Source organism: Francisella adeliensis (assembly GCF_003290445.1).
Lineage (GTDB): Bacteria > Pseudomonadota > Gammaproteobacteria > Francisellales > Francisellaceae > Francisella > Francisella adeliensis.
Map to the genome: position 1 here is coordinate 1,441,784 of NZ_CP021781.1, position 115,343 is coordinate 1,557,126.

Sequence of the window (115,343 nt, forward strand, 5' to 3'; positions counted from 1 at the left end):
CTAAAGCTATTCATACATGTATTAATAAAAAAATCTTAATACTTTATTTTATCAGATAACAATTTTGTGTTCATTATTAAGTTTATAACCATTAGATAGCTCCAAACTCAAACCACTTCCAAACATCATCAGTTAGATTGAATTGTCGTTTTTGCCCATTGGTCGAAACTGTTACAGACTTAATGGATTTCATAGCTTTTTCAACCATTTGAGCTTTAGCTTGATCTGGCATTATATATCTAACTCTAGTTATCTGATTAGCTTTTATCATCTTTAGATATTGCACAATTATCTGCTGATAGCGATATTTGCTCTTTATCGTTCTTTCAGCTTCTATAGCTATTTTTTGATTATCTTGAGTGATAATAACAGCATCAGGTCGTTTAGTATTTCTGCCACCAAACCACTCATCAGTTAGCCATCTACCACTAATAAATTCATGGTTTTGTTTGATTGCTTGCAAGTGTACTTGTTGACATAAAAACTTATGCAGTAGTTGAGAATGCTTGAGTTTACTTAACTCAAAACCACGCCTATCAGTAAAGCCAACTTCGCCCATACCTTGTGATGTTATACCGATTATTTTATAAGTTTTATTCGGCTCTTCTACACTAGGTAGATTAACCTCTTTAGCAAAGCCTAGTTTTTCTAGTCTTTTGATAAAACCTCCAATACCTTGTGATGAAGTAATTCCTGTGACTTCTCGTAAGATTTGTCTATTGGTATAAACTTCATCAGCTAAAAAGTCTAAAGCTAGTTTAATTCGCTTATTACCTTGCTCAATAAGGTCTTTTCTACCTCTAGTCTCAATCATAAAGCCCCCATAATATCACTATCATCATTAGCTGACTCTTTCTCTTCATGGTAAGCTGGTGCTTCTAGTAGAGTCGGTAATTGAGTATCTTTAGGATATTTAAGTACTTCTGTTTGTACTAATCTTGGCAAACCTTGACCAACAAACACGCCTACTTTTGCAGGTAGATTAGCTAGCATAGTCGGACTAAATACATTAGTCTTCTGTGATGTTTGCACTGTTTCCATTACTTGATCAATTTCCTGCATAGCCTCATTTCTTTTGATGTGATTTCGTTCGACTTTGATTATCTTTTCACCTGTCATTTTACTAGCTTTTTCAGATAGCTCTTCATGCGGTTGCTGATAGATAAGTTTTAGAGAATTATTCTTAACAGTAGTGATAACAGCTGATCCTTTAACATCTGTATCAATCCCATCTAAACTTTCAAAGCTAGTCATATTCATCAACATAGTACAGCCTTTTTTACGCACTTGCTCAATAGCTGATTTGACGCTTTTATTTACAAACTCTGCAAATTCATCGACAAATAAAAATACATGTTTAGCATTCTTTAAATCTCTTGATTTTATTATTTGTAAAATCCTTATAAAGAATGCCTTACATAGATAAGTTATTTCATCATCTGCTGACATTTCAGGACAAGAAATGTATATCACATCACCATTTTGAATAGCTTGTGCTATAGATATACTTTCTTCTACCTTAAACATTGAAATGCTAGCAAACTCGGCAAATTCTTGGACAAATTGTGGTAAATTACCATTATCGTCTTTAAGATAATCTTCTCCGTATTTTTCAAATACTTTTTTATGTAGATCATACATACATTTAACACCACCAACTTCTTTCTCATAAAGCCCTCTAGCTCTTCTTGAGAATTGAGCATAATAGTTACCATCTGAGTTTTTAATCTTCAATGCTGGAAATAATAGGTTGGTTAATTCCTTAAACTCATAAGCATTACAATCTTGTAGAATGTTTATTTGCGGTGTATCGTAATTTTTAAAATTTATCCAATGAAACTTTTTACCCATTTTTTCAGCATTATTCTTAAGGTTTTTCATCATGTGCTCATCTTCGTTTGGATCAAAAGCTATTACAGGATAGTTTTTAAGTATCATCTGCACCAAAAAGCTTTGAGAAAATACACCTTTACCAGAACCACTTGCACCCACAATTGCAATATGAGGCAATTCTTTATTTACAATCTTATTATCATTGATGTAAACAGGCTTTTTATTCTCAATATCTTTTGCTATAAAAGTAAAAGAATCTTTGAAATAGAAAGATGGTTCAAATGTCTTCATTTTGCTCAATCTATAGCCTAATTCTTCTAGCTCATCTTCAGAGCTTTTTAGACCTTCTGATTTTTTGTTAAAGTTAGCCTTATCAGACATATATTCAGAAAAGAAAGGTTCAATTTTTCTTGGATATATTGTCTTTGATAGAACTAGCTGAGTAATACTCAATAAAGCCAGTGTAATGTAAAAAACCACAATATTCGCCCATAGGTAGTCACTAAGTAGATCATAGCTTTTAGCATAAGGGTATGAGTTAGTTATAGCAGATAATCTATCGAATGGGCTACCATACAGATGTATGAAGCTAAAAGCCTTTATCAAATATACTGCTATCGCCCAACCTACACCCATTAGAAAAATTGATGATATAGCTATAAAGACTACCATTAGTAAGTATTTCATCATCTGAATACTAAATATCACCTCATGCTTTTTAAGCATCGTAAACCCAACATAATAAGAAAGGCTCAAAATTGGCAAAACTAGTATCAACCTAAAATGCCAACCTCCATCTTCCTTAAACCCCGAGTAATTCACTAATTTTGATATGGTAGTAAACAAACCATTCAAGCCATCTGAGTTGTACGAAAAAATTAAAGCCAAAGCTGTAATTATAGGTATACCAATTAGCATAAACGGTACGATTGCTATAGTTGTATTATTTTGTTTTATATTCTTATTTGTGTTTTTCATTTCTAGTTTCTTTCCTTGAATTTATACTCTAATACTTCAGCAACTGTTGCCATTCTAGTGTTATTGCTAGAGACATTTGTGAGACTTCCAAGTTCAAAAAGCCTATCTATAGATGTAGTTGTCTTGTAATTCAAGACCAAAGCTATCTGCTTAGGTGTCAAGGGTAGCTCCATAATTGAGTTGACTCGACTGTCATAAGCTTTGAGTTTTTCTTCGTAGGTTGCTAAAAATGGCTCAATGATGTTAGTTACTTGTTCTGTTAGTAGTTTTTCGAGACTCATACTCCTCCTCCATTGCTCATATTTTGCAAAACCCCATTAAGGTAATGGAAAGGCTTAGTTTTAATTTTATTTGCCTTGAAGGCGTTATGCGTCGATAAGATGGCTTTCTCTATATCCTCTATAGAATATTTAATTAAAATTTGAGTTGCCTGATTACTACTTAAACTTAACGAATGTAAATGATTCTTGATAGCTTCTAATTCATCGGAGTCAGAAATTGAAGAGAATGAATATTTTTTCTTTGATTTATCATCATTTTCGAGTTGTGTCTGTGTTTCTGTTTCTTTCTTTTTTTCTATTTGTTTTTCTTGTTCTGTCTCTGTCGTTACTAATTTGTTACTTCCAGTTACAACTGAGTTACATTGTAACGCTTTCTTCTTTTCCCTATGTCTTCTAACCCTCGATGCTGACTCGCTTTCAGAGCCTGTTAGCTCTTTTGTTTCAATCATCCATATATCTTGATTTTCGGCTATTTCTGCCAATTGATTTTTCACTAAGAAATTCAAAGTCACTTGAATGTTTTGAGCATCTTCATCAAGATCATAAGATAATTGTTCGACAATATTCTCCTCAGTTTCGGCATATAATATTTTGTCCACATTTTCTAAACTATTAAGCAATAGCTTAAGATAAATAATTACATAAGTATCGCCACCTGCAATATTTCTCAATTTTTTTATCTCTCGTTGAGAGAAAAAATTATTCTTGAGCTTCAGCCAATAATATTTTTTCATTTTTAATTTGTCCTTTTAGTTGAATTTTTAAGTTCAACTCTCGAGAGTTATTTGGTTTACTTTTTGCATGCATGGGTATTATGTTTCATGCTCAACAAAAAATCTGTGACAAGTTTTTTCAGAAACTTGTCATAGACAAAATTCAAAATATGTGATATGAAATTTAATGTATTAAGATGTCGTTCGAACTCGAACTAATGAAATAGGTATAGGAGATAAAGTGCTGAACTCAACAGGAATTGTTAGTTATAAGCATTACGATGCTAAAATAACTGATTAAGAGAGTAAATAACTGAGATTTTTAAAAAATTTTACGGATAACTTGTTACCCATTTGTTACCCATCATTAAATATTATTTCTTGAAAATCTTCTAAAAGCATTGAATTTACTGGTACTCACAACTGGATTCGAACCAGTGACCCCTACCATGTCAAGGTAGTACTCTAACCAACTGAGCTATGCGAGTATTGAATAATATATTATAGTTTTAAAACTCACAAAATCAATAGATTTAATCAAATCAATTTCAAAAAGATATATCTCTAAATCAAAATTCCATTATCGCTGATAAATTGGTATTATTTAACGAAGTATTTAACAAGCATTTTTAACAATATGATTATAGTAATTTCTCCAGCTAAGAGTCAAAATTTTGAGCCTGTAAATGATGAATATAAATTCACTCAACCAATATTTAAAGATCAAATAGAACTACTTATAAATAAGCTAAAACATTACGAAATACCAGAAATTGAAAAACTTATGAAAATAAGTCCAAAACTAGCAACTGAAGTTTTTGATAAACATAACTCTTTCGACTCTACAAAGTACGACTTAGAAAACTCAAAAGCTGCTATTTTCACATTTAGTGGAGATGTTTATAAGGGGCTAGATGCAAATTCACTTGACTCTAATACTGTAAACTATGCTCAAGATCATTTATTAATGCTTTCAGGATTATACGGACTTATTCGCCCTCTTGACTTAATGCAAGCTTATAGACTAGAAATGGGTACCAAGATAAAAATCGATGACAAAGTGCTTTACAAGTATTGGCAAGATAAAATCACAGCTCAATTAAATGAGTTATTTAATACTCAAGAGAATAAAACTCTAATAAACCTAGCATCAAATGAATACTCTCAAGCTATAGATAAAAAATCACTTAAAGCTGATTGGCTTGATATTGATTTTAAAGAGAACAAAAATGGTGCATTCAAGACTATCGGTATCCATGCAAAAAAAGCTCGTGGTTTAATGAGTAGATATATTCTAGAAAATAAAATAGAAGATACAGAAAGCATTAAAAAATTTGATATAGCTGGATATAGTTTTAACTCTGAGCTTTCTAACAAAAACTTACTTTGCTTTACGAGATAAACATGAAAATAAAAATCATATCTCTAGGTGAAAAACCACCTAAATGGGTAGCTGACGGCTATGATGAGTACAAGAAACGACTCAGTAAATCTATACCTTTGGAGCTTGTAGAATTGCCCATAGCAAAACGATCAAAGACTGGTAACCCAAAATTATGGATGGAGCAAGAGGCTAAGACTATATTAAACAAACTAAGTCCCAATGAACATCTTGTTATTTTAGATGTTGCATCAAAAGTTATATCGACTGAAGAACTAGCTGATAAAATGCAAAATTGGAAATTTAATAGCCCTAATGTTGTAATCCTAATAGGTGGACCAGACGGTATAGATCAAAGTATAAAAAATATCGCTAAAGAAAAAATCTCTATTTCTAAAATGACATTCCCCCACCCTATTGTGCGAATCATAATTGCTGAACAACTTTATAGAGCATACACAATCATTGAAGGTCACCCTTATCATAAATAACTGTTAAAAATTAATAAACCTTGTTAAATTTAACGTAATTAATATTCACTAGAACTGAGTTATTATTTTCACCATATCAGCACAGCTGATTAGAAGAATCTTTTAACTAACTGTAAGGAATATTAAAATGAAAAAATTAAACCTAATATCTGCTACAACTTTAGCACTACTCAGCTCAACTGCTTTTGCAGACTGTAAAGTTGAAGATGTAAAAAATGGTTGGAGTGGTAGTATAGAGTTTAGCTGTGATAAAGACACAAATCTTATGGAAAACCCTATAAACATCAAACTCTCTGATAATGCTAAAATCGGTAGTGTATGGGGACTAAATGGTGAAACTCATGTCACAACTAAAGATGGTGTAACATCTATAGCTGTTGAGAAACATTGGCCTAAAGGTAAAGGAGTAATTTTAAAAGCAGGACAATCAGCAACCGTTTCTTTTTCTCCAAGTACTCCTAAATTTAGTTTAGCTAGTTTAAGTATCGGTGATAATTCTGCTGATACGCCAGACACTCCTGATGAACCTACTGATCCAGTAGATCCTGTTGACCCTATCGACCCAGTTGATCCTCCTCAACCTAGTGGTGACTACCCTTTATATGAGGAAGGTTTTTCATATAAAAGTGGTGATATAGTCGAAGTTCAAGGTAAATTATATCAATGTAAAGAAGGTGTAAGTGCTTGGTGCTCATCTGCTGCATGGGCTTATGCTCCTAGCACAGGTACAGCATGGGATTCAGCATGGAAAATTTATAATGGCGATGAACCTGTTGATCCTATCGACCCTGTTGACCCTGTAAATCCAGATGATCCAACTCCTACACCAGGTGATGTGTTCGAAACAACTCAAGCTGAACTTGATAAAAAAGAAACTGAACTTACTAGTGGTCCTGTAATGAAAGAGGTGAAAAAATCTATTCGTACTATCCCAAATGAGGTTGTAGAAGCTGTAGAGCCTGGTTTACCGAATAATCCAGAAAATGTTAAGCGAGTAGAAAGTATAGTTTCTAGTCAAGATTGGGAGTTTTTATTCCCTGAAAGAGCTCCAGAATACACATATAGCAATTTCTTAAAAGCTGTTGCTAAGTTTCCTGCATTTTGTGGTACATATACTGATGGTAGAGATTCTGATGCAATCTGTAAAAAATCTCTAGCAACTATGTTTGCACATTTTGCTCAAGAAACAGGTGGCCACACAGCTCACTGGGATGTTCCCGAATGGCGTCAAGCTCTAGTTCATGTAAGAGAAATGGGCTGGAATGAAGCAATGTTAGGAGGATATAATGGCGAATGTAATCCTAATGTATGGCAAGGTCAAACATGGCCTTGTGGTAAATTTAACACTGGTGAATTTAAGTCATACTTTGGTAGAGGTGCAAAACAGCTAAGCTATAACTATAATTACGGACCATTCTCTCAAGCAATATATGGTGATGTAACTGTACTACTTAATAATCCAGAGCTTGTTGCTGATACATGGTTAAACTTAGCTTCTGCTGTGTTTTTCTTTGTATATCCTCAACCACCTAAACCATCTATGCTTCATGTAATTGATGGTACTTGGCAACCAAACTCATCAGATAAAGCAAATGGTTTAACTCCTGGTTTTGGTGTAACTACTCAAATCATTAATGGTGGTGTTGAGTGTGGTGGTGCTAATGAAATAGCCCAATCTTTGAACCGTATAGATTATTATGATAATTTCACTAAACATTTAGGTGTAAATATCTCAAATGATGAAGTGCTAGGTTGTAAAGGCATGAAGCAGTTTGATGCACAAGGTGCTGGAGCTACAAATATTTTTTGGGAGCAAGATTTTAGTTATAACGCAAAAAATCCAGAAGGTAAATCTTTTGCTTGTAAACTTGTTGGCTATCAAACACCTTATTCAGCATTTACACAAGGTGATTATGGTAAGTGTGTAAAACATCATTTTCCAAGCATTATTATTAAATAAAATCATTCTCTCATTCTATAATAATCTTCAAAAACTCTCTTAAAATCTATCTATAGAAAAATTATCTAACTGAATTTTCATCTTTCTACCACAGACCTTATCGGCCATAGCTTCACCTATAGAAAAAGAATGTTTAAAACCATGTCCTGAGCATGCAGATACAATAGTCACATTACCATAATGAGATAAATCATCTATGATAAAATTGTAATCTGGAGTTATAGTATAGATGCATGTTTTTGCTTTATCACATACATCCTTGATACCTTTAATATTTGGGCTAATATAATTTTTATAAATATTTGATGTATCTTTTTCATCAATTATTGGAGTATCTACAAGGTTAAACTCTTCATTAAACTCCTCAAAGCCAAATTTCACTAATCCTTTATTATATGACGGCATGACATATATAAAACTATTCGTTACTGGGTCGCCAATTAAAAATGGTCCAGTTTTATCAAAAATATCCTCATACTCTGGCTCAACCTCGAACCAATATATTTTTTGTACAAATGTTTTTAAAATACCTTTATATTTTGGCTCAACAAAGTTCTTCAACCATGCTCCTGCTGTAAGAATTACATGCTTAGCTTCATATTCAGCTACTGTAGTTTTAATTATGGTGGTATTTTCTTGCTTGACCAAGCTTAATACCTCTTCATGATAGTTTATATTTGCACCATTTTCAGTAGCCAACTTTAGCTGTGTATGTATAGCATCCTCTGGAGATATACAAGCTGCTCCTGGCTCAAAATAATTACCAAGCCCTGGTTGCTCTACTAAAAATGGAAATTTTTGGTAGACTAAATTTTCATCATATATCTGATGGTTTATATTGTATAATTTCGCTTGTTGTATAGTTTTTGCAAGAAAATCATCTTTGCCACCTTTAGGCTTTAGTCTATCATTAAATAAAAGCAATAGTCCCTGCTTTTTTGCAAATTTTTTCCCTGACCTAGATTCAATCTCATCAAGGATTTCATATGACCTTTTTGCCATAGTAGTATAACATCCATTGCCTTCACCAATAGCCTGCCTTACAATCCTTGTCTCTCCATGTGAAGAACCATTTTCATGGCCTTTAGTAAATTGTTCTATACCAAGTATTTTTAAGTCTTGTTCTTTAGATAGCTGATATAAGCTTGAAGCACCCATAGCTCCTAGACCAACTACAATTACATCATATCTTCTCAAAACCAACTCCTTTTTAAAAATCTATCTACTATAGTTACCATAGATCTTCTCCGTACTATTTTTAATAGAATATAGAAGGAAAAACAATTAGATGATATTAAAAAAGATAACTAATATTATTATAAATGGCTATAATTATTTAACCAATATGCTTAAATAAAAAAACTTTCTATTTACTAGCAACTAAGTTTTTACAGAAATTTTCAACAGCTTAAAACTACAGAATAGTACAAAGCTAAATATTTTCACTATATCTAAAATAATGCTACCCTATTAATATAAAACTGATAAAAATGTATAAGAGCCTACTTAAAATGAAAAACGTTATAAATACCCGTAGTTTATTTTTATTTATAAGTTTTGTATTGTGTATGTTTTTGCCCATGAAAAAAAGCTTTGCAAATGATAAGAATATCTCAATATATGCTTATGCTCACGGTAAATCTTCGCAAGATATAAAAAAGTTAAAAAAGATGTTAGATAAAAGCCCCCTAAGCCCTGAAAACATTATTTGTGGCATCGGAGGCTTTGAGGGAAATGGTGATTATTATAACTGGGATTGTCATCTATTTTTTGATAATTATAGCTATATAGGTGCTATTGAATCTGATCAAGTAAAATTAAAACCACAAAATGCAGAAAATGCTATTAAAAAACTTAAAAATGATAATAAATACTATGACTCAATAAAAGAAATTTCTTTAGACTGTGAGCCCTTTTATGAGAGAAAAATAAATAATGTTGATTTTCATATAGCCTTTATTAAAAATCTAAAAGACAAAAAAATCTCAGTATATATTAATCCCAAAAATCTTGTCTTACTAGAAAAACAAAACAAAGAGCTATTACAACTGTTTATGAAAACTATAAAAAATAAAGGGGAAATCTTATTTCCTGCTTACTCTTATGATAGAGACTCTCCAAAATTTGAAGATATTAAGAATGCTATAAATATAGCTAACAAATATGGTGTTAAATATGAGCCTATTTTAGATACGAAACAATCTAGTAAGCTTAATAACAGAATAAACAAACTCAAAACTATCAGGGGAGTGAATTTATCTAGTTTCACTATCTTTTCATTAGAGGTTGATGATGATAATCTAAAAAGTGCTAAGCCTGATAGATATTTTGGTACAAGACCGTATGGTAGTGTAAAACAACAATATAATAACTTCTTTGATAGCATGGCTATATTAAATAAACGCTTAGTTTCGCAAAGAACAATAGAATAGATTCAATGAAACTCTAACTCTTTTTTCTATAGATAAAGCACGCTATAAACATTGCTATAACAATAAGTACTACAAGCAGATACGCTGCTAAAACCTTAATATCAAAAATTGTTATGCTAGTTGTTAGAGCTCCATAATAGTAAGTGCAACCTCCAACAACTAATAAAAGTGGTAATGCTAAAGTATAACTTGCGCATATAACATATCTTTTTAATGAATAAGTTAGCTTTATAACACTAACCCAAACAAGTGCATAAACTACTATTGCACTTGAAACACTAAGTATCACAAATCCTTGTGATAAATCATTAGATAAACTACAAATTAGCGCTACTAGCAAAGGTAAATTCATTGCATAGAATTTTGTATTTTTGAACCTATAATTATTTGCCAATAGTTCATATTGCTGACTATATCCTATTGTTAACCCATTAAAGCTAGCTAGTATCGCTATAATTCCAGTTACTGCTAATACTTCAAATAAAGCGCTATGTCCAAGGTACTGAGCTAATGCTGGTAATGGGTTTGAGTCTAATAACAAATTAGTTGGAGCCAACTCTATAAATAAAACGCTTGTAAATATTGCTAGCAATGACAAAACCATTAAGCCTATTAAAATTGCTATTTTTCCTGTTTTTCTAGGATTTTTCATAGCATGCATAAGTGTTATACCACCCTCTATCCCTAAAAATAACCAAACTCCAAATGCTATGCCTTTGCCTAAAGCTGACATTGAGATAGAGTCTTGAACTATAGAATTATCTATAACACCAAGATACTCAAAGCCTATATAATAAAAACAAAACACACCCAATATAGCAATAATAGTTGCTATAGATTCTATTTTAGCGACATACTTTAAGCTACCAAGATTTGCCATAAAAACTATTATAAAGCCTATGAGTACCGCAAAGTGATAAGGTATAAATGGCAACAATGACTCTAAATACAGCCCAAAAGCTATTGCTATAGCAGGCGTTGCAAACCAGTATTCTAAATAGCACATTAACCCAGTAAAGATACCGGTCCGAATACCTAACACATTACCCACTAACTCTGTTATAGACTTATCTGAACCCATAAAATAGTGGGTAAGAATAGCACAACCAAATATAAAGAAACCAAAGAATACCACCAACAAAAGTACTGCTAAGATATAAGAGTTTGTCGATGAAGCTGTTATACCACTATTCCAACCAAAGTACTGACCTGAAATAACCATTCCAACCATTATAAAAACAAACTTAGAAATTGAAACCTGGTAGTTACTTTGCATATGTATTATCCTTTAAATATTATAATTGATTGCTTAAATTAAAATGCCTACCCAACTACCTTCTAAAATGAAAACCTTTTGTTTGAGTAAATGCATAGATACCATGTTTAGAAAGTGAAGCCCCCAAACCAGACATTTTTCTGCCAGCCCATGGTAGGTTAGGTGACACTCTATCACAACAGTTCATATAAACATTTCCTGCAGAGATTTTTTTCATCAAGTCTCTAGCCTGTGATCCATCCTCTGTAAATACACTAGCAGTTAAACCAAATTCACTAGCATTCATAAGTTTCACAGCCTCTTCATCACTAGAAACTTTTTGTATACCAATTATAGGACCAAAACTCTCATCAACCATTACAGACATATCTCCATTTACATCTACAAGTACAGTTGGCTCAAAGAAATTACCATCAGCTTCTATAATTTTACCACCTGTTAGAAGACTAGCACCTTTTGAAACAGCATCTTTAACTTGAGATTCTAAGAATGCTAAATGCTGAGAGCGAGTGATTGCTCCATTTGTAGTATTTGAATCTTGAGGGTCGCCAACTACCAACTCTTGTGTATGTTCCACAAATGCTTTTACAAACTTATCATAATGACTTTCATGCACATATATTCTTTCAACTGAACAACAGCTTTGACCATTGTTATAAAAAGCTCCTGAAACTAAACCTTCAGCAACACCATCAACATCACTAATATTTTGTGTTACATAAGCGGGGTCTTTACCACCAAGCTCTAAACCAACAGGAACAAGCTTTGAAGCTACTTGTTGAGCGATATATACCCCAGTCTGTTTACTACCAGTAAAGTAGTAGCCATCTAAGTCTGAATCCAACAATGCTTGACCCACACTACCATCACCTACAAGGCATTTAAATACATCTTGAGGTACTTTTGAGTTATAAAGCGCTTGCTCGATATTTCGCCCTGTTAGTGTAGAGTATTCTGATGGTTTGTATGCAACGGCATTACCGCATAATATTGCAGGAACAAATACATTAACTCCTACCAAATATGGATAATTCCACGCAGAAATATTTGCAATAACTCCAAGAGGTTCATAGCCTAGTTCTTCTTTTGTTGCAGTATCTTGAGCAAAACTCTCAACTTGAAGCACTTTTTCTAAGTTATTAAGAAAAAAATCTATTCTTTCGCAAGCTGCATTAATTTCATTGACTGATTCAAATACCGGCTTACCTACCTCTTGAGTTAAATCATTAGCATATTTATCAATATTTTGCAGTAAATCATCACGAAAAGATTTTATACACCCTAGTCTATGAGTTAGCGTAGTTTTTGCCCATTTAGATTGACCTGATTTTAATTCTTGTATTTTTACATTTACACTATCTTTAGTGTCTGATTTAAGTGAAGTTATAACTTTGTTAGTCGCAGGATTTATAATATCCATTTTTGCTCCTTGATTATTTTTTTAAATTTGGGAAATAAAATATTTTAGTAATGAATTTGCACCGATAAGCTTATCACCTAAAGTATGATTAAACTCTGGATGCCATTGTACTCCATAAATAAAATTATCATCATTGTCATATTTAAAGGCTTCAATGATTTTATCTTCCGGAGATATCGCTTCTACTTTTAGGTTTTCACCTAACTTTTTAATTGACTGATGATGGATACTATTTACAAAACCTTTTTGACTCCTGTTAGCATAAATTATATTTGCTAATAAGCTGTCTTCTAAAAACTCTATAGCATGATAATTTTGATCATAAATAGGTCTGTTTGCATGAGTTATCGGTGTTTCTAATTGTGTAGCTATATCTTGGTAAAGTGTACCACCAAAATATACATTCAAAAGCTGAAAACCACGACAAATACCCAGTATAGGTTTACCTTGTTTAAAAGCATAATCTATGACAGCCAGTTCATAGTCATCACGAACTTTATCGCCTGGCCATAAAGCTTTATCAAGGTAATCCTCTCCATAAGAAAGTGGACATACATCAACACCACCATGAATAACAATTGCATCAAGCTGATCTATAAATCTATGTAAATCTTTTTCTTGCTTAAAATTTGGAATCATCAACGGTATTGATTTATCCGTATTTAGATAATGGACCATATCTGACTCAACATAGAAAAGATCTTTCTTTGAAAATGTTGCACGAGTGCTATCTGGTGGCATTATACAGGCTGTTATTCCTATTTTAATCATAAACTAGCCTTCAAGATATTTACCAAATCATCTTTTGATACTTTTCTAGGGTTTGATAAATGGCAAGTATCCGTAAGAGCAATATCTGCAATCTGATCAATATCTGTGGCTGTTACACCATAGTTTGATAACCCTTTTTTAATTCCAACAGCTTCATTTAAGTCTTCGACATACTCTATAAAACAATCTACACCTAGTAATTTCTCTAGTCGAGAATATTTATCAGTACAAACTTGTTTATTAAATTTTAAGCTTTCTGCAAACATTAAAGCATTTGCAAGACCATGGTGCATATTATTAAAAGCAGATAAAGCATGAGCACATGAATGTACTACGCCTAAACCTTTTTGGAATGCTACAGCTCCCATTGTAGATGCTATAAGCATTTGTGTACGAGCTTTTACATTAGTTGGCTCATTTACAGCTGTAACTAAAGACTCATCTATAAGCCTTATACCTTCAAGTGCAATACCATCACACATCGGATGAAAACTATCCACAAGATAAGCTTCGACATTATGTACCAACGCATCAACACCTGTGGCAGCTGTTATATGCTTAGGCAAAGCAACTGTTAATAATGGATCGGCTAATATGATTTTTGCTAATAACTGAGGTGCAAATATAACTTTCTTTTGATGAGTTTTATCATCTGAAATAATAGCACTTCTACCAACTTCACTACCAGTTCCACTAGTTGTTGGTATAGCTATAAAGTATGGGATTTTGCTATCTTCGACTGTTTCATCAGCACCAGTACCATCTTCATAATCCATCACACTACCAGGATGATTTGCCATAAGCAATACTGCTCTAGCTGTATCCATAGCAGCGCCTCCGCCTATACCGATTATGCTATCGCAATTATTTTCATGAAATGCTTTTACACCATTTATCACATCTGCTTCACAAGGGTTAGCAGCTATATCTGAAAACACACTAGCTTTAATGCCATTTACAGACAAATGACTTTGCAAATCACTAACCATACTCATTGTAGCTAAAACTGGATCAGTAACTATCAAAACGTTACTACAGTTATTATTTGCTAAGTGCTTTGGTGTTTCTTTTACTGCATTTTCACCAAATCTAATAACAGTTGGGAAATTAAACTGCTTAATACTCATTTTTGTTTCTCCTAAAACATCCAATATTTCTTTAAATTATTTCAAAATATCTTTGGTATTCCCAATCACTTACTGATTTAAGATACTCTTTCCATTCCCATTCACGTGTAGAAGTAAAATGCTCAACAAACTCTTCACCAAATAGCTCTTTTGCGATACTTGAATTTTTCATTTTTTGAGTAGCATCCCAAAGAGTAGGACTTAGTTTCACGGCACTTTCATCTAAGTAGCCATTACCTTTTATCGCTTCTTGATCTAATGATAGATTATTTTTGATACCATAAAGTCCACTAGCTAATGATGCTGCCATCGCTAGATATGGATTAGCATCTGAACCAGGAACTCTAAATTCAATTCTTGTAGCCTTTGGACTACCATTAATGACTCGACAAGCTACCGTTCTATTATCTACAGCCCAATTTACTTTAGTTGGTGCCCACATTCCTTCAACAAGACGCTTATAGCTATTTACTGTGGGAGCTATCATCGGTAGTATTTCTGGTAAACATAATAACTGCCCTGCAAGGTAACTTTGCATTAGTTTACTCATATCATTTTTTTCATTAGCATCATAAAAAAGATTATTTTCACCATCAGATAAACTTTGATGGATATGCCCAGAACAACCCGGTAGATTAGCTGTTAGTTTAGCCATAAAAGTAGGCTTAATACCATACTTAACACCAATTTCTTTGACTGCTGATTTAAAAAGTACCGCTCTATCTGCTGCTTGCAAAATATCTCCAAACAGTATGGCTGCTTCAATCACACCTGGACCTGTCTCAGTATGCAGACCTTCTATTGGTACATCAAAATCATTTAATAAGTCATAAATATCGTTAAAAAAATCTTTATTTTCACTCATTCTAAGTAACGAGTAACCAAACATGCCAGGAGTAAGAGGCTTTAACTCTGATGGCTGTTTATCTAATATACTTTCAGATGTTTCTCTAAAATTAAACCATTCAAACTCTTGCCCAAACAAAGCATCGTAGCCCATGCTTTTAGCTTGTTTTTTAACCTTTTTGAGCAAACTTCTTGGACAAGCTGGATGGCTTTTATCTTTATCTGAAAAATCTGCTAAAAAGAACGGTACATCATTGTCCCAAGGTACAGTTCTAAAAGTATCCGGATCAATAAATGCATCATCATCATGGAAACCGGTATGCCAACCTGTGTGCTTTACATAATCATAAGTGACATCACTACTATCCCAACCAAAGATTACGCTGCAAAAACCCATACCGTTGTCTAGTGCACTAGCAAATTTATCTTTATGAATATATTTCCCTCTCAAGACGCCATCTATATCTGTGACTGCCAGCTTAACTTTAGGGTTAGAGTTATTTTTGACTTTATCTAAAACTTTTTCTCTACTCATTATTACACTATTTTGACATAAGTTGTATATTGATTTTAGCATAAAGCTAGCTAAAGACACTTATAAAATCATCTATTAGTAAGCTAATTCTTGTTATTAAAAAGAGGTATATAAGCTACAGTAATATTGCTTTGATTCGAAGTAGTGTAATCTTGTAAAATATGACTGATATTGATTTACATACGATCAATCATATACAACTTTAGATTTGATACATAACTATCAATTATTTTGACAATGAATAGAAACACCATTAATTCTAACAAAGCGAGTATTAGTATCACACTCTCGCTCCATTTCTAACAACTTCTGTAGAAATGCCATACTCTTCTTTAGGTTTTTCTCTATAATTGTTTTAGTATAAGATTTCTTATCTAGGATAAGAACTTTACAGGAATCTTGAAGATCACCACATGAAATATGACAATTAGTACAGTCTACTGACTCGAAAGATTCAATCCTTGAAGACGGTTGATATATTATATTTAGCTTATCACCTTCTTGTAGTTTACTCATTTTTTGAGAACTGCTAACTTTACCTGTATTAATTGCAGAATATGCAAAGCAACTGAAAACGAAAAAAGCATTATTTAATTATTTAATATAAGATAATATGGTTTAAATTAGCTATCAAACGATAACTTCATTACGCTTCTTTTTCACCAACTATTCCTAGTCGTAAAGTATTTAACTCAGAAATAGCATCACAACTATCAAATTCTTTACAACCTTTTGCTATAGATAACTTAGCATCATCGCACTTCTCATCATCTGTGCAATATAAGCTATCAGTAGCTGCATAAATCAAACTGCCTAAACCTCGGTAGAATTGATATTTATTGACTAAATTTTCATCTACCTTATCCTCATCAGTTTCATCTTCTATAGGCTTTTCTTCTTTATGTAAACTGACTTTATATTCATGTGGCCAGCTATTGAAATGATATGAAATTCCTATTTGCACTGTATTACCATCAGCAATTGTAGCTGGTTGATTTTTTGGCCACCATTTATACAGCTCTATCGTGACTTTTTTGCGTGTGTCAGATACATCTTCCACACTATATTTAGCATCAAAGCCATCTACCCAAAGATCACTAATTTTTTTAACAACCGGCTTACCTTTTTTATCAATTTTTGAATCTATATAAAGTATTATAGCATTATCATCAGCGACAGGTTCATCACTACCAGATCTTAAAAGTAGATTAGTATTTGATCCATTATTTTCATAGGCATCTTTATTATTTTGTACAACTTCAAAAGGATTTGCCTCGTCTTCATCAGATATAATCTCATAATCTTTCGAGCTTTTATCTTTTACATCAAATTCAAACCTTATATCTTTATCTTCTTCAGCTATATAAGGGTTATTCTCTGTCCATGTATCATAAGCATTAAACTCAACCTTGAACACTCCTTTACTTATCTCTTCGATTTTGTAAGAGGTATAAGCTTTGTCAGTGTATAGATTACTAACTCCTGTTACTGGACTAGAGCTATTATTTGATTTAATTTCAAAGCTAAGCTTATTATCAGCTAAAGATAAATCTGTATCTTTATCACACTTAAATGTAACTTCGCCAGTAAAATCAGCCTTTGACTTAACTAGTTTACAACTTGATGCATATAAGCCATTAAATGATAAGGTAAATAAAAATAGTGTAAGCACAGATTTTATTAGTATAGACAAAAACTTAGTGGCAAAATTATCATTTTTTCTTAAAATCATCATTTTTTACCATTCCCTTTAGACTTTCCATTATTTCCTTTACTATTACCATTTCCTTTATTATTACTATTTTCATTACTGTTGCTATTTTCGTCATCAACATCACCAGATGGATCAACTTGACCATTCGGTCCGCCGCCACCTTTCCCTGGATTAGATGAGTCTACGCCGTCAGCATTATTGCCGTGGCCATTATTTCCTTTACCGTTTGCGTTATTATTTTCTGTAGTATCTAAGTCGCTATCAGTACTATCATCATAATCATGGTCATCGTGATCATCAGCAGAGTCAACAGCTTCATCTCTACATGCTCCAAGATAATCACCATGTCCTAAGTGACCTTTTATCGCTGATTCTGGTAAAGTCATAGTTTTCTCAGCACTAGTACCTGGTTTATGACAAATAGTTACTTTATCACTGCCTTCATCACTATGCCCATCTTGACTATCTGCAGGTTCTAACTTATTTAGTATCTTGTTATCAAAATCAACAACATATAAATGCTTATCAGTTGTTATAAATTTAATACCGTATTTAACAACTATACTTTCTATAGTTTCTTCTTCAAATTTTTCTATACGCTCTCCTGGAGCAGTATTTGACCCAAGAGTATAGTTGTATTGATAATAGCCGTTGTCATCATATGTTATGATGTAAAAATTTTCATTATCTTTTTTAACTACTATCGGCGTATTAGTTGTAGAACCTTTCAAAATAGTAGGTTCTACTTTATCAACTTTTTCACCCTCTGAAAGAGCACTTATATCGTAAAGCTTATCTCCCGCAAACATAAGGATATCACTTGGTGCAAAAGTCGCTGTAGGATCTAATATTGATAAGTGAAACTCATCCTTAGAGATTTGTCCTAAATCTTTAATCACACCCTTGTTTGATGCCTTATAAACATTCTTTTTTTCATCATAGCTAATATCAAGAATTTTTACCTTAGCTTCATTTTTTTTAGACTGCTCGCCAGCAGCAACAACTAATCTTGGGCCATTTTGATCTTCATTAAAATACCACTTAGCCGATACAATATCGTTCAAATGCTTGTCGCTTTTAACAGTATTTACATTTAATAAATCCAATGTGGCTTTTGATAAATTTTCTGAATTTAAATTTTCTAAACCTGTTGATGAAATATAAAGATGATCTTTATCATAAAGAGCTAATAATACTTGCCACTTACCATCTACTAGATTCCATCCAACAGATACCTCATAATCAGAAGATAAACCTAATTTTTCAACATTCATCGATTGAGAAGTATCACCTATAACAAGCGAAAGCTTACCTTCCTCTTTTTTAAGATAGCCTATATTTCCTTCTCTAGACCCTAAAATTTTACCATCAGCGAGCATTAACTGTTGCTGTGACTCAGTCAAACCAGATGTTTTTATGTAAGGAATATTTAGCTCGACGATATTATCATCATAAGATATTTTTGTATTGGAAAGCGGTAATTTATTAATAGAAATTTGTTCTTCCTTATAGACCTTATCATCCTTAATAACTCTGTGATTTACTATAAAGTTTATAACATGCGGCTGAGCATTATATAAAGATGCATCTGAATTAGTCTTATAAAGTGATGGTTCACTAGACACAAGCACATTATGAAAAACATAACCATCAACCTCATGTATACCTATTGTATAATCAGAGTCTGGTAAATTATCTATTTCATCACCAATACCATCAATATTATCTTGATTTAAACTTTCAAGGTTTTCATAATTTAATGATACTCTTATGCTTTCAAGATCCATCTTAAAATTATAAGCCATTGCTGACATAAAAACTAAAATAACAAAAGATAATATAATTACCATAGGTAATGCAGAACCTTTTATCTTATGACTTGTTAACCTCATGCGATTACCTTATAGAAATACAGTTTTTTTATAGCTCTTACCGTTTAAAGTAAACTCAACTTGTAGCGCTTTTGTATCTGATCTATCAAAATTCTGATCTGAAGTAATAGAGCTCCATGTAACACTACTACCAGAAACATTAGCAGATTTAACCTTTAAATCTTTGATACCTTCAACAAGCTCTTCATTTTTTGTATTTTGTCCATCTTGTATATGCATATATAAAGCATATATAGCCTGACCATTTTCATCTACTTCCCCTGTATTTGCAGTATAAAAAGTTTCAATTTGATATTTACCTGCATAATCACCTGCATTATAACTATTTGACGGGGCTTGCACTAACTTAACAATATTGCTTGATGAATTCTCAGATTCAACCTTTACTAAATCAACACTATCATCACTACATAAGGCTAGATAATCTCCATCACTAAGATCATCACTAGACTCTAATTCAACATTTAAGTTATTTACTTTGTTTGCCAACTTTGAAGAACCAGTCTCTGTTTTAACCATTATGTAATTAGTATTTGGCTCATATGTAATTCCAGGATTATCAAGTTTCCCTGCCAAAGATGATACATTTCCTACTTGGATATTAGAACTATCAAGTAAGAAGCTATTAGCAGCAACAGTATCTGATGTACTATTATGAAAACTAGATAAACTAGTACCATAACTACATGATATACCCGCTGTTCTAACCGATTTATATAGAATTCTTTTCACATTTAGCTGATCTACATTAGCTTTGACAGATGTGCTTACTGCCACATAGTTCTTCTTAGCAGAAGCAAACACTGTTACACTCATCCCGATCACAAGCAATGAAATAGTAGATGCCACTAAAAGCTCTACTAAACTTAAACCTGATATTTTCTTATTTGATTTTAATGAAAATCTCACTCTTAACTCAACCTTTTCACACATCAAACTTCATTAAGCATCACTACTTAATGAGGTTTAGATAATTAGTAAAAGCAACATTGGTCGCTATAATGCTAGCGACAATTGAATTAAAGATATAATCTTTAAAAATTACAATACTACCCTCTTATAACATAGATAAGACATAGTCTTCTACTTACAAGCTCTCTATGTTCTCTTAAAGACCGTTCGAAGTAGAAAAATATTATATTTTTTAAACGCGCCACAACGAAGTGACACTAGAACTTTTATTTATGAGGTGTTAAACCTTAATTATTAATACAGTCTTTACACGCATGATTGTAACACAAATAATTTATATCGCAAATTTAGTGAAAATAAAGCTAAAACATGAGTTTAAATATCAACCATTAAAAATAGCTTTATCTTTTGATACAGTAATTCCATCACCAGTAACTGTAAACTCAACAATAGCTGGATCATCTGTAGCCTCTTGAAAAAATACCATCGAACCTGACGATGTATCATTAAAACTTCCCGTTAAAACATAATCATCAATTCTCTGATCTAGGGCACTCGTCATATCAACCTGCTTATTTAAAGTGCTCGATGATAAAATTGTGCTATTGAAAACTAAAAAAAAAGCAAATAACAAAAACATCAATATAGCTATAGATATCATTGATTCCACTAAGGTGATACCTCGCTGTTTTGCTACTCTCTTGGAAAAATGCATTCTAATAAAGTTTACTCGATTAATTATAGTGAATATTAACATAAAGCTTATTAGAACGATAAATTTTTAATATCATCTATCTTTTCAAGACTCATTAAAAGTCTATCAAAGCCTAATGCAACACCTGAGCATTCTGGAATATCATCTAAACAGTCGACTAAACCATAGTCTATCTCTGGCAGATATTTGCCTTGCTCTTTACGAATATTTAAATCTGCTTCAAATCGCTTTAATTGCTCAACCTTATCTATAAGTTCATAGTAACCATTTGATAGCTCTACTCCACCTATAAATACTTCAAATCTTGCAGCAACTGTTTGCCCAACTTTATTTGAGATTTTCTTAGCTAAAGCTGATTGGTGTACAGTATAGTCATATATAAAATAAGCTGTATTATCTGCATTTAAATTTTTTTCAATTTTATAACTAAACAGTATATCTAGACAATCTGCAACTGATGGGTTTTCTAAACCTTGTATATCACCCAAAACCTCAAAAACATAGTCCTTTAGCTCAGTTAAACTAGCAGTATGAGGATTAAAACCACAATATACCTCAAAAACCTCTTGATAACCCAGGTATTTAAACTCTAAGTTCGGTTTGAGAATAGCTAACAATTGCTCTATCTCTTGCATAAGCTCAAAATAATCGATGCCAACCCTGTACCACTCTATCATTGTAAACTCATGATTATGCAGTCGGCCACACGGTTCATCACGAAAAGCTTTGCATATTTGATAGATACTTCCACTACCCTCAGCAAGTAGTTTTTTCATTGCATATTCTGGTGAGCTTTGTAGATACCTCTTACCCGAAACAGTATCTATAGCAAACACATCTATAAATGGGTCTGTAACGCCATAATCATAAGCTAATGGAGTATCTACTTCTAATACATTTAAATCTTTGAAATATTTACGGATTTTCTCAAGATATTCTGCTCGTTTTTTTATATTTACCAAGCTCATTAATCAACTAACCTAACAGTATTTATATTAGCTATGTCAAACTCTTGTTGCTGAACTAAACCATTTATATCCACTAATAACTTCAAATCCTTAGAAACACCTCTAGCAATACCAACAATACTTTCTGATGAGTGGTTAAAAGAAATTTTTTGACTTAAAAGATAATCATAACTACAAAACTTTTCTAATACTAACTCTTGATTTAAATCTATATTTTTAACAATATGACTAAAAACATTAACCAATGCTTTTGCATAGTCTACTGGCTTTTCATTTATAATAGCTAATGAAGTCCATTCTCTATTTATGCTCTCATCTAAGGCTGTCATATTTACATTAACTCCAACACCTATCACAACATCAAAACTATCTTTTTTGATATTTTTTGTTTCAATAAGTATTCCAGCAAGTTTTTTGCCATTGTAGTAAATATCATTAGGTAGTTTTATCTTGAGGTTTTGTTGTAGCTCAACTGGTATGAGTTTCTTAAGTCCCTCTGCAACACCTAGCGCTATCTTTAAACTTGCTAATGCTGTTTGATTAGCACTAAAATCACATCGAAAACCGATCGTTGCATAAATATTTTCATGACTTGAGGCCAACCATTTGTTACCACGGCGTCCTCGAGCTTTTGTCTGCTCACCTGCATAACATAAATGGTATTTATGCATAAAAACTTTATCTAATAGATAATCATTTGTTGAACCAATACTCTCAAAATACTCAAGCTCAATATCTTTGAGAAACTCAGTCAACTCTGTTTTTATATAGTTATGATTTTTCATTTTTTTCTATAGCCTTTATGTTCAAGCCCAAATTAACTTGTCCAAGAAACTCTTCTTTTTGAAGCTGATAACACGCTTTGATATTATCACCGATACTTATGTCAGCAACAATCGGGTTATCCGTAGCATTAAACCATATAGATTTAACAGACGTATTACCAATCCGTAAAACCATTTGAGCATGGATTTTATCTTTACCTACAAGCCTAAAACTCTCTACTATAAAATCATTACAAAACACTGGTTTATCAAACTCTCTACCAAATGGTTCTAGTGATTCTATTTTGGAAAATGTTGCTAAATTAAACTGGCTATCTTCAAGTTCAAAATCATACACTACAAATGGCTCTAATTTTAGATCCTGTTTTTTTATTTCTTTTAGTATGCAAGATTCAAAACATTCATAAAACTTTTCAAAATCATCTTTTTTGATAGTTAATCCAGCAGCTCCTTTATGTCCACCATACTTTATTATCAAATTAGGATCAATTTTAGCAACTTCATCTAGCATGCTTTTTATATGAATCTCATCGGTACTACGAGCTGAACCTGCTATTAATGAATTATCAGTTTGTGTTTGTGAGAATATAATTATAGGCTTACCAAAAGTATCCTTTAGCCTACTTGCAGATATACCATGTATTCCAGCATGACCATTTTCAAGCAGTATACACAGTGAGCTTTTAGTTTTATCAAGCACTCGAGCTTGTCTCATTGCATCTGCTGTTATTTGTTTTTGTATCTCTTTACGATTTGTGTTTTGCTCTTTAAGATTTTCAAATATATCAGCTGCTTTTAATTCATCTTGTTCTAGTAAAAAACTTACCGAACCTAAAGCATCAGCCACTCTACCATCACTGTTTAAAATCGGTGCAATACTAAAGCCTATATACTCAGAAGATAACTTCTCTTTCTCAAAAAAATCCCAACAAATACGATCACTTTTTTCTAGTTGTTTTAGACCAAGCTTTGTTACTATGCGATTATTATGGCTATTTGCCATACTCACACAGTCTGCAACTGTACCAATAGCAACTAAATCAAAAAGATTACTCAAAGCAAAACCTGTTAAAATAGGTATATTCTCTTGAATAAATTTTCTGCGTAAAGCTGCCATAAAAAGCCAAGCAACCATACACCCTGCTATAAACTTATCAGGATAGTTACAATCTGTTTGAGTTGGATTAAGTACAGCAACTGCACTCTTTGGTGAACCTTCTGGTGGTATGCCATGATGATCTGTAACTATAGTATCTATATCATTTTGCTTAAGCGTTGATATTCTAGGTTCATCTGTCGAACCATTATCTGCTGTTATAATCAGCGATGGTCGAACTTCATCTGTCAAAATCCTAGTCATAAGAGCTTCTGAAAGCCCATACCCCTCTTTCATTCTATGCCCAATATATGAGCGAATTTTTTCTTTAGGGTGATTGAATATTTTAGTTAAAGCCTCGTAAAATATTGCATGAGATGTTTGCCCATCGCAGTCGTGGTCTGTTTCAAGGCCTATCACTTCACCATTCTGCAAAGCAACAAAAAGTCTATTTACAGCTTTATCAATATCTTTAAATAAAAAAGGCGATGACAAATCTTTAATGCCACCATCTAAAACCAAATCTAAATTAGCTGAATCAGTTACTCGTGCAGCTATTATTTTAGCTAAAAAAGAATCTTTATTCTGAGCTGTAAGCTTTTGATAAATAGCCTGATTAATTAACCTTTGTATAATCATACAACTATATTAGCACCTTCTCTTCTGCCTTTGAGATGATTACGAAACATATTTACCCCAGACATAAATAAAAGCCCTAATGGAATAGCAAAAAATATTCCCCATAACCCCCACATTCCACCAAATATCAGGATAGCAGATACTACACCTACAGGATGCATATTTAAAACCTCTGAAAATAATAATGGTACAAGTAAATTACCATCTAATGCTTGTATAATGAAAAATACTGCCAACATTGAAACAAAAGTACCGTTCAAACCAAACTGAAGTATCCCAACCATTACAACAGGTACAGTAATTAAAGCCATTCCAACATAAGGGATAATTACTGAGAGACCAACACCGAATGCTAGAAGTATCGCATAGTTAAGGTTAAAATATGCAAAGCCTGCATATGTCACAATAGACACTATAAAGAACTCTATCGCCTTACCTCTGACATAGTCTCCAAGCTTAGGCTTTAGATCTTCCCACACATAGTACAAAGCTGCATTTTGCTTTGGTAAAAAACCTTTAAACCAACTGATTATTACCTCTTTATCTTTTAAGAAGTAATAAACCATCAAAGGCACTAAGAATAAATATATAAGTATCGAGAATAGTATAGGTAAAGTCGTTGCCGTATTTTGTAGCAAATATGTACCCACATTCGAGCTAATATTTTTCCAATCAACTGTATTGAACCAGTTCACAATAGAATTGATTCTTTCATCTGTAAGTAAAGTAGGATATTTAACAGATAATTCTTCTAAACTTGCTTTTAAACTTGATAGTGTATGAGATGCTTGTTTAACAAAATCTATTGTTTGATTGATGATAATTGGAAAAAGTACAAATATCATCGATAATAAAATCACCAAAAATATCATGTATACAAAATATACTAAGAATATTCTTTTTATTTTTGTCGTTTTATGGAGAATATTAACGAATGTATCAAGCAAATATGCTATAACCAGTGCTGCTAATATAGGTGCGATATAACTACCCAAAAATTTTAGGATAAGATAAAAACACAACATCATTATAATAAAAATGATTGGCTCATTATTTAGGTACCTATTTTGATACCAACCTCTTAAAACACGTAAAATCATATGACTTTATAAAATAACTAGTAAAAGTGAGTTTATTTTAGCAGTTTTTATGAATAATTGAATGATTGATTAAGTTCTTTTGAGGCTCACTATTACTGGTACTATTAAAGCTACTGCTATTCCAGCTACTAAAAGCAAATCAAACTCTAATGCCGACATATCTTGATCACCAAGAGGAATAAAACCTACAACAATAGCTATTACGCAACCAATACAACCTAATACTGCCATTACAGTTGTACCAAATAAGCCTTTATAAATTTCATACTGACCTTCTTGGCGTGGATAACTGATTTTCAGCTTTATAGCAGTAACAAACATCAAGATATATGCTATAACAGCAAGCTGAGCAGTAAGATCACTAAGATACCAATACGCCTCATTTACTGATGGCATAAATATATAAGAAAAACAAAATACCGTAAAGACTATAGCCTGTGTAATTAGCATAGTATCGGGTGCATCATTTTTATTGGTATTACCAAACATTTTTGGCAAGATATTGTCATTACTTACTACCATAAATGCTCGAGACAAGCCCATAATCCATGTAGCTGTAGTTGTAAATGCTCCAAATATAAGTGTAATAGCGATAAGATATGTCATCCACTCCATGTGTATTTGACTAAAAAAATAATTAAATGACACCATAAGACCAGTAACTATATCAACATCACCGACATCAAGCTGACTACTTACTATAATCACAGCAATGTTTGATAGTATCAATGACCCTAAAATAACACTACCTGATATTAGTAAAGCTCTTGGATAATTCTTCTTGGCATTTTTGACATTTGCAGCATGAATAGCACTCATTTCTAAACCGAATAAACTAAACATCGCAGTTATAAATAAAGCCCAACTACTCATATTATCACCAGATGGAATAAAGCTTTTAACCGTTGGCAAAACTATGTCTTGAGAATGAGAAAAAGACCAAACTATAGCAATTATTATGATTACTATCATTGGCAAAAGTGTCCCAATAATAGCTCCTAGCGTACTTACTGTACTAGATGTTTTCACACCAAATAAATTGATAGCAGTAGCACCCCAAAACATCACCAAACTCATAGAGATCATATACCATGGATTTGCAACTAAATCATTAGCACTATCACCAACTAGTGGTGCCATAACATAAGCTATAACTCCTGCAAAAAATCCACATATAGATGGAAACCATACTAAGTTATAAACCCACTGAAGCCATATTACAAGAAAGCCCATCTTCTTACCAAAAGCTTTTTTGACCCAAATATAAATACCGCCTGTCTCATTTGCTGAGCCTGTAGACATTTCTGCAGTAAGTAAAGCACAAGGGATTAAAAATACTAATCCTGCTAATAAATAAAAAGTGATAACAATCCAACCAGCTTGAGCTGTAATTGAAATATTCCTAAGGCTATCAACTGCAATGATATTTATCATTATCAGTCTTACTAGACCAAACTTTTTACTAGAAATTATTTGTTCCATAAGAATGAGATTTTGTTTCTACGATTCACCCGCCTAGTATATACTTTTAACTAAATGATGACAACTACACAAAGTAAATGAAATTACGAACCATTTTTATTAGTTTATTACCACTTTTAGCAGGTGAAGTTTATGCAAAAAATAGTTCTTATACTTGCAATAACGAGATTCTAAAAACCCCTTTGACTTCTAGTGAATATAAATCTGCCGTGAATTTTACTAACTGGGCTGATTATATCTCTCCTGATATTATCCCTTGCTTTAAAAAACTAACTGATACTCATATTAAATATATATATACATCAGACGACAATATGACTAGAGCAAAAATCATGACAGGTTCATCAGGGTTTGACTTAGTAGAGCAAGGTGCACTTTATCTTAATAGTGAAATTGCATCTAAAGCTCTAATTGAACTAGATAAATCAAAACTTCCAAACCTCAAGTATGCTAACAAAACTATATATGACAAAGTTTCTCAAATTAATGATCCGGGTAACAAATATGCCGTAGTATATACTTACGGTACAACTGGGTTAGCTTACAACAAACAAGAAATTGAGAAAAAACTTGGCAAAGGGACTATCCCAAACAGCTGGGAATATGTATTTAATGAAAAGTATCTTAAAAAAATCTCAAGCTGCGGAGTATCTCTTCTAGATGAGCCTGAACAAATCTTTGGTAACTATTTCTTTTATCACGGTATTGATCCTAACACTGATAGTAAAGCCGAGTATGAAAAAGCTGCTTTAGATATCATCAAACATATTCGCCCTCACATAAAATATTTTGATAGTAACAAATACCAAAATGACTTTACTGCTGGTAACTTATGCCTTGTAATGGGCTACTCTGGTGATGTAGTAAGATCTGTTGAGCGAGCTAAATTAATTAATCCTGACGTAACGCTAGCTTATGTAACCCCTAAAGAAGGAACAAATATTTGGTTTGATATGCTTATGATTCCAAAAGGTGCCAAAGATGTTGATAGTGCCTATGAGCTTATGAACTATATCATAGATCCTTATGTAGCTGCTAAAAATAGCAATTACATATATCAGCCAAATGCTATGACTGGTAATGAAAAATATCTTGATAAGATTTTTGACGACACAAACATCAGACCTACAGATGAGCAAATTGAGAAAATGTATGTGCTAAATATTCATGATGCTAAAATGCAAAGTTTTATCAGTAGAATGTGGATGAATGTAAAATACGGTGTAGAATTTGAACCTAAGTTTTATAAGGCTAGTTAATATCTTAGAGGACAAATCAATAAAACATAATATCCTTAACTCGTAACCCAAACCTTTAAACCCCTGATTTTATCATCTCACTTATATCTCTCCTTTGATTAACAAATAATTTTTCTTTGATATAGTCAATAAACTAACAAATCTTAACTGATAAAAATCAATGCCTGATTTTCGGTGATGTATTTTTTTTAAATGGATATAATTGCTTTCAAAAAAACAACCTTGGCTCTAAATGTGATTTCAAAAAATGATAAAAAAATATACTATCAGGCTCTGTTAGATAAAAACTCTGAATTTGAAGGAACTTTTTTTGTTGGTGTAAAGACAACAGGAGTTTTTTGTCGACCGACCTGTCCTGCCAGAAAACCAAAATTTATCAACTGTGAGTTTTTTAAATCTGCTAAAGAAGCTATGCTAGCTTCTTATAGAGCATGTCAACGTTGTCAACCTCTTTCACACCCTAACCAAGTTTCACCAGCCATAAAAAAACTTGTAGAAGCCGTGGAAGCTGATCCTGAGAAGCGTTGGAAAGATAAAGACTTTGCTAAATTATCTATTGATGCATCAACAGCAAGACGCCAATTTAAAAAACGATTTAGTATGACCTTTGTAGAATATGCTAGAGCAAGAAGAATGGGGTTAGCCATGAAACATATTCGAAAAGGAAACTTAGTTATCGATGCTCAACTCTCCTCAGGCTATGAATCTGGAAGCGGCTTCCGTGATGCATTTTCAAAAATTATGGGGGCAGCTCCGACAAAATCCGATTGTCGCATATTGAATGCTACTTGGCTAGATACTGAACTTGGACCTATGGTTTCCATTACTGATAATCAGGGCTTGTACCTATTAGAATTTGTTGACCGTCGTGGCTTAGAACTTGAAGTCGAGCGTCTTAGAAAAAGATTAAGTGCTGCTATTATCCCTGGAGAAACACATATTACCAAACAATTAAAAATTGAGCTTGAACAATACTTCCTAGGTGAAAATATAATTTTTAAAACGCCTATCAACTTAGTTGGTACTCCATTTCAAAAACAAGTATGGAAAACTCTTCAAGATATTCCAGCCGGAGAAACGCTATCTTATGCAGATCTTGCAAAATGCATAAACAAACCTACTGCATGTAGAGCTGTTGCTCAAGCAAATGGTGCAAATCAAATATCGATTATAATTCCTTGCCATCGAGTTATAAACAGTAATGGTGACTTAGGTGGTTATGGCGGAGGCATTATACGAAAACAATGGCTCATCAATCATGAAAAAAACATTACGCTTAGTAAATAAGGACAACTATATGCAACAGTTGAAACAAGAAAAAATGAAAAAATTTATCAAGGTAAAGTATATAACATTATTAGAGCTTGCTGAAAAATGTAATGTCGATGAACTAGATATTTGTAAATTAGAAAGAGCTCAATGTATTCCGAGACCTTCTTACGAGGTACGCTCTACTGACATGTTTTCAAGTCCTGTTGCAGAAGATCATCTTGTTTCAACTAGAGTACACTATTATCATCCATCAATTATAAACTTGGCAAAAGAAGCTCTTGCTTTATCTGCGTTTCACGAGCTAACAGAAGTAAATCAACAGCTTAAAGTAAATTTTCGCATTCAGTTAGAAAAAGAATTCAAAGGTATAAAAACTCCAGGTTGTCAAAATTTTGATCAAGCATGGGGCTATTGGGTAGATGGAACTTGGGGTATTTGCTTAAAAGAATTAACTGTTGAGTGTATGGCTAAGAAAGAACTATCAAGACTAGCAATTACTAATTTGATGAAATATGAACCAGGTACTATCAGCGAAGATAATAAAATGAAATTGATTGATGCTATAAACACATATCTATATAACTCTATGGACTTTCCAATATATGGTATACGCCATATATTACCACAAGAAGCTATTAAGAAATTTCAGCTGAAGATTGCTCTTAGTAAGAAGCATTTATTTTAATAATAGCTAGCACTTGATATGCTTTTCATCCGAAAAAAACTATAACCTCACATTTTTCAGACACTTTTCTGCCTAGTCTCTGGCATACAATAAATTATTGGAATCATTATAACTGAGGAAACTATAAGCAGCCAAGCGGGTGCATTAAACCCTAGTGAGACAAATAGTAAAGTTGCTACAAAAGGAATTGTTCCTCCAAAAAAAGAGTTACCAATATTGTAACTTAACGCATTTCCACTATAGCGATATTTGGCTCGAAATAGTTCTGGAGCTGCTGCACCATAAGACCCCCATATCAACATAAGGGGCAAACTAAGTAAAATCACTGCTAAAACTAACATTGCCAGGCTACTACCCATAATCATAAATGCAGGGTAAGATACTAATATATACAAAGCAATAGCAACTTTGATAAGAGTTTTACGCCCATATAAGTCACTTAACCATCCCCAAAATGGTGCTGAGAATGAAAAAAATAAACTAAAAATAGTTATAATTGCCAAAGATGTAAATTCATCATAACCAATTTGTATAAAATGTGTCTCTAAATACGATAAAACAAGGTAGTAAGCAATATTTCCATAAGCTGATATTGATATTGCAAAAAATAATGGTTTGAATTGTTTTTTCAACATCGATCTTACTGGCTTGCTTGATAACTCACCTTGTTCTTCAAGATTTTCAAAGGAACTACTCTCTGGTATGCTAAGCCTCATGATTAAAGCTAAAATAGCTAGTACTAAGCCTATAAAATAACCTAATCTCCACCCCCAGCTTTCTAATGCTTGATTACCTAGTTTATAGGTTAAAAGCATTACTATTAAAGATGCTATAAAAACTCCTGTCCCCGAAGCCATCGTTGCGAAACTTGCTACAAACCCTCTACGATTTGGTTTAGCTGACTCAATCATCAAAACCATAACTCCTCCATAAGATCCTCCTATTGAAAAACCTTGCACTAATCTCATTAAGACTAAAATTATAGGAGCTAAAATGCCAATACTATTATATGTAGGTAAAATAGCTATCACAATCATTGGTATAATCATCAATGATATAGAAAGCACTAAAGCAACTTTCCTTCCGAATCTATCTCCAACACTCCCTATTACTAGGCTTCCAATTGGCCCCATAAAAAAACCTGCAGCAAACACGCCAAAAGTCATCAAAATTGCACTAGATGGACTAGCAGATGGAAAAAAATTATGTGCAAATATAGTAGTAAGATAAGCAAATAACATAAAGTCATACCACTCAACTACAGTACTTGCAGATGCACAGAATATATGCTTTTTTGAGAAACTCATAAACTCTCTATAAGATAAATTTTTAAATCAAAACTATATGGTATCACAATCATAAAAAGTTATAATGACAAGATATAGCAATCAAAGAACAAGCTCATGACAAAAAATATTCTTATAACTGGAGCTAATGGCAAAATAGGTGCAGCTATAGCTCTTCAAGCTGCTAATCAAGGTTACAATATTGGACTACATTACCACAAAAATTCAAATGAGATAGATACCTTAGTTAAGCAAATAAGTAATATTGGTGTAAAAGCTGAAGTATTTCAGGCAGATATATCGAATGAAAATGATGTTATAGAAATGTTTAAAGATTTTTACAGTAAGTTTGGTAGCATCTATGCTGTTATAAATAACGCTAGTACTATATTCCCAGCATCACGATTTGAGGATATGTCTCATGAGCGCCTTTCTAGTATTTTTGACATTAATGTACTCGGTACAATGCTTTGTTGTAAGAGTGCCATAAAATACATGTCGAAAAAACATGGTAATAATGGCGGTAAGATCATCAACATCTCTTCAGCTGCTTCAAGACTTGGATCTGCTAATGAATATATTGATTATGCTTGTACAAAGGGTGCTATGGACACTCTCACAACAGGATTATCTCTTGAACTTGCAGATGATGGAATCTTAGTAAATAGTATTCGACCAGGATTTATACACTCAGATATTCATAGATTATCTGGAGATCCTGATAGAATAGAAAAATTAAAAGATAAAATCCCTCTTAAAAGAGGTGGATTTCCAACAGAAGTGGCAAGTGGCGTTATTTGGCTACTATCTGATGGTGCTAATTATTGCACAGGTACATTTATAGATATGGCAGGTGGAAAATAAAGTTTATAGATACACTAATCTAAAATTAAATATACTAATTACCCTGTTTTGAAATTGCGACCTAATAAGTTAAACTAAAAAATGATAAAATCATCATAGCAATTTACAAATAAATAATCTTAATGAAACAACAATCAATATTTATAACAGGATGCTCTCATGGGGGTATTGGTTATGAAACAGCTAAATACCTAAAAAACCTAGGGCATAAAGTTTTTGCCTCTGTAAGACAAAATAAAGATTTTGAAATGCTGAAAGAAGAGGGCTTTGATGTATATCTTGTTGATGTTACAAATTATCAGCAAATAGATGATGCTTTGACAGATATTTTAGAAAAAACAGCTGGCAAGCTAGATGTTGTCTTTAATAATGCCGGCTTTGGTCAAGCTGGTGCTTTAGAAGATATTGACACTAAATATCTAAAGGAGCAATTTGAAACTAATGTTTTTGGGCTTCATTACATAACCAATAAAGCTGTAAAAATTATGCGTAAACAAGGCTCTGGGAAGATTATTCAACATAGCTCTGTTCTTGGACTTATTTCTATGAAATATCGTGGTGCTTATAATGCAAGTAAATACGCTATCGAAGGTATCGCCGATACTATGCGTCTTGAACTGCAAGGCTCAAATATCTATATGAGCCTACTAAATACAGGGCCTGTAACCAGTAAATTTAGAGAAAATTCTATAAAAACGATCAAAAATGTAAACTCTGAAAATTCTGCACACAAAAAAGACTATGAAAAAATACTAGCAAGACAAAATAAAAAAGTTCCATTTAATGAGGGAGCTATTTCTGTAGTTAAAGTTGTTGAAAAAATTATGAACTCTGACAAGCCTAAACCAAGATATTATATAACTAAAGCTACTTGGTTTATGGGTATATTTAAGAGAATACTACCTACAAGTATCCTTGATAATATTTTAAATAAATACTGATTACTTAAGTCTTCGATATACCTATGAAAAAGTTGATAGTTATAATATTATTTTTAATTATATTTATAGGAATAGCTTTCTCTAAGAGAAGAGAAGAGATTGGTCGCGATTTTCAATCATGGAATAATATCACAGCTTTCGGTGGCTTTGACAAAGTCGATCCAAGACTTTCAAACTTTATATACGAGCTTACTTATCAAGAAAGGTTCGGTGATGATGCAAGTAGACACTACCAAACACTACTAAGAGGTGGTATAGGATATAAACTAAATGAACGACATAGTTTATGGTTAGGGGCAGACTATATTAAAACTAGAGATCTTGTCCCTGAGGTTGTAAATACTAGTGGTATTTGGCAACAGTACTTATATAGAAACAAGTACAATGATCTAAAATATTTTTTTCGTGCTCGTCTTGAAGAGTTAATCATCTCTACTAGAAAATTCACAGTTTTACGAGGTAGATATATGCTTAGAGGTGCTTATCCTATATCTGAGGATCGTAAGACTGAAGTTATAGCTTTTAATGAGTTTTTTAACAACTTCAATGGTGATGGCAATATAGAAAATGCCACCTTAATACAAAACCGTGCTTTTGCTGGTTTAGGTTATAATTTTAATAAAACAGCTCATATTGAGATCGGTTATATGAATCAGTATGTGCATAATTCAAATGGCTTTGATTTCACAAGTGATATTTTATTCTCTTCTTTAGTTCTTAATTTTTAAAACCTCCTCTTCTACAGCATTCATCACAGCACTATAATTCGGTGTTTTATACTTAGCTGATGCAAATTTAGCTTTTGATAATTGCTGACTTTGAAGTTTATTCGTTAATAAGATAATACCAAAGTTATTATCTGGATCTATCACAGTATCCATTCCTGTGAAGCCTGTATGTCCGTAAGTATTTGAGCTAGCATACTCACCCATCATCCATGCCATAGTACCTTGAGAGCCAGCTCGACGCCAACCTGTAGCGTAAGTATCATTATGAACTTCCGGAGCTATATATTTATCCAAAGTAGCTTTATCAAAAAGCGTAACTCCATTATAACTACCGATGTTTAGTAATAACTTAACAAGTACTGCCAAATCTTTAGCACTACCAAATAGACCTACATGTCCTGATACCCCACCCATACTATAAAATAGTTTTTCATCATGAGAATGTCCTTGTATCGGATTAACTCGCATATTATCGTAAGGTGATTTTTTATTATCAGCATCTACAGACCAATTCCCAACAGCTGTTTGAGCTATGTTTTTAGGCTGTATCTTCATGCCTTCGGGCATGATATTTTAAACTTATGCCTAAAGGTTTATAGATTTCACTCTCTACATATTTATTTTGTGGCATACCTACGATATTTTCAATAATAACTCCAAGCAACATAAAGTCCGTATCACTATAAACATTCTCTGTACCTGGTTTATACACACGCGGTGTGATTAGGTGCTTAGGATTATTACCACTATCATTTCTACCTGTAATAAAGTCTATAGTTGTCGCCCTATCTTGAGAATAAAAACCATTTTCTGCAACAGTTTTACCATTTGTCATAACAGCATTTTTATTATAAAAATTTACCTCAGGTGCAAAACCTGCTGTATATTCAGCAACTTGCTTTACAGTTATATCTTTATATGGATAATCTTTTATATAAAAAGCAACGGGCTTGTTTATATCAAGTTTACTAATATATGAAAGATGCATCATTGCTATAACCGTTGAGTAAACTTTAGTCAAAGAAGCTAAATCAAAAATAGTATCTGTATTCATCAAAGTTCTATCTTTATCTGCCAAATAACAGTTCTTTGGTATGCTATAGTCAGCATTTGTTTCACAACCTGGCTTAAACATTACCTGATAGCCATACGCACTTTGTTTTACAATTTTGTCACCCATCTATAACAAGTAAAACAGCTCCACTAAAGCCATTTGCTACATCATTATCAATAATTGCATCAGCTTTTGCAAAATTCATTTCTTTAGAAGAACTATAACCAAATGAAAAAATTAAAAGGATTGTTATTATTGAAAATAGAGATATTTTTTTTAAGCATTTATTATCTTCTGAATTTATAAAGTAAGTATCCTATCAATATAAATGTTAATCCTTCAAGCCCTACGTTGGTATTTATCATACCCACTCAGCTATAGACATGTAGAAGAGTTAATGAAAGAGCGCGGAATAAGTGTAGATCACAGTACTATAAACTGCTGGGTTATCAAATATGCTAAAGAGCTAGAAGAAACTTTTAGTAAGAAATTCAGGAAGTATGGTAGTTATATCAGCTGGAAGATGGATGAAACCTACCTAAAGCATAAAGGTAGAGATGTATATCTATACCGAGCAATAGATAAGCATGGAGATACATTAGAGTTTATGGTTTCTCCTAAAAGAGATGAAAAGTCAGCTCGTAAATTCTTCAAGCAAACCATTGGTAAACATGGTTTGCCAGAGAAAGTCAATGTAGATAAATCTGGTGCTAATGAGGCTGCTTTGCTAAGTATTAATATCTTTCTGTTTTTGCTTGGGATATGGTTAACTCACGGTATAGAGATTAGACAAAATAAGTATCTTAATAATTTGATAGAGCAGGATCATAGAAATATAAAAAAGATTGACTCGACCCATGTTAGGGTTTAAATCATGGGACTCTATGGAATCTACTATAGCAGGTTACGAGTTGGTTAACATGATTAAAAAAGGTCAGCACATTAATGCTGGTAAGATGACTCTATGGGATCAATTTTATGCAATAGCGGCATAACTGTATCTAGTGATAGATGATTTCTGAAATACTGTATCCATCTACCCAGTTTGCGACAGAACCGTATCTAGAGAATAGTGATCATAAGAAAAATGAAACTATTACAGATATTTGCGACAGAACCGTATAATATAAATTCATATAATTAACTTTACAACACAATTAATTTATGACTCTTACATTAAAGCAAGAAAAAATAGCAATTAATAAAAAACTTAGATCATATCGTACAAGTAAACGCAAATTTTTACTGGATTTTAGCAAAATGAATTTAAGTCCAGAAGGATTAAATTACGCCCAAGAAGAATTAGCTAAATTACAATTTCAAGCAAAAGCTTCACTTGAAACAGATCAAGGTATTAATATTGAAGAACAATTATACCAATTAGGTTATACACAAAGTCATTTGAGGCCATGTGCAGACAGATATAATTGTTCAATATTATTAAACACATTACTTACTAATAATAATTCATTTGTTACACAAGAAATAAGTTTAGAAAATAGAGTTAATTTAGTAGTTGCAGCTAATGGTAATAATGATGGTATACAAGTATTTTTCAAAACATATCCTAAATTAAAAAGTGTAGGTTATAAAATTAATCATTGTGTTAATTTACTTAAATTAAATCATGATGGATTTATGCTCAAAAATCTTATACCATATGATTCTAAATTAACTGGGTTAGGGTATAAACCAGAAGATATAATTAGATTAGCCTCTCATGGTGGAGGATCAGTTAATTTAGAAGCTGTTTTGAGACTTAATCCTCAATTAATTGGGTTAGGGTATAAATCAGAAGATATCATTAGATTAGCCTCTCATGATGGAGGATCAGTTAATTTAGAAGCTGTTCTGAGACTTCATTCTCAATTAACTAGATTAGGGTATAAATCAGAAGATATAATTAGATTAGCCTCTCATGGTGGAGGATCAGTTAATTTAGAAGCTGTTTTGAGACTTCATTCTCAATTAACTAGATTAGGGTATAAATCAGAAGATATAATTAGATTAGCCTCTCATGGTGGAGGATCAGTTAATTTAGAAGCTGTTTTGAGACTTAATCCTCAATTAATTGGGTTAGGGTATAAATCAGAAGATATCATTAGATTAGCCTCTCATGGTGGAGGATCAGTTAATTTAGAAGCTGTTTTGAGACTTCATTCTCAATTAACTAGATTAGGGTATAAATCAGAAGATATAATTAGATTAGCCTCTCATGGTGGAGGATCAGTTAATTTAGAAGCTGTTTTGAGACTTAATCCTCAATTAATTGGGTTAGGGTATAAATCAGAAGATATCATTAGATTAGCCTCTCATGGTGGAGGATCAGTTAATTTAGAAGCTGTTTTGAGACTTCATTCTCAATTAACTAGATTAGGGTATAAATCAGAAGATATAATTAGATTAGCCTCTCATGGTGGAGGATCAGTTAATTTAGAAGCTGTTTTGAGACTTAATCCTCAATTAATTGGGTTAGGGTATAAATCAGAAGATATCATTAGATTAGCCTCTCATGATGGAGGATCAGTTAATTTAGAAGCTGTTTTGAGACTTAATCCTCAATTAATTGGGTTAGGGTATAAATCAGAAGATATCATTAGATTAGCCTCTCATGATGGAGGATCAATTAATTTAGAAGCTGTTTTGAGACTTAATCCTCAATTAATTGGGTTAGGGTATAAATCAGAAGATATCATTAGATTAGCCTCTAGTAATGGAGGATCAGTTAATTTAGAAGCTGTTTTGAGACTTAATCCTCAATTAATTGGGTTAGGGTATAAATCAGAAGATATAATTAGATTAGCCTCTAGTAATGGAGGATCAGTTAATTTAGAAGCTGTTTTGAGACTTAATCCTCAATTAATTGGGTTAGGGTATAAATCAGAAGATATCATTAGATTAGCCTCTCATGATGGAGGATCAGTTAATTTAGAAGCTGTTTTGAGACTTCATTCTCAATTAACTAGATTAGGGTATAAATCAGAAGATATAATTAGATTAGCCTCTAGTAATGGAGGATCAGTTAATTTAGAAGCTGTTATTGCAGTCCATAAAGCATTACATAGTAATGGCTATAATAAAAAACAAATAGTTTTAATCGCTAGTGGTTCCAGTGGAGGGATGCGTTTACATGCATTAAATAATTACCACTTTTTATTTCATTCTATCGAAAATATTCAATTATTAATAACTATACTTCAATCTCATTTAGAAGCATTTAGAATAGAACAATATATGATATCTGGAGTTCTATTGAATTTATTAAAACAAGGACAAGTTATATCTGAACAACCATGTAAGATTCTTATTGATAGTTCTATATTGAATCCAAATATATGTCAAACATTAAGCAATATAATTAACAAATATCAATTTAAAAATAAACCACTCTACTTTAATCCAACTACAAGTATTATTACATGTATGTTATCAACTCAAGAATGTTACCAATTATTAGCTGTTTGGGAGAGACGTAATATTTCTCCTAGCGAAATACTCAATAATTTATTAAATCCTATAAATATTTTTCAATACCAACTAATCAGTCAAACAAATGAACCAGACGTGTATTTTTTAGATTGCTATCATTGGCATAAATTCTATCCTAATATGGAGATTAAACAATTACAACAGTTATTAATTAAAGCAATTAACTTAGGAATAAATAATTGCGATATTTTACCTGAAGATAATAGAACATTAATTATTGAACCATATAATGATAATTGGATTAAATTATCTATATCTATTATTGATACTATCATGGATGATAGTTTCAATAATTTAACTAGAGAATTATTTTTTTGTCAACTTGCACCTGACAGTAGTAATTTAATTGATGATGCTATTTACATATATAAAACTCAACAAACTATAGAATTTTTAGTTACTAGTAAATCGAGATCTTCTGAAAGATTTATATTAGACACCTCTACAATCTATAAAGATACTATTGAAGAAATAGAACAAGCTTTAACTCATAAATTAGGCGCTCTTAAAGGTGCTACATATCATACTCTTATTAAATGTTTATTAGCTCAAGGATATCAAGTAACAGGTTATTTTAGTATGAATATTATAGGGGCAGATGTAATGCCTCCAACTATTATAGCTGATGATTATCCTGAATATATTACTTTAGAATGGTTATCTTCAGAACCTATGTCACAACGTTCTAGACTTAGAACTCATGACATCAATAGTATAAAAACTCTTCATAATCCTACTCCAAAGTCCCAAGCCATTCACCAAATGCTTAATCTTTTAGCATTACCTGATGCCATTTCACCATTAGACTCTATTCAAAATAATCATACATCTGCTAATCATGAACAACAGACTCAAGGAAGAATTTCTCCTATTTCTCAACAATTAGATATAACTCTTATGAGATCAAGAAAAAGACCACTTCAAAAATCTGACAATACTATTTATCATGATAAACGTTATTGGACATTCATAGGTGAAGGAAGTTATAATAAGGCATATACTGATGGTCAAGGATTTGTTGTTAAAGTTGCTAAAAATGAACTTGGTTTAATGGATAAATCTGAACGTTCTGTAAGAGTATTTAATGAAATAAATCCAACATTACCACAAGAAGTACTAGCTCATGTATCACAAGATTTATGGATATCACCATTAATTGAAAATGAAACATTATCTCCTATAGAACAAGCATCATTTATATTTAAGACATATATAGAACATGGAAGGTTAATATTAGATGGATATTGTCAGAATAACTTATTGCAGAGTGCCAAATATAATACTCCAGTATGTATTGATCCTGGTAATGTCGTACGTCGTAATTCTATTGCTAGTCAGGAGCATTGGTATGCAGCGAATGAAAAAACGTTATTACGTCGTCAACTATATAGAAAACATATGATAGATACTATAGATCATTATCATAAAATAAGACATATTGATAGAACATTACCTATATTAATGATACTAGCTTTAGATTTTATTGATCGTAAAATGCAACATCTACAGTTACAACTTATTTTAAAAAAAAATATAAAATCATTAGGAATAGCTTTTTATTTTTATTACAAACATAATCAAAGTTCTACTCAACAAGAGTTTATTCTTTCAGCAAATATTATAGATAAAATTTTATACGGAGACCAATATATTTGCGATACATTAGATCAAAGTTTTAAAACACTAAATAAAAGTAGAGTAGTAACTTTATTTAGACAAATAAATATAGATATGTCACTGATCTAGTTTTAGATAAGACTATTTCTGGTCAAGCCATGATATATCAGGATTCTGTCGCAAACTGACAAAATAAGTATCTTAATAATTTGATAGAGCAGGATCATAGAAATATAAAAAAGATTGACTCGACCCATGTTAGGGTTTAAATCATGGGACTCTATGGAATCTACTATAGCAGGTTACGAGTTGGTTAACATGATTAAAAAAGGTCAGCACATTAATGCTGGTAAGATGACTCTATGGGATCAATTTTATGCAATAGCGGCATAACTGTATCTAGTGATAGATGATTTCTGAAATACTGTATCCATCTACCCAGTTTGCGACAGAACCAAATCTCAAGGTAGATACGTATATAATATGCTACCAAACCTATCTTCGTTTGTTGATAAATCTTTTGATATAGTCCTATGCTCTCACTTTTTATTTTTATATAGCAAGCACCTAGATTTAGATTTTCACATAAAATCAATTTTAGAGATGTGTAGATTAGCAAAATCTGAAGTAAGAATATTTCCAATACTTGATTTAGAATCAAATAGATCTAAACACTTAAATAAGGTATTGGAAGTATTAGACAAAAATAACTATAAGTATAATATTGAGAAAAGCTCTTACGAGTTTCAAAGAAATGCTAATCAGATGTTAAGAATTAGCACATAATATTTTCCAACTACATCATGCCTGGCATTCCGCCCATGCCGCCACCCATAGGAGGCATAGCAGGAGCGTCTTCTTTGATTTCGCCAACCATAGCTTCTGTAGTAATCATAAGACCAGCAATAGATGCAGCATGTTGTAAAGCAGAACGAGTAACCTTAGTTGGATCTAATATACCCATTTCAACCATATCACCATAAGTATCATTAGCAGCATTATAACCATGACTGCCAGATTTAGCTTTTACTTCATTCACTACCACAGATGCTTCACCACCTGCATTTTGTACGATTTGTCTAAGTGGAGATTCAATTGCTTTTTTAAGTAATGTAATACCATGGTTTTGATCTTCATTATCACCAGTTAAGCCTTCTAAAGCCTTTTGAGCTCTTATAAGTGCTACACCACCACCAGCAACTATACCTTCTTCTACAGCAGCACGAGTTGCATGAAGTGCATCATCTACACGATCTTTTTTCTCTTTCATCTCAGCTTCTGTAATAGCACCAACCTTAATTACTGCTACACCACCAGAAAGCTTTGCTAACCTTTCTTGAAGTTTTTCACGGTCATAATCTGAAGATACTTCTTCAACATTTGCTTTTAGTTGCTTAACTCTATTTGCTATAGCATCTTTATCGCCAGCTCCATCAATGATAGTAGTATCATCTTTAGTTACCTGAACACGGTTTGCAGTACCTAAACTTTCCATACCAGCTTCTTCTAACTTCATACCTAACTCTTCAGAGATAACAGTTGCACCTGTTAGGATTGCAATGTCTTCCATCATAGCTTTTCTTCTATCACCAAAACCTGGAGCTTTTACAGCACATACTTTTACTACACCGCGCATGTTGTTTACAACTAAAGTAGCCAATGCTTCACTTTCTACATCCTCAGCAATTACAAGTAAAGCTTTACCAGACTTAGATACACCTTCTAGTATAGAAAGTAAATCACGGATATTCGCGATCTTTTTATCTACTAATAAGATGTATGGGTTTTCTAAATCAGTAGTCATGTTTTCTTGGTTTGTAGCAAAGTACGGAGATAAATATCCACGATCAAACTGCATACCTTCAACAACATCAAGCTCATCTTCAAAGCCTTTTCCTTCTTCTACAGTGATTACACCCTCTTTACCAACTTTTGCCATTGCATCAGCGATAATTTTACCAACTCTAGCATCAGAGTTTGCAGAGATAGTACCAACCTGCTCGATAGATTTAGCATCAGAACAAGGCTTAGAAAGAACCTTTAGCTCTTCTACTAGCTTGATAGCGGCTTTATCGATACCACGCTTAAGATCCATAGGGTTCATACCTGCAGCAACTGCTTTTAAACCTTCCGTAAGAAGTGCTTGAGCAAGTACAGTAGCAGTAGTAGTACCGTCACCGGCTACATCAGCAGTTTTTGATGCTACTTCTTTTACGATTTGAGCACCCATGTTTTCAAACTTATCTTCAAGCTCGATTTCTTTAGCAACAGAAACACCATCTTTAGTGATAGTCGGAGCACCGAACGATTTATCTAAAACTACATTACGACCTTTAGGTCCTAGAGTTACTTTTACTGCATTTGCTAGTGTATTTACACCATCAAGCATTTTTGCACGAGCTTCATCTGAAAATAAAACTTCTTTCGCTGCCATTGTTATTCTCCTTTAAATAAATATTCTAAAACTAATTACCCAATAATTCCCATAATGTCATTTTCTACCATCATTAGTAGAGTCTCATCACCAACCTTTACTTCAGAGCCTGAGAACTTACCGAAAAGTACTTTATCACCTACTTTTACATCCATAGGTTGTGTAGAACCATTGTCTAATTTTTTACCGTTACCAACTGCAACTATCTCACCTTGGCTTGGCTTTTCTTGAGCACTACCAGTTAAGATAATCCCACCAGCTGATTTAGTTTCTTCAGCACTACGGCGAACCAATACTCTATCTTGTAATGGACGAATATTCATAACAATCTTACTCCTTTGTTGATTTACTTTATTCTTTTAAATTAAGTTTTAATTTTTTTGTAGGTCAAAGCCTTATACCTAACTTCGCTTCCCTACAGTCATCTATATTGAGACTAAAAACTTGTTTTCAAGATTTTTTTTGAGATATTTCTTTAAAAGGTTTAATATATTGAACATATCAAATACTATATTTACAGATTATGAAAAAAACTGTAGGCGTATTCTTCTTACTCATAATGATTAGCTTTGGCTATTCGATTGACTTAAAAAGCAAAGTTATCAATATAAATAAAAACATTGATATTCATTATTATCAAACTATCTCTGATAAAGCTAAGCCAAACCTTATTATGCTTACTGGGCGTGGTACTACGACTAACTTTTGGCCAAAGGATTTTATAGATAAGCTATCTGAAAAATATAATCTATACATTCTTGACTATAGAAACATTAATACAAAAAATACCTCTAGTGTAAGCTATGCAATTAAAGATACAGCCATTGATGTAGATAAATTTGTTAAAAAACTCAATATTTCTAATCCATATCTACTAGGCTGGTCTATGGGCGGAGCTATAGCTATTGAAACAGTTTCTGATTATCCTAAAGACTTTTCTCACCTTATACTTCTATCTCCAGCTTTGCCTAAGACATCAACACAAAAAATCCCAAAACCTCCAAAGTTTAAAACAGATGATGATATTTATAATTATGTTTTTAACATAAACTTATATAACTACTCAAAAGAAAACTTAGATGTTGAACGAAACAGATTTATAAATTCTGATATAAAACAACTTTTTCCTTCTAATGATGTTTTAGCTAGACAAATAACTGGTGTTACTAAGTGGCGAGCTGATGATGATAATTTGGAAAAGTTCAAACAAATCAAAATTCCAATTGATATTTATATTTCTCTAGATGATAAAATAGAGCGTGTTAATCAAATTAAAGCTACGATCACAGAAGTAAAAGATCAGAAAAGAATTAAGGTTAAGTATTTTAAAAACTCTGGTCATGCAATTGCCTGGGATCAGGCACAAAAACTTGCAGACAATATAAATAATCTATAGCATGTTCAAACTCTTTTTTTCAAACATTAGCTAATGCTTTTAAAAAACCTATTTTTTAATGTAAAAAATAAATAATATGTTAATATGTATTTAAACATGAATTTGTTAAAATAATTTTTAATGAAAAAAATAGTCTCTATATTACTTTACTTACTCACGATTAATGCTTTTTCTCTTGAGTTACAAAGTAAAGAAGTTTCAACTAATCATACTGATATTCATTATTATCAAACAACTCCTGACAAAGCTAAACAAGATCTTATTATGCTTACAGGAATAGGAACCACTGCAAACTTCTGGCCAAGAGATTTTATTTTATTTTTATCTGAGAAATATAATCTATACATACTTGACTATAGAGGAATAAATACCTCGCAGCCTCTTAAAAACATAGACTTTACAATTAAAGATTTAGCACGTGATACTAATGATTTCATAAAAATCAAAAAACTAAAAAATGTATCTCTACTAGGTTGGTCAATGGGTGGCAGTGTGGCTTTACAGTCGGTTTTTGATGATAAAAAGCTTTTTAAAAGTCTACTGCTTATATCTCCGGCTTTACCAGAAGAGAATTATAAAGAGCCCAAAAAACTTCAAGAAAAACCAAATTTTCGAATCTCTGAAGATATATATAACTATGTCTTCACTAATAATATATATAGTTATAGACCAAAGCAACTTAAGGGTGAGATTAAACGGTTTATAGATCCTACTATAGATAAATTATTTCCAGGCTCCAAAATATATGCAACACAAAAAATAGCACTAAAGAATTGGATGGAAAATAAGGAAAATGTTTATAACTTCAAAAGAATCACAACTCCAACGACTATATTTCTTGCAAAAAATGATGTAATTTTGGACTACAATCTAAACCAAGACACTATAAACGAACTGAAAGATAAGTCTACACTTAATGTTATCTACTTTACAAATTCTGGACATGCTATAGACTGGGAATACCCTCAAAAATTAGCTAATCTCATAAACAACTTATATTAAAGGCTAGAGAAAACATTCTATAATCTATATTATACATTGTGGTTTTGCACTCATAGCTTAACTGGATAGAGTATCGCCCTCCGAAGGCGGTGGCGTGGGTTCGAGTCCCGCTGAGTGTGCCAATAACAACCTAAAAATCTTTTGCTCAAGATTATGTTTAGTGCGTAACATAAGTTATTAATTTAAGTACAAACAAAACTCTTCTATAGGTTACATAACAATGCTATATTCTATAGTAGTAATTCACCATTAGAATGATGGTTTTAAATACATGTATCAATTGCTTAAATCATATAAAAAACAATTATGTTTTTAGGGGTAATCGCCCTATCAACAACAGCTCAAGCAAAACCAGATTGTGATAAATCATCAGAGATTATTAGTACAAACAGTGGTAAGCTATGCGGGATACAACAGCAAAGATCTTCACAAACAGCTGAAGCATACTTAGGAGTTCCTTTTGCAAAACCTCCTGTTGGTAAACTTAGATGGAAAGCTCCTGAACCTATCGGTAAATTTGACCAAGATGTATTTCAAGCAACTCAGTTAGGCAATAACTGCGTACAGCCATCTGGCGAATCTAAGTATAAGGGTAGTGAAGACTGCTTAAACTTAAACATTTGGAAACCTAAGGGTGATAAGAAAAACCTGCCTGTAATGATATTTATTCCTGGAGGTGGATTTGTCGTCGGTGCTGGGGGGCTAGAAATTTATAACGGTACATATCTAGCAGCTAAACATGATGTTATTGTTGTAACGCTTAACTATCGCCTTGGTGCTTTAGGATTTTTAAGATACATGGAGAATGCTACTAACATAAAAGGTAACTTTGGCTTACTTGATCAAATAACTGCTATGAAATGGATCAAAGAAAATATCAAGAACTTTGGTGGAGACCCTGATAAGATAACACTATTTGGTGAAAGTGCTGGAGCTATGTCTGTAGGCTTCCATTTAATGTCTGTACCTAAGAGTAATGATTTATTTAGAGCGGCAATAATGGAAAGTAATCCATACAGTGTTCCGTATGCTGATGCTATCGAAGCTGAGTTGGTTGGTAAAAATTTTGTGAAATTAATTAATAAAAACATAAAAGATGATGATGCTAAAGGTAATGATTTAGAGTGGCTTCAATCTCTTCCGGTCGATGCAATTATGCAATCACAAGACAAAACTTTACCTGGAGGAATTTTTAACTTAGTAATAAACGGTATGGCACAAGGTACATGGTGGACTCCAACTGTTGGTGTTTCACCTGTAACTGGTCAGCCAATGGATGGCTACCATGAAGGTAATTCACCTAAACCTTATGTTTTTGGGCTCAATAAAAATGAAGGTATATTTTTTATGCCAGACCCAAACAAATTTACTAAATCTAATTTAAAAAAAGCATTATTAAGTGACTTTGGAAATATTGGATATAAGAATATTATCAACTTCAAAGACAAAGAAGGTAACGCTATCTATAACCCTAATAACTATGATTCTGATTCAGAATCAACTATGACTCCAGCAGCTCAAGCAATGTCTAAAATAATGACTGATTATAGCTTTGGGTATGGTAATCTGCATGCGTTACAAAAGAGTTGGGACAAACAATCGATATCAAAAGAGCCAGTTTATAGTTACTACTTCTCAAAGCAGTCTAGTTTTAATTATCAAAACTTAGAACGCTGTCTAAATGAAGTATGCCACACATACGAACTGCCTTATGTGTTTCATAACTTTGTTGTGAAACAACCAGATGGTACTCAAACAACAGTTAAAAATGCGAGTGAAAATGATATTGCTCTAGCTAATCTAATGAGTAAAAGTTGGGCAGGTTTTGCTAAAGATCCATATGATTGGAAAAATGGGTTTGGATATCCTCCATTAGACTCAATTTCTAAAGGTAAATATGTTCACTTCAAAACTAATCCTAAAATAGCTAATAATCTAACTGAAATTATTAACTACCCATTCTGGGGAAAAACTAAAACTGCTCAAAAAATTTGGCTAAAACTTGGTCAGGCTGAAAAACCGAAATATAAAGAACATGAGTCTAGTGATTTCTAGATTTATACCAACTCTAATATAAATTCGTTATTTGCACTTAGATTCTTATAATTAAAGATTGTTGATTTAATAACAAAAGCACATTGAGTACATTCGACAAGCCAGTGACCATCTCGAAATATTTACTGTAAACCTAAGAAAACCGAGACTCTGCTCAGTTATCTTGTTTTCTTGAGTAATTTGATTAAATCAACAGTCTTAATTAGCTATAAACTTTTGAAACTATAAAGACCAAAATCGTAACCCCTACAACTATCATAAATATCGGTCTAACAAGTTTTGATCCTTTTAATATAACCATCTTAGAACCAGCCATACCACCAAAGAAGCTCCCTACTGCCATCACCAAGCCATAAAGTATATTGACATGACCCGCCAATAAGAAAACTATCAGTGAAAAGACATTACTTTTAAGGTTAAGTACTTTTGCATAACCTGAAGCCTGAAGAAATGTATAACCTAAAAAGTACACAATAGCTATAATCCAAAAATTACCTGTTCCAGGTCCAAAGAAACCATCATAGGCGCCAAGCAGAAACCCAAACAGTGTAAAAAAGGCAAGCTCTGACATCCTTTTTTTGCCAGCAGCTACACCAAGGTTTTTATTAAATAGGCTAAAGACAAACACAAAAACCAATAGTACTGGAACAACAAAGTTCATAAATTCATTATCAATTACTAATGCTAATATAGTTCCTAAAGATGCTCCTATGAATCCTGCAATTAAGCCTCGTATCACTGTCTTAAAATTTATAAGCCCATTTTTATAGTACTTAAAAACTGCAGTGCCTGTACCTATACTAGCTTGTAGTTTATTTGTCCCAAGCACCATTGCAATGGGCAGACCTGTCATACTTAAAGCCGGTATACTAATAAGCCCTCCACCACCTGCGATAGCATCTATGAAACTTGCTAAAAATCCCATAACTACTAAAAACAAACACAAAGCAATAATGTGGTGAGATAAGAAAACTAACACTCTATCCTTCCAGCTTAATAGTACTGCCTTCAGCAATCAAGTGATTGATATTATTGACAAGTGAGTAGATTGAAAAATTTTCAGTCAATGAGTTAAAGCTAGCATCAACACCATCTAACGAGATACAGATATTCAATGACCGCTCTTGATCACCAGAATCACTAGCAATATTATCCTTTAAAGAATGAAGTACTTTTTCAAGGTTGGTTGAATTAATAAGGTTACTTTTTAAAGTGATATTAACCTTACTAAATGTTTCATCAATATAATCAGCTATTGGCAAAACCTTATCCACGCTCAGTTTATTATTATCTCGTTGAACATCGCGACTAACTTTACCTTCAACTACGATTACATCATCAACTTTGATATTATCCTTAACAGAGGCAAATACATCTTCACTAATCAAACAATCTGCTCTATTTTTCTCATCATCAATATTTAGTATATAAAGCACTCGACCAGTTTTTGTTTGGCGACGCATTGCTGGAGTTATCATACTTGCAATGATTCTAACTGAAGTACCATCTGCACTTGGCTGTTGGATTCTTGCCAAATCACTAAAACTCACATGATTACGCCAATGACTTTCATCATCTATAATATGCCCACTAAAGTACATTCCTAGAGCTTTTTTCTCGTTTATAAGAAGTTCTTTCAAGCACCATTCATTTGTATAGCATTCTTTTTCAAGCTCTTTATCAGTATCTTCTTCTTGGACATTAAACCCAAATAAATCATCTTGACCAGCTGCATTCATATCATTTACATAACTTGCATTTTTAATGGCTTTTTCGATACTATTAAAAGCTGTGGCTCTATTTTCAGTTATTTCATTTAAAGCTCCTGCAAAACAAAGTGCTTCTAAAGCTTTTTTATTTACCTTACGTAAATCTACTCTACGAGTAAGGTCAAATATTGAGTTAAATCTACCACTTTGCTCTCTCTCTGTAAGTATACTTTTTATAGCTTCACTACCTAAGCCTTTAATCGCACCAAGTCCTAGCAATATAACTCCTTTTGAAACAGCCTTACAATCATAAATACTTTTGTTTACATCTGGCAGTTTAACCGAGACATTCATATCCTTACAGTCAAGCATAAACTTAACTAACTGATCTGTATTTCCCATATCCCCAGACATCAAAGCTGCCATATATTCATCAGGGAAATGTGCTTTTAAATACGCTGTTTGATATGCTATAAGAGCATAAGCCGCAGCATGAGATTTGTTAAAACCATAACCTGCAAAAGCTTCCATTTGATCAAATATTTCATCTGCTAAACCCGAATCAATATCGTTATGCTTTAATGCACCCTCTTTAAAGATTTTACGCTGCATTTCCATCTCTTCAGGCTTTTTCTTACCCATTGCTCGACGCAGTAAATCTGCACCGCCAAGTGTATAGCCAGCAAGCTTTTGAGCCATTTGCATAACCTGCTCTTGATAGACTGGTATACCATAAGTCTCTTGTAATACCTGCTCTAATAATGGGTGCAAATATACCGTGCGTTTTCTGCCATGCTTACGATCAACAAATGTTGGGATATTTTCCATTGGACCAGGTCTATACAAAGCTACTAGTGCAATAATCTCTTCAAAAGTCGAAGTACCTAAATCTTTGACAATTTGTCGCATACCCTGAGACTCTAACTGAAATATACCCGTAGTATTTCCAGCCTGCAAAAGCTTAAATGTTAGCTTATCATCTAAAGGAATATCTGCTATATCAAGTGGCTCTTCATCTGCATTTTTTTTAGCGTTTATACTTATAAGTGCTTTTTTAATAATTGTTAAGTTTTTTAAGCCTAAAAAGTCAAACTTAACAAGACCTACATCCTCGACATCATTTTTGTCAAATTGTGTGACTATATCGCCACCTTTATCTTCACAGTACACAGGAGCAAAATCAGAGATAACTGTTGGAGATATAACAAGACCCGCAGCATGCTTACCTAAACTCCTAGGCAAACCCTCAAGTTTTTCGGCCTTTTCGATTATCTCAGCGACATCTTCATTATTCTGAATCTCATTATAAAGCTCTTCACAAAAATTTTTATTTGGTTCACCATCTTTTTCTTTAACAAGTATCTTCTTAAATGTAGTTCCAGGAGTTTCAGGTATCATCTTGGCAATCATATCACCAAAGCCATAACCTTGCCCCATCACACGCACTACATCTCGTACTACACCCTTAGCTGCCATAGTACCGTAAGTGATAATCTGTCCAACACTTTGCTTACCGTACTTCTGCTCTACATATTTGATAACTCTATCACGACCCTCTATACAGAAATCAATATCAAAGTCAGGCATAGAGACACGCTCTGGGTTTAAAAATCTCTCAAAAAGCAATCCATACGGTAGTGGGTCTATATCAGTTATAAGCAAAGAGTATGCTACCAATGAGCCCGCACCAGAACCACGCCCTGGACCAACTGGAATATCATTTTCCTTACACCAACGAATAAAGTCTTCCACAATCAAAAAATATCCCGGAAATCCCATATCACAGATTATATCTATCTCAACTTGAAGCCTATCTTTATAAACTTTAGTTACATGATCATGTTTATCTATTGGTTTCTTGGCTAATATTTTTTCTAAACGCTTATCTAAACCTTTATAGCAAAGTTTTGAGAAATACTCCCTCTCAGTTAAGCCTTCTGGAATATCCATCTGAGGTAAGCATGGTTTTCCTAGATCAAATGTCACATTACATCTCTTTGCAATAGCTAAAGCATTATCAACTAACACAGGTAATGAACTAAATGTTTGATACATCTCATCAGCTGACTTAAGATACTGTTCATGAGTGAACTTTGTTTTACGAGTCTCATCTAGTATTGTAGTCTTTTCATTTATACAAGCTCGTATTTCATGAATATCAAAATCTTCTGCTTCCATAAATACAGTGATGTTAGTCGCAACTGCCAATAAATCATAATCACTAGCGATAGCTAACGCTTGTTCATTATATAGGCCTTCATTTTCATAGTTAAGTTTATGAATTTCTATTATAAAATTATCTTTCTCAAAACAGTCAATATAGTAATTTACTATCTCAGGTAAATTATTAGCTTTTTGTAAGATTGCCTTGCCAATCTCACCATTTTGCCCACCATTTAAGCATATAATATCCTCTAAACACATTTCTTTCAGCCATTCTCTAGGCACTAGAGGTATAGAGCCAAACCTTTCAGCCTCTTCATAGGCTCTTGAGATTAGCTTTACCATATTTTGATAGCCATCATTAGTCTCAGCTAAAAGAACTAAATCACAAATACCAAACTCTGTGTCTACTTTTAGCTCAACCCCAAAAATTGGCTTAATCCCTGTTTTGATAGCTTGCTTATAAAACTTAACTGCTGCAAAAAGATTAGAGACATCTGTCAAAGCTAAAGCTACTATATTTTTCTGTTTAGCTGATTCAAAAAGATCATTTAAGCGAACTGTACTATCGACTACAGAAAAGCCTGTATGGATACGAAGATGAGAAATCATAAAGAAATATTTTATTAGTAAAACTAGGTATAAATACTACTACATTTAAAGGTGAAAATCATGGCTGATTTTAAAGATAAAAGTTGTTTGTTAATTAGCATCCATAACTGCAACAAATGCTACATCTGTTAGCTGATTGCCTGTAACTTGCTGATCCCCTGTAAAATAAGTCTCATTAGATGGGTATTTACTAGAGTAATTATCTTCTACTGTAGTATGTAGATTTGTAGTATATACATGAGCAGCTTTATTATTTAAAAGATCAAGAGCAAGCTTTGTTTTTGCAAGAGTAAAAGATTGGAACATATGCCCACACATACCTTGTTTAGCTCTATAGCGAGGTGATTCTTTAGACAAAGATGCAGTATAAACATAAGTATTTTGCTCTTTGTTATATACTGGGCCTAAGACTCTAAAATGACTCCCTCCGATATCAGGATTATCAACATCCTCAAAAGTATAACCATGGTAGTTACCATTAACTTGACCACCTATCTGATCGAAAGTTTGTAGTTTACCATCTTGTTTAAATAAACCTGCATAGCCTGATGAATGCTGATCAGAATAATCTTTTGTGAAACTTGTTTTTTCTAACTCATCTACTACTGTTTTATCAGCCTCGGCTCTATCTTTAGCTCCCTTAACTACAAATATAAAGTTTACAACCTCTAGCACTCTATGAGTTGGCTGGAAGTTATGATCTATACTTGTTTCACCATCACCTACCCAATATACCCAGGCAGCTGGTATTGCAGTTTTCTTAAAGTCTTTATAATAAGCCATCATAAATGGACTCATTTCTGGAAGGTCTATATAGTCTGCTTTTGCATTAGCTTTATTATAAGGCTTAACCACATATTTCTTCAAAGTCTCACCATAACCCAAAATCACATTGTCTAAGATTTTGTTACTAGTAGATTTTGTTGCATTAGGTTTTACCACAAAGTTATCATCCATTTTCAAATCTTTAAACTGCTGACTTTCTTCTGGATCTGTTATAACTTGCTTATAGCCACAGAAATTATACTTATCAGTATTACTAGCATAAACTGAAGAAGCTAGAATAGTCCCAACTAAAACTTTTACTATTTTCATTATTAACAACCTATATTTTTAAAAAAACGACTATCTAAACTTCTGCTTAGAAGATATCTTATAATCTAAGAAATCACTGATTTTATTCTTCTTATCTTTGAAAATAAAATTATTATAAACCATCATATACACAAGTACTTTACGCACATAATGTCTAGTTTCTCCATAAGGAACATTTTCAATCCATATTGGAGCAGTTACTTCTTTACCAAGCCACTTATTAACATTACCAGGTCCTGCGTTATATGCACATATTCCAAGTATTGGGTTTTTATCAAAAAGTTTTTCTAAAAAATATAAGTTAGCTGTACCTAATTTAATATTATTCGCAGGAATATAAATCTGTGTAGACATACCTTCAGATTTATCGCCAACCATAGGTAGTTTATATTTTTTAGCAATAAAGTTAGCTGTAGGTTCTGTAACTTGCATCAAACCCTTAGCACCAGCATACGAGCCAGCTTCAACATCAAACAAAGATTCTTTACGCATTATCGAAAGTACTAAATCTTTATTTATATCGAATTTATCAGCATTTTTATTAACTTCAGATATAAATGCTTTAGGGAAAAGTAATTCTATATTTGAGAACTTACCTATTACAGCCATATTAAATATCGCAGCATAATACATATTATGACTTTCCGCTAAACGAGATAACTCCTTAATTTGTGTTATCTCTCTATTTTTTAGCTTTGCTCTTATATCCCATTTCCAGATATTTGTAGATTCTTTATATTCACCAATTCTGTATAAATCAATAGCTTCTAAAATAGGATCTTGGTTAAGCAAGTCTTTTGCTTCTCTAGAAGTTATATCATCAGCTTGTTGATTACCAAAATTGTAAGGTTTATCAAGCTCATCAGATGCTAGAAATGAATAATAGTCTAAAGGTACTTTTGTTAGTTCTTCAAATATCGGCTTAGCTTTTGATTTTTGGTTTGTTTTTTTATAACTATATGCAAGCCAGTACTTCCAAGCCTCATCTTGCTGAGATTTTTTAGGTAATTGATAATATGTTTTTATATAATCATTAAAATTATTATTATATAAATCAACTCTAAGTAGCCATTCCCAAGCTATAGCTGTAAGATATCTCTTATCTACTTTAGCTAACCATTGCTTTGCCTGCGGTGACTGTGACCTAGCAAAACTTACAGCTATAGCAGATATACATTCAGCCTTAGTTTTTTTATCTAGATATTTTTTATTTTTAAGGTTATCCCAAAGTTTTGCATATGCTTGATCATCTTTTTTAACTAAATCTTTTGATATATCTACGAAGATTTTATCGAAATATCTATAGTTATGGTATTTTGCAATAAAGCTATCAAGTTTGCTTGGATCTTTTGTAGCAGCTTTCCATGCATTTATATAATCCACATAGTCTTTATTATTATCAACAAAAGTATTTAAAAGCCATAAGCTATCACTAAATTTATTCGCGAATGCTAGATTATAAGCCTTGCTGACAATATAGTTTTTTGGCTTATTATCTGAGTTATCCCAAAGTTTTTGCATTTCGGTACAACCTGAAGCCATATAGACACGATTTTGCCATAACTGCCCATAAGCATCTAAAGCTTTATTTTTATCACCTAACTCATGCTCTGATTGAATTGCCCAACATTTACCAGATACTCCAAGATCATTATTATAGTATTCGTCAAACTTCTTCCACTTATGATTTTTAGCATAATAAGTTGCTAAATCTTTGGATAACCTAGTATCCCAATACTTACCTTTATTTTGCTTAAGATAACGGTCTATAGTCGATTGCTCAAACATACCAGGATCTTTACTTATTTCTCTGTATTGAAGATACGGATAAATACTTGCATTTTTCAGCCTAGATTTTAGATAGTAATACGACTTATAGTCACCTTTATCAAGAGCTTTCAGAGCTTGCTGTGAGTATTGTTTCTCAGTATTTGTTAAACTAAATGCCGTACCAAAACCAGATAGTACAAGGCCTGTTAAAATAATTTTTTTTAGCATACTTACCTCGATAATTTCATCAATACTAAGATAGCATATTTGCCAAAGATAGAAAACGCCTTATGCTGTGAAAAATATATTTTAAGATATTAATTGCCGTAACTTCAGTTATTTAAGCCGTAACCCTCTTTAAATAGACTATAGTTATGATTTCTAACTTCATGCATATCTTTTGGCCAAGCAAATGGAAGAGTATTGCTACTGTATTGTTTACCATTTATAAAAGTATGGAAAGATTTAAGTTTATATTTTCCTGTAATAGTGTTTGCAATTGCTTGTCCACCGCTAGTACCTGGTAACCATGCAGCAATTAGAGCATCACTATTTTGTAAAGGTGCTTTATCTGCACCAGCTGTTATAACCACTGGTCTACCTGATTGAATCACTGTAATTATAGGTATTCCTTTAGCTTTTAATTCTTTGATTTGAGTAGCTTGACTTTCACTGAACTTCAAACCTAAGAATTTATTTTGTGGTTCCTTATGTTCATCTGTAAATAGAGGGTTGTTATTTGCAACATCCCCATGATATTCAGCATAAGGGTTTTCTGACAAAACTATAATAGCTATAGTGTCAGCTCTACTTAACTGTAATTTATTTTCTTTAAGGTTTGTAATAAATCTAGTACCTTTTGGTAGATCTGACTTTAACCCATCAAGTGTACTTGTAGCTCCACTATGCTCCTTACCATAAGCTCCTGGCATCCACCATTTATTACCAGTAAAGCCTTGCCATAATATAGTCCACCCACCATTTTGGCGACCTATATCATCATAAGCACCCATCAACACTACATTTTTAATTTTACTAATTTTCACGGGTAATGTTTTATCTTTATTTTTGAGAAGCACTAATGATTGTTCTGCAGCCTCTAGAGCTGTTTGCTTAATCTTCTCATTCGTAATGGGTTTCATACTTGGTTTCATAGCTAATTTAACCGCTATAATTCTAGTTACCGCTTGATCTACTCGCGACATCGGAATCTTGTGTTGTGTTACTGCAAATTTTATAGCTTTTAGTACATCTTCTGCATTACTATAATTGTAACCCTCCATGGTTCTTGGCCATGCTACTTTATTTTGTATTTCAGTGTAATTCTTACTAATATTTTTTGGCTGTTCTCCCAAGAATTCTTTAGGATAATGATTAGGAATACCTGTATTAAATATACCAAACATAATCATATCTACACCATTATTGATTGACATAGATAATGCATCTATAAATGAAATTTTACTTTGCTTGTTTAACATATTATATTTTGCTTGAGCTTTTGATATTGCTGCATAATCAGATACAACAAAACCATCGAATTTATAGCCATCAATACCTGTTGTAGTAATTTTCTTAAGAAGACCTTTATCTCCACCAAAATGCATTGGAATACCATTTAAACTACTATATGAAGGCATCATACTACCAGCACTTGCATTTATAGCTCCACGATATCCTGCTCCATCAGTTTTCCATAATTCATCGAAATTAGTAATCTCAGCATTTCCTTCATCAAGACCATTAATAGTTCTTCCATCAGCTATAAAATGCTTAACTGTAGCTAAAGTACCTGTTACATGCTTATTTTGAACATCCTGCATGCCTTGTACAAAATTATATGCCATTGTTTTCACAACATTTGGATCTTGCGAAAATGACTCATAAGCTCTACCCCATCTATAATCATGAGCAATAGCTACAGTAGGCGCGTAAACCCAGTTAAAGCCAGATTCTAAAGTTCCTGCAGCTGTCATTCTAGCTGTTTCTCTGACTAATTTTGGATTATGTGTAGCTCCTAAACCTATATTTTGTGGAAATAATGGTGAGCCTAATACATGTTGGTTACCATGAACTTCATCAGTTCCTAACAGAAGCTCTGTCCCTTTAGGTCCTGAGTATTGGCTTTTTGCTAATCTAGCAATTTTTTGCCACATTTTTAAAGATGGATCATTAGCATCAAACGGTACATCATTACCGCCCACTAAGACTGAACCAATATGGTATTTTTTTATTTTATCTAATCCAAACTTTATGATTAGTTCTTTATCAGAAAGAGTGCTTAAATACTTAGCATCTTGTAGATTAGGTATCAAAATAGTTGTAGTTGGAACTATCATTTGACCAATTTTCTCATCAAGAGTCATCTTTGAGACGATATCTTTTGCTTGCTTAATATACGGCTGATATAAATCTTTATGAGTATTTACTGTAACTCCATGATCTTCTTGTTCTTTTGTATTATAAACCCCAATAGCTACAACGCCACAAGCTACAGCGATAGCTCCTACTAGTATTTTAATCTTCATGCAAAACCTTATTGATTTAAAACCCTTGCATTTAATACTATACTTAAAATTATTATAAATAAATTAATTTCTTTAAATTCCACTATGAAATCTAAACTCATAATCTTTTGATAAAATCAAGTTTTGCTCAACTTTAGCTAATCTCTCAATGCTTGGTGCTATGTCTGTGGAAGAGTATTTCTGTGCAAAATCCAAATAAATTGTAAAATGTCTTTTCTCCGACTCTAGTAATCCGCTATAAAACTTTTGTAAATCTGCATCAAGATGAGGGGCTATTTTTGCAAACCTTTCACATGATCGTGCTTCAATATATGCACCTACAATTAAAGCATCAATAAATCTACCATGCTTGTCTGTACGAGTATTTTTTATCAGCTCACTTGCATATCTAGATGCTGAAATTGCTTTAAACTCAATTTTGCGTTTTTTTAGTATTCGCATAACTTGTTCAAAATGTACTAACTCTTCTCGAGCAATCTTTGACATTTTAGTTATAAGCTCTGGTTTATCTGAGTATTTATAAAGATAAGTCATCGCTGATGAGGCTGCTTTCATTTCACAGTGCGCATGATCAATAAGCATCAGCTCCTGATTTGCTAAAGCCTTATCAACCCACTCTTCTGGTGTTTCACATGGTAAGAAATCTTCTATCGTTATAAAATCAGCATATAGTTTTTTTGACATTAGTCTTTAGGGTAAAATATTTTGGTTTTATTATAAAAGATATTTTGAATAATATATAGTTTGTGTACAAAATCTTAAGTAATAGACTTTTAATTCCATAGGTTAAATAAGTATGGAAATATCAATAGTAATATTGGAATTGTAACAATACACATTACTGTTTGCATACTTATAATATTCCCCATTGATTCATGATCTCCCTTTAAAAGATATACCATAGCATAAGCACTTGTACTAGCAGGTGATGCAGCATATATCATGCAAATAGCTACAAGAGTTTTATCAAAACCTAAAGGACTTAGTACCAACACCACTGCAACTGGAAATATTATTAATTTAACGATTGAACAATTAATAATCCCAACGATCTTAAGCATATTAATATTAAACTTAATACTAGCTCCAACAGCCATAATACTTAAAACAATCGAAGCTGAACTAAAGTTACTTAATACTAGATTTAAAGGATCTATGTTGAGAATTATAGGAACATATTTAGCTAAAACATTAAACACAAAACCTAAGATACATGCAATAATCAAAGGATTCCTTAAAAGTTCGATAATCACTGCAAATAGGTTTTTTTTATTTTTGGGATCCTTTTCATTAAGCATTATTAAACCAACAATATTTGCTAAAGCAATCATAGATGCTGTAATAATTGCAATAATAGGCATAGCTTCTGCAGGGTTGAAGTATGAAACCGTAACACCTATAAATACATAACTGTTGTACCTAAAAGAACCTTGGACAAAAACCACCCAAAACTTTTCATCTTTGAAAAAAAACTTAAATGCTCTTAAAAAGAACAGTAGAATAAAAACTAGAACGATTAAGACTACAATAAATCCCGAGCTTGAATATGCAATACTAGCATTTGCGACATCATAAACTATTAGTGATGGAAAAAATATATAGTAAACAAGTTTATTTATAGCCGACCAAAAACTTTTATCTTTAAGCCAAAATTTCTCTATCATAAAGCCTGAAATCAAAAGTACCAAAATTGGTAGTATTGAATTAATAATTGGCACGACTCTTTACTTAAAATTAGGAAAAATTATTGACACTAAAACTATCATAGATTAAACACCGTTACAAATAGACATAATCTAATACTCCTTGTTTTGGTTTAAATCAAATTAGTTGAATTAATCCGCACATCAGATAGAATGGAAGCTATCGACTCTGTAAATATAATTAAAAATGACATCAGCAGATAAAAACAAACTAATAGACAAAGCTATCGAAGCTTCAAACAATGCCTATGCACCATACTCAAACTTCAAAGTTGGTGCAGCCCTTCTTATGAAAGATGGTAGCTACATTTTAGGGGCTAATGTCGAAAATTGTGCTTATGGTCCAAGTAATTGTGCCGAAAGGTCTGCTTTATTTGCGGCTTACAGCCAAGGCTTTCGAAAAGAAGATATCAAAATGATAGCAACTATCACAGATACTCCAAAAGCTTCATCATCATGTGGAACTTGTAGACAAGTAATGACTGAACTACTAACTACTGAATGTATTGTACTATTTTCAAATAATGCAAAATCAGATATAAAAGAAACTACAATTGATGAATTGCTACCTGATAGATTTATACTTGAATAACATTATAATTATCAATAACAGAATAATGCATCTATTTTAGATACTAAAATTACTACTTGTTTTCTATTTATTTTTAAAGGGGTGATTTTTTGAAAAATAATGGTGGGATGTACAGGATTCGAACCTGTGACCAATTGGTTAAAAGCCAACTGCTCTACCAACTGAGCTAACATCCCGGTAGATGAGAAGTATTATACTTTTTAATTTTTTTATGTCAACGCTTTTTGTGACTTTTTATAATTTAATTCTAATAACTCGATCGGATGTTTTATAGTGTGCCCTTCAACCCTTTTAATTTGACAACGACAAGAAAAACCTGTGACCACAGAATTTCTAATTCCGAACTTCTCAATTTTATCTTTCCAGCTTAAATTATAAATTTGTTTTGATGCTTCAAGGTGTTTAACTTCATGCCCAAAACTTCCAGACATTCCACAACAACCAATTTTTACAGCTTCTGCTTCTATACCAAAATGTTTAAAGACTTTTTGCCACTGATCCACCGATACTGGAGATAGTGATTTTTCGGTACAGTGATTAAATATATTTATCTTACCTTCATATTTAGTTGATACTGTTGGTAAATTTGGTAATTGCTCATACAGCCATTCTTGAATCATTTTAACTTTAAACTCGACCTTACCTTTCAAGTATTTCTTATATTCATCTCGATAAACTAAGGTCATAGCAGGATCGACTCCAATCATATCTATACCGATACCAGATATTTTGTTATAAAGCTTCGTAGCTTTATTTGCTTGTTTATCAAAATACTTTAAAAAACCTTTTACATGTGAAGGCTTACCATTTACTTTAAATGGTGCTAAATATACCCGATAACCTAAAGCTGTAAGTAGATCATATAAACTTAGTACTATATGCGTATCATATAAAGATGTGAAAATATCTTGCACGATACATACTGATTTTGATTTTTCATCTTCCGTTAATTTTTGCATTTCTTTAAGATCAAATTCAAATGCACCTCTACGACTAAGCTCTTTGCGAAGATTTAAGCTACTAATAACAGGAGTATCCACAAATCCAATAATATTCCCTAAACCAGCTCTCACAAATTGAGTATTAAAAATATCATTAAACATCTTTGGTGCAGATAAGTTCAGACTAAGTATACTCTCACTAAATTTCACAAAATAATCAGTTGCTGGACGACGATATTTAGAATGATAATGTGCTAAAAATTGCGACTTCATACTTGGAATATCTACTTTTATCGGGCACCCTGTAACGCAGGCCTTACAACCTAAGCACTTATCTAATGAATCATAAACTTCATGCGAAAAGTCTTCTTTAAAATCTTTTAGTCTATCTATGCCTACTTTATAATCATTACTTACTGTTGAATATCCTTTAGCTGAAAGTTGATTTAACCACTCTCGTAATATCGCTGAGCGACCTTTCGGTGAATACAGCCAGTTTCTACTTACCTTAGCAGATGGACAAATAGCAGTATCATAATCATAATTTAAGCACTGAGAATTACCATTACAATTATAAGCACCTGAAAATTGCTCACGCATTTCTTTTGATACACTGTTATCTATAGCCCCCCTAAAAGGACCTGCTACTTTGACTATATTATCCTTACTATTTGCTGGAGTTGTGATTTTACCAGGGTTAAGTTGGTTATATGGGTCAAATGCTTGTTTAATATGCCCTAGACTCTTATACAGATCTTCACCAAAAAAATCTTTAAGGTATTCGCTACGATAACCATGACCATGCTCAGCACAAAGTATACCACCATGCTTTTTCACCAACTGGCTTACTTTCTTAGTGATTTCTGAGACTTTTTTAGCATCATTTTCATCACTCATATCTAACGCGGGTCGAATATGTAAACAACCAACATCTACATGACCAAACATCCCATACTTAACATCATAACTATCTAAAAGTTTAGATAAATCTTTAATATAATCTGCTAAATTTTCTGGAGCAACAGCGGTATCTTCAATAAAAGGTATTGGTTTGCGGTTTCCTTTCATAGCACCAAGCAAGCCAACCCCTTTTTTACGCAACTCCCATAAGCTATTCATCTCAGCAGTATCTTCAGTTAAATGATAAATCTTATTATCATCTAAAAGCAGTTTTTCTAACCCGGCAGTTTTATTATCAACAATAGCTTGAGTTTCACCAATAAATTCTATGAAATTTATTGCAGCAACTTCTTGAGAATGATCTTTCTCTATCATATGCTTGATACGATGATACACTTCATCTTCTTTTGCTAGCCTTACGATATTATTATCAATAGTTTCTATCGCTGATGGCTCATAAACCAATAAATCTCTAGCAGCTTTTAAAGCCTCATCAAACCTAGCATACGATACAGCAAACAATGCTTTAAACTTCGGTTTTTTAGTAAGTTTTAACTTCATTTCTGTAACAAATGCAAGCGTGCCTTCTGAACCTGAAATTAAATAGCTAAGGTTTATTTTGTTATTTGGCTTATCATAGGTTTTAGAAAGGTTATATCCTGTCAGAAACCTACTTAGCTTAGGCATTTCAGATTCTATTTGATAATAATTATCTACTATTTGCTCTTCTATAGTAGTATAAATATTTTTCTCAACTTCACTTAAATTACTACTTTGAATATCATCCACAGAAATAGTCTTGGTACGAATATTATGACCAGTTACTAGCATACATTCTAGCTCTAAAATATGCGCACTAGTACGACCATAAATCCTTGAGCCTTTACCACACGCATCAGTATTTACCATACCACCTAAAGTAGCACGGTTACTAGGAGAAAGGTTTGGTGCAAAAAAATACTCACTATTGGCAATCTTATCGTTTAACTGATCTAAAACGACTCCTGGCTGCACAACAACAAATTCATCATCTAGATTAACTTCTAAAATTTGATTCATATAACGACTACTATCAACTATCACACCCGCACATAATGAATGCCCTGCTGTTCCAGTGCCTCCACCTCTTGGTGCAAATTTCATTTCACGATATTTTTCTAAACTTGCTAGTTTAAATACAATCTCAACATCTGATTTTGACCTTGGAAAAACAACTAGCTCAGGAACCACCATATAGACACTATTATCCATTGATGTTGATATTCTAGAAGCATAATCTTCGTGAAGATCACCCCTAAAACCATCTTGACGAAGATCATTAATAAATAGATCTATAAGTTGGTTTAGCTTATTGGATATATTTAAAACTGGGAGCTTATCTTGTTTCATATTATAAAATACTTAGAAAGTTTACTTAATTATATAAGAAAAGTAAGAATTCATAAACAGCTATATAATAAAGCTATAGAAGGAGTTACCAAAATTTGATAAAAATTTTTACTGATTATTTTACAACAACCTTAATTGTTTTCTTAGATAAAGCTTTTTCATTTATCTCAATACCTAAGCCTGGAGTGTTTGGAGCTTCAAAAAAGCCATTTATTGGTTGAGGGTCTTGTATACAAAGCTCTCTATTAAAGTCTTTTAAAGCATAAGTATGATGCTCATGTATCATAAAGTTAGGTATAGCTGTTTCAAGGTGTAAACTTGCTGCTGTAGCTATTGGACCACCACAAACATGTGCTTGAATTTTCACATCATACATATCAACATAGTCACAAATTTTCTTAGCTTCAGTTAAACCACCACACAAGCCGATATCTGGCTGTAAGATATCTATAGTTTGTTTTTCGATATATTCTCTCACACCATGACGCAAATATAGCCTCTCACCTGCAGCAATCGGCACATCAAGCTTTTGTTTAAGTGGCTCATGTAATTTACTGTTTAAGTAATTCACCGGCTCTTCAAAATAAAGACATTTAAAGTCTTCAGCTATCTCACCTAACTGTAATGCTGATGTAAGACTTGGTAAACTATGACACTCAAAAATAATATCGCCATTTTCACCAAGTACATCACGAATAGCCTGCATTCTTTCACGAATAAGATTAAGATGACTTCTGCGAAATGGTAAAGTGCAATCATATAAAGTATCACCCTTATCATCAAACATCATAGGGTCTACTTTAATCGCATCATAGCCTTCTGCGACTGCTTTTTCTGTAGCTTTTGCATAATCTTCTGGCTTGTATAACGCTTTTCTCTCATACTGATCCCAGTCAAATTGAAGTTGACTAGCATAAGTACGCAACTTAGGATTGGTTTTACCACCTAATAATTCATAAACTGGTAGTCCTAGCGCTTTACCTTTGATGTCCCAAAGAGCTATATCAATAGCACTCATAGCAGCATAAACAACAGGTCCACCACCTAAGCCCCAAAAACTTTCACGTAGCATTCTATCCCATAGTTTTTCACTATTAAATGGATCAGTACCTATCACTATAGCTTGGGCAAATTCTTGAATCATATTTGCTGCTGCAGAATGCCCTAAATCATAAGCTAATCCTGCCTCACCAACCCCTGTGATACCCTCATCCGTAATTACTTTTACAAAAACCGGTGACCAAGCAGGTCTTTTATCACAATAAATATCAAATACTTCTACTGCTATTATTTTCATTTATTTATCCTTACTATCAATCATTAATTGAGTAAATATCGCTAGCTACCCTACAAAATATATTCTGTGAAACTTTTTCATTATTTATATATTTTCTCAAGTAATTCTGCCAAAATTTATAATCTTGTGTATATGAAACTGGATAGTTTGAGCCATAACAAAGTTGCTTTTGATTTATATAATCAAAAATAAAATCTAAAGCTCTATCTACATCGCAAATATCATTGTTTAAATCAAAACCTGATAACTTAAGGTACCAGTTTTTATTTTGAGATATATTTTTGATAAAAGTCTGCCATTCTTTAACACTGCCATTTTCAGCATATAAGGGTAACCCAAAATGCTCAATAGCTATCTTCACGCCTGAATTATTGATACTATCTAAAAGCGGTAAAAACTGCTCAGGATACATTTGAGCTTCAAACACTAAATTATTGTCTTTTAAGATCGTTAACTTTTTATTTAAATCCCTAGGAATCTCTTTATCAAAAGGACTATAGTTTGACTTATCAGTCTTTGACATTATCTGACGCACACCGATAATATCTTCATATTGAGCTAAATATTCAATACTTTTTTCAAACTCACCTAAACTCAAAGTAAAATCAGCAAAAGCTACTACTTTTATATTTTCACAAGGGAACTTTGATTTTAGCCAGCTATACTCACATAAAGGTTCAAAAATATCACTGTGAGCCTCTATATGTACAAAAGCGTTAGTATTTAGACTATCAGGGGTAACCACTTTAGGTAAATCTGTATTGTTAACCCAGTCATTATACCCATTTTGTAAATCCCAAAAATGGATATGTGAATCTACGACTTTCATCATTTTACGGTATAACCACCATCAACAGGTACCAAACTACCAGTCATAAAACTACTTTGATCTGATAGTAAAAAACAAACTACATTTGCTACTTCTTCTGGTTCTGCAATTCTACCTAACGGAAACTCATTTGCTTCCATCTGCTCAGCCTCTGCTAATGTGATATTCTCTCGTTTAGCAAATCTAGCTATTGCATCTTGGTAAAGACTTGTGTTTGTAGTACTCGGACATACTGTATTTACACGGATATTTCTACTAGCCAAATCTAACGCTAATGATTTAGTTATTTGAGCAATAGCTCCTTTTGTCATACCATAGGCAAAACTATTAGGCTTAGCTATTAGCGACTGGTCAGAACCGTTAAATACAATAGTAGCTTTGTCACTAAAATTATGCTCAAGTGCTTTTATTACAGCAATATTTGATAATAAGTTTAAAGAGATACTCGATTCAATATCCTCTAAACTTTGACTAAAAATCGTACCGCTAGTATGTTTACCAACATTTAAAAATACACCATCATACATAAACCCTAAAGGAATATATTTATCCACATCATGATATTGACTCAAATCAATCTCTATAAAAATCTCATTAGTAAGCATTTTTTGAGGTTTTTTTATATCTACATTTATTACTCGATACCCTTTAGATACGAGTTTTGAGACTACCGCTCTACCAATACCATCTGAACCACCAGTTACAAGATATGTTTTCATAGACTATAATTTCTCAATCAGATTTAATACGAAGTCAGCAGATCTATTAGCTGCCATTTTAGCAAATTCATCAAAATTCTCAGGAGCATCTCCATCAGCAGTGTCAGATATACTTCTTAATATAAGGCTAGGTACTTTTAGCTCATTACAAACCAAATTCACACTCGCACCTTCCATCTCAATAGCACTAGCTTGAAACTCTTTTATAACGAAGTCTTTTCTTTCAGAAGAATGTATGAACTGGTCTCCAGTTGCTATAACTCCAGTTTTTAGGCTAAGATTTTGTCCTTTCGCTACTTCTTGAGCTTTTTCAAACAAACTTTTACAAGTTGGAATATTTACTTCTGAAGTTGGAATTTTACCATGTGGATAACCAAATGCTGTAATATCAACATCGTGCTGAACTGTAGAAGTTGCAATCATAACATCACCTACGCTTAAATTCTGCAATCCACCAGCGACCCCAGTAAAAAGCAAGATTTCCGCACCAAAATGCTCAATCATAATGGTAGCCGTCATTGCTGAGAAAACTTTACCAATTTTACTATAAGCTATAATTAGCTCATTACCATTATGCTTAGCTAAGTAATATTTATTATTTGCATACTCAACTTCTTTATAGCTTTCTAACTTAGGAAGTATCGGTTGAATTTCTATTTCCATTGCACCTAAAATTGCTATTTTTTTCATTCTTATTACCTTATCTTTTTAATTTTAAAATTTCTTGAGAAATTATTTTTGCAACACCCTCAAACTCAGTATAAACATCAGCTCTATCAAAAAAACCATCATCCCCAACAAACACAGATTTACCGGCTTCTTTTAACATTTCAAAATCATTTTTATCATTTCCAAACACTACTGAACTAGTCAAATCAATATTACAATTTTGCAAAGCAATTAATTTATTGTTCGCACTTGGAGTGATATCAAAACAATCATCTCTTGTATGCAAGTTTAAACTATGTGATATACCATTATGAGTTAGAAAATCTTCCACTTGATATTTAAACTTTGAATCTAAAATTAGAATTTTTGTTATTCCTTTTTGCTCAATCTCTTTCTCAGTAAACTCGTAATTACTCAGTGAACGGATATAGTTATGAAATGGATGGAAATTTTCTGAAACACTATAAAACCAATCTCCATCAAGTACAAATGGAATCTTATGTTTTTTTAGATACTTTAAAACAACCTGAATCTCTAAATGTTTAAAATAGGCTATACTCAAAAAATCCCCACCTTTATAGCTAATACCCCCATTACAACCTATCAATAAACACTTATGATATTTGACCGGAAGCAATGGCAACATATCTCTTATTGGTCTTGCTGATGCAAAAACTACATCAATTTTAGCATCTAATATTTTAGCTATTTCACATTCAATTTCTTCATCGATATACTTTGCATTATTACAAATAGTACCATCTATATCAAATACAAAACTCTTCATTCAAAACTCTCTTCTCACAAACTCAACAATCTCTTCCATCTTATAAAGTCTAGCTCCTTTAACTATGATTTTAAATTCTGAACTTTCATTTTTTAATGTACTATATAAATCTTCTTCCAATTCTGCTTTAGCTTTATATTGTACTACTGATGGTTTGTTAGCTTCCTCGACTATCATCGAAACATACTCATTATCACCATATAAAAGAACACTATCTATATTAGAGTTTTTAAGAGTTTTACCTATATGTCGATGATAGTATCCAGCTTCTTCACCAAGCTCTCTCATTGCGCTTAGTACAAGAATACTCCTACCTTTGAACTCATTCAAATCATCTATAGCAGCTTCAACAGCTGAAACACTAGCATTATAACTATCATCAACAAGTGTTATATTTTTTGTAATTTTTTCACTAGAGAACCTTCCTGCATAGTTCTTAATGTTTTGTGTGTTCGCTAAAATTTCATCTGGAGTAAGACCCGCAGCTATAAGCGATCCTATTGCTAAAATACTATTAAATAAATTATGCTTACCGATATTTGCTAGTTTATAACTATACTGTCTATCAAAAATAATAATATCAACATAATATACATCATCAATAAGCTCATATTTTCTTATATAAATATCTGCTTTTGAATTTTGCATTGAGCAAGTTATTCTTTTACATTCTAGTTTTTCTACATAGTCAAGAATTCTCTCATCATCAAGATTTATAACGCTATAGCCATTTTTAGGTAAGGTTTTCAGAAGCTCACCTTTTTCTGTCATTACACCATCAAGAGTTTTTAGATTTTCAAGGTGACAAGCTCCAACATTTGTAATCAAAGCAATATCCGGTTGGATAACTTCAGCAGCAGCTTTTATCTCTCCACCAACATTAGTACCTGCTTCAACAACTGCATACTTAGCATCTTGTGGGGTTTCAAGTATCGTCATTGGTACACCTAAGTAATTATTTAGATTGCCTTTTGTAAAGTGTACTTTTTTATCACCAAGTAGCGTTACAATCATCTCTTTAACTGTTGTTTTACCACAACTTCCTGTTAGTGAGATAACCGGCATATTCAGACTTTTCCGATACTCTGTCGCAAGCTTTCGCAAGCCTTTTATAGTATTGCCACAAATTATTTGTGGAATATCTAAATCTTGTTTTTTCGATATTAAAACTGCTTTTGCTCCATTAGATAGAGCTTGAGGAATAAACTCATGGCCATCACGATTAGCAACTATTGCTACAAATAAACAGTTATCCTGGATATCATTTGAATTTATAGCTACAGTTTGTATTTCAGTATCATCACCAAAATATTCAAAACCCGCTTGTTCCGCCAAATTTTTTAAAGATTTAATCATTGAAATGCCTTAGTATTTACCTAAAGACAATCATACCATTTTGACATTAATTTTAGAAAAAAGATTTATGTATTTGAGTGCTGATCTCTTGCACATTGGAAAGTATTATAAAGAAGCTCGGTGATAGTCATAGGACCAACTCCACCTGGAACTGGGGTAATTGCACCAGCTTTCTCTTTAACAGCGTCAAAATCAACATCACCACATATTTTACCATCAACATAGTTAATACCTACATCCACCACAACAACACCTTCTTTAACCATATCAGCTGTGATAAAACCAGGCTTACCAACAGCTACTATTAACACTTCCGCATTTCTAGTAATTTCTTTAAGGTTTTTAGTAAACCTATGACAAGTAGTTACAGTTGCTTTTGCATTTAGAAGTAATTGTGAAACAGGCTTACCTACGATATTACTTGCACCAACAACTACAGCATTTGCTCCAACAAGATCAATACCATACTCTCTAAGCATAGTCATTATGCCTTTCGGAGTACATGATTCTAGACACTTCTTATCTCTAAGCTGTAACCTACCAACATTTGCTGGATGGAATCCATCTACATCTTTTTCAGGTAGTATCTTATATATGACTTTATGTTTATTAATGTGACCAGGAAGTGGAAGCTGTACTAGTATGCCATTCACAGAATCATCATTGTTTAATTTATCAATTAAATCTAATAGCTCTTCTTCTGTAGTACTACTAGGTAAAGTTATAATATCAGAATCAATTCCAACTTTAGCACAAGCCTTTTCTTTTGAAGCTACATAAGTTTTACTTGCAGCATCTTCACCAACAATTACAGCCACAAGCTTAGGTACTATACCCGTTTGAGACTTATATTCTTGGATTTGTTCTTTTAATTGAGATTTAAGTTTTAATGAGAGAGCTTTACCATCTATTAAGGTCATGAATTAATATACTTTTTAAAATACTTTTTGATAAGCAAGATTATAACAAACTTATAACTGAAATTACGTACTAATCTTAAATTAATTCTCTATTTTTCATCCAATAATATATAAATATTGTTGTATAAAAACCTACTGATAAGCCAAAAACCACATCACTTGGGTAATGAGATCCTAATACAACTCGACTAAATGCCACAAGTAAAGCACAAAATACCCAGAAGACTCTAAGTTTAGGAAATAAATATAACAATCCCAAAGAAAATGCTGCAATAGTTATTGAGTGTCCAGATGGCATACTTGCAAAGTCGTAACCTGGCTTATGAAAATGCTGAAAATAATGCGAACCATATTCTAAAAAAAACTTAGGTCTTGCTCTACCGATTATAAATTTAAGTATCTGTCCAACAATTCCACTTATAGCGACTGTAGCAATCAAAAACCAAGAGTAAGATGTTACACAGTTAAACAAGTTCCGTGGTTTTTCAGATAACTTATCACCATCAATGAACAGCCTAGCAATCACTATAATCACCAAAGGTATCAACAAGTATAAAGCCAGCCCAAAACGAGTAATTATCTCAAAATATGGGGGTATATAGTTAGGCATATCATGTTTTATATAGTTCTCAACTGGTGTATCAATATTAAAGAATAAATAAATAACTAGCAGTGCAATAGGTATGAAAGTATATTTTAGCTGTAAAAACTTACATACACCAAAATCATGTATTTTAGGTTTCTTAAATGATTTTTTAAAATTTGAAAAGTTCTGTTTTATAACACTCATATTGATTTGAATTATATATACATGAACCTCCATATTATCACAAGCATTTTTTTTTACGAATATTTTTTTAAAACTTAAGAATAATAAGACACCTTAAACAAATCAGCTAAAAGACAAAACCTAAATTTTAGGTTTAGAACGCAACATCAGCAGATAATATATTATCCCAGCTAGTATTCCCCAAGGTATATTAAAACTTATGTTAGCTAATATCTTAATCATTGGTGCATCTACACCAAAAAAACCTAATCCTACAACAGGCATTTTAATCATAAAGTTAAACATAATAACTATAACACCTATTATAAAACCTCGAGCTATAACATTTTTATAAAATGGGATAATAAATAAAGTCGCCCATACCCCTCCCCAAATCATCTGCCTATACAGATTATATTTAAAATCATCTGTCAGAAAAGTATCTATATCAAAAATAATAACTCTGAGAGTCTGTATCACGCACGCACTAACAAGACCAGCTACATATCCGATTGATATTCTATTTGCTGAGTTATTCATTCTTATATCCTTTTTTACTCAATTATTTAATATTAACCAGTTGATTAGTATAAAGCTCCTATTAAAATATTAGAAAGTTAATCAAAAAGCTCTACTATCCTAAAAATCATATTAATATTTAAAATTCTATAAACTAACCTCTCCTTGCAAAGAAATCTTAAAAGCATCTTTCACCTTTTGTGGAGATATATTTGGTTGACTTAAAAGATAAAAAAGCTTGCCAAAAGCAGCTTCATCCGTCATATCATGACCTGAAACAACCCCAGCCTTAGCAAGTCCACTTCCAGCCTTATATGCACCCATTCTTACTGTTCCATACAAGCACTGTGTACAACTAACTATCACAACACCTCTATCATTAGCCTTAGCTAAAGATTCAAGTATATTTGGGTCATTTGGAATATTACCAGCCCCATAAGTTTTAAGAATCAAACCTTGTAATGGGGGGTTAAGTACAACATCAAGAATATCACTATCCATTCCTGGAAATATAGTCAAAATAGCCACTTTTGGTATACTTAGAGCCTCTATTTTTGGTAACTGCTTTGCTTTTTTACGTGACCATAGTCGTTCTTTTTTAAGATCAAGGTCAATACCAACATATGCAAGACTCGGATAATTAGGAGAGATAAAAGCATCAAAATCAGTAGCTGAAACTTTCGTTGTCCGATTACCACGGCGAAGCTTTTGATTAAAATACACACAAACTTCTTTTATGTAATCACTACAGGCAAAAATAAGGCTATTCATTATATTTGAAACACCATCAGATCTAACCTTTGAAAGTGGAATCTGTGAACCTGTAACTATTACAGGTTTTTGGATTTCACTAAGCATAAATGATAATACTGAAGCTGTATATGCTAGAGTATCTGTACCATGTAAAATAACAAAACCATCATACTGCTCATAGTTTTCTATAATGTCTGAAGCTATAGAGAACCAGCTTTTAGGCTTGATATTTGATGAGTCTATAAGGTTTTTGTATTCTTTTATAACAAACTTGGGCATATTGAAGTTTGCCGAAGTTATAAAATTTTTAACAGCTCCAGTTAAATAACCCTCTTGAATATCATAACCTTGCTCTGTACTTACCATGCCAATGGTACCACCTGTGTATATTACGAGGATATTCTTATGGCTAAGATCTTTCATTTTTACTCTCCATTAGCTCAATTATGGCTTTGTTTGCCAACTCATCTGCTTTGTCATTACCAGCATTACCACTGTGCCCTTTTACCCATGCCCAAGTTACATCATTTTTTTGTACAAGCTCATCTAACTCTTGCCATAGATCTTGATTTTTCACAGGCTTTTTAGCTGCTGTTTTCCATCCATTTGCTTTCCAGCCTTTCAACCATTGATTTATACCATTTTGAAGATATTTTGAATCTGTATATATCTTTATTGGATGAGTTTTCTTTAATGCTCTCAAAGTTGCTATAGCTGCCATTATCTCCATACGATTATTGGTAGTTTCTTCTTCCGCACCGTAAATTTCTTTTGATACATCTCCATAGCTCAAGACCGCACCCCAACCACCTATACCTGGATTGCCTTTACAAGCACCATCAGTATATGCAACTATACTTTTTTTCATATTTTTTTATTAACCTGTTTAATATTTGCATTGCTATATATTTTCTTACAAACAATTTTTCTCTCAATAAGTTTTTTTGCCTCTAGACCATCAAACTTAAAAAATATATCTTTTTTGAATACAGCAATAAAGTTCTTACTAACTAATCTCTTCATAAGGTTGAGCGCAATACTATCACTTTTATTTATCAACTGAAGGTTCTTACTCAAAAAACCATTAACTAAAAACCTTGATACCAAATTATAAGCTCGAATGTTTTTTGTATCTGCAATTATTATATCGCCATCATCAGCCATACAAAAGTGAAGTTGTTTTAAAAAAATATTTGCATCATCCTTATCATCAAAAAAAGCATGATCAATGACAATCAAATCAAAAAACTTATGATCAAATGGCCATGATGATACATCAAACTTACACCCTATAGACTTTGCTTGCTTTAAATACCCACTACAAAATACAAGACTTAAAGAATGTATCTTAGTCAAATATTTTGGCTCATTTGAGCTAATAACCAAGGCTTTTTTATACCATCGATTATGTAAATATCTTGAGATAATCTTCTCTTTAGCTTCCATCACAGTCTACTAGTTTTATCATACGCTCAAAATAATCAGGGCAAGTTTTCGTAACAGCTTGTGCATTTGTAATCATTACACCTTCTTGCTTTAAACCTAGTAGTGCTAATGACATAGCAATACGGTGATCGTTGTGGCTATCAACTTCTGCTGATCTAAGGTTACTTCTAGCTGGTGAAATAAGTAGAGTATCTTCAGTAGTTTCTACATATACACCAAGCTTAGTGAGCCCTTCTGACATTGCAGATACCCTGTCTGACTCTTGCCCTCTAGTATGAGTAAGTCCAGATATATGTGTATCATTATCAGCAAAACAAGCAATAGCTGCTAGTGTCATAAAGGTATCTGAGAAATTACGCATATTTACAGTTATACCATTTAAATTTTCTGTACCGATAACTTCAACACCATCATCACAATAATTTACAGAACAACCTATTTGCTCAAGTACCTCTAAAAAGCGGATATCGCCCTGTTTAGAGTTTTTGGTTATATTCATAACCTTAATTTTTGAATTTGTAATTGCAGCTAATGCCCAAAAGTATGATGCTGTTGAAACATCAGGCTCTACGACATACTCAAGCGGAGATACATAGCTCGTTTTATCTGTACTATAATCATTACCATCTATACATACCTGCACACCAAACTCTGCCATAACCTTTGCTGTCATTTCAAGGTATGGTTGCTTATGGTTTGTTATTGATTTTAGCTTCAAGCCATCTTGCATATATGGTGCTGCCATTAGTAGCCCTGAAGCAAACTGTGAACTTTTTTTACCATCTACACTTACCGTACCACCAGCAAGTGAATTTGCGTTTATAGTAAGTGGCATCGAGTGATTTTTCGTATAGTATGAGGCTTTCATACCTAAAGATTCAAGTGGTACTAGAAGGTCTGCTAATGGCCTATCCATCATTCTGGTTGTTGCTTTCACATGATAGCTAGCATTATCTTGAGTAGCACACATTGGTATTATAAAACGAGTCAAAGTTCCAGATTCATTGCAGAAAATTTCAGCTTGAGAGTTTGGAAACACCCCATCACAACCCTGTATAATCAGCGACTTTGCTTGCCTGTCATGCTCAAGCTTACAACCAAGCTTTTTTAAGGCTTGTACACAAGCTAACACATCTGCACTATTTGGTAAGTTACTAAGTTTAACTTCGCCTTTTGCCATTGCAGCAATTATTAGTACTCTATTAGCTATACTTTTTGAACCATCTAAATACACTTGTTTAGATATAGGAAGAGCAAATTTAGGTATAAAATTATTCATCGAAATATCATTATAATCATATTTTCTAATATACAAATTATACTAACATATTTGGTGACAATAAATTTATAAAAAAACATGCTTATCTAAACTAAGACCAAAAAGAGAGTTTTATATCTTAACTTTTATTTAGCAAAACTGTTGACAAACGAAAATAACAATATACTATTCCTATCAAAATTCAATACTACCTTAGAAGTTCTCAGAATTTCTGTAAGGAGAGAATCAAATGATAATAAATCATTCTCTACAACCTCCTAGTTGTACATCAATTTAGCATCCAAAATACTTTGAAATAATTATTGACTTAACTTTTATTAAGAGCGCTTTTCTGTGCCTAGATAAAACTATAGATCAAAATCTTTAACTATTCAAAGTAAAACCATATCACATCAGATAAACCTCTTTAAAAAGGAGTATAAGCATGATTATTAATCAAGCTCAAAATAAGAATTTTATTATAAACAAATCAGATATTATTATATTTTCAATCGCTACTGCTTTAATTTTATTAACAGCATACGCATGGCATGAAATGCATCTTAGTTTTATAGACTCATCATCTGTAGCAAAAATATCATTAGATCCCAGCAACCTACCTTACTATATGCTCCGAACAACAATGCGTTTAGTCATCGGGATGATATTTTCATTTATTTTTGCACTAATTGCAGGATATGCTTGTGCAAAAAATAAGCACTTTGCAAGAGTATGTCTACCAATCATAAACTTCCTAGAATCCGCACCACTACTAGGCTTTCTAACATTCACAACTGCTTTTTTCTTATTTTTATTCCCTCATTCATTAATGGGGTTAGAAAGTGCTGCTATTTTTGGAATATTCACATCACAAGCATGGAATATGGCTTTAGTTCTTTATCAAACTATTAGAATAGTTCCTACCGAGCTTGTTGATTTAGCCGATGCTTTTAACCTTAATGCTTGGCAAAAATTTTGGAAAATTGAATTACCTTATTCGACACCCGGAATGCTTTGGAACATTATGGTTTCTCAATCTGCCGCATGGTTTGCTATAACTGCAAGTGAGGCTATTCCCGTTGCAACAAACAACATAAATTTACCGGGAGTAGGTTCTTATATTGCCACAGCTTTAGAAAGCTCAAACATTATCGCTATCTTATATGCTTTATTAGCAATAATAATCAATATTATTCTATTTGATCAAATATTCTTTAGACCTTTAATTAAGTGGTCAGAAAAATTCAAATACGAATCTATTAAAACTAGAAGTTCTAGCAATCCTTGGTTATATAGATCATATAAAAAGTCTAGGCTAGTTTCATTATTCACTCCTCTTATTAGCTCCTTAAAGTTTTGGTCAATCAATGGAGCATCATCTATAAGATCACTATTAAACATCTCAATAAACTTTACAGTAAGTCATAATCTTAAAAAAATCACATGTTATATTTGGTACATATGTATAACAGTATTATGCTTATGGGTCGGCAATGCATTATGGAACTTTTTCCCTAATGGTGATATGACATATCTAATACCATTAATGTTTGAAACTACTTTAAGAGTTGCAATAGCAATGGTTTTAAGTGTGCTTATATGCACACCTTTAGGCATTTGGATTGGTTTATCTGCAAACCGAACAAAAAAGATTCAACCTATAATTCAAGTTTGTGCTGCAATACCCCAACCAATTTTTTTCCCTATAGTAGCAATTTTATTACTTACTAGTGGTGGATCATTAAATATATGGACTATCCCATTAATAATGACAGGAACTTCTTGGTATGTATTGTTTAATGTTATTGCTGGAGTATCAAGTCTACCTACAGAAATAGTTGAAATGACAAAATCCTTTCAGTTAAAAGGTTTGAAATGGTGGTATAAATTTGCAATTCCTGCCGTATTCCCATATATCGTTTGTGGAATAATAAGTGCTGCGGGAGGAGCATGGAACTCAGCAATTGCTGCTGAAGTTGTAATCTGGGGCTCTGAAACTATAAAAGTTGATGGTATCGGTGCTCTTGTTTCAACAACAACCTCAAATAATCAGATTCATCAAGCAGCTCTAGCAGTAGTAGCACTTTGTAGTTTAGTGGCACTTTGTGTCATCTTTATATGGAGACCTTTATATAAGCTAGCAGAAACAAAATACAAATGTAGTTAAGAAAATACAAACAGTTAGTTATCAAACTTTGATTTAAAATAGAAGGAATAGAACAATGGAAAAAATAATTAATCAACAAATAATTAGTGGCTTTAACCTCTCATTAAACTTTAAAAAAGATAAGAAAAATTATCTACAAGTTCTTAATGATGTAAGCATCAGCATAAAAGAAAACGAAATAATAGCTATAGTTGGAAAATCTGGCGCAGGAAAATCTAGTTTGCTTAGAGTTTTAAGTGGCTTAATTAAGCCATCTTCAGGGAAATTATTTTATAAGACTTATCCTGTAATAAAACCAATTGAAAATACAGGTATGGTTTTTCAAAACTTTGCTTTATTACCATGGTTAAATGTCTTAGAAAATATTTTATTTGGCACAGATGCTCTTGGTATATCAAGAGCAAAAAGTACTCCAAAAGCTTTAGAAATAATTAAAGATATAGGCTTAAATGGCTTTGAAGATCTATACACTAGCGAATTATCCGGTGGCATGAAACAACGAGTTGGTTTTGCTAGAGCTCTTATGATTGAACCTGAAGTATTATTTTTAGATGAACCTTTTTCATCTTTAGATATCATAACAGCAAAAAAACTTAGAGATGATGTAATAAACTTATGGTTAACAAAAAAAACATCCACTAAAGCTATTGTGCTTGTAACCCACAATATCGAAGAAGCTGTTTTAATGGCAGATAGAGTTATTGTACTTGGCAATAACCCTGGCCATATTACATCACAGGTGAATGTTGATATTAGTATGCCCCGTAGAAGCGAAGATCTAAAGGTAAAAAAACTAGTTGATAAGATTAATCTAGAGATGCACAATGCACATTGAGATATTAACCTCGGTTTTTGACAGCTTTCTTCATTTTGCCTAAAGCTTCTTCTTCTATCTGTCGGACTCTTTCGGCTGAAATTTTATATTTCGCAGCTAAATCATGTAAAGTAGCTTTTCTTTCTAACATATAGCGAGACATAATTATATCTTTTGTACGATTATCAAACCCTGCTAATACATCTTTTATAACACTTTTAAAATTATCATAATAATCTTGCTGTACAACTTGATGCTCTATGTTTGAGCTTTTATCTTCTAGGTAAAGACTTTGAGCACTAGATTCTCCACCCTCATCATCTGTATATGGTAAATCAAGGCTTGCATCTCCTTGACACATCCTTTTTTCCATCTCAACAACGGTTTCTTCTTTTACATCTAGTTCTTTAGCTATCTGTTTTATTTCATCATGTGTTAACCAGTTAGAGCTTTTTTTACTACTGCGTAAATTAAAGAATAGCTTTCTTTGTGATTTGGTTGTTGCTACTTTTACAATCTTCCAGTTTTTAAGTACAAAGTCATGCATTTCTGCTTTTATCCAATGTACGGCAAAAGACACTAACCTTACACCTTGATCAGGATCAAATTTACTTACTGCTTTCATAAGGCCAATATTACCCTCTTGAATAAGATCAGCAGCTGAAAGACCATATCCAGAAAAGTTTCTTGCTATTTTTGTAACAAATCTTAGGTGTGCTAACACAAGTTTTTGTGCAGCTTCAAGATCTTTTTTATGCTTATACTTATTTGCTAACTCTTGTTCTTCTTCTAAGGATAACATTGGTAAGCTATTAACAAAATTCAGATATGAACTTAAGTTATCATCGGAAACGACTGGTAGGGTTTTAGATTTAGTGGCTGGTAGATAGCTCTTTTTAGCCATATATTTCCTTTACGTTTAATAGTATGCTGACTGCTTTAAGCTATTAATCTGTGCTTGCTGTTGTTGTAACACTACCGAAAATTCTTTCTGCATTTGCATAATCATTTGTTGCAGTTGTACTATTTTCTTATCTTGCAAGCCAACATATTGAACTAATCTATCTATATTAGCATTTTTTTGCATTACTTGATTGTACTTCTGCTGAGACTCTTTAAGTTTTTCTAGGTTTATCCAACCAGTATTACCATTTCGATTGTCAACTACTTCACACCATGCATTTTCTTTACAGAAAATTATATTAAACTTATCACGATCCACATAAGCTATAGAACCTTGCTTTTCAGATGTTTCATTATCTGATGCGTATATATCAACTAATTGATGTGGGTCTTTGGTGGTTTCTGCCATTGACTTAGCATCTTCAGTATTTTCTATTGCTGGCTTAGAAACTTTATCACTAGACATTGCAAAAATTTGTGAAAGTGCCAATAAAGATACAGTCACACTTAAAATAATTTTTTTCATTTAACTTTCCTATATATTTTATGGAGTTATTATAACTTAGTTTACATACAAATTTCATTAATAATTATTAAGTTATTTGATTAATTTGGCTAATAATCTAGTCTATCTAAACTTTAAGTAAGCTCTATCAGTACTTGAAAGAAAATTTTCAATATTTTTTATTCAGAAAAAGTCATTCAAAAATAACTCAAATCAAAGGATAGGCGTATCATCTGTAGGGATTTGTTTAGGAAGAAGAGACTCTCTGTTTAGACCTAAAACAACAGCCACAACACCAGCAACATATATAGAAGAGTATGTACCAACGATAATACCCAGTATTAAAGCTAATGAGAAGTTATGTACAGAACTACCACCAAAGAAGAATAATACAACAACTACAAGCATTGTTAAGCCTGATGTTAGTATAGTTCTTGAAAGAGTATCGTTTATACCTCTGTTTACCACTTCTGTTACACTCGCTTTACGCATTTTACGGAAGTTTTCACGAACTCTATCATAAATTACAACAGTATCATTAAGTGAATAACCTATAACAGCAAGTACAGCTGCTAATACAGTCAAATTAAACTCAAGTTGAAATGCAGCAAATACACCAAGTATAACAATTGGATCATGAAGTAATGCTAAACAAGCGCTTATACCAAACTTCATTTCAAATCTTGCAGAGATGTATATAAGTATACAAACAAGGGCAATAATTATTGCTAAAATACCATTACTAGCTAATTCTTTACCTACTTGTGGACCTATATAATCTACACTTTGAACTTGAGCTTTTAATGTTTGCTCAACATCTTTATGAAGCAATTGCTGAGCTTCATCTAAGTTTTCTGCCTTTGCATTTACTTCATCCGGTGCAAACTTGATTAGATAATTATTATTTTCACCAAAAGTTGTAATATCTGTGTGTTTAAAACCAATCTTTTCAAGCTTGTCAGCTAAAACATCTGAATCAACAGCTTGTGATGTATGAATCTGAACCTGATAACCACCAGTAAAATCAAGACCAAGATTTAAACCCTTAGTAAAGATAAAAAATAGTGATATTATTATCATAACAACAGATAAAATAGTTGTGTATTTTTTAATTCCTAAAAAGTCTATCTGTGTTTTTTGTTTAAAGAATTCCATTGCTTATATTCCTATAGAAATTTTTTCTAATTTCTTTTTCTTGCCATAAACAAAGTTTGTCATAGCTCGTGATACTGTAACAGCTGTAAACATTGAAGTTACGATACCTATCATTAGTGTAATAGCGAAACCTTTAACAGCACCACTACCCACAAAGAATAAAATCACAGCCACTATAAGTGTAGTTATGTTCGAATCAACAATAGTTGCAAATGCTTTTTCGTAACCTACATGGATAGCACTTTGACGAGGCATCCCTGCTCTTATCTCCTCACGAATACGCTCAAAAATAAGTACATTACCATCTATCGACATACCTAGGTTAAGTACAATACCTGCTATACCTGGTAGTGTAAGAGTTGCACCTGGAATTATAGACATCACTGCGACAATCAAAAGCAAGTTCATAACTAGTGCAACATTTGCAATCACACCAAAAACTCTATAGTAAGCAAGAATGAAAACTATTATTGCTACTAGGCCTAAAGCTATAGATAGCATACCTTTATCGATATTATCTTTACCAAGACTTGGACCTATTTGTTGCTCTTGGACAATATGCACCGGTACTTGTAAAGCTCCTGATTTTATCATCAATGCAAGGTTATTTGCTTCTTTTTGGCTTAAGCCCGTAATTTGAAAATGAGACCCTAAAGCAGATTGAACTGTTGCTACATTAATAAGCTTCTCAACTTTGCTTACAACATTATGCTCTTTACCATCTTTGTCTTTAACTTTTTCATAAGTAGTATTTACAAGCATTACACCCATTGGGTTACCAATGTTTTTACTTGTTACTTTTCTAAAGTTAGTAGCTGCACTTCTACTTAGCTCTACCGCTACTATAGGAGTACCTGTTTGATGATCAACTGATGGACTAGCTCCAATAATATCAGCTCCACCAGCAACAGCAGCACCTTTTAAGCTATAGTAACTTTGATAGCCTCGACCATTGTCTAAAGAATAAACCTTATAACCTTGCTCTTCTGTGGCTAATCTATCCGTAACAGGATTAACCATATAAAAGCTAGCAGTAGATGTTCCACCTAAAATTTGCTTAGCTTGTGTAGCATCTTGCATACCTGGTATCTCAATAACCACACGGTTTGCACCTGCTTGAGCAACTGATGCTTCAGCTACACCTAAAGCATTAATACGATTACGCATAACTGTTACAACTTGAGAAATAGCTCCTTGCTCTAACTGAAGCATTTTAGGACTATTGTATGTTATAAATACAGTATTACCCTCTGTCGAGTATATTATATTTGCATCTTGAGTTTTCTTAAACTCGCCATTTAAATAACTTATAAGCTTTGCTGAATCTTCTGAACTTGTAGTTGTTACAGATACAAAGTTGGAATCTTGATACTTTTGTGGTGCTTTAATCTTACTTTTGTCTTCTGCTTTTGTAGAGTTTTCTATGCTTATATTTGCATCTTTAGCAGCACTTAAAACTGTGCCTAAAGTATTATCAAGTTGAGCATCTATTGCTGAGTTTGTATCAGCTTCAAGCATAAGATACATACCACCACGCAAATCAAGACCCAAGTTCATTGGATTTGCGCCTAAAGCTGTCATCCATGCTGGAGCATTTGATAACATATTCATTGCAACTACAAAGCTGTCACCTAGATTTTCTTTAATAGCTTTCTTTGCTTTTAGCTGATCTTCAACATCAGCAAATATTATAGATATATTAGATTTGTTATCTGATAATTGTGCTTTCTGGTAAGCTATATGATCTTTAACAAGAGTCGTTTCAATCTTAGAAAGAGTCTGCTGTGAAACATTACCATCTTTAGGAGATATTTGTAGTGCTGGGCTTTTACCAAAAAGATTTGGGATAGCATAGAACAATGCTAATGCTAAAATAAATACTATTAATATATTTTTCCATAATGGAAACTGATTAATAGGAAGATTTTTATTAAAACTCATTGAGAATTCCTTTATTGAAAGAAAAAGATCTACTTGTTAGACCATATTTTGAGATTATGCTTTTGTTGCACCTTTAGGTAAGATGTTTGCTACTGCATTTCTTTGTACTTTGATAGTTACACCTTCAGAAATTTCTAAGTCTACAAAAGACTCATCTATTTTAGCTATTTTACCAATCATGCCACCATTTGTTACAACTTCATCACCTTTTGAAAGCTCTGATAACATTTTACGCAATTCTTTGTTTTTCTTTTGTTGTGGTCTGATAAGTAAAAACCAAAATATAGCAAAGAAAACCACAAGCATTAAGATAGAGCTCATCGGGCTTCCACCTGCTGACGGAGCAGCTTCTGCCGCAAAAGAATTAGTTGTTAAAAGAACGATTGCTGATAATGATAGTAGTATTTTTTTCATTTTCTCTCCTAGAGATATTTTTTAATTTTTGACTACAAAAGTTTACAGCAGAAGATTAGTTTTATCAATTAGTAATTTGAGCAATCAAGATCTTACATCAATCCCAATATAAATCAGATTCAAAATTTATGTTTAGCCCGTAACTTCAGTTATAATATTGCTATACAAGTAAACACCCATAAAACTATAAATGAAAGATATTTCGTCCCATACACCTATGATTCAGCAATTCTTAAAGATAAAAGCTCAATACCCAGACATTATGCTTTTCTATCGTATGGGTGATTTTTATGAACTTTTCTTTGATGATGCTATTAAAGCTGCCGAAATACTCGAAATAACGTTGACCGCCAGGGGTAAATCAAATGGTGAACCTATCCCTATGGCAGGTGTACCTTATCATGCAGCAGAAAACTATATTGCTAAAATGGTCAAAAAAGGCCTCTCAATCGCTATCTGTGAACAAATAGGCAACCCTGCAACCTCAAAAGGACCAGTTGAAAGAGGTGTAACTCGCATTATCACACCAGCAACAGTATCTGAAGAGGCTTTTTTAAGCACAAAAGAAGACAGTATATTACTTAGTATCTTTGTTAAAAATAATAAATACCACTTAGCTTATACGAGCTATACTCAAGGCAAGATTTTTTTATATAAAACTCTAACAAATACAACAGAACTAAAAAACGAAATAGCAAAACTCAATCCAAAAGAAATAGTCACTAACAGCCAAGACTTATCTCAAGATAAATCGTTTGAAACTACTATAAGTTATCTTGAAGAATGGTATTACAGTAATTTTGAGGCTAAAAAACACATAAACAACAGTCTTGACATAACTCTTGCTAAATCTACCTTAGAAAAATACAAACCAGACCAGATAACTGTAATTGGTTCTATTATAGCCTACCTTGCCTATACTCTTAAGCAATTACCCTCTCACATAACAGCTATAGAGTCGAGTGATAATGAAAGTATTTTAAATTTAGACCATAACAGCAGAACAAATCTTGAGATTGATAGCAACTCAAAAGCTAGTCTTATAAATATCATTGATAAATGCAAGACTAGTTTAGGTAGTAGACTATTAAGAAGATATTTTAAATCACCAACGAAGAACCTTGATAAAATATCTACTCGCCATGCAATAATTAATGCTTTCACAAAAGCTCATACATTCCAAAAAACCCAAGAAACTCTTAGTTATATAAATGATATTGAACGAATAATTTCTCGTGTAGCTTTAGGTACAGTAAAACCAAAAGATTTAGTATCACTTGAAAGCTCACTTACGCAACTCCCTAATTTAAAAGAGCAACTCACTCAAATAGACTCAAAAGAACTTGGTGAACTTAATAATAAAATCCATAACTTAGATGATTTAACAGAACTTCTAAATAAAGCAATAATTGATAACCCTCCTGTAACTATACGAGATGGTGGCGTTATAAAAGCTGGTTTCGACACAGAGCTTGATGAGTTAAAGTCTATCAAAGATAATTCTTATGAATTTCTACTAGAGTTTGAGAAACAACAAAAACAAAAAACTGGCATAAACAATCTAAAAGTTGGCTACAACAGAGTTCATGGCTACTATATAGAGATGTCTAAACAATACGCTGAGCAAGTCCCAAGTGATTATATCCGCCGCCAAACTCTAAAAGGAAATGAGAGATATATTACAGAAGAGCTTAAAGAGTTTGAAGCTAAGATACTCACATCAAAAGAAAAAGCTTTAGCGCGTGAAAAACTAGTTTATGATGCACTATTACAAAATATTCTTAACTACTACACTCAGATTCAAGAAACAGCTGAAAGCATTGCTAAGGTTGATGTACTAGCAAACTTTGCTGAAAGAGCTATAAAACTTAACCTAACCAAGCCAAACTTTAATGCTTCAAACAAACTAGAGCTCAAAGAGGTTCGACACTTAGCAATTGAGCAAAACATCGATGAGCCATTTATCCCGAACGATACTAGCCTAAGTAAAGATAGTCATAGCTTAGAGATAATTACAGGACCAAATATGGGTGGTAAGTCTACATATATGCGACAAGTTGCTCAGCTTATTTTCCTTGCTCATATTGGCTCATTTGTTCCAGCAACTACAGCTAGCATTTGTGATATAGATAGCATTTATACTCGTATAGGTGCATCTGACGATATATCAAGTGGGCGTTCGACATTTATGGTCGAGATGACAGAAACTGCTTATATCCTCAATAGTGCGACAAATAAATCTTTAGTAATTATGGATGAAATTGGTCGAGGAACTAGTACTTTTGATGGTCTTTCATTAGCTCAAGCTTGTGCTGAAAAATTTGCCAAAATTGGTGCATTTACACTTTTTGCAACACACTACTTTGAGCTTACCGAACTTACTGCTAAATACCCAAACATCAAAAATATCCATTTTGAAGCAAAAGAGTATAAAGATGATATTTACTTTATGCACAAAGCTATAGAAGGTGCTGCTAAGAAATCATATGGTATACAGGTTGCTAAGCTAGCAGGTATCCCTAGCGATGTTTTAAAATCTGCTAAGAAAAATCTACATAATCTTGAGAATAAATCTTCCATAATCGAAGCTAACTCTCCTCAAACTACACTTTTATTTGAAGAAACCGAAACTAGTCAAAAACCAAATCCTCTAAAAGATAAACTTAGCGAAATTGACATCAACAATCTAACACCTATAGATGCATTGAATTTACTTAATGAATTAAAACACCTTATGTAGACTTACTTTTTTAATCACTTTATACTTAAAATAATTTATATATTATAAACTTGAATATGAAAAAAAATATTACTTGCAGTTAGCTTTTGTCTAGTCTTTGCTCTAACCTCTTATTTTATTCTAACTTCATATCCAGCTCCTAAAGACTTTATGGGAATGAAAAAAGGACAGGTTGAATTTCAATCAATCAACATTTTTGATGCAACGGTTATATATCCTTACCCAACATGGTTTAAAAGTGGACTAATAGGTAATGCAAAAAACGATCAAAAAGGCCCCGTGTTTTCTACCACACAAATCCCAACAGGACAAACTTTTAAAGATTGGAATGAAAAATATACAATCAATGCTATCTACGGTAAATACCAAAAAAATCTTGATCTAAATAAATTTATGAGCTACTCAATAGCCAAGCTGATGAACCAATGTAAAAAAGAAGATATGGAAGGTAAGGCACTATTAAATAAAAAGAATGATCTTATGATGGTGATATATTGTGGTAAATATTCAAACAATTCTAAAAAAGGTGAAATTGGAATATTCCGATATACAAAATACAAAGAGACTTATTTTGATATTTCTCAACGCTGGAAAGTTGATTCTTTTAATGTGAAAAGTATAAGCTCAGTGCCTCTTAAAAAATTAGGTATAACTCAAGCAAACTTCAAGAAAGCTACAGAAGAAATAATGAAAGCATCATTCTCAGAATCATTAAGACCTGTAAACTAAGATAATTTATAATTAGAGATTTAGGATAAATTTCTCTTGGCTAGTTATATAAAGCTCCTCAATTTGCTATAATCTTACAAATATAATTTTCAAAATACTTAAATAAGGTAGTCACTAATGGAATCTACAGACAATCAACCATCATTCTTAATTCAAAAAGTTTATACAAAAGATGTATCTTTTGAGTCTATTAACTCTCCAGCATCTTTCAAAGATGAGTGGAACCCAGCATCTGAATTTAATATCGACATAAACACAAAAAAAATGGATGAAGAAAATTTTGAACTTGATCTAACAATAACTATCACAACTAAAAATAATGAAACTAATGTATATATAGTTGAAGTGACTCAAGCAGGTATTTTTACAATAGCAGGTATGGAAGAAGCCCAAATTGAATCAGTACTTAATACATACTGTGCAAATACACTATTTCCTTATGCTAAAAGAGTAATAGACTCCTCTATAATGAAAGGTGGATTTTTGCCACTGAACTTAGCTCCAATAAATTTTGATGCTATTTACATGCAAAAAAAAGCTAACCAGAGCCAAGAGCAGTCACATTAATCTAAAGGTTCTTTAAATATGCAAAACACCGAAAATAGCTTTATTAAAGTTTTAGGCTGCATAATGATAATAGTCGGCACAATGATTGGTGCTGGTATTCTTGCCTTACCAATAATCACAGCTAAACTAGGTTTTTTGCTCGGTTCATTTTTGATTATAGTTATATGGTCAATTATGACATATACAGCTATTATAATATCTGATATCTCATGTAGTATGCCCTATGGTTCTAGCTTTAAAAGCATTGCTGAAAAATATCTTGGTAAAGCTGGTGGTATAGTGGCAACTATAGCGTTTTTATTATTGATGTACTTTATAAGTACAGCCTATATCTCTGCAGCGGCATCTTCAATGTCTGTTGATTTCCCAAGTATTAGTGAAAAATACTCGTCAATCCTTTTCGTTTTGATATTTGGTAGTATTGTAGTTCTTGGTACAAGATTCGTTGATTATGCAAATAGGTTTTTCATCTCACTGAAAATCATAATACTAGTCATTTTATGTGTGGTTTTTAACAGATACATCGAGTCTGCAAATCTTTTGGTTTCACCTGTAGATCTTGGTGCATCATTATTAATTTCAATTCCTGTTTTTACTACATCTTTTACATCTCACATCATTGTACCAGCACTTTCTGATTATCTTAATAAAAATGCTCGTGATATGAAAAAAGCTATAATTATTGGTAGTGTAATACCTTTAATTCTTTATATAATCTGGGTAGTGACTATATTAGGCGTACTACCATTACATGGTCCTGTAAGTTTTATGGGCTCAATCTTTGACCACATTCCAGTGGGCAAAGCAAATATAGACAACATCTTAACTACTATAGGAAACAAAATACATACTCCCGTAACAGATGCTGTATTACATATATTTACTTATGTAGCTATTATGACTTCTTTCTTAAGTGTAAATCTATCACTATTTCACTTCAATATGGATACATATAAATTACACAAACTTAAAACTATAACTGGCTATTCTATTGCTGCCATTTTAACATTTGCTATACCGCTTATAATCAACCAAATGGATCCAAACATCTTCATCTATGCAATGACTTGTGTAGGCTTGTCGATAGCGGTATTACTAATGATTATGCCAGGTCTAATGGCATTTAGAATGAACTCTTTAGGTGAATCATTTAACTATAAAATATCTAGCTACAAAGTCCTTTGGATAATATCAATACTTTCAGGAATAATAGTCCTTTCGTGTGTGATAGCATAACCCTTATGGCAAATATTGATTACATTGATAAATTCTTAGATAACCTCCTCTACCATAAAAAATACTCCGATAAAACTATAACAAGTTATAAACGAGATTTAGAGCAGCTTGACAAGTCTATTGAAGGTAAAGATATTGTTAGCATTTCAAGCCAAGACATTCAACTTTGGATAAAAAAAGAACATTCGAAAGGCTCATCAGCTAAAACACTACAGCGAAAACTTAGCACAATTAGAAGCTTTTTTAATTTCATGATAAATAGTGAGGTTACCACACTAAATCCTGCAGCAAATATAAAAGCTCCTAAAAGCTCTAAGAAGCTTCCTAAGGCTATAAACACCAATGAGCTAGCATTCCTACTAGACATAACACCTAGTACCGATATAGAAGCTCGTGATATAGCTAGTTTTGATTTGCTCTATAGTTGTGGTATCCGATTAAGTGAACTCTCAGCTATACAGCTTAAAGACATAAATCACTCGCAACAAAGCATTAGAGTTACAGGCAAAGGCAACAAAGAAAGAATCGCATACTTCGGCAATAAAACTTCTGATAGCTTACAAAGATGGTTAAAGATTCGTGACTCTTTTAATCCTCAATCAAACTACTTGTTTATATCTCAAAATGGAACTCATCTAACAAACAGATCCATCCAAAAACGCTTGGAGATATTTGCTAAAAAATATGCTTCTAAACATATTCACCCACATATGCTTAGGCACTCTTTTGCTAGTCATGTTTTAGATTCTTCAAAAGATTTATTAGCAGTGAAAGATCTACTTGGTCATGCTGATATCTCAAGCACACAAATATATACTCATTTAAACTTCCAGCAATTAGCTAATGTATTTGACAATGCTCACCCAAGAGCTAAAAAGAAATAATATAAAGAATTTATTGTTTATCCTACACAAAAAAATCTTCAAGGTTTAAATCAAATTCTCGATTAAACCTTTCAAAATCATCTTCAGAAATTATTATATCTAAAAGGTAGTTACCTTTTTCAGAAACGCCCTCTTTTTCAACTACTCCAAGCTCATACATTTTAGATCTAATTTTTGAATACTTTGGAGGTAGCTCTAGTGTTTTGCTGATCCAAGTAGAGTTAAAATAAGTCGCTAAACTTTCATAAAATCTACCAACTCCATTACCTGTTTCAGCAGATAAATAGACTCTCGCTACAATATTATCTTCTGGTTCATTTATCTTGATAAAACTTGGGCCAACATTTTTTATTTTATCAATTTTGTTATAAACACAAACCATAGGCTTATCGCCAATACCAATCTCAGTAAGTACTTTCTCAACTTGCTCAATATAGCTTTTATAATCATCATCAGCATAATCAATTACATGCACCAATAAATCAGATTCAATAGCTTCTTCTAGTGTTGCATGAAAAGCCTCTACTAAATCATGAGGTAAGTTTTTAATAAACCCTACAGTATCTGAAAATATAACCTCGCCAAGCTTTGGTACATTCACATTTCGTAATGTTGGATCTAAAGTTGCAAAAAGCTGATCTTTAGCTAGCACATTAGCATTAGATATTTTATTAAATAATGTCGATTTACCAGCATTAGTATAGCCTACAAAAGAGATTGTTGGGATATTGTTCTTACGGCGAGATGATCTACTTAAATGCCTGTGGTGTTTAACTTTCTCAAGCTTTTGAGTTATCTGTTTGATTCGTTGACGAATAAGTCGCCTATCTATCTCAAGCTGTGTTTCACCAGGACCACCTCTTACACCGATACCACCTTTTTGTCTCTCTAAGTGAGTCCAGCCTTTTACTAGTCTTGTTGACTGATAGTTTAGCTGGGCTAGTTCTACTTGTAGCTTACCTTCATGAGTTTTAGCCCTTAATGAAAATATTTCAAGAATAAGCCTAGTTCTATCCATGATTTTACACTCAAGAAATTTTTCAATATTTCTCTCTTGAGATGGGCTTAATGGGTGGTTAAAAACAACTACATCAGCATCCAACTCATCGCGTTTGTTTTTTATCATTTCCATTTTGCCCATACCACATAAGTACTTTATTTCAGGCTCTGGATGGTTAAAGCTTAAACTTTCTAATACTTCTTTATCTGCAGCAGAAACTAAACCTTCTAGCTCAGCTAAATCAGCATTTAAACCACGATGATACTTAAAGTTTATATTTACAAGCAGGCATTTGCTACCTGCATCATAAGATTCGAAAAATTCCATTAATTAATATTACTCCGAGATAGAACTTTCTCTTTAGGATAAATAGATTTACAAACACAAGTTACAAATCTACTGTAATGCTCGCGAAAGCGAGTATCTTTAAGATAAGAGATTCCCACCTGCGTGGGAATGACCATTTTTAGATGTATTTTATTATTCAGCAGTATTTCCAACATTTTCTTGAGACTCAAGTTCATCAGAATGAACTTCATCAACATTATCAGAACTATCTTCGTTTTGATTTTGGTGATATGGGTTGAATGAGCTGTAAACCATTCTTACGCTTTTAGCAGGTACGATAGTAGAAATAGCATGCTTATAAACCATTTGGTTTACAGTATTTCTGAGTACGATACAAAATTGATCAAACGCTTCTACTTGACCTTGTAGTTTAATACCATTAACTAGGTATACAGATACGCTTACTTTCTCTTTTCTTAGAGCATTCAAGAACGGGTCTTGTAAAGATGATATTCTAGACATTGTTTCACTTCCTTTTTATTATTTTGTTGTTTTTATTATTTTATCAAGTTGGACAATTAAATTTTCCGAGGATATTCTAACAATAATAACAGCTATCGGCAAATTTTATTTTACTAACTGATGTTATTAAAATAACTATGATTGAATTTCAATCTTAGCTGAAGAAAAAGGATTCAAAAATAAAGATTCTACAGACTCCAAGTCTCCATTAGCCGTTAAAAAAGGTACAAACTTAGTAATAACCCCTTCATTATCAGCAATTAGTTGCCATGAAGTTGCCTTAAAACTATCATCATTCACCAAATACTCGACTCTTCCTGTTGCATCACCTATAAATAAGTAATGCTTACCATCATGATCATCGAACTCTAGAGATTGCTTAATATAATCCTCAGCACTAGCATTACGAAGAATTTTCCAAATATGGTTTTTCCAACCACTACTATGCGGAAGGTATTTTACAAGTCCATTCATAAAAACAGCTACTACACCTATTGTTTCACCATCTTTCGATGTTACTGAATGAATATCATCAACAGTATCCCAAGCAGAAAGAGTAATTAACTCTTGATGCCTACCATCTAGCTCTCCTCGACTATAAGGTAAAAAATGTGCACCTGTACCTGCTTTCACAATAAAACCATCTATATCATTATCTCCAGCATAAACAATTTCTGCTGCCTCTATTGGACTATTGTATCTAGCAACTCGTTCACATCGATCTCGTGTACTTAAAGAGTAATCACAATAGTGAACATAGCTTGCTGTTACAGAAGTATTAGAGGTAACTATTACACCTTCAAGTTTAGACTTATTATATATAGGATAAATTTGCTGTATATCACTTTTTGCTTCAACACCTCTTAACTTAAATTCCTGCTTAGTCTTATCTTCTATAGTCAATGAGTTTTGGGCACTTTCATTATAGCTAGCTTTATAGAAATTTAGCGTATAGTTTGGAACAGCTTCATTTACAACCACTACACCAAAACTATTTTTATCAAAAGAAAGTCCTTTAACAAAAACAATATTATTTGTGCCACGAATAGAACTTAAATGCGACATCACCTGCCAAGTATTTAATCCACTATTGTAGGCGTAAATAGCTATATTACCACTATTATCTGAAGCTATAACACCTCTAAGTACACCTGTTGCATTCTTAACAGCTGATAAACTTTTGACAAAACCACTATTTAAAGCTCCACCCAAACTGACCCAGTTTCCCGTCCATGATTTACTAGCATTATCATATTGCAAATATGCTAAGCCACTATCATCAGACTCTTTAAAAAGAGCTACAGGATTACCATCATAGTTTGTAACCAAAACAGACTGAGTAGTTAAATCATCTAAAGCAAAACAAGAAAAAACACTAAAAAAACAAACTAAAAAACATGAAAATATAGTCTTCATATACCTATCAATAAAATACCTCGTATATTTCATAATAAAATATTACGGATACATAATCAACCATTTCATTTTGACTGATATCTTTATACTGATGAACTTTACATAGGTTTTATAACTCCACCTGATGTAACATATACTATTATAGATTTTAGTTTAATTAACTATCACAGCCTTTGTTAAGAGCACTACAGTTAACTTCTTTATAATTACTCGTTAAAACCCTTCCTATGGTAATCTCTTTATTAGCAGGAGCTACTTTTATATTAGTTGAAATTTCACTACTGCTCATTCCACCATTATTGGTGATAGCAACTCCAGTAATTTTATAGAAAGTTGATACTTGACTTGCATTAAATAAAATATCAGCTGATAAAGGCGTCGATTGAGTTTTCACATTGCTGCGTGCTTTAAAGATGATATGAGATACATTATCTATCTTTGAGTCTTGATCTACTGATGTATAAACATACATAGTATTCGCTTGAGAATATTTCATTAAAACATCTACAGTATTTTTATTCATCTGATTAAAAATTAGATTATATTTATGAGAGCCATTCCTAACCACTATATCCTCACTAGCATAATATTTACCATCTTTAGCGTTTTTATTAATTATCTCAAGATTAAAATCAGGACCTTTATAGTTATCAGCTTCTAAGGTATTATTCTTATAATCTATATTTATAATAGGTTGCTTTGAAGAGTTGTTAGCTATTAAGCTACAGCTTGATATAACTACTGCCATCAAAATTAGCGTAAATATTCTTCTCATCCAGTATATTCCTTACCAAAATATTCTAAAACCTCGCGCTTTTTGCTAGTACTTTCCATATCAATTAGTTTAATCTCACCCTTCCAGTTTCTAATCCAAGTAAGTTGGCGTTTTGCAAGTTGTCTTGTTGCGACTATTCCTTTATGCAAAAATTCCTCATAAGATATATTTCCATCAAGATATTCCCACGCCTGCCTATAGCCAACACTTCTGATTGCAGTAGTTTCTACAGTTAGGCTTGGATTCTCTTTAAGCGTTTTAACCTCATCAAGAAAATTATTTTCTACCATTTGCTTGAATCTAGTTTCAATATTGCTATGAAGTAAGCTTCTATCTTGTGGAACTATAGCACATAATTTTAGCTCTTCTTCTAAAGCTCCAACTTTCGCTGTTTGTACAAGCTCCGAGTACTTTTTACCACTAATCATAATAACTTCTAATGCTCTAAAGATTCTTTGCTGATCATTTGCATTTATTTTATCTGCGGCTTGCGAATCAAATTGCTTTAATTGCTTATAAAGATACTCTAAACCCTTAGATTTACACTCAAGCTCAAGTGTAGCTCTAATCTTAAGATCACTTTCTGGCAATACAGATAAACCCTCTATCAGACCTTTAAAGTAAAGCATCGTACCACCGACAAGTAACACTTCCTTATCTCTAGCCCAGATTTCAACTTTAAGTCGATTAACTTCTCTTATAAAATCTGCTACTGAAAAGGACTCTGTTGGTTCTATAATGTCAATTAAGTGATGAGGAATCCCTTCCATCTCATCAACAGTTGGCTTAGCCGTGCCAATATCCATATCTTTATAAACAAGCGATGAATCAACACTGATAATTTCAGCATTTATTTTTTTAGCGATTGAGATAGAAAGAGCCGTTTTACCTGAAGCAGTTGGTCCAGCAATACCATATATAGATTTAGTCATTAGATATTTTGAGTATTAATTTTCACAGGAACTTCTGCTCTTACGGTTTGCAAGTAGTAGTTTAATTCTTCGGCTTTATAGGCTTGGATTACTTGCGTAGGAACACTAGCTTTTTTACTATATAAAGGAATAACTTTTGTTACTTTGTAAACATAATTTGTACCATCAGTATCTTGAGAAATTAAATACTGAGAGTTAGTATTTGCTAGCACAAAGTCTACAAACTCTTTAGGTAGGCTACTATCATCAGCAGATACCGTAGCTTTTTCAAAAGCTTGTGATACTTTTTTACCATCCTGTAAATTAGCAGCTATTTTTTGAGCCTCTGTTACAGCCAGTTCTTTAGATTTTTGTTTTATATATTCTTGAGAAACCTTATCTTTAACTTCTTCAAAAGTTTGCTGTGCTGTCGGAGTCATTCCATCAATATGATATACCACTGTTTTATCATCAGATATTGGCAACGCTCCATATTTCTGGTTATTTGTAAAAAATAAACCATTTTGAAGACCTTCTATATCTTTAGAATCATTATCTATGATATTACTAAACTTTGAATCACCAAGCTTTTTAGAAACTTGCTCAAACTTTATACTATCAATATTTTGAGTATATGAATTATAAGTTGCAAGTGCAGTTCTATTTTGGATAATATTTTTTATTGTTGCTTTGGTTTTATCATCAAATTTTTTGAATAAATCTTTATTTTCATTATAGTACTGTTTTATCTGCTCATCAGAAATTGTTTCTTTTGACTTAAAGTCATCTTTTGAAATCAAATAATAACTAATTTTTGCTTTTGCAGGATTTACATATTGAGCCTTATTAGCATTATAGAATTTTTGTAGCTCTGCATCTGTTGGCTTAATATCAGACTCCAAATCTTTTGGAGTAAGTTTAATATACTCAATATCTTTACTAACAGCATAAATATTTTTTAATTGATTAGTTCCATCTTCTGTAATAAAAGCTGTTTGCTCAATCGTACCTGGGATTAATGATGCTGTAATATTCTGTGAAAGTATCGCCTCTAATCTTGGCATACCACCAACATAACTAGCAACTTGAGCTAATTTCTCACTTGAAAACTTACCTGATTTGTCAAAAAACATTGGGTTAGTAAATATAGCGCTTTGTAAAGCCAATTTAGAAACCTGTATATTATGGTTTTGAGCATCTGCTAATACTAGGTATTGATCTACCATTTGAGCTAATACTTGGCGTTTTTGAGCATTTGTCGTTGCTCCACTAGCATTTTGCTGGAGCTGCTGTGAACTTATCTCATTATCACCTACTTTAGCAACATAAGAACTGTCTGCTCCAATATTAGTAAAGAAAAAACTCATACCTGTAATCACAAAAACAAAACTTATTGTTATTACAACTATCCAAGTAAATGGTCCTTTGAGCCTGTCATTAAAAGACTGTAACATTTTTTTAATCCTATGGTTTAATCAAGATATTATTATTTTATGTATATTATAGATAAAAAAAAGGCACACCGTTAAGCATGCCTTTAAAAAAATCACTAAATTGTGAATTTTATTTACTTCTGTACTGCGTCTTTAAGACCTTTACCAGCTTTGAAGCTTGGTACAGTAGATGCTTTAATTTTGATAGTTTCACCAGTCTTAGGGTTTCTTCCATCTCTAGCACTTCTTTCTTTAACTTGGAAAGTACCAAAGCCAACTAAAGTTACGCTATCATTGTTTTTTAATGCTTTAGTTACAGATGCAATAGTAGCATCTAAAGTTTTTGCAGCAACTTCTTTAGTTACATCAGCTTCTTTAGCTATAGCACTTACTAATTCACTTTTATTCATTTGAGACTCCTTTTTATTAACAAACGACTTGTGTCACTAGAATTTATAACACTAATATTTTGCAGTTTCAACAAAAAAACTAAAAAACCTTAGATAATACCTCTTTTATATGGTTTACAGGGGTTATTTGCAGATTTTCTGTAATTTCTTTGTCAATATCTGCTAAGTTTTTAATATTTTGTTTCGGTATTAAAACCTCTTTAATACCACCTCTTAAAGCAGCTAAAAGTTTCTCTTTTAAGCCACCAATTGGTAACACATCTCCGCGTAAAGTAACCTCACCTGTCATCGCAATATCATTTCTGATAGCTTGACCTGTGTACACAGAAACTAAAGCTGTTGTCATCGCAATACCCGCACTAGGACCATCCTTGGGAGTAGCTCCCTCTGGCACATGAATATGAACATCTTTCTTTTCATAAAAATCATCAACAAGATCATAATCTTTTGAAATAGATCTCACAACACTCAAAGCAGCATCTATTGATTCTTTCATCACATCGCCAAGACTACCAGTATATTTTATCTTACCTTTACCAGGCATTGCTAATGCTTCTATAGTAAGTAAATCACCACCTACAGATGTCCAAGCAAGACCTGTTACCTGACCAATTTTAGCTTGAGTATTTTTAATACCATAATCAAACTGATGAACACCTAGGTAATCAGGTAGATTTTTTTGAGATATTGAAGCTTTTTTAGTTTCAGGGTCTACCAACAAGTTTTTAACAGACTTGCGACAAATTCCATCAATCTTTTGCTGTAAATTTCTAACACCAGCTTCTCTAGTATAGTATCTAATAATATCTAGAGTTGCCTTAGGAGTTATTGAAAGCTCTTTACTTGTCAGACCATTATTCTTTAGAGATTTAGGAATAAGATACTGTTTAGCAATTGCTTGTTTCTCTAGTTCTGTATAACCAGCTAAATGAATAATCTCTAACCTATCACGCAAAGCTGGATCTATATCTAACGAATTTGCTGTAGCAACAAACATCACTTTAGATAAATCATAATCAATCTCAAGATAGTGATCATTAAAAGTATTGTTTTGCTCTGGATCCAAAACTTCTAGTAATGCTGCAGAAGGGTCTCCTCTAAAGTCAGCAGAGATTTTATCAATCTCATCTAACAAAAATAATGGATTCTCTGTTTTAGATTTAACTATCTTTTGAATAATCTGCCCAGGCATAGAACCTATATAAGTACGACGATGCCCACGAATCTCAGATTCATCACGCACGCCACCTAATGCCATGCGCACATACTCACGTCCAGTAGCACGAGCGATAGACTGACCTATAGATGTTTTACCAACACCTGGAGGGCCTACCAAACATAATATAGGCGCTTTTGCATTAGTATCTTTCTTAATCTGTACTGCTAAATGCTCAAGTATTCTATCTTTAACTTTTTTGATACCATAATGATCTTTTTCTAAGATTTTCTCAGCCAGGCTAATATCTTTCTTTACTTTAGTTTTATTACCCCAAGGCAATGAAAGTACTGTTTCAATATAGTTTCTCGAAACAGCAGACTCAGATGATGATGGTGGCATTGCTTTAAGCTTTTTAAGCTCTTTAAAACATTTCTCTTTTGCTTCATCTGTCATCTTAGACTTTTCTATTCTATTTTTAATTGCCGAAACTTCTGATTCTTCATCCGCCTCACCAAGCTCTTTATAGATAGCTTTTACTTGTTCATTAAGATAGTACTCACGCTGGTTTTTATCGACCTGAGCTTTTACTCGATCCTTTATCTTTGCTTCAAGCTCTAAAATCTCAAGCTCTTCTTCAAGATAAGTCAAAAGTAATAAGGCTTTATTTTTAATATCTGTAGCTTCAAGAAGTTTTTGTTTTTTCGAGATATCTGTATTTAAGATAGTTGCTATCTCATAGATAAAATTCTCAGGCTTTTCAGTGTTTACAATCGCACCTAAAGCTTCTTTTGTAATTTTGTTGCTTATTTCAGCAAAATACTTCAATGATTCAGATATAGATAACAATATAGCTTTCATCTCTTTACCTAAAGATTTCATATCGTATCTATCATCAACAAATAAACTATCAAGATTTGCGTACATACAGTCTTTTTCATCTGCATACTTTGCTACCAATCTTTTTGCTAAGCCTTCAACAATAATTTTTAAGCTACCATCTGGCAGTTTCATTATCTGAACTATCTTAGCTAGAGTAGCAATATCATAGATATTTTCAGGATTATCTCCTGTGCTTGAACCATTTTTTTGAGTAGCTAGCAGTACAAAATTATCATAATTATTTGATGACTCTTTTACTGCTTGAATAGATTTCTTACGGCCTACATTTAACGGAATTGTCATCGTAGGGAAAATAACCACATCTCTCAGTGGTATTACAGGAACAACATTTAATGCTTCTGACATAGATTTATATACTCCTGTGAGTTTGTAATTTTATACTAAATCCTTGAGTTGCTTTTTATCATTATTTTTCATCACTATAGTTAGCTCCTCTTCATCAGAAATAGCTTCACCAGTAACTATAATTTTAGCCACTTCAGCATTTGAAGGTACATGGAACATCAATTCTAAAAGCACATTTTCTAATATACTTCTAAGCCCTCTTGCACCTGTCTTTTTAGCTATAGCTTTCTTAGCAACTTCAACTAATGCTTCATCAGTGAACTCTATCTCAATATCATCAAACTTAAATAGTTTTATGTATTGCTTCACGATAGCATTCTTAGGCTCTCTAAGGATTTTAACCAAGTCTTCTTCTGTAAGCTCATTTAGTACAGTAAGTATCGGTAAACGACCTATAAGCTCAGGGATAAGCCCGAACCTAGTTAGATCTTCACTTTCTACTTTTTGCATTAGCTTTTGTGTATCAAGATTATCTTTTTGTTGGATTACATCAGCATTAAAACCAATACTAACTTTATCCATACGGTGTTTTACTTGCTTTTCAATACCAGCAAATGCTCCACCACATATAAATAATATCTCAGAAGTATCAACTTCAATCATCTCTTGATTAGGGTGCTTTCTACCACCTTTTGGTGGTACAGAAGACACAGTTCCTTCAATAAGCTTAAGTAATGCTTGTTGCACACCTTCACCAGATACATCACGAGTAATAGAAGCACTTTCTGATTTACGTGCTATTTTGTCAATTTCATCTATATAAATAATACCTTTTTTAGCCTTATCAACATCAAACTCAGCATTTTGAAGCAATCTAACGATAATATTTTCAACATCATCACCAACGTAACCTGCTTCTGTAAGAGTAGTTGCATCAGCTATTGCAAACGGTACATTTAAGTACTTCGCTAGAGTTTGAGCAAATAAAGTCTTACCTGAACCTGTAGGTCCGATAAGAAGCACATTACTCTTTTTAAGCTCTGTATCATCTTTTTTCTCAGTACCTTCTTCTGAAGAGTCTTCAGCGGGAGCAGTTATTCTTTTATAGTGATTATAAACAGCTACAGATAGTACTTTTTTTGCATTATCTTGACCGATAATATAGTCATCAAGATGCTTTTTAATCTCAATAGGTTTTGGTAATTTATCAAAAGATAACTCTTCTGTATTCGCAATACTGCCATCAACATTAGAAGTATGCATTTTTGTAGCACACTTACTAACACATTCATTACAGATATTACCTTCACGACCAGCGATTATATTTTTCACTTCGTTTTGTGATTTGCCACAGAAAGAACAATATAGAATTTTAGCCATTTAGCTTATTCCTTTAATTTATTTTATTATTGCGTCACGAGTCTCGATTACATGATCAATCAAACCATATTCTTTAGCTTCTTCAGCCATCATAAAGTTGTCTCGATCAGTATCTTTAACCATTTTGTCATAGTCTTGACCTGTATGATGAGCAAGTACTTTGTTTAGTCTTTCTTTTATACGCAAAATGTTATTAGCATGAATCTCGATATCAGAAGCTTGACCTCTAAAACCACCTAACGGTTGATGAATCATGATTTGCGAGCTTGGTAGACTATATCTTTTACCTTTTGCACCACCAGCTAAAAGTAAAGAACCCATACTAGCAGCTAGACCAATACAGATAGTATTTACATCCGGCTTAATAAACTGCATAGTGTCATAAACACCCATACCAGCTGTAACCATACCACCTGGTGAATTTATATAGAAAAATATATCCTTCTCAGGATCTTCAGATTCTAAAAATAAAAGCTGTGCAATTACAAGGTTTGCAGACTGATCATTTACTTCGCCATTTAAAAAAACAATTCGCTCTTTTAAGAGTCTTGAGTAAATGTCATAAGCTCTTTCGCCACCAGCTGATTTCTCAACAACTGTAGGTACTAAATTATTAGTTATCATATTAACCTCTTAATTCTAAAATTAGAATCCGCCTTGTTGTTGAGCTTGCATATTTTCTTTAATTACTTCAAAAAAATCTTCTTCTTTATCAGTAACTTGTGCTTGCTCAAGAACCCAGTCAGTAAGTTTGTTTTCTATAACTACTGCTTTTAGGTTAGCCATTTCTTTTTCGTTTTTCTTGATTTCTTGCTTAGTTTTTTCAGCATCTTCGTAAGCTTGAACCATTTCATCAAGTAAGCTATCTACTTCTTCATCAGTTGCTTCAAACTTATGAGTTTTCATTACGCTATCAAGAGCAAGACTAGTCTCTACTTTTTGCTTAGCATTTTCTTCAAATAGGTTATCAGGTAATTGGTTTACATCAAAACCACTCTTATCGCCACCCATTTGCTTAACAATATTTTGCTTAGCAGCATCTATTTCTCTTTTAACTAAAGCTTTTGGTACTTCAAACTCAGCAATTTCTCTTAGACCTTTAAATACTTGGTCTTTAGTTTTTCTTTGAAGGATGAACTTAAGCTCTCTTTCCATATTTTCTTTGATTTCAGATTCAAAAGTATCTACGCCACCTTTTACACCAAACTTCTTAACGAATTCTTCATCAATTGCTGGTAATTCAGGGACTAAGATTTTCTTAACTGTAATATCAAAAGTAGCTTCTTTACCAGCTAGCTCTTCATTTTGGTACTCAGCAGGGAAAGTAACTGTTATAGTTTTTTGCTCACCTTTGTTCATACCAACGATACCATCTTCAAAGCCTGGGATCATTTGACCTGAACCGATAACAACTTCAGAATCATTAGCAGTACCACCTTCAAAAGCAACACCATCTTTTTTACCAACAAAATCGATAGTTACTTTATCATCAGCTTCAACAGCTCTTTCTACTTCTGTAAATATAGCCATTTGCTTTCTAAGGTTTTCAATCATTTTTTTAACTTCGTTATCACCAAGTTCTACTTTAGGCTTTTGAACTTCAATTTTGTCAAAACCAGTTACTTCAAACTCAGGGAAAAGCTCGCAGTTTACTACAAACTTAAGTGGCTCACCTTCTTTGTTTTCTTTAAGGTCAACTTCAATACCAGCAACTGCTAATTTTTCATCTTGAATTGCTTTAGAATATTTTTGAGGGATTAAGTCAGAAATCACTTCCATTCTAATTTGCTCACCGTACTTTTTCTTAACCATGCCAGCAGGTACTTTACCAGGTCTGAAACCATCCATTTTGATAGTCTTAGCAGTTTTATTTACTTCTTTTTCTACTACAGAATCAATTTCGTTAGCTGGTACTTCAATAAGTAATGAACAATTGATACCTTCTTTCTTTTCTACAGTTACTTGCATTTTTTAGTTTCCTATTTTTTATTTTAAACAATTCAATAGTAGCAAATTTTAACTATCATCACCTAGATTGTCTATATCTAATTCATTTATAATATGACAAGATACAACATTTATTGTAAACTCTACCTTATTTTAGAAAATACCTCCTAAAAATGGTCACAATAGTTATAAGCGTATGTTTATTGATAACCCCTTTTATAATCGCTTTTTTGCATTCAAGCATTATTTATAAAAAACATTTTCCAAACATCTATGCAAATTACTTTATCGCAATAAACATAAGCGTATTTATGCTACTAAATAGTTACGCTTATTTAGTAGATGGAGATTACATGAGTAAATTTCAAGGATGGATTTACACTCCTGCAGTTTTTCAGCTAGGATTGTATCAATTATCACTATTTATACTCTCTATAGTAGCTTTATTTAAAGGCTCTGCGTTTAAAGCTGCTTGTTTATTATTTTTTAGTATTTATACAATTTTAAATATTTTATCGTTATTCAGCGGTGCTTATAATGAAATTGCTAATGCCGTGATGATAGTTGATATTTTAACTGCTGTGATTTCTTTTGGATTGTATAAGGCTTTGAGTAGGAAAGCATGACTATTTTCAGCGTAAACTTAAATGATAACTTTAAAATATTAGATAAAAAAGTTTACTTCAATGAGAATGATTTTTTAAAACTGTGTAAAAGCACCTCTTTAGATATAGTAAAAAACGAACTTACTAATTACAAATTAGAAAATAAATTAATTAAAGTAAATCCGAATAATTTTCCTCTAACTACTCGTAGATACAGCAAAGAAGAGCTATGCAAATATATAGAATCAGAATATCAACTTAATGGTTTGAATAAAGAAAAACCTCTTTACCCTGAATGGTTATTGTTTTATATCGCCACTCAAAATTTTAGCTTTGTATATACTTCAAAAGCTGAATTTGAAAAACATATATCATTCTTTGAGATAATTGCAGAAATTAGACATAAGAACTATATAAAAAGCAATCGAACAAGATTCATTAATACATTTGATAACAATGATGAGCTTCTAAATAGTTTAGAAAATAGCTTTAACCTCTTTATAGAACTATTAACAAAAGAATCTAATATAGAGAAGCTTTACAACTTTTTAGCATTTTTGTGGAAGTTTCACGATGAGCTAAAAGCCAAAGAAAAATATAAACTGATGTGGAATCTTGAGGCATATATAGTCGAATGTATACACCTTTTAAAAAATAAAGGAATTGATATTGAATATATTTATACTCATCATAAAAAGTTAGTATATAGAGAACGCTTAGAAAGACCATCTCCTCTCCATGAAATTCAAATAAATTTGCCTTTGTATATCAAAGAAAATAAATGTTACTTTTATTATAATCCTGATAATGAACCAAGCATATTAGATAAAATCAATAACTGCTTATCTGATGATGTTACAATCGACAAACTTTTAGAAGTATTCACATCTAATGAAAAAATCCAAAACTTAGTATTCTTACGCCTTGAAATAGATAGGTTTTATAACAGTAATAAATTTAATGAGTTTGTAATGAAGTCACTTATTAAAAACTTTGTTTTAGAGATTGAGTCATTAATTATAGATAAAGTACCTAAAAATAAAGATGGATTATTTGACAACATAAAACAATTAAAAAAAGGTAGCCATAAATTTTCAGCCTACCATGAGAAACTTAAAGAAAATGTAGACTGGTCAGAGTTTTCTAATCGAATAAAAGTTATTGAAAAAGAAAGCGATAGTATCGAAAAACACTTAATGATCTACTATCATTTTAGAAACTATTTTGCGCATAATCATGTAAATATGCATGATCTTAGATCAGAGGATGGGAAATACTTAAGAGCAATTTTAGAGTCTGCTTTAATAACAATATACTTTGTGGCAACATTTAATACAGACAAAACTTTTTCCACTTGCTGAATTAAAACAAATATCTACAACAACCCCAACCCATCAAAACCAATATTATCTAAAGCGCCATAAAGTATCACAGCTACAGAGTTTGATAAATTTAAACTACGGGTATTTTTGTGCATTGGAATTTTGATTTGAGTTTGTTTTAGAAGCTCTAAAACTTTAGCTGGTAAGCCTCGAGTTTCAGGTCCAAACAAAAGAATATCATCAGTAGTAAAATCTACTTGATGATAGTACTGTTTTGCACTTGTTTCACAAGCCCAGATTTTTTTAGAGCTATTTTTTTCATAAAATTCATCAAAGTTTTTATAGATTTTAATATCTGCAAACTCGTGATAATCTAATCCTGCTCTTCTTAACTGCTTATCTTCAAGCTTAAACCCAAGTGGCTCAATAAGGTGCAGGTTAGCACCAACATTCGCACATAAACGAATTATATTACCAGTATTTGGTGGTATCTCAGGTTCATATAGTGCAATGTTTATCATTAAACTAACCCTTAAGCCATTCAGCCACATCTAGTGCTGTGTAAGTAAGGATAGTCTTAGCACCTGCTCTTTTCATCGAAGTCAAAGTCTCTATTGTAATGGCTTTTTCATCAACTAATCCAGCTGCTGCTGCTGCCTTTATCATCGCATACTCACCACTTACATGATACGCTGCGATTGGTAGCTCAACTATACGGTCAAGCTCGTTGATAATATCAAGATAGCTCAATGCAGGTTTTACCATTATAAAATCAGCACCTTGCTCAATATCTTCTAAAGCTTCACGAATTGCTTCTTTTTTATTACGGTAATCCATCTGATAAGTTTTGCGGTCACCTGTTAATGATGAATCACAAGCACTTCTAAAAGGTCCATAATATGCTGATGCGTATTTCACAGAATACGACATAATCGCAACATTAAAGAAACTCTCACTATCTAGGGCTTCACGCATTGCTATAATCATGCCATCCATCATACCACTTGGTGCTACTATATCAGCCCCAGCTTGTGCATGTGAAACAGCAGTTTTTTGTAGTATCTCAAGTGTTTTATCATTATCAACAACTTGATTATCATCTAATATCCCACAATGCCCATGAGGTGTAAAGCTACACATACATACATCTGTTGCAACTACTATATCAGGTGCTAAAGCTTTGATTTTTCGAATTGCTTGTTGAGTGATACCATTAGAATCATAGTTTTCAGATGAAACCAAATCTTTAGTTTTCGGTACGCCAAAAATCATCAAACTTTTGATACCTGCTTTTACAACACTATCAACGATTTCATCAAGTCTATCAACTGACCAGTGATATTGGTTAGGCAAGCTCGAAATTTCTTTTTTGACATCTTCACCATGCACTACAAATATCGGATACATCAAATCATCTGTTCTTAAAGTGATTTCAGCAACCATATCTCGCATAGCTTGGCTAGTTCTTAGCCTACGCGGTCGTGTAATTGGAAAGCTCATTTGCGTTACCTACTTATTTTTACTAGGATTTTTTCTGTATAAAACTAGTATATTACCAATTATTTGTACTAGCTCTGACTTAGTAGATTTTGTAATCTCTTCTGCCATAGCCTTTTTTTCATCTTTAGGTAAACGACCAGCCTTTACTTTTATAAGCTCATGCGATGCTAATGCTAAATCTATTTCTAGCATTACATTTTCAGTTAGTCCTTTATCACCCATAAGAACGACTGGTTTTAAGCTATGAGCATCAGCTCTTAGTCTTTGTTGTTTTTTTGTATCCATTATTTTTCCTATTTCAAAATTTCTAATATTATATTTTCTAAAACTAACTCTTTATCTACATTTTTATAATTAGCAAAATAGTTTTTAGCCTCTAATGTCTGCTGATAAATCTTATAAATATCATTAGTATGTAGTTTCGTAGCTAAATATTTTATAACTGCAAGCTTATCATAATTTGCTATATATTGTGTTTCAGGATCAAGATTATAGTTGTATACATCTATAATCAAACTTGTCAGCCAATAAAGTGTGTCTTTAAAATGAGGGTTAACTTCTTTCAAAAACACATTTACATTAACTTGACCAACAAGCACTTTCATCATTGATGCTCTAATCTTCCAGTATTCAGGCTCTAGTTTAATCTTAGCAATTACATTTATATCATCTCGAGACATCTGAAGAGATTTAGCTACAGCCTCTTTAGACATCTCAAAAGTGTACTCAAGATAGTTATACTTATCCTCATCATCAAACGCAATATCATAAGTTAAAGACCTACTTTTTACGGTATCTAATATATCGCTAAAGTTTCGAGTAAATGATAGAAAAAATGTATTTTCAGTAGGTTCTTCTAGAGTTTTTAGTAATGCATTAGTTGCTGAGTCATTCAAAAAGCTTAACTCAGGGATAATAATTATCTTAGCAAGATCATTATGTGCCGTTAACTCACAACTTTTAATGATTCTCTTTATCTCTGCTACTTTTATTTCATCATTTTCAACCTTTGCAATAGTTACATACGGACTATCTTCATAGTCCTGTATTTCTTGACCTAAAAGTATTTCACAAAAAGACTTAATAAAACTATCTAAAAGAACGGCATCTTTAACCTTAAATATAAAAGCATGATGAAGCTTGTTACTATTTTTTTGGGCTTGGAAATTATCGAGAAGATTTTTATGAGTATTTAAAGATAGCACTGTGATCCTACATTATTTTACGAGCATACAAAAAGTTTGTAAGAGTCTTTTTTATCATAGTCAATTTAGACTTCAACAAACCTTTCTCTTTTTTTATCACAAATTTCACTTGGTATACATCAAGGTTATTATCTAAATGCTCTATTATATAATCATCGTAAGTTTGAAGTTTATCCACTAAACCAAGATCTAAAGCATCTTTACCAAACCAGTACTCACCGGTACCGACTTTTTGCATATCAAGTGATGGTCTATAGGTAAGAATATGCTTTTTGAAAAGCTCATGAATATTTTCAAGATCTTGTTTAAATTTAGCACGGCCTTCATCGGTATTTTTACCCATTGTAGTAAGAGTTCGTTTAAACTCTCCTGATGTGTGCATTTCAACATTCACACCATTTTTTTCAAGTAAATCATGAATATTTGGCACCTGCCCAATTACACCAATAGATCCTACTATCGCAAAAGGTGCTGAGATTATTTTATGACCAACCGCAGACATCATATAACCACCAGATGCAGCTACTTGATCGATACATATAGTTAGATTAAGACCTGCTTGGCGTATTCTTTCTAGCTGAGCCGCAGCAAAACCGTAGCCATTAACAACCCCACCTGGACTATCTATTCTTACGATAATCTCATCATTTGACTTAGCTCCAGCAAGTACAGCTGTCACCTCTTGACGCAAGCATTCTACTTGTGATGCATGAATATCACCCTTAAAGCTTATTACAAATACTTTATTCTTAGGTGATTCTTCTTTAGACTTTTTCTTCTGCTCTTTTGCAAAACTCTTATATTCCTTTTTATCTAAAATAGTCTCTAAAATTTCATTTTTAGTCTCTTTATAGTCATCACCTAACTTTTTAATCTCAAGTTTACCACCAGCAAGTTTAGCAACTTCTTGTTTTGCCTTAGCAAGTAGTGAAAAAAAACTACCTACAACAAATACTACAGCAACCACAACAAGCAATACACTTAATGCAAAAAACACAAAACTTATAAAATTTTCGTACCACATAAATTTACTTTTGAGCCCTTAAAGTTTTAAGAAGTGAATCATTCGCATTACCTTTAATATTTGCCTTTCTAACAGAATCACGAGCAAATACACGTTTTTTATACTCATGAATTGCACCAAAACTTTCATCAATCACAAAACCTTCAGCTTCTAATGAGATTATATATGCAGCAATATAGCAGTCTGCAAGAGTAAATGAAGAACTTATAAAATAATCTGTTTCAGCAAAAGCCTTTTCAATCGTCAGTAAGCTGTCTTTTAAATCTTTAAAAATAGTTTTTAATTTAAGCTTGTTTGTTCTAACTTCTCTTATCTTATCTAGAACAGGATACCATTCATTATCAATCTTAGATAAAGATTGACGAATTTTTATACGATCATTAACCACACTCGGCAACAATCCTGGAGCTGGAAATCTCTCATCAATATAAACCAACAACGATCTACGGTTATTTATGCTATAACCTTTTTCCTTTAAAACTGGGAATAGACCATTCGGAGAAACTTTCTTTTGCATTTCTGGGGTTAAATCCCCTGCTTCGACAGTTTCCATCGCCATCTTTTTTTCTGCAAGAGCAATTCTAGCCCTAAGTGAATAAGGACAATACTTAGCTGTATACAATATTACTTTCATTTATGGTGCCTTTTTGAAAATTAAAACAATTAAACATACTAAACTTTGTTTGATATAATTGTAGATAATAAAAACTAATATTAAATTTTACCATATTTGTGGATAACTACAACATAGACACTGAAGGCTTTTTAGTAGATTTCGATAGTTGGGATCACAATTTTTGCAAAATAACTGCCGATAATGAAGATTTAGAGCTAAATGATAACCATTTTTTAGTCATAGATTTTTTGCGTGAATTTTACTCTGAAAACAAAAAATCTCCTGCTATTCGTGAACTTGTTAAAAATCTAAAAATCAAGCACGGTGAAAAAATTGGTAATAGTCTATATTTACAGATGTTATTTCCTGTTTCACCAGCTGTTCAAGCAGCTAAAATAGCTGGTTTACCAAAACCGAAAAGATGCATTTAAAAACCACCCTTCTTATACTAAAAAGTAAACAAAAGGGAACTCGTAAAAACTTGCACTATCGCACTCGCTAAAATATAATTATGCAAATATGTTCAGCCCGTAACTCCAGTTACAAACTAAGGAATAAAAATGTCAAAAGTACATTGCAAAAAATATGACAAAGAACTAGATGCTCTTGCCTTTCAACCATTACCTGGTGAGCTAGGTAAAAAAATCCAAGCTGAAATTTCTCAACAGGCATGGCAAGCATGGTTAGCTCATCAAACCATTCTTATAAATGAGTATCGTTTAAACCTTATTGACCCAAAATCAAAAGAGTTTCTTAAGGAAGAGATGCACAAATTTTTATTTGAAGGCAAAGAGGAAAAGCCTGAACAATTTACTAAACTATAATTTTTTATCTAACTTATAAAACAATCTAAGATGAATTCAGCACTCACCTATATTACTCTATAGTTACTAACTATAGCCTATATGGTTCTTCAAAATCAATTCTTAACCTTTTTATAAAAATACCTAGGATTTATCGTATCTGCTAAAAGCTTATTTTCAAAGTCTATTCTGAGCAATATCCCGATCGTATAACACATTATAAGTAAGCTACTACCGCCATAACTTATAAACGGAAGAGTAAGCCCTTTTGTCGGCAATAGTCCCGTATTTACCCCAATATTAACAAACACCTGAAAGCCCATCCAAAAGCCTATACCGTAGGCTAGAAATGCTTGATAATGCCTTTTTAATTCAAATGCCAGCTTTGCTATATTTAAAGCCTTAAATACAATAAACAAATATACACATAAAAGAACCATTAAACCAACCACACCAATCTCTTCTGCTATTACAGATGTAATAAAATCGGTATGTGCTTCTGGTAAGAAGAACTGCTTTTGAACACCGTTACCTAAACCATCTCCAAACCAACCACCTCGACCAAAGCCAATCAAAGCTTGTACAAGCTGATAACCAGAGCCATTAGCATTTTCCCAAGGATGTAAAAAACCCGTGATTCTATGCATTCTGTATGGTGAGATCACAACTAGAGTTGCAGCCATTAGTATCATAGCAACAATAAGTAAACCATACCATTGAACTTTATTACCACCAACAAAAAGCATGCCCAGAACACATATTGATATAACAACTGTAGAACCAAAATCTGGTTGCATCAGCAAAAGTATAGCTATACAACCAAGAAGTGAAATAGGTGTGAGAATTCCTTCTTTGAAGTTTTTCATGTGATCTAAAGTATTAGCAATATATCCAGAGAAAAATATTATTGCCAAAAGTTTTGCTAATTCAGCCACTTGAATATTAATTATAATCAACGGTATCCAACGCCTTGCACCATTCACACTTTTACCTACTCCTGGAACTAATACCGCCACAAGCACCAATAGCATAATAAAAAAGAATGCATTGTAATTTTTTTCATAATTTTTAGTTGGCACCAACAATGCTAGTAAAAACAAAAATATAGAAATTATTGCGAAGAAACCTTGCCTAATAGAATAAAAATAAGGATTATTATAGTCATCTAGGGCCACAACCATTGAAGCTGATGTAACCATAATCCAACCAAATGCCAACATTCCTAACATTATAAAGACTAACGATATATCAATCTCTAGTTTTGCCCTTACTCTTTCTTTTTTTGCATTTTGTCGGCTAAGTAAAACCTTTAACCTATATAGCACTTTTTTTAAGCCCTTTCCAAAGTTTTTTCTTTGGTGGTAAAAGCTGTTTAACTAGCTTTTCAAAAGCTTCTCCACGCTCTTCATAATTTTTAAACTCATCAAAACTAGCACAAGCGGGCGATAACAATATAACATCATTATCATCAGCATTTTTTGATGCACTAGCAAAAGCTTCTTTCATATTTTTATTAAGCTCGTGATCACAAAAATCTCCAATTTGATTCTCTATATAATCCCTATCTTGACCATATATATGTAAGTACTTAACATATTTTTTAAGAATATCTTCCATAAGAGTAAAATCACCACCCTTTGCAACACCTCCTAATAAAAGCACTATATTTCTAGTATCTGTAATGCTATAAAGTGCGGCGATAGTAGCTCCTACATTAGTACCTTTTGAGTCATTTATATATAATACTCGATCAACTGTTTCTACAACCCTACATCTATGCTCTAAACCTTTAAATGTTTTTATAGCAAAAACTGCCTGGAAAGTATCAATATTTAGCTTATCTAATATGTTTAAAACCACTACAATATTTTCAAGATTATGGTTACCAAATAGATGGACTTCCTCCATACTTAATATTTTAGTAGTGTTCTTATATATGTTTCCTCTACGAATAGCATAACACCCTTCATATTTAACACCCTTAGTCCCGACATCATAAGCAATAAACTCTTCACAAAAATTCTCAAGGTTAAGCTTAGACTGTTTATATTCTTCAAAACTATCATATCTATCAAGATGATCTGGTGACACATTTATCACACAACCAATATCAAACTTAGCTTTTCTTAATAAATCTATCTGAAAACTAGAAAGCTCTATTACATAGTAATCAAATTCATCATCAATAATTGATAACACAGGTGTTCCGATATTACCTATAAGGACGCTTTTATAGCCAAGATAATTAAGTACATAATTAAGCATAGTAACTGTTGTACTCTTACCATTTGAGCCTGTAACTACTATAGTTTTAGAAAGAGTATCTTTTATTTGATCATAAAAGATATCCATGTCGCTTATTATATTTCCATGACTTCTCAAAGGAGCATAAATATCTTTGTTCAGAGGAATACCTGGACTTACAGCAATTAAATCATAATCATCCAACTTAAAATCTTCAAAATCATCTGTAGATTTTGAAATGTCTACTTGCGTATCACTAAAAGCTTTTAAAAACTCGTGAATAGATTTACCAGTTGAACCATAGCCAACTATTAACACTTTAGATATTTGCACACCATCTAAATAAAACTTTTCTGACATTACCTTACCTTAATAGCAATCATACCAATTAAAAACAATACAACGGAAATTATCCAAAAACGTGTCACAACTTTAGTTTCAGGCCAACCCTTTAACTCAAAGTGATGATGTATAGGAGCCATTTTAAATATTCTTTTTCCATTTCTCAACTTATACGAGCCTACTTGTAATATTACAGATAAAGCTTCTACCACAAACAACAATCCCATTATAAAAAATACCAGTTCTTGGCGAATCATAACAGAAATAACTCCAAGCACTGCACCTAAAGTTAATGATCCTACATCACCCATAAAAACTTCAGCTGGATGAGAATTAAACCATAAAAATGCTAACCCAGAACCACAAATAGCTGCACAAAAAACAGCAACCTCAGCCAAACCAGGATTTCCAAGATAATCAAAAAGCAAATGTGTCGCTATGGTATTGTTTGTCTCTATATAAGCATATATACCCAAACCCGCAGCAACCAAAACAACAGGGACTATAGCTAAACCATCTAAGCCATCTGTAAGGTTTACGGCATTACTACTACCATTAATTATGAAAAATGTTAGCACCATAAATGATACTACGCCCATATATATGTATAAATCTTTTGAAAATGGAATTGCAAGCTTCATTTGACCATCTTTAGCTAGCAATGCAAATAAAATTACTGCCAAGATAATTGAGAAAATACTCTGCAAAGCAAATTTATGTCTAGAGCGAAGACCTTTCGGATGTTTAAGCACAAGCTTCAGATAATCATCTAAAAAACCAATTGCACCAAAAAACACCACAACTAAGATCAAAATCCACAAATATATACTAGTTAAATCACCCCAAAGCAACGAAGAAATCACAATAGAAAGCAACATCAAAACTCCACCCATCGTAGGCGTGTTCTTCTTAGAAAAATGACTCTCTGGACCATCATCTCTTACAACTTGTCCAATCTGCATTCTTTGCAACCAACGAATCATTGGAGCACCTAAAAACAATGTAATTAGTAATGATGTAATTGCTATCATCATTATTCTTAAAGAAATAAATTGATAAAAAAATTCAAAACCAGAAAAATAGTGGCTCAACCAACCAAACAAGTAAATTAGCATAATCTAAAACTCAAAATAAATTAGTCACATTATAATATATTCAACACTGTTTTTATAGTAAAGAATCTATCAGCAGCATTCATCATAAAATAGGTCCAAAATCCTTATATTTAATAGCGAACTCATTATCTTCAAACTGCTTATAATTCTTAATAAAAGCTTTTGCCAAAGACTTATACTGCTTCTTATACTCAGCAGAATCTTCCCAAATATTTTTATAATAATAATTATACTGGTCATCCACGACAGAAACTAAAGATTTAAAATTAAAATACTTTTGTCTCTCAAACTTAAAACTAACCCCTTCAGGTTTATTAAGCAGATAGTTTACAACTATTTTTGTTTCATCGACAGGAACCCTTCGCCCCGTCTTATAATCACCCTCAATCCAACCAACATTTATCATATAAATCTTTGCATTACTGTGCTTCAACCTGTTACGCAAAATGTTTGCATACCTTGTTGGATTTAATAGAAGAAAAGGCTGCCCGTAACAACTTGAAAACTCAGTTTTAGGTTCCCTAACGCCATCTTCAACACCTGTAGATGTTGATGTATATCCTGACAATAAATAATAAATAGCTTGACCCTTACTTAGCTTTGAAACTCTAGGTAAAACTCCTTGTGCGTCTTTAACCAGGAAAATTATCGTATCTGGCTCATTAGTTGCTGTTACCGTATTACTGAAATTTTCCCTAGGAAAAGTCAGATAAGTATTACTATGGCTTTTATCTTTAGAGCCAAAGATCACACTACCATCTTCATCAAAATTAGGATTTTCAACTAAAATATCCTCATTTAAAATATCTCTAATTCGTGAATCATCACTTTTAAAACTACCAGCTTTTAGAGTTAAACCCGACTCAAGACTAAATAGACCTCGAGATTCAGTCCAGGATACGGCTTCATTAGTAACCAGACTCTTCTCATTATCAAGAGCTAGAGTCGCCTTTCCACTGCCCGATAATCCAAAAAACATAGTACTTTTTGCTTGCTCATCAACACTTACAGCACAATAAAAAACCCCTATATCATTTAAGGACAAATAGTAGCTCATTATCGATAATAGTACTTTATTTATCTCTCGCAAATATAACGTTCCAACAAATAAACTTTCTCTTTGCTTTAAGTTTGTTGCAATAATTTTTGATGAATTAATACCCAGTTCTTTATAATTTTCTAAGACCGTCTCTGGAGAATGCATCATTACCCATTGAGGTTCAAAGCCCTCAAGCTCTTTTAGTGTTGGAGATATAGTAGTTAATTTAAAAAAATACGCAGCTGATGCTTGTGTTGTAATAAGTCTAACTGCTAGTCGATGTTTATCATCATGATTGTAAAAACCATCAACAACAAAAAGGTTTTTTTGTGAAACATCCTTACATAATTGTTGTTTAATTAACTTCCAATTACTTCTCGCTAGGCGTTTATTATCCGAACCATTCTCATGCCACCAAACATTCTTTTTTGCATACTTAGTTTCAACAACAAACTTATCTTCAGGAAGTCTACCCTTAACACTACCACTATCAACTAATAAGGCTTTATTTTTCCTTGCAAGAAATCCAGCTTGCTCTTGAGCATGTAGTGCAAGCTCATTTAAAGTCAGATTTGTATATACATTTTGATTTGTATAAAGAAATTTATTATCATCAATAGTGGCTGGATCCATTAGAGTATATCTTCCCGATAACTATAGAGTTGGTTACTTGATCAAAGTATATATGTTATAAACATTTTTTTCAAAAAGTTATGCTATTAGTTTATATATAAAGTAAAATATCAGTAACTTATTAAACAACCCTTTTCTTTTAACAAATGGATAATAAAACCATCACAAATAAAACTAACTTCATTAAAAATATAATAAAAAAAGATCTTGGGACAAAAAAGATCTCTAGTGTACTAACAAGATTTCCCCCAGAGCCAAATGGCTATTTACATATTGGTCATGCTAAATCAATCTGTTTGAATTTTGGTATCGCCAATGAATTTACTGGAAAATGTAACTTACGATTTGATGATACTAACCCAGAAAAAGAAGATATAGAATATATCAAAGCCATCGAAGAGGATGTTAATTGGCTTGGGTTTCAGTGGGAAAACACCCCTCACTTTGCATCAGAATACTTCGAAAAAATGTATGAAATAGCTATTACCCTCATTAAAAAAGATAAAGCTTTTGTCTGTGACTTATCTGCTGATGAAGTTCGCGAATATCGAGGAACACTTAAAGAAGGCGGCAAAAACAGCCCATATAGAGATAGATCTGTAGAAGAGAATTTGAAACTCTTTGAAGCAATGAAAAATGGTGAATTTGAAGCTGGCAGTAAAACACTAAGAGCAAAAATAGATATGAGCTCAGGTAACATAAACATGCGTGACCCTGCACTTTATAGGATAAAATTTGCACATCATCCTAAAACTGGTGATAAATGGTGCATATATCCAATGTATAGTTTTGCTCACCCTCTTGAAGATGCTATTGAAGAGATAACTCATTCACTTTGTACTCTTGAGTTTCAAGATCAAAGACCTTTCTACGAATGGATTGTAACTGAAGCAGAATTTGAATTAAAGCCACAACAAATAGAGTTCTCAAGGTTAAACTTAAACTACACAATCACGAGTAAAAGAAAGTTAAAGCATTTGGTTGATAACAAGCTTGTTAATGGCTGGGATGATCCGCGCATGCCAACCATAAAAGGCTTTCGTCGTAGAGGTTATACTCCAGAATCTATAGTTAATTTCTGTGAAACTGTTGGTATATCTAAACAAGATTCAATTATAGATATGTCAATTTTAGAAGAATCCATAAGAAATGATCTAAACAAAAATGCCCTTAGAAAAAATGCTGTGCTTGAGCCACTAAAAGTAACTATCAAAGATATGCCAACACAAACATTAAATGTGCCAAACCATCCTCAAAACCCTGATTTTGGTAGAAGAGATATTACTATATCAGATACAATTTATATTGATAATGAAGACTTTGTATTTGAGTTAGAAAAAGGTATGAAAAAACTAAGTCCTAATGGTAGGATTCGCTTAATGAATGCTTTTGTTCTTGATTGTGAAGAGGTAATTACTAATCAAGCTGGAAAGGTCACTGAGCTCATTTGTAGCTATTTACCAGAAACACTTGGTGGTAAAAAACCAGATGACGGTATAAAGCCTAAAGGTATTCTTCACTGGGTTGATGCTAACAACTGTATTGATGCAGAAGTAAGAATATATGACAGACTATTTAATACTGAAAACCCAAGTTCGGATGAAAACCTTGAAACTAGTATCAATCCTAATTCTTTCTTATTAACCAAAAATGCTAAAGTAGAAAAATCTCTAAAAGATGCTAATGCCGAAGAACGCTTCCAATTTAATAGGATTGGATATTTTGTCACAGACAGAGAAGATCATTCAAAGGATAAACCAGTATTTAACAGAACTGTAACCCTTAGAAATACTTGGGATGAAAATAAATAGCTCTCTCACCATCAAGTTTCTTATAAAAAATTCTTTAATCTGTCATTCACTACAAAACCACAATATATAAAGCTTTTGTTTTTTAAGCCTCTTAAAAAGCACATAGACATTCACAATTAATTTAATAAAATCTCTGATCATATTTTTTTAGACTCAAAATCAAAATAAACGCTACAAAACATATAAAACAATATAAAAGTTGCTTTATTCAGCTGAAATAAATTAAATATGATTTTTAGTGCCTAGAAAAGGCAAGGAATATAGCTTAAAAGGAATTAAGATTTCTTCAAAGGAGCTGAAACACTAGCTTGTACACGTTGGTTAGCAGTATCAGTTTTATCAACACCTTCTAGAGTATCGTAGTAACCAAAACCTTTAGTATCAATCTTATCAGAAGCTAGACCTAGGTTTTCCATGTAATCTGCAACAGCTTCTGCTCTTTTCTCAGAA

Annotated in this window: 103 protein-coding genes, 3 tRNA genes and 1 pseudogene (2 of these 107 running past the window's edge); 31 read left to right on the plus strand and 76 right to left on the minus strand. The window is 32.5% G+C overall.

The annotated features are described in order from the left end of the window. From CDH04_RS06990 to CDH04_RS07015, 6 genes are all read right to left on the minus strand, one after another. On the minus strand, positions 1-14 hold the beginning of the coding sequence (locus tag CDH04_RS06990; protein ID WP_112870338.1) for an NACHT domain-containing protein. Its footprint begins 4,204 nt before the window's first position; the window shows 14 of its 4,218 coding nt (coding positions 1-14); it begins with the start codon at positions 12-14; the stop codon falls past the left edge of the window. A 77-nt stretch (positions 15-91) separates the two neighbouring features. Further along, positions 92-814, minus strand: a complete 723-nt coding sequence (locus tag CDH04_RS06995; protein WP_112870339.1) for a TriL protein — start codon at positions 812-814, stop codon at positions 92-94. Then, positions 811-2,811, minus strand: a complete 2,001-nt coding sequence (locus CDH04_RS07000) for a type IV secretion system DNA-binding domain-containing protein (RefSeq protein WP_112870340.1) — start codon at positions 2,809-2,811, stop codon at positions 811-813. The genes CDH04_RS06995 and CDH04_RS07000 overlap by 4 nt, the downstream gene beginning before the upstream one ends. A gap of 2 nt (positions 2,812-2,813) precedes the next feature. Beyond that, the gene (locus CDH04_RS07005) at positions 2,814-3,092 is read right to left on the minus strand and encodes a hypothetical protein (protein WP_112870341.1); all 279 of its coding nucleotides are present in this window, start codon (positions 3,090-3,092) and stop codon (positions 2,814-2,816) included. Continuing rightward, entirely contained in the window at positions 3,089-3,826 is a 738-nt protein-coding gene (locus CDH04_RS07010) for a phage replisome organizer N-terminal domain-containing protein (RefSeq protein ID WP_112870342.1), read from the minus strand. Before CDH04_RS07010 ends, CDH04_RS07005 begins: the two co-directional genes overlap by 4 nt. Before the next feature lie 390 nt (positions 3,827-4,216). Then, positions 4,217-4,293, minus strand: a tRNA-Val gene (locus tag CDH04_RS07015). A gap of 149 nt (positions 4,294-4,442) precedes the next feature. On the opposite strand from CDH04_RS07015, the gene yaaA reads away from it, so the two are divergent. The 3 genes from yaaA to CDH04_RS07030 all read left to right on the plus strand — a co-directional run bounded on the left by yaaA (position 4,443) and on the right by CDH04_RS07030 (position 7,637). Continuing rightward, positions 4,443-5,207 (plus strand): peroxide stress protein YaaA, encoded by a 765-nt coding sequence (yaaA, locus tag CDH04_RS07020; protein ID WP_112870343.1) that lies wholly within the window; start codon positions 4,443-4,445, stop codon positions 5,205-5,207. 2 nt (positions 5,208-5,209) lie between these two features. Continuing rightward, positions 5,210-5,677 carry a 23S rRNA (pseudouridine(1915)-N(3))-methyltransferase RlmH gene (rlmH, locus tag CDH04_RS07025; RefSeq protein ID WP_112870344.1) on the plus strand — a complete coding sequence of 156 codons (468 nt, stop codon included), beginning with the start codon at positions 5,210-5,212 and terminating at the stop codon, positions 5,675-5,677. 127 nt (positions 5,678-5,804) lie between these two features. Further along, positions 5,805-7,637 (plus strand): chitinase, encoded by a 1,833-nt coding sequence (locus tag CDH04_RS07030; protein WP_112870345.1) that lies wholly within the window; start codon positions 5,805-5,807, stop codon positions 7,635-7,637. A gap of 39 nt (positions 7,638-7,676) precedes the next feature. On the opposite strand, the gene solA is transcribed toward CDH04_RS07030, so the two are convergent. After that, complete coding sequence (solA, locus tag CDH04_RS07035) at positions 7,677-8,834, minus strand: N-methyl-L-tryptophan oxidase (RefSeq protein WP_112870346.1); 1,158 nt, start codon at positions 8,832-8,834, stop codon at positions 7,677-7,679. Positions 8,835-9,217: 383 nt separating this feature from the next. Here solA and CDH04_RS07040 point away from each other — a divergent pair, with 383 nt between their 5' ends. After that, positions 9,218-10,069, plus strand: coding sequence for a hypothetical protein (locus CDH04_RS07040; protein ID WP_112870347.1), 852 nt, complete (start codon positions 9,218-9,220; stop codon positions 10,067-10,069). Between the two features lie 13 nt (positions 10,070-10,082). On the opposite strand, the gene CDH04_RS07045 is transcribed toward CDH04_RS07040, so the two are convergent. The 15 genes from CDH04_RS07045 to CDH04_RS07115 form a co-directional block, all read right to left on the minus strand. Next, entirely contained in the window at positions 10,083-11,345 is a 1,263-nt protein-coding gene (locus tag CDH04_RS07045) for a permease (RefSeq protein ID WP_112870348.1), read from the minus strand. A 55-nt stretch (positions 11,346-11,400) separates the two neighbouring features. Continuing rightward, positions 11,401-12,765 carry an aldehyde dehydrogenase family protein gene (locus CDH04_RS07050; protein WP_112870349.1) on the minus strand — a complete coding sequence of 455 codons (1,365 nt, stop codon included), beginning with the start codon at positions 12,763-12,765 and terminating at the stop codon, positions 11,401-11,403. A 21-nt stretch (positions 12,766-12,786) separates the two neighbouring features. Then, entirely contained in the window at positions 12,787-13,536 is a 750-nt protein-coding gene (locus tag CDH04_RS07055; RefSeq protein WP_112870350.1) for a gamma-glutamyl-gamma-aminobutyrate hydrolase family protein, read from the minus strand. After that, positions 13,533-14,663: an iron-containing alcohol dehydrogenase gene (locus CDH04_RS07060; RefSeq protein WP_112870351.1), complete on the minus strand. Its 1,131-nt coding sequence runs from the start codon at positions 14,661-14,663 to the stop codon at positions 13,533-13,535. The genes CDH04_RS07055 and CDH04_RS07060 overlap by 4 nt, the downstream gene beginning before the upstream one ends. 31 nt (positions 14,664-14,694) lie before the next feature. Continuing rightward, a complete protein-coding gene (locus tag CDH04_RS07065; RefSeq protein WP_112870352.1) occupies positions 14,695-16,044 on the minus strand; it encodes a glutamine synthetase family protein in 1,350 nt (449 codons plus the stop codon). Positions 16,045-16,266: 222 nt separating this feature from the next. Beyond that, positions 16,267-16,560: a hypothetical protein gene (locus tag CDH04_RS07070; RefSeq protein WP_112870353.1), complete on the minus strand. Its 294-nt coding sequence runs from the start codon at positions 16,558-16,560 to the stop codon at positions 16,267-16,269. Between the two features lie 130 nt (positions 16,561-16,690). Continuing rightward, complete coding sequence (locus CDH04_RS07075) at positions 16,691-17,779, minus strand: hypothetical protein (RefSeq protein WP_112870354.1); 1,089 nt, start codon at positions 17,777-17,779, stop codon at positions 16,691-16,693. Beyond that, positions 17,776-19,650, minus strand: coding sequence for a hypothetical protein (locus CDH04_RS07080; RefSeq protein WP_112870355.1), 1,875 nt, complete (start codon positions 19,648-19,650; stop codon positions 17,776-17,778). Before CDH04_RS07080 ends, CDH04_RS07075 begins: the two co-directional genes overlap by 4 nt. 9 nt (positions 19,651-19,659) lie before the next feature. Continuing rightward, entirely contained in the window at positions 19,660-20,583 is a 924-nt protein-coding gene (locus tag CDH04_RS07085) for a PilW family protein (protein ID WP_112870356.1), read from the minus strand. Positions 20,584-20,944: 361 nt separating this feature from the next. Next, entirely contained in the window at positions 20,945-21,277 is a 333-nt protein-coding gene (locus CDH04_RS07090; protein ID WP_162699211.1) for a type II secretion system protein, read from the minus strand. A gap of 50 nt (positions 21,278-21,327) precedes the next feature. After that, positions 21,328-22,245 (minus strand): EF-P lysine aminoacylase EpmA, encoded by a 918-nt coding sequence (epmA, locus tag CDH04_RS07095; protein WP_112870358.1) that lies wholly within the window; start codon positions 22,243-22,245, stop codon positions 21,328-21,330. Continuing rightward, positions 22,245-23,030, minus strand: coding sequence for a biotin--[acetyl-CoA-carboxylase] ligase (locus CDH04_RS07100; RefSeq protein ID WP_112870359.1), 786 nt, complete (start codon positions 23,028-23,030; stop codon positions 22,245-22,247). The genes epmA and CDH04_RS07100 overlap by 1 nt, the downstream gene beginning before the upstream one ends. Then, positions 23,017-24,765 carry a single-stranded-DNA-specific exonuclease RecJ gene (gene recJ / locus CDH04_RS07105; RefSeq protein WP_112870360.1) on the minus strand — a complete coding sequence of 583 codons (1,749 nt, stop codon included), beginning with the start codon at positions 24,763-24,765 and terminating at the stop codon, positions 23,017-23,019. Before recJ ends, CDH04_RS07100 begins: the two co-directional genes overlap by 14 nt. After that, positions 24,762-25,865: an AI-2E family transporter gene (locus tag CDH04_RS07110; RefSeq protein ID WP_112870361.1), complete on the minus strand. Its 1,104-nt coding sequence runs from the start codon at positions 25,863-25,865 to the stop codon at positions 24,762-24,764. Before CDH04_RS07110 ends, recJ begins: the two co-directional genes overlap by 4 nt. 69 nt (positions 25,866-25,934) lie before the next feature. Next, positions 25,935-27,347 (minus strand): APC family permease, encoded by a 1,413-nt coding sequence (locus CDH04_RS07115; protein ID WP_112870362.1) that lies wholly within the window; start codon positions 27,345-27,347, stop codon positions 25,935-25,937. A 77-nt stretch (positions 27,348-27,424) separates the two neighbouring features. Here CDH04_RS07115 and CDH04_RS07120 point away from each other — a divergent pair, with 77 nt between their 5' ends. The 3 genes from CDH04_RS07120 (at position 27,425) to CDH04_RS07130 (ending at position 30,563) form a co-directional block, all read left to right on the plus strand. Beyond that, positions 27,425-28,606 (plus strand): polyamine ABC transporter substrate-binding protein, encoded by a 1,182-nt coding sequence (locus tag CDH04_RS07120; protein ID WP_112870363.1) that lies wholly within the window; start codon positions 27,425-27,427, stop codon positions 28,604-28,606. Positions 28,607-28,828: 222 nt separating this feature from the next. Further along, the gene (locus CDH04_RS07125) at positions 28,829-29,893 is read left to right on the plus strand and encodes a bifunctional transcriptional activator/DNA repair enzyme AdaA (protein WP_213075198.1); all 1,065 of its coding nucleotides are present in this window, start codon (positions 28,829-28,831) and stop codon (positions 29,891-29,893) included. 10 nt (positions 29,894-29,903) lie between these two features. Further along, positions 29,904-30,563, plus strand: a complete 660-nt coding sequence (locus CDH04_RS07130) for a DUF6058 family natural product biosynthesis protein (RefSeq protein WP_162699212.1) — start codon at positions 29,904-29,906, stop codon at positions 30,561-30,563. A 56-nt stretch (positions 30,564-30,619) separates the two neighbouring features. Here the strand turns inward: CDH04_RS07130 and CDH04_RS07135 are convergent, their stop codons facing one another. Beyond that, positions 30,620-31,870 (minus strand): MFS transporter, encoded by a 1,251-nt coding sequence (locus CDH04_RS07135; RefSeq protein WP_112870366.1) that lies wholly within the window; start codon positions 31,868-31,870, stop codon positions 30,620-30,622. A gap of 96 nt (positions 31,871-31,966) precedes the next feature. On the opposite strand from CDH04_RS07135, the gene CDH04_RS07140 reads away from it, so the two are divergent. The 3 genes from CDH04_RS07140 to CDH04_RS07150 all read left to right on the plus strand — a co-directional run bounded on the left by CDH04_RS07140 (position 31,967) and on the right by CDH04_RS07150 (position 34,382). Next, positions 31,967-32,713 (plus strand): SDR family oxidoreductase, encoded by a 747-nt coding sequence (locus tag CDH04_RS07140; protein WP_112870367.1) that lies wholly within the window; start codon positions 31,967-31,969, stop codon positions 32,711-32,713. Positions 32,714-32,835: 122 nt separating this feature from the next. Further along, on the plus strand, positions 32,836-33,654 hold the full coding sequence (locus CDH04_RS07145; protein ID WP_162699213.1) for an SDR family NAD(P)-dependent oxidoreductase: 819 nt from the start codon (positions 32,836-32,838) through the stop codon (positions 33,652-33,654). A gap of 23 nt (positions 33,655-33,677) precedes the next feature. Next, positions 33,678-34,382, plus strand: a complete 705-nt coding sequence (locus CDH04_RS07150; protein ID WP_112870369.1) for a DUF2490 domain-containing protein — start codon at positions 33,678-33,680, stop codon at positions 34,380-34,382. On the opposite strand, the gene CDH04_RS10055 is transcribed toward CDH04_RS07150, so the two are convergent. Both CDH04_RS10055 and CDH04_RS10060 read right to left on the minus strand, forming a co-directional pair. Beyond that, positions 34,365-34,937, minus strand: coding sequence for a serine hydrolase (locus CDH04_RS10055; RefSeq protein ID WP_162699214.1), 573 nt, complete (start codon positions 34,935-34,937; stop codon positions 34,365-34,367). The genes CDH04_RS07150 and CDH04_RS10055 overlap by 18 nt on opposite strands. Next, on the minus strand, positions 34,921-35,562 hold the full coding sequence (locus CDH04_RS10060; protein ID WP_112870371.1) for a serine hydrolase: 642 nt from the start codon (positions 35,560-35,562) through the stop codon (positions 34,921-34,923). Before CDH04_RS10060 ends, CDH04_RS10055 begins: the two co-directional genes overlap by 17 nt. Positions 35,563-35,764: 202 nt before the next feature. On the opposite strand from CDH04_RS10060, the gene CDH04_RS07165 reads away from it, so the two are divergent. From CDH04_RS07165 to CDH04_RS07180, 4 genes and pseudogenes are all read left to right on the plus strand, one after another. Further along, positions 35,765-36,431 (plus strand): IS6 family transposase gene (locus CDH04_RS07165; protein ID WP_234393534.1). Its coding sequence is split into 2 segments (ribosomal slippage): positions 35,765-36,274 and positions 36,276-36,431, totalling 666 coding nucleotides; the frame shifts between segments, so codons are not numbered across the junction. A 265-nt stretch (positions 36,432-36,696) separates the two neighbouring features. Further along, positions 36,697-40,671 (plus strand): hypothetical protein, encoded by a 3,975-nt coding sequence (locus tag CDH04_RS07170; protein ID WP_216821886.1) that lies wholly within the window; start codon positions 36,697-36,699, stop codon positions 40,669-40,671. A gap of 65 nt (positions 40,672-40,736) precedes the next feature. Continuing rightward, positions 40,737-40,935: pseudogene (locus CDH04_RS07175) on the plus strand (DDE-type integrase/transposase/recombinase); the annotation flags it as partial. Between the two features lie 90 nt (positions 40,936-41,025). Next, positions 41,026-41,328, plus strand: a complete 303-nt coding sequence (locus tag CDH04_RS07180) for a hypothetical protein (RefSeq protein WP_112870373.1) — start codon at positions 41,026-41,028, stop codon at positions 41,326-41,328. Between the two features lie 10 nt (positions 41,329-41,338). Here CDH04_RS07180 and groL read toward each other — a convergent pair whose 3' ends face one another. Further along, complete coding sequence (gene groL, locus CDH04_RS07185; protein ID WP_112870374.1) at positions 41,339-42,976, minus strand: chaperonin GroEL; 1,638 nt, start codon at positions 42,974-42,976, stop codon at positions 41,339-41,341. Positions 42,977-43,011: 35 nt separating this feature from the next. Further along, on the minus strand, positions 43,012-43,299 hold the full coding sequence (locus CDH04_RS07190; RefSeq protein WP_112870375.1) for a co-chaperone GroES: 288 nt from the start codon (positions 43,297-43,299) through the stop codon (positions 43,012-43,014). Positions 43,300-43,499: 200 nt separating this feature from the next. On the opposite strand from CDH04_RS07190, the gene CDH04_RS07195 reads away from it, so the two are divergent. The 4 genes from CDH04_RS07195 (at position 43,500) to CDH04_RS07210 (ending at position 47,429) form a co-directional block, all read left to right on the plus strand. Continuing rightward, positions 43,500-44,372, plus strand: a complete 873-nt coding sequence (locus CDH04_RS07195; RefSeq protein WP_112870376.1) for an alpha/beta fold hydrolase — start codon at positions 43,500-43,502, stop codon at positions 44,370-44,372. A 120-nt stretch (positions 44,373-44,492) separates the two neighbouring features. Then, positions 44,493-45,374: an alpha/beta fold hydrolase gene (locus tag CDH04_RS07200; RefSeq protein WP_112870377.1), complete on the plus strand. Its 882-nt coding sequence runs from the start codon at positions 44,493-44,495 to the stop codon at positions 45,372-45,374. 46 nt (positions 45,375-45,420) lie between these two features. Then, positions 45,421-45,496 (plus strand) — tRNA-Arg (locus tag CDH04_RS07205). A 184-nt stretch (positions 45,497-45,680) separates the two neighbouring features. Further along, a complete protein-coding gene (locus CDH04_RS07210; protein ID WP_112870378.1) occupies positions 45,681-47,429 on the plus strand; it encodes a carboxylesterase family protein in 1,749 nt (582 codons plus the stop codon). Positions 47,430-47,631: 202 nt separating this feature from the next. On the opposite strand, the gene CDH04_RS07215 is transcribed toward CDH04_RS07210, so the two are convergent. From CDH04_RS07215 to CDH04_RS07245, 7 genes are all read right to left on the minus strand, one after another. Further along, positions 47,632-48,354, minus strand: a complete 723-nt coding sequence (locus CDH04_RS07215) for a TSUP family transporter (RefSeq protein ID WP_112870925.1) — start codon at positions 48,352-48,354, stop codon at positions 47,632-47,634. Between the two features lie 55 nt (positions 48,355-48,409). Further along, on the minus strand, positions 48,410-51,913 hold the full coding sequence (gene dnaE / locus CDH04_RS07220) for a DNA polymerase III subunit alpha (RefSeq protein WP_112870379.1): 3,504 nt from the start codon (positions 51,911-51,913) through the stop codon (positions 48,410-48,412). A 90-nt stretch (positions 51,914-52,003) separates the two neighbouring features. Beyond that, positions 52,004-53,008 (minus strand): hypothetical protein, encoded by a 1,005-nt coding sequence (locus CDH04_RS07225; RefSeq protein ID WP_112870380.1) that lies wholly within the window; start codon positions 53,006-53,008, stop codon positions 52,004-52,006. Positions 53,009-53,038: 30 nt separating this feature from the next. Further along, positions 53,039-55,006, minus strand: a complete 1,968-nt coding sequence (locus tag CDH04_RS07230; protein WP_112870381.1) for a lytic transglycosylase domain-containing protein — start codon at positions 55,004-55,006, stop codon at positions 53,039-53,041. A 104-nt stretch (positions 55,007-55,110) separates the two neighbouring features. After that, on the minus strand, positions 55,111-57,306 hold the full coding sequence (locus tag CDH04_RS07235) for a glycoside hydrolase family 3 protein (protein ID WP_112870382.1): 2,196 nt from the start codon (positions 57,304-57,306) through the stop codon (positions 55,111-55,113). Between the two features lie 72 nt (positions 57,307-57,378). Beyond that, positions 57,379-57,990, minus strand: a complete 612-nt coding sequence (locus tag CDH04_RS07240; RefSeq protein WP_112870383.1) for a MiaE family protein — start codon at positions 57,988-57,990, stop codon at positions 57,379-57,381. An 89-nt stretch (positions 57,991-58,079) separates the two neighbouring features. Beyond that, positions 58,080-59,024: an AEC family transporter gene (locus CDH04_RS07245; RefSeq protein WP_112870384.1), complete on the minus strand. Its 945-nt coding sequence runs from the start codon at positions 59,022-59,024 to the stop codon at positions 58,080-58,082. A 172-nt stretch (positions 59,025-59,196) separates the two neighbouring features. On the opposite strand from CDH04_RS07245, the gene cdd reads away from it, so the two are divergent. Further along, positions 59,197-59,601: a cytidine deaminase gene (cdd, locus tag CDH04_RS07250; RefSeq protein WP_112870385.1), complete on the plus strand. Its 405-nt coding sequence runs from the start codon at positions 59,197-59,199 to the stop codon at positions 59,599-59,601. Positions 59,602-59,701: 100 nt separating this feature from the next. On the opposite strand, the gene CDH04_RS07255 is transcribed toward cdd, so the two are convergent. From CDH04_RS07255 to aroA, 15 genes are all read right to left on the minus strand, one after another. Continuing rightward, a tRNA-Lys gene (locus tag CDH04_RS07255) sits at positions 59,702-59,777 on the minus strand. A gap of 33 nt (positions 59,778-59,810) precedes the next feature. Continuing rightward, entirely contained in the window at positions 59,811-62,831 is a 3,021-nt protein-coding gene (locus tag CDH04_RS07260; protein ID WP_112870386.1) for an FAD-binding and (Fe-S)-binding domain-containing protein, read from the minus strand. 115 nt (positions 62,832-62,946) lie between these two features. After that, the gene (locus CDH04_RS07265) at positions 62,947-64,128 is read right to left on the minus strand and encodes a mandelate racemase/muconate lactonizing enzyme family protein (protein ID WP_112870387.1); all 1,182 of its coding nucleotides are present in this window, start codon (positions 64,126-64,128) and stop codon (positions 62,947-62,949) included. 16 nt (positions 64,129-64,144) lie between these two features. Further along, positions 64,145-64,957 (minus strand): amidohydrolase family protein, encoded by an 813-nt coding sequence (locus CDH04_RS07270; protein ID WP_112870926.1) that lies wholly within the window; start codon positions 64,955-64,957, stop codon positions 64,145-64,147. Then, positions 64,957-65,676 (minus strand): SDR family NAD(P)-dependent oxidoreductase, encoded by a 720-nt coding sequence (locus tag CDH04_RS07275; RefSeq protein WP_112870388.1) that lies wholly within the window; start codon positions 65,674-65,676, stop codon positions 64,957-64,959. Before CDH04_RS07275 ends, CDH04_RS07270 begins: the two co-directional genes overlap by 1 nt. A gap of 3 nt (positions 65,677-65,679) precedes the next feature. Further along, entirely contained in the window at positions 65,680-66,366 is a 687-nt protein-coding gene (locus CDH04_RS07280; RefSeq protein ID WP_112870389.1) for a 5'-methylthioadenosine/adenosylhomocysteine nucleosidase, read from the minus strand. A gap of 10 nt (positions 66,367-66,376) precedes the next feature. After that, positions 66,377-67,132 (minus strand): HAD-IIB family hydrolase, encoded by a 756-nt coding sequence (locus tag CDH04_RS07285; RefSeq protein ID WP_112870390.1) that lies wholly within the window; start codon positions 67,130-67,132, stop codon positions 66,377-66,379. After that, positions 67,133-68,488: a UDP-N-acetylmuramoyl-tripeptide--D-alanyl-D-alanine ligase gene (locus CDH04_RS07290; RefSeq protein ID WP_112870391.1), complete on the minus strand. Its 1,356-nt coding sequence runs from the start codon at positions 68,486-68,488 to the stop codon at positions 67,133-67,135. It lies immediately after the preceding gene. 65 nt (positions 68,489-68,553) lie between these two features. Further along, the gene (gene folD, locus CDH04_RS07295; RefSeq protein WP_112870392.1) at positions 68,554-69,408 is read right to left on the minus strand and encodes a bifunctional methylenetetrahydrofolate dehydrogenase/methenyltetrahydrofolate cyclohydrolase FolD; all 855 of its coding nucleotides are present in this window, start codon (positions 69,406-69,408) and stop codon (positions 68,554-68,556) included. A 76-nt stretch (positions 69,409-69,484) separates the two neighbouring features. After that, complete coding sequence (lpxE, locus tag CDH04_RS07300; RefSeq protein WP_174208883.1) at positions 69,485-70,198, minus strand: lipid A 1-phosphatase LpxE; 714 nt, start codon at positions 70,196-70,198, stop codon at positions 69,485-69,487. Between the two features lie 120 nt (positions 70,199-70,318). Further along, positions 70,319-70,717 carry a membrane lipoprotein gene (locus CDH04_RS07305; RefSeq protein WP_112870394.1) on the minus strand — a complete coding sequence of 133 codons (399 nt, stop codon included), beginning with the start codon at positions 70,715-70,717 and terminating at the stop codon, positions 70,319-70,321. A gap of 126 nt (positions 70,718-70,843) precedes the next feature. Beyond that, positions 70,844-71,872 carry an asparaginase gene (ansA, locus tag CDH04_RS07310; RefSeq protein ID WP_112870395.1) on the minus strand — a complete coding sequence of 343 codons (1,029 nt, stop codon included), beginning with the start codon at positions 71,870-71,872 and terminating at the stop codon, positions 70,844-70,846. Continuing rightward, positions 71,859-72,317, minus strand: coding sequence for a ribonuclease HI (gene rnhA, locus CDH04_RS07315; protein WP_112870396.1), 459 nt, complete (start codon positions 72,315-72,317; stop codon positions 71,859-71,861). Before rnhA ends, ansA begins: the two co-directional genes overlap by 14 nt. Beyond that, positions 72,314-72,895 (minus strand): class I SAM-dependent methyltransferase, encoded by a 582-nt coding sequence (locus tag CDH04_RS07320; protein WP_112870397.1) that lies wholly within the window; start codon positions 72,893-72,895, stop codon positions 72,314-72,316. Before CDH04_RS07320 ends, rnhA begins: the two co-directional genes overlap by 4 nt. Continuing rightward, the gene (gene aroA, locus CDH04_RS07325; protein WP_112870398.1) at positions 72,885-74,174 is read right to left on the minus strand and encodes a 3-phosphoshikimate 1-carboxyvinyltransferase; all 1,290 of its coding nucleotides are present in this window, start codon (positions 74,172-74,174) and stop codon (positions 72,885-72,887) included. The genes CDH04_RS07320 and aroA overlap by 11 nt, the downstream gene beginning before the upstream one ends. Before the next feature lie 424 nt (positions 74,175-74,598). Here aroA and CDH04_RS07330 point away from each other — a divergent pair, with 424 nt between their 5' ends. Further along, positions 74,599-76,320 (plus strand): ABC transporter permease subunit, encoded by a 1,722-nt coding sequence (locus tag CDH04_RS07330; RefSeq protein WP_112870399.1) that lies wholly within the window; start codon positions 74,599-74,601, stop codon positions 76,318-76,320. Between the two features lie 55 nt (positions 76,321-76,375). Next, on the plus strand, positions 76,376-77,155 hold the full coding sequence (locus CDH04_RS07335) for an ABC transporter ATP-binding protein (protein WP_112870400.1): 780 nt from the start codon (positions 76,376-76,378) through the stop codon (positions 77,153-77,155). Positions 77,156-77,159: 4 nt separating this feature from the next. Here the strand turns inward: CDH04_RS07335 and rpoH are convergent, their stop codons facing one another. The 5 genes from rpoH to yajC all read right to left on the minus strand — a co-directional run bounded on the left by rpoH (position 77,160) and on the right by yajC (position 82,052). Next, positions 77,160-78,038, minus strand: a complete 879-nt coding sequence (gene rpoH, locus CDH04_RS07340; RefSeq protein ID WP_112870401.1) for an RNA polymerase sigma factor RpoH — start codon at positions 78,036-78,038, stop codon at positions 77,160-77,162. A 15-nt stretch (positions 78,039-78,053) separates the two neighbouring features. After that, positions 78,054-78,563: a hypothetical protein gene (locus tag CDH04_RS07345; RefSeq protein ID WP_112870402.1), complete on the minus strand. Its 510-nt coding sequence runs from the start codon at positions 78,561-78,563 to the stop codon at positions 78,054-78,056. A 192-nt stretch (positions 78,564-78,755) separates the two neighbouring features. Next, positions 78,756-79,697: a protein translocase subunit SecF gene (gene secF, locus CDH04_RS07350; RefSeq protein WP_112870403.1), complete on the minus strand. Its 942-nt coding sequence runs from the start codon at positions 79,695-79,697 to the stop codon at positions 78,756-78,758. Positions 79,698-79,700: 3 nt separating this feature from the next. Then, complete coding sequence (secD, locus tag CDH04_RS07355) at positions 79,701-81,638, minus strand: protein translocase subunit SecD (RefSeq protein WP_112870404.1); 1,938 nt, start codon at positions 81,636-81,638, stop codon at positions 79,701-79,703. A 54-nt stretch (positions 81,639-81,692) separates the two neighbouring features. Further along, entirely contained in the window at positions 81,693-82,052 is a 360-nt protein-coding gene (yajC, locus tag CDH04_RS07360) for a preprotein translocase subunit YajC (protein WP_112870405.1), read from the minus strand. A 190-nt stretch (positions 82,053-82,242) separates the two neighbouring features. On the opposite strand from yajC, the gene mutS reads away from it, so the two are divergent. The 5 genes from mutS to CDH04_RS07385 all read left to right on the plus strand — a co-directional run bounded on the left by mutS (position 82,243) and on the right by CDH04_RS07385 (position 88,208). Next, complete coding sequence (mutS, locus tag CDH04_RS07365) at positions 82,243-84,792, plus strand: DNA mismatch repair protein MutS (protein WP_112870406.1); 2,550 nt, start codon at positions 82,243-82,245, stop codon at positions 84,790-84,792. 150 nt (positions 84,793-84,942) lie between these two features. Further along, entirely contained in the window at positions 84,943-85,521 is a 579-nt protein-coding gene (locus CDH04_RS07370; RefSeq protein ID WP_112870407.1) for a hypothetical protein, read from the plus strand. Positions 85,522-85,638: 117 nt separating this feature from the next. Then, the gene (gene secB, locus CDH04_RS07375) at positions 85,639-86,088 is read left to right on the plus strand and encodes a protein-export chaperone SecB (RefSeq protein WP_112870408.1); all 450 of its coding nucleotides are present in this window, start codon (positions 85,639-85,641) and stop codon (positions 86,086-86,088) included. An 18-nt stretch (positions 86,089-86,106) separates the two neighbouring features. Beyond that, positions 86,107-87,324 carry an amino acid permease gene (locus CDH04_RS07380; protein WP_112870409.1) on the plus strand — a complete coding sequence of 406 codons (1,218 nt, stop codon included), beginning with the start codon at positions 86,107-86,109 and terminating at the stop codon, positions 87,322-87,324. Positions 87,325-87,329: 5 nt separating this feature from the next. After that, positions 87,330-88,208, plus strand: coding sequence for a tyrosine recombinase XerC (locus CDH04_RS07385; RefSeq protein WP_112870410.1), 879 nt, complete (start codon positions 87,330-87,332; stop codon positions 88,206-88,208). Positions 88,209-88,230: 22 nt separating this feature from the next. Here the strand turns inward: CDH04_RS07385 and hflX are convergent, their stop codons facing one another. The 11 genes from hflX to tig all read right to left on the minus strand — a co-directional run bounded on the left by hflX (position 88,231) and on the right by tig (position 100,655). Beyond that, positions 88,231-89,535 carry a ribosome rescue GTPase HflX gene (hflX, locus tag CDH04_RS07390; protein WP_112870411.1) on the minus strand — a complete coding sequence of 435 codons (1,305 nt, stop codon included), beginning with the start codon at positions 89,533-89,535 and terminating at the stop codon, positions 88,231-88,233. A gap of 153 nt (positions 89,536-89,688) precedes the next feature. Beyond that, entirely contained in the window at positions 89,689-90,018 is a 330-nt protein-coding gene (hfq, locus tag CDH04_RS07395; protein WP_112870412.1) for an RNA chaperone Hfq, read from the minus strand. A 135-nt stretch (positions 90,019-90,153) separates the two neighbouring features. Continuing rightward, on the minus strand, positions 90,154-91,434 hold the full coding sequence (locus CDH04_RS07400) for a hypothetical protein (protein WP_112870413.1): 1,281 nt from the start codon (positions 91,432-91,434) through the stop codon (positions 90,154-90,156). 157 nt (positions 91,435-91,591) lie between these two features. Then, the gene (locus CDH04_RS07405; protein WP_112870414.1) at positions 91,592-92,209 is read right to left on the minus strand and encodes a hypothetical protein; all 618 of its coding nucleotides are present in this window, start codon (positions 92,207-92,209) and stop codon (positions 91,592-91,594) included. After that, positions 92,206-93,141, minus strand: a complete 936-nt coding sequence (gene miaA / locus CDH04_RS07410) for a tRNA (adenosine(37)-N6)-dimethylallyltransferase MiaA (protein WP_112870415.1) — start codon at positions 93,139-93,141, stop codon at positions 92,206-92,208. The genes CDH04_RS07405 and miaA overlap by 4 nt, the downstream gene beginning before the upstream one ends. After that, positions 93,141-94,574, minus strand: coding sequence for a SurA N-terminal domain-containing protein (locus tag CDH04_RS07415; protein WP_112870416.1), 1,434 nt, complete (start codon positions 94,572-94,574; stop codon positions 93,141-93,143). The genes miaA and CDH04_RS07415 overlap by 1 nt, the downstream gene beginning before the upstream one ends. A 113-nt stretch (positions 94,575-94,687) precedes the next feature. After that, a complete protein-coding gene (locus tag CDH04_RS07420) occupies positions 94,688-94,963 on the minus strand; it encodes an HU family DNA-binding protein (protein WP_112870417.1) in 276 nt (91 codons plus the stop codon). 79 nt (positions 94,964-95,042) lie between these two features. Beyond that, on the minus strand, positions 95,043-97,367 hold the full coding sequence (gene lon, locus CDH04_RS07425; protein ID WP_112870418.1) for an endopeptidase La: 2,325 nt from the start codon (positions 97,365-97,367) through the stop codon (positions 95,043-95,045). Positions 97,368-97,397: 30 nt separating this feature from the next. Then, positions 97,398-98,687, minus strand: coding sequence for an ATP-dependent Clp protease ATP-binding subunit ClpX (gene clpX / locus CDH04_RS07430; protein WP_112870419.1), 1,290 nt, complete (start codon positions 98,685-98,687; stop codon positions 97,398-97,400). Positions 98,688-98,705: 18 nt separating this feature from the next. After that, entirely contained in the window at positions 98,706-99,311 is a 606-nt protein-coding gene (gene clpP / locus CDH04_RS07435; RefSeq protein ID WP_112870420.1) for an ATP-dependent Clp endopeptidase proteolytic subunit ClpP, read from the minus strand. A 21-nt stretch (positions 99,312-99,332) separates the two neighbouring features. After that, on the minus strand, positions 99,333-100,655 hold the full coding sequence (gene tig / locus CDH04_RS07440; RefSeq protein WP_112870421.1) for a trigger factor: 1,323 nt from the start codon (positions 100,653-100,655) through the stop codon (positions 99,333-99,335). A 152-nt stretch (positions 100,656-100,807) separates the two neighbouring features. Here tig and CDH04_RS10115 point away from each other — a divergent pair, with 152 nt between their 5' ends. Next, positions 100,808-101,260, plus strand: coding sequence for a DUF6790 family protein (locus CDH04_RS10115; protein ID WP_112870422.1), 453 nt, complete (start codon positions 100,808-100,810; stop codon positions 101,258-101,260). Further along, positions 101,257-102,600 (plus strand): hypothetical protein, encoded by a 1,344-nt coding sequence (locus CDH04_RS07450; RefSeq protein ID WP_112870423.1) that lies wholly within the window; start codon positions 101,257-101,259, stop codon positions 102,598-102,600. Before CDH04_RS10115 ends, CDH04_RS07450 begins: the two co-directional genes overlap by 4 nt. A gap of 14 nt (positions 102,601-102,614) precedes the next feature. Here CDH04_RS07450 and trmL read toward each other — a convergent pair whose 3' ends face one another. Genes trmL through sspA form a run of 6 tightly spaced genes read right to left on the minus strand, consistent with a single transcriptional unit; the run spans position 102,615 to position 106,924 of the window. Continuing rightward, on the minus strand, positions 102,615-103,082 hold the full coding sequence (gene trmL, locus CDH04_RS07455) for a tRNA (uridine(34)/cytosine(34)/5-carboxymethylaminomethyluridine(34)-2'-O)-methyltransferase TrmL (RefSeq protein WP_112870424.1): 468 nt from the start codon (positions 103,080-103,082) through the stop codon (positions 102,615-102,617). A gap of 4 nt (positions 103,083-103,086) precedes the next feature. Further along, positions 103,087-104,061 carry a porphobilinogen synthase gene (gene hemB / locus CDH04_RS07460; RefSeq protein ID WP_112870425.1) on the minus strand — a complete coding sequence of 325 codons (975 nt, stop codon included), beginning with the start codon at positions 104,059-104,061 and terminating at the stop codon, positions 103,087-103,089. Between the two features lie 9 nt (positions 104,062-104,070). Next, positions 104,071-104,346, minus strand: a complete 276-nt coding sequence (gene yhbY / locus CDH04_RS07465) for a ribosome assembly RNA-binding protein YhbY (RefSeq protein WP_112870426.1) — start codon at positions 104,344-104,346, stop codon at positions 104,071-104,073. Between the two features lie 8 nt (positions 104,347-104,354). Next, complete coding sequence (locus CDH04_RS07470; RefSeq protein WP_112870427.1) at positions 104,355-105,266, minus strand: DNA polymerase III subunit delta' C-terminal domain-containing protein; 912 nt, start codon at positions 105,264-105,266, stop codon at positions 104,355-104,357. Between the two features lie 7 nt (positions 105,267-105,273). Further along, the gene (sohB, locus tag CDH04_RS07475; RefSeq protein ID WP_112870428.1) at positions 105,274-106,290 is read right to left on the minus strand and encodes a protease SohB; all 1,017 of its coding nucleotides are present in this window, start codon (positions 106,288-106,290) and stop codon (positions 105,274-105,276) included. A gap of 4 nt (positions 106,291-106,294) precedes the next feature. Further along, on the minus strand, positions 106,295-106,924 hold the full coding sequence (gene sspA / locus CDH04_RS07480) for a transcriptional regulator SspA (protein ID WP_112870429.1): 630 nt from the start codon (positions 106,922-106,924) through the stop codon (positions 106,295-106,297). A gap of 98 nt (positions 106,925-107,022) precedes the next feature. Between sspA and CDH04_RS07485 the strand changes: the two genes are divergently transcribed. Both CDH04_RS07485 and CDH04_RS07490 read left to right on the plus strand, forming a co-directional pair. Further along, positions 107,023-107,337: a TusE/DsrC/DsvC family sulfur relay protein gene (locus CDH04_RS07485; protein ID WP_112870430.1), complete on the plus strand. Its 315-nt coding sequence runs from the start codon at positions 107,023-107,025 to the stop codon at positions 107,335-107,337. A gap of 129 nt (positions 107,338-107,466) precedes the next feature. Next, positions 107,467-107,730 (plus strand): oxidative damage protection protein, encoded by a 264-nt coding sequence (locus CDH04_RS07490; RefSeq protein WP_112870431.1) that lies wholly within the window; start codon positions 107,467-107,469, stop codon positions 107,728-107,730. 95 nt (positions 107,731-107,825) lie between these two features. On the opposite strand, the gene ftsW is transcribed toward CDH04_RS07490, so the two are convergent. The 4 genes from ftsW to CDH04_RS07510 all read right to left on the minus strand — a co-directional run bounded on the left by ftsW (position 107,826) and on the right by CDH04_RS07510 (position 113,082). Further along, positions 107,826-109,034 (minus strand): putative lipid II flippase FtsW, encoded by a 1,209-nt coding sequence (gene ftsW / locus CDH04_RS07495; RefSeq protein ID WP_112870432.1) that lies wholly within the window; start codon positions 109,032-109,034, stop codon positions 107,826-107,828. Next, a complete protein-coding gene (murD, locus tag CDH04_RS07500; protein WP_112870433.1) occupies positions 109,024-110,313 on the minus strand; it encodes a UDP-N-acetylmuramoyl-L-alanine--D-glutamate ligase in 1,290 nt (429 codons plus the stop codon). Before murD ends, ftsW begins: the two co-directional genes overlap by 11 nt. Beyond that, the gene (mraY, locus tag CDH04_RS07505) at positions 110,313-111,410 is read right to left on the minus strand and encodes a phospho-N-acetylmuramoyl-pentapeptide-transferase (RefSeq protein WP_112870434.1); all 1,098 of its coding nucleotides are present in this window, start codon (positions 111,408-111,410) and stop codon (positions 110,313-110,315) included. The genes murD and mraY overlap by 1 nt, the downstream gene beginning before the upstream one ends. 82 nt (positions 111,411-111,492) lie before the next feature. Then, positions 111,493-113,082, minus strand: coding sequence for a phosphoenolpyruvate carboxykinase (ATP) (locus tag CDH04_RS07510; RefSeq protein ID WP_112870435.1), 1,590 nt, complete (start codon positions 113,080-113,082; stop codon positions 111,493-111,495). Between the two features lie 146 nt (positions 113,083-113,228). Here CDH04_RS07510 and CDH04_RS07515 point away from each other — a divergent pair, with 146 nt between their 5' ends. After that, complete coding sequence (locus CDH04_RS07515) at positions 113,229-114,893, plus strand: glutamine--tRNA ligase/YqeY domain fusion protein (protein ID WP_112870436.1); 1,665 nt, start codon at positions 113,229-113,231, stop codon at positions 114,891-114,893. A gap of 275 nt (positions 114,894-115,168) precedes the next feature. Here the strand turns inward: CDH04_RS07515 and CDH04_RS07520 are convergent, their stop codons facing one another. Then, a protein-coding gene (locus tag CDH04_RS07520; protein ID WP_112870437.1) for an OmpA family protein crosses the window boundary here: on the minus strand, positions 115,169-115,343 show its 3' portion. The gene runs 1,004 nt beyond the window's last position; only the last 175 of its 1,179 coding nucleotides appear in the window; its start codon lies beyond the right edge, outside the window; the stop codon is at positions 115,169-115,171.

Coding starts and splice junctions, on each gene's coding strand:
- CDH04_RS07085 (WP_112870356.1), bottom strand. CDS start 20,583: ATGTGTGAAAAGGTTGAGTTAAGAGTGAGATTTTCATTAAAATCAAAT.
- CDH04_RS07120 (WP_112870363.1), top strand. CDS start 27,425: ATGAAATTACGAACCATTTTTATTAGTTTATTACCACTTTTAGCAGGT.
- CDH04_RS07000 (WP_112870340.1), bottom strand. CDS start 2,811: ATGAAAAACACAAATAAGAATATAAAACAAAATAATACAACTATAGCA.
- mutS (WP_112870406.1), top strand. CDS start 82,243: ATGAAAGATATTTCGTCCCATACACCTATGATTCAGCAATTCTTAAAG.
- dnaE (WP_112870379.1), bottom strand. CDS start 51,913: ATGATTTCTCATCTTCGTATCCATACAGGCTTTTCTGTAGTCGATAGT.
- CDH04_RS07415 (WP_112870416.1), bottom strand. CDS start 94,574: ATGTTACAGTCTTTTAATGACAGGCTCAAAGGACCATTTACTTGGATA.
- CDH04_RS07515 (WP_112870436.1), top strand. CDS start 113,229: ATGGATAATAAAACCATCACAAATAAAACTAACTTCATTAAAAATATA.
- CDH04_RS07050 (WP_112870349.1), bottom strand. CDS start 12,765: ATGGATATTATAAATCCTGCGACTAACAAAGTTATAACTTCACTTAAA.
- CDH04_RS07115 (WP_112870362.1), bottom strand. CDS start 27,347: ATGGAACAAATAATTTCTAGTAAAAAGTTTGGTCTAGTAAGACTGATA.
- CDH04_RS07240 (WP_112870383.1), bottom strand. CDS start 57,990: ATGTCAAAAAAACTATATGCTGATTTTATAACGATAGAAGATTTCTTA.
- CDH04_RS07150 (WP_112870369.1), top strand. CDS start 33,678: ATGAAAAAGTTGATAGTTATAATATTATTTTTAATTATATTTATAGGA.
- CDH04_RS07305 (WP_112870394.1), bottom strand. CDS start 70,717: ATGAATAACTCAGCAAATAGAATATCAATCGGATATGTAGCTGGTCTT.
- CDH04_RS07130 (WP_162699212.1), top strand. CDS start 29,904: ATGCAACAGTTGAAACAAGAAAAAATGAAAAAATTTATCAAGGTAAAG.
- aroA (WP_112870398.1), bottom strand. CDS start 74,174: ATGAATAATTTTATACCTAAATTTGCTCTTCCTATATCTAAACAAGTG.
- CDH04_RS06995 (WP_112870339.1), bottom strand. CDS start 814: ATGATTGAGACTAGAGGTAGAAAAGACCTTATTGAGCAAGGTAATAAG.
- CDH04_RS07225 (WP_112870380.1), bottom strand. CDS start 53,008: ATGAAAATAGTAAAAGTTTTAGTTGGGACTATTCTAGCTTCTTCAGTT.
- CDH04_RS07010 (WP_112870342.1), bottom strand. CDS start 3,826: ATGAAAAAATATTATTGGCTGAAGCTCAAGAATAATTTTTTCTCTCAA.
- hflX (WP_112870411.1), bottom strand. CDS start 89,535: ATGGAATTTTTCGAATCTTATGATGCAGGTAGCAAATGCCTGCTTGTA.
- CDH04_RS07260 (WP_112870386.1), bottom strand. CDS start 62,831: ATGAAACAAGATAAGCTCCCAGTTTTAAATATATCCAATAAGCTAAAC.
- epmA (WP_112870358.1), bottom strand. CDS start 22,245: ATGAGCTTGGTAAATATAAAAAAACGAGCAGAATATCTTGAGAAAATC.
- CDH04_RS07145 (WP_162699213.1), top strand. CDS start 32,836: ATGAAACAACAATCAATATTTATAACAGGATGCTCTCATGGGGGTATT.
- CDH04_RS07200 (WP_112870377.1), top strand. CDS start 44,493: ATGAAAAAAATAGTCTCTATATTACTTTACTTACTCACGATTAATGCT.
- CDH04_RS07370 (WP_112870407.1), top strand. CDS start 84,943: ATGGGAATGAAAAAAGGACAGGTTGAATTTCAATCAATCAACATTTTT.
- CDH04_RS07400 (WP_112870413.1), bottom strand. CDS start 91,434: ATGAAGACTATATTTTCATGTTTTTTAGTTTGTTTTTTTAGTGTTTTT.
- CDH04_RS07405 (WP_112870414.1), bottom strand. CDS start 92,209: ATGAGAAGAATATTTACGCTAATTTTGATGGCAGTAGTTATATCAAGC.
- yhbY (WP_112870426.1), bottom strand. CDS start 104,346: ATGGATACAAAAAAACAACAAAGACTAAGAGCTGATGCTCATAGCTTA.
- CDH04_RS07170 (WP_216821886.1), top strand. CDS start 36,697: ATGAATTTAAGTCCAGAAGGATTAAATTACGCCCAAGAAGAATTAGCT.
- CDH04_RS07270 (WP_112870926.1), bottom strand. CDS start 64,957: ATGAAAGTCGTAGATTCACATATCCATTTTTGGGATTTACAAAATGGG.
- cdd (WP_112870385.1), top strand. CDS start 59,197: ATGACATCAGCAGATAAAAACAAACTAATAGACAAAGCTATCGAAGCT.
- recJ (WP_112870360.1), bottom strand. CDS start 24,765: ATGATTATACAAAGGTTAATTAATCAGGCTATTTATCAAAAGCTTACA.
- yaaA (WP_112870343.1), top strand. CDS start 4,443: ATGATTATAGTAATTTCTCCAGCTAAGAGTCAAAATTTTGAGCCTGTA.
- CDH04_RS07345 (WP_112870402.1), bottom strand. CDS start 78,563: ATGAAAAAAATTATTTTAAGTGTGACTGTATCTTTATTGGCACTTTCA.
- miaA (WP_112870415.1), bottom strand. CDS start 93,141: ATGACTAAATCTATATATGGTATTGCTGGACCAACTGCTTCAGGTAAA.
- murD (WP_112870433.1), bottom strand. CDS start 110,313: ATGTCAGAAAAGTTTTATTTAGATGGTGTGCAAATATCTAAAGTGTTA.
- secD (WP_112870404.1), bottom strand. CDS start 81,638: ATGAGTTTTAATAAAAATCTTCCTATTAATCAGTTTCCATTATGGAAA.
- CDH04_RS07265 (WP_112870387.1), bottom strand. CDS start 64,128: ATGAAAATAATAGCAGTAGAAGTATTTGATATTTATTGTGATAAAAGA.
- CDH04_RS07280 (WP_112870389.1), bottom strand. CDS start 66,366: ATGAAAAAAATAGCAATTTTAGGTGCAATGGAAATAGAAATTCAACCG.
- CDH04_RS07080 (WP_112870355.1), bottom strand. CDS start 19,650: ATGAGGTTAACAAGTCATAAGATAAAAGGTTCTGCATTACCTATGGTA.
- CDH04_RS07210 (WP_112870378.1), top strand. CDS start 45,681: ATGTTTTTAGGGGTAATCGCCCTATCAACAACAGCTCAAGCAAAACCA.
- CDH04_RS07180 (WP_112870373.1), top strand. CDS start 41,026: ATGCTACCAAACCTATCTTCGTTTGTTGATAAATCTTTTGATATAGTC.
- CDH04_RS07075 (WP_112870354.1), bottom strand. CDS start 17,779: ATGATGATTTTAAGAAAAAATGATAATTTTGCCACTAAGTTTTTGTCT.
- ansA (WP_112870395.1), bottom strand. CDS start 71,872: ATGAAAGATCTTAGCCATAAGAATATCCTCGTAATATACACAGGTGGT.
- CDH04_RS07385 (WP_112870410.1), top strand. CDS start 87,330: ATGGCAAATATTGATTACATTGATAAATTCTTAGATAACCTCCTCTAC.
- secF (WP_112870403.1), bottom strand. CDS start 79,697: ATGGAATTCTTTAAACAAAAAACACAGATAGACTTTTTAGGAATTAAA.
- CDH04_RS07005 (WP_112870341.1), bottom strand. CDS start 3,092: ATGAGTCTCGAAAAACTACTAACAGAACAAGTAACTAACATCATTGAG.
- tig (WP_112870421.1), bottom strand. CDS start 100,655: ATGCAAGTAACTGTAGAAAAGAAAGAAGGTATCAATTGTTCATTACTT.
- CDH04_RS10060 (WP_112870371.1), bottom strand. CDS start 35,562: ATGGGTGACAAAATTGTAAAACAAAGTGCGTATGGCTATCAGGTAATG.
- folD (WP_112870392.1), bottom strand. CDS start 69,408: ATGACCTTAATAGATGGTAAAGCTCTCTCATTAAAACTTAAATCTCAA.
- CDH04_RS07140 (WP_112870367.1), top strand. CDS start 31,967: ATGACAAAAAATATTCTTATAACTGGAGCTAATGGCAAAATAGGTGCA.
- CDH04_RS07055 (WP_112870350.1), bottom strand. CDS start 13,536: ATGATTAAAATAGGAATAACAGCCTGTATAATGCCACCAGATAGCACT.
- CDH04_RS07320 (WP_112870397.1), bottom strand. CDS start 72,895: ATGGAAGCTAAAGAGAAGATTATCTCAAGATATTTACATAATCGATGG.
- CDH04_RS07335 (WP_112870400.1), top strand. CDS start 76,376: ATGGAAAAAATAATTAATCAACAAATAATTAGTGGCTTTAACCTCTCA.
- CDH04_RS07330 (WP_112870399.1), top strand. CDS start 74,599: ATGATTATTAATCAAGCTCAAAATAAGAATTTTATTATAAACAAATCA.
- CDH04_RS07195 (WP_112870376.1), top strand. CDS start 43,500: ATGAAAAAAACTGTAGGCGTATTCTTCTTACTCATAATGATTAGCTTT.
- groL (WP_112870374.1), bottom strand. CDS start 42,976: ATGGCAGCGAAAGAAGTTTTATTTTCAGATGAAGCTCGTGCAAAAATG.
- CDH04_RS07100 (WP_112870359.1), bottom strand. CDS start 23,030: ATGAAAAATCATAACTATATAAAAACAGAGTTGACTGAGTTTCTCAAA.
- secB (WP_112870408.1), top strand. CDS start 85,639: ATGGAATCTACAGACAATCAACCATCATTCTTAATTCAAAAAGTTTAT.
- yajC (WP_112870405.1), bottom strand. CDS start 82,052: ATGAAAAAAATACTACTATCATTATCAGCAATCGTTCTTTTAACAACT.
- CDH04_RS07045 (WP_112870348.1), bottom strand. CDS start 11,345: ATGCAAAGTAACTACCAGGTTTCAATTTCTAAGTTTGTTTTTATAATG.
- CDH04_RS07070 (WP_112870353.1), bottom strand. CDS start 16,560: ATGAGTAAACTACAAGAAGGTGATAAGCTAAATATAATATATCAACCG.
- CDH04_RS07030 (WP_112870345.1), top strand. CDS start 5,805: ATGAAAAAATTAAACCTAATATCTGCTACAACTTTAGCACTACTCAGC.
- CDH04_RS07230 (WP_112870381.1), bottom strand. CDS start 55,006: ATGCTAAAAAAAATTATTTTAACAGGCCTTGTACTATCTGGTTTTGGT.
- CDH04_RS07420 (WP_112870417.1), bottom strand. CDS start 94,963: ATGAATAAAAGTGAATTAGTAAGTGCTATAGCTAAAGAAGCTGATGTA.
- CDH04_RS07090 (WP_162699211.1), bottom strand. CDS start 21,277: ATGCATTTTTCCAAGAGAGTAGCAAAACAGCGAGGTATCACCTTAGTG.
- CDH04_RS07135 (WP_112870366.1), bottom strand. CDS start 31,870: ATGAGTTTCTCAAAAAAGCATATATTCTGTGCATCTGCAAGTACTGTA.
- CDH04_RS10055 (WP_162699214.1), bottom strand. CDS start 34,937: ATGAAGATACAGCCTAAAAACATAGCTCAAACAGCTGTTGGGAATTGG.
- lpxE (WP_174208883.1), bottom strand. CDS start 70,198: ATGAGTGTTATAAAACAGAACTTTTCAAATTTTAAAAAATCATTTAAG.
- mraY (WP_112870434.1), bottom strand. CDS start 111,410: ATGCTAATTTACTTGTTTGGTTGGTTGAGCCACTATTTTTCTGGTTTT.
- sspA (WP_112870429.1), bottom strand. CDS start 106,924: ATGAAAGTAATATTGTATACAGCTAAGTATTGTCCTTATTCACTTAGG.
- clpP (WP_112870420.1), bottom strand. CDS start 99,311: ATGATAACTAATAATTTAGTACCTACAGTTGTTGAGAAATCAGCTGGT.
- lon (WP_112870418.1), bottom strand. CDS start 97,367: ATGTCAGAAGCATTAAATGTTGTTCCTGTAATACCACTGAGAGATGTG.
- hemB (WP_112870425.1), bottom strand. CDS start 104,061: ATGAGCTTTCCAATTACACGACCGCGTAGGCTAAGAACTAGCCAAGCT.
- CDH04_RS07450 (WP_112870423.1), top strand. CDS start 101,257: ATGACTATTTTCAGCGTAAACTTAAATGATAACTTTAAAATATTAGAT.
- hfq (WP_112870412.1), bottom strand. CDS start 90,018: ATGTCTAGAATATCATCTTTACAAGACCCGTTCTTGAATGCTCTAAGA.
- clpX (WP_112870419.1), bottom strand. CDS start 98,687: ATGGCTAAAATTCTATATTGTTCTTTCTGTGGCAAATCACAAAACGAA.
- CDH04_RS10115 (WP_112870422.1), top strand. CDS start 100,808: ATGGTCACAATAGTTATAAGCGTATGTTTATTGATAACCCCTTTTATA.
- CDH04_RS07065 (WP_112870352.1), bottom strand. CDS start 16,044: ATGAGTAGAGAAAAAGTTTTAGATAAAGTCAAAAATAACTCTAACCCT.
- rnhA (WP_112870396.1), bottom strand. CDS start 72,317: ATGAAAAAAAGTATAGTTGCATATACTGATGGTGCTTGTAAAGGCAAT.
- CDH04_RS07060 (WP_112870351.1), bottom strand. CDS start 14,663: ATGAGTATTAAGCAGTTTAATTTCCCAACTGTTATTAGATTTGGTGAA.
- CDH04_RS07190 (WP_112870375.1), bottom strand. CDS start 43,299: ATGAATATTCGTCCATTACAAGATAGAGTATTGGTTCGCCGTAGTGCT.
- CDH04_RS07490 (WP_112870431.1), top strand. CDS start 107,467: ATGTCAAAAGTACATTGCAAAAAATATGACAAAGAACTAGATGCTCTT.
- CDH04_RS07510 (WP_112870435.1), bottom strand. CDS start 113,082: ATGGATCCAGCCACTATTGATGATAATAAATTTCTTTATACAAATCAA.
- CDH04_RS07285 (WP_112870390.1), bottom strand. CDS start 67,132: ATGAAGAGTTTTGTATTTGATATAGATGGTACTATTTGTAATAATGCA.
- CDH04_RS07040 (WP_112870347.1), top strand. CDS start 9,218: ATGAAAAAAAGCTTTGCAAATGATAAGAATATCTCAATATATGCTTAT.
- CDH04_RS07215 (WP_112870925.1), bottom strand. CDS start 48,354: ATGGGATTTTTAGCAAGTTTCATAGATGCTATCGCAGGTGGTGGAGGG.
- sohB (WP_112870428.1), bottom strand. CDS start 106,290: ATGTGGTACGAAAATTTTATAAGTTTTGTGTTTTTTGCATTAAGTGTA.
- CDH04_RS07290 (WP_112870391.1), bottom strand. CDS start 68,488: ATGATTAAATCTTTAAAAAATTTGGCGGAACAAGCGGGTTTTGAATAT.
- CDH04_RS07380 (WP_112870409.1), top strand. CDS start 86,107: ATGCAAAACACCGAAAATAGCTTTATTAAAGTTTTAGGCTGCATAATG.
- CDH04_RS07275 (WP_112870388.1), bottom strand. CDS start 65,676: ATGAAAACATATCTTGTAACTGGTGGTTCAGATGGTATTGGTAGAGCG.
- CDH04_RS07110 (WP_112870361.1), bottom strand. CDS start 25,865: ATGATTTTACGTGTTTTAAGAGGTTGGTATCAAAATAGGTACCTAAAT.
- CDH04_RS07235 (WP_112870382.1), bottom strand. CDS start 57,306: ATGAAGATTAAAATACTAGTAGGAGCTATCGCTGTAGCTTGTGGCGTT.
- rpoH (WP_112870401.1), bottom strand. CDS start 78,038: ATGGCTAAAAAGAGCTATCTACCAGCCACTAAATCTAAAACCCTACCA.
- rlmH (WP_112870344.1), top strand. CDS start 5,210: ATGAAAATAAAAATCATATCTCTAGGTGAAAAACCACCTAAATGGGTA.
- trmL (WP_112870424.1), bottom strand. CDS start 103,082: ATGATAAACATTGCACTATATGAACCTGAGATACCACCAAATACTGGT.